Source organism: Yersinia bercovieri ATCC 43970, from assembly GCF_013282745.1.
Classification (GTDB): Bacteria; Pseudomonadota; Gammaproteobacteria; order Enterobacterales; family Enterobacteriaceae; genus Yersinia; species Yersinia bercovieri.
This window is the reverse complement of record NZ_CP054044.1, coordinates 2360955-2476297: the sequence shown is the minus strand read 5'-3', so window position 1 is coordinate 2476297 and position 115343 is coordinate 2360955. Positions and strand designations below refer to the sequence as shown.

Sequence of the window (115343 nt, the reverse complement as noted above, 5' to 3'; positions counted from 1 at the left end):
AACGGCGGGACCGGTAGATGCCAACCACTCAGCATAAAATTCTCCTGCTTTAACCAAAACGATTGCTGTTAAGGCTATCTGGTGCAGACATTAACGCCGCGACACATTCACCTGTAATAGACACATTCACCTGTAATAGACACATTCACCTGTTAAATGTAACCGGTATAAACAATGCCACGTTATGGAGGGCTTACCCTCATCTATCCGCATAAATATCGGGGATGAGGTCGGGGGCGGAGAGACTTATTGAGTTACAGAGTGATGAAATTGCAGGCTTAACACTATTACATTGAGCAAAAAAAAGCGGGAGATAAAATCTCCCTCAGACCGTTGACAAACCCCAATGACTCGAGCTTGAACGGCGAGGACAGACAGAAGAGTAAAGCGTCCGCGCCAGGGATGGCGCGGCTCGAGCCTACAGGGAAGTATTTACGGCGTCTTTACGATCTGCCTGTTCTCTCCGTCGCGGGTACTTTGTCAGCAACCTCAGGGAGATAAAATCTCCCTGTTTGATATGCAGTTCAACTCAGCATTATTCCGCTTGTTTCGCCGGCTCTATCTGTTTTTTCTGATGGTTGACCTTGAAGTAATACCCCACCAGCAACAGCGCTATCCACACTAGCCCGACATACAGTGAGACTCGAGTCGTTGGGAACCAACCAATCAGGCCGATGATAAACACCAGGAAAATGATAGCCAGAACTGATGTAAAGGTGCCACCACGTAGTGGGAAATCCAGTGCCTTAATTTGCTCTTTGCTCAGCGAGCGGCGGAAACCAATCTGAGAGAACAGGATCATAATCCACACCCAAACTGTCGCAAAGGTCGCGAGTGAAGCGATCACCAGGAACACATTTTCCGGCATGATGTAATTGAGGTAAACCGCCGTCAGCATGGCCCCCATCATCACCAACACCGTAACCCACGGCACACCGCGTTTAGAGATCGCCGCAAAAGCTTTGGGTGCATGGCCCTGCTCTGCCATCCCGTTCAACATGCGCCCAACACCAAACACATCACTGTTAATAGCAGATAACGAGGCGGTGATAACCACAAAGTTCAAAATACCCGCAGCAACAGTAATCCCCATATGCTGGAAGGTCAGTACAAACGGGCTGCCATTGGTGCCAACTTGATTCCACGGGTAAATTGACATAATGACAAACAGCGTACCGACATAGAACACCAGAATACGCCACGGCACGGAGTTAATAGCTTTCGGAATGGAGCTTTTCGGGTTCTCAGCTTCACCTGCAGTAATACCAATAATCTCAATACCACCGTAAGCAAACATCACCAGCTGCAATGATAGGATCATGCCAACAAAACCATTACTAAAGAAGCCGCCGTTGGTCCATAAATTATGGATACCGGTTGGCTGCCCACCATTGCCAATACCCCAAATGATGATACCGATACCGGCCAAGATCATGATAATAATGGTGGCAACTTTGAAGAATGAAAACCAAAACTCCAGCTCGCCAAAGACCTTAACGCTCATCATATTGACCGCGCCAATGATCAGAACCACACTTAGCACCCATACCCAGTGATCTACCTGCGGGAACCAGACCCCCATATAGATACCAAAAGCGGTCACATCGGCAATCGCCACAATCAGAATCTCAAAACAGTAGGTCCAGCCGGTGATATAGCCGGCCATCGGCCCCAGATAATCTTGTGCATAGCGCGAGAACGAGCTGGCCTGCGGGTTATTCACTGACATTTCGCCCAAGGCGCGCATGATGATAAATGCCACCACGCCACCAATCAGGTATGCCAATAATACGCTTGGCCCCGCCATTCTTATTGCATCAGCCGAACCATAGAATAAGCCTGTACCTATTGCTGACCCCAATGCCATAAAGCGGATATGGCGTGTCGTTAGGCCGCGTTTTAGCTTATTTTTGACTGGTAATTCCATGAATAAAGTCCCGTCTTTTTTCAGCAAAAAGCCACGGGGGTGAGCCGTGGCTAAAAAAATTCTATCGCTGTGCAGTTATTGCTTGGCAGCAACTTCCTGACGACAGCAGAGGCGATCGTACAACCCTACGACAACGAATACCAGCAGCGAAGGTGATAACCATGCCAGACCCTGTGCCGCCAGCGGCAGATGCTGCGTCCATTCGGGCAAGAAGTGCGCAAAGGTGGAAGCTTTCACCGCATCAAGGATACCGAACAGTAAGCTGACCAACATGACCGGAGCGACGATGCGTGAGGCGTGATGCCACCAGCGTAGAGTGAAGCTCATCAGTACCAGCACGATACATGGCGGATAAATTGCCGTCAGAACCGGAATAGAGATCTGAATCAGATGGCTCAACCCCAGATTCGACACCATCATCGAGAAGATACCGAGAATAAACACCAGTGCCCGGTAAGATAGCGGCAAGTATTGAGCAAAGAATTCAGCACAGGCGCAGGTCAGGCCCACGGCTGTAACCATACAGGCGATGAATATCAAGGCAGCCAGGAATACGCTTCCCAACCCACCAAAGGTGTGCTGCACATAAGCATGTAACACCACCGCTCCATTTTGGGCATCCGGCACCAAAGCGCCACTGCTAGAACCCAGCTTAAACAAGCTCAGGTAGACCAACGTCAAACCGACACCGGCAATCAATCCAGCCCAGATGGTATAGCGCGTCAGCAGCTGTGAGGAAACCACACCACGTGAACGGGCTGCATTGACGATAACGATACCAAAGACCAAGGCCCCCAAGGTATCCATGGTCAAATAGCCATTAACAAAACCGGAGGAGAACGGAACTTGCTGATAGGCATCCGTGGCGGGAATCAATGGGCCTGCGGGCCAAATCAGTGCAGCAATACCTAGAATAGCCAGCGCTAAAATCTTCAGTGGCGCTAGAATATGCCCGACCGTATCCAGTAAGCGGCCCGGATATAGCGAAATTCCGATAACTAGCGCGAAATAAACCACGCTATAGATAAACAGTGGCAATGGGCCATCTCCAGTCAAAGGGGCAATACCCACTTCGAACGAGACGGTTGCAGTACGGGGGGTAGCAAACAGTGGGCCGACCGCCAGATAGCAAACAGTTGCCAGTACCAGACCGGCACCGCGGCCAATCGGGGTACTCAGAGCATCAATACCACCACCGACACGCGCCAGCGCGATAACTGTAATTACCGGTAACCCAACCGCGGTAATCAGAAAGCCGAGTGCTGCCATCCAAACATGTTCACCCGATTGTAAACCTACCATCGGCGGGAAGATGATATTGCCGGCCCCGACGAATAGAGCAAAGGTCATAAAACCTAATGCCATAATATCTTTAGACGATAAACGATGACTCATAGTGATGTGCGTTGCCTAGTTAAAATGATCAAAAGAAAAAGTCCTAAGCTGTGGCCTTCCCTACGTGATCGAAACAATACAAAGCTCTGATAAACGCAAACTCCGGCGGTTAATAAGCAATCTATTTCGTCAGTATGCAGTATTTTTGAAGTTATTTGCAGGTGGAATAGGCTAACAACGGCGGTAAGTAGACAGTTTATAGCGGGGAAAGGCAAGTGAGGATCATAAAAGCAGAGTCATCATCCAGATAATTTCACCAAACCAGTTAATCGTGCCAGATTTAGAGAAATATGCACCACAAGATTTGTATCATTTATATCCAATAGTTAACAATTTATGGTCACTCTTACCCTGCTCCCTCTACTCATCGGTTGAAAATATCACCGGTTACCCGAGAGTTTTATTCGCAGGAAACAGCGCCCGATGGTATGGGCGAAAAGTGATATTGAAAGCAGACTAGCCAGCAAAGCCCAATGCTTTTCGGGTATGAGTCAATACATCAGGAGGTAGAGGCAGATAGCCATCATGGGTAGCTTGTTTCTGCCCTTCTGGCGATAAAACTCGTTCAAGGAGTGCCGCAGTCAGCGGTTCCAACGGCTGGCCCGGTGCCTTATTGATATAAATATAGAGATAGCGCGACAAGGGATAGCGACCATCTTTAACATTTTCAGGTGTCGGCAAGACAAAATCCTGCCCAGTAGCCGCCAGAGCCAATGACTTAACGCCACTGTTACGAAAACCAATACTGGCATAACCAATGCCATTTAATGACCCCGCCACTGCTTGCACCACGGAGGCTGAACCAGGCAACTCATTGACATTATTCATAAAGTCACCATCACACAGCACTCGATGCTTAAAGTAGCCATAGGTTCCTGAGGCTGAATTTCGGCTATACCGCTGCAAAGCGCGATTCGCCCAGTCACCTGTTAACCCCAATTCACCAAAGCGCTGAATCGGGCGAGGTGCTCCGCAGCGGCGATTTTGCGAGAAAATGGCATCAAGCTGAGATAAAGTCAGTTTATTCAGTGGGTTGTCCTGATGAACAAAAACCACCAATGCATCGACGGCCACTGGGACCGCCAGCGGCGGATAGCCATAACGCTGGATAAATGCGCTAACTTCACCAGCTTTCATTGGCCGACTCATAGGACCGAGCTGAGCGGCCCCAGCTGCCAACGCGGCAGGCGCAGTGGACGATCCTGCGGCCTGTATCTGCAAATTAACACCGGGATAGTGCTGATTGAAATCATCAGCCCACAAGGAGATCAAGTTGGCTAAGGTATCAGAACCAACACTGGAAAGATTACCTGACAAGGTATCAGCTGTTGAAACGGGCAGTGATGAGTGCCCGGCCGTCATCGGTGATAGCTCCACCTGTTGCGCAAGAACACCACAGCTAACCCCTAGCATGGCAGTGAACAGCGCCCATTTCCCCCATCTCATCAGCTTAGTATCCATGCAGTGTTAGGATTTGACTGCATTCTCGGCTAAAACTGCGGGAACAATCAACCGGTTCGGCAAGGTAAAGATAAATCGCGTGCCCAGACCAATTTCACTCATCACCTCTAAACGTGCATCGTGGTGGCTCAATGCGTGCTTCACAATCGCCAGCCCCAGCCCACTACCGCCCGTTTGCCGTGAGCGCGCTTTATCCACCCGATAGAAACGCTCGGTCAGCCGTGGCACATGTTCCGGGCCAATTCCCGGCCCATTGTCGCTGACCTGAAAGTGTGCGCCTTGTGGCGTTTGCTGCCAACACACCTCAATTTTGGTGCCCTCAGGGGTGTGATTAACCGCGTTATAGACCAGATTCGAGACAGCACTGCGCAGTTGATCTTCGTTGCCAAACACCTTTAACTGCTCATTTACCCGAAAAGTGATCTCGTGACGGCCATTACTCAATGCCTGTACCTCATGCTGCAATACTTTTAGCATCAACGGAATATCCACTCGCTCATTCATATCCACATTAGGTGCAGCTTCAATACGTGATAGCGTCAATAGCTGTTTAACCAGCCCATCCATGCGCTTGGTCTGCTCCTGCATCGTCCCGAGTGCTTTGTCCCGCAATGGCCCGACTAACTCCTGGTCATGCATCATTTCCAAATAGCCCTGCAATACTGTCAGGGGGGTGCGCAGTTCATGGCTGACATTCGCAAAGAAGTTACGCCTCGCCCCTTCCAACTGACGCATTTGGGTCACATCACGGGCGACCATCAGTAATTGCCCTTCTGAATAAGGCATCACGCGAAACTCAACGTAATAGCCATTATTCAATTGCAGGGTCAGTGGGCGGGAAAAAAGTTGCTGTTGCAGATATTGGCTGAACTCTGGATAGCGCAATAAGTTAAGAATATGCTGACCATTATCCTCCGGCCAACGAAACCCAAGCAGTTGCTGAGCCAGGCCGTTACACCAGAAGATATTGCCATCAATGGTGGTGATAACCACCGCATCCGGCAGTGATTCGGCACCGCTACGAAAGCGCTTGATGAGTAGTGCCAACTCGCGCCGACGCCGACGATTTCTCAGTTGCATCTGGTATAAGCCGTAAAATAGCGGCTCCCAGCTCCAACGGCCAGCAGGCGGGGTCATGCTGCGGTCTAACCACAGCCAGTGAGATAACTTAAGTTGGTTATAGAAGTTCCAGACTAGCGCCGCGAGCACGGATATCAGCAATAACCAAGGGAGATACCCGATAAAAGCACCCAGCAGTAATGCCGGCAAACAAAAAAGGGCCAGCTCTAAAGCCAGCGTTTTCCACGATAAACGTTCTAACACAACGAATTCTCCGGCACTGAAAACTCAGTAGCGCGTTGAGAAACGGTATCCAGTTCCCCGGACAGTTTGTACCATGCGGTCATGACCATCAACTTCAAGCGCCTTGCGTAGTCGACGAATATGCACGTCAACCGTCCGATCTTCTACATAAACGTTAGTGCCCCAGACATAATTAAGCAACTGCTCACGACTGTAAACACGCTCAGGATGGGTCATAAAGAAGTGCAGTAGTTTAAACTCGGTCGGCCCCATATCCAGAGCTTGCTCGTTAGCCATCACCCGATGTGAGGAGGGGTCAAGGCTTAGCCCTTGCATTTCAATCACTTCTTCCACCGCCATTGGCGATATCCGGCGCATAACCGCCTTGATGCGCGCCACCAGCTCTTTCGGCGAAAAAGGCTTGGTAATATAGTCATCAGCACCCACTTCCAAACCGCGGACTCTATCTTCTTCTTCGCCACGGGCTGTCAACATCATCACCGGAATATCTCTGGTCAATGCTTCGCGCTTCATATGTTTAATAAATTGGATACCCGAGCCACCCGGCAGCATCCAGTCCAGCAGCACTAAATCAGGGAAAGGCTCCGACAAACGAGTGACTGCGCTGTCATAATCTTCGGCTTCTAATGGTTGGTAACCATTCTGTTCCAACACAAAGCACACCATCTCACGGATTGGCGCTTCATCTTCCACCACCAGTATGCGTCTTGCCATCATCAACCCTGCCAGTAAGTTAGTGGTCACTATTTGATTTCGGGAGCCATTATGCGTCAGTTTTGTGACATTTTTATGAAAAACATCGCGCTTCTACCCGCAATAAGCATAGTGATAAATTTTACAGTAATTGCAAAATGCAGCAGCCAAGTTTGCGAGACGTCTCGGAGATTTACTTCAAGCGACTGTTTTAGCCGCGACATCCTGCGGTCAGCGTTTATAATCAGCGCCACTCTCTTTGACTGATAACCTGCCGTGCGGGAGATTTATGCGCATTATCCATACCTCTGATTGGCATTTAGGCCAACACTTCTTCACCAAAAGCCGGGCTGCCGAACACCAGGCATTTCTGCACTGGCTCATTAGGCAGATTGAAGAAAATCAGGTAGATGCGCTGATTGTCGCTGGTGATATCTTTGATACCGGCTCCCCACCTAGTTATGCCCGCGAGCTCTATAACCGCTTCGTGGTGGAGCTACAGCCCACGGGCTGCCAGTTGGTTGTTCTAGGGGGGAATCACGATTCAGTCTCGACACTGAATGAATCACGTGACTTGCTTTCCTATTTGAATACCACGGTGATCTCTTGTGCCAGTCGCAATCTCGAACAACAAATTATTACGCTGAAAAACCATCAGCAACAACCTGCGGCCTTACTCTGTGCAATTCCCTTCTTACGACCACGGGACTTGGTGACTAGTCAAGCCGGCGAATCTGGCGGGCAAAAACAGCTGGCACTGCAAGAAGCCATTGCTGCCCACTATCAGGCGTTATATCAGCGGGCCATTGAACTGCGCACCGAACTGGGTTTGCCGCTACCTATTATTGCCACCGGGCATCTCACCACCCTAGGTGTCACCACCTCAGACTCGGTTCGTGATATCTACATCGGCACACTGGATGCGTTCCCCGCCCAAGCATTTCCACCAGCAGATTACATTGCGTTGGGCCACATTCACCGGGCTCAGCAAGTGGCTAAAACCGAGCATATCCGTTACAGCGGCTCCCCCATTGCCCTGAGTTTTGATGAATTGAGCAAAGAGAAAAGTGTCTATCTGGTGGAGTTTGCCCAACAGACCCTGGCATCAGTGACCCCGCTATTCATACCGCAATTTCAGCCGATGCAGCTCATTAAAGGGGATTTGCAGCAAATCGAGCAGCAGTTGGCTAAATTTGTTGATCATCAGGGCTTACCAGTCTGGCTGGATATCGAAGTTGCCACCAAAGACTATCTCACTGATATTCAACGGCGGATTCAGGCCCTGACCGCAGATCTACCCGTTGAGGTCGTGCTATTACGTCGCAGTAAAGAGCAGCGTAACAACAGCATTGAGCGGCAAGAGAAAGAGACACTCAATGAGCTGAGTGTCGCCGATGTATTTGAACGTAGGCTCGCACAGGAGGCAGATTTAGCCGAACCACGCCAGCAGCGGATGCGCCAAATGTTCAGTCAGGTGGTGGAAGAGATCACGCAAGGTAAAGATGCCGCAGAGGAGCAACCGATATGAGAATTTTAAGCCTGCGGCTAAAAAACATTAACTCTCTGCAAGGGGAGTGGAAGATAGATTTCACTGCTGAGCCGTTTGCCAGCAACGGCTTATTCGCCATCACCGGCCCCACCGGGGCGGGGAAAACCACACTATTAGATGCGATTTGCCTTGCGCTGTACCACCAAACACCGCGCCTGAATGTCACGCCCAGCCAAAATGAGCTAATGACACGCCATACCGCAGAATCACTGGCCGAAGTTGAATTTGAGGTGAAAGGCACCCGCTATCGCGCATTTTGGAGTCAACGTCGCGCAAAAAATAGCCCCGAAGGGAATCTGCAAGCGCCTAAAGTTGAACTGGCGTTATGTGAAAGCGGCAAGATTCTGGCCGATAAAGTGCGTGATAAACTCGATAGGGTTGCTGAGATAACCGGCCTGGATTTTGGCCGCTTTACCAAATCTATGATGCTGTCACAGGGGCAATTTGCCGCATTTCTCAATGCCGACGCCAATGACCGCGCGGAGCTATTGGAAGAGCTAACGGGCACCGACATCTATGGGCGTCTATCAGAGCATGTATTCGAACAGCATAAGCAGGCCAAAACCGATCTGGATACCTTGCACCAACGGGCAACCGGTATTGAACTGCTAAATGAAGAACAACGATCAACCCTATCGCAGCAGATAGATTTGCTCAATCAACAAGAGAAACAGCTCACCGCAGATCAGTTAGTCAATCAACACCAAATAACCTGGCTAACCCATTGGCAACAGCAGCAAAAGAGCGCCTTGGAATATCAGCAACAACAAAAACTGATTGAGCAAACTCTCCAGCAAGCTCAGCCGGAGCTGCAACGGCTAGCCAGAAGTGAGCCCGCTGAAAAGTTGCGCCCCTTGCTGCGGGAACGCTCACGTAGCCAACAAGATTTGCAACAAATACAACTACGTATCACCACACTGACTCAACAACAGCAGCAACTTCAGACGCAACTGACACCACTGACTCAAGCATTAGAGCAAGCCAATTTGGCTCGCCAACAGCAGGCAGTAAAGTTGCATGAGCAAGAAGCAGTGATCGAACAAAAAGTCGTCCCGCTGGATAACACTATTGCACAGCAGCGGCACACCTTGGCGCAACTTGCTACGCAATTGCAGCAGCTACAGGGTAAGCAACAACAAGAGAGACAGCAGCTTGAGTTCAATGAGCAGCAGCAACTAAAAAACCATCAGCGCCTACAACAATTGGCGGAATATGCACACCTGCATACCCACCATCAACACTGGGAGAAAAACCTCCCTTTATGGCGTGAACAGTTCCGCCAACGGCAAATACTGCAACAACAGTCAATTGAAAGTAAACAGCAGCTACAGCAACAGGTCACATTGCTGAACACGTTACAGCAACAAATCAACACGCTGAATGAGCAAGACAAGCAACAACAGGCAGTATTGATACAAGCCAGTTCGCAGACGGGAAGCATCCAGCAGCAATTATCAGTGCTTGAGCAACAACAACCTTCAGCACAACTACGCCAACAATGGGGCGAACTCCAGCAACAACGAACCACACGGCAACAATTAGCGGCATTATCGCCTTTGGCGCAACAAGTTCAGTCACTAATCGATAAACAACAGCAGCAACTCGCTAGCCAGCAGCAACAGTTAAAACTGCTTGAACAGCAGTTGGCAGAAAAACGTCAGTTATATAAACAGCAAAAACAGCATCTGACAGATCTGGAAAGCTTGTGGGAGCGCGAAAAACAGATCGCCGGATTAGAGGCGGAAAGGGCCAAACTACAATCTGGAGAAGCCTGCCCACTATGTGGGGCGCTAGATCATCCCGCCGTTACTGCGTATCAGGCGGTAAAACCCTCAGAAACGGCTAAACGCGTTGAAGAACTTCGCCTTCAAGTCGAGCAACTCTTCACCGCCGGAACCGAATTGCGCACTCAGGTAGAAAGTGTGCAGCAACAACAGCAGCGTGTGGAGCAAGAGTTACAGCACCATCGCCAACAACTGGCTGAATATCAACAGCGCTGGCAAACATTGGCACAACCATTGGCACAACCATTGGCACTGACTTTTGCCTTGAATGAGCCTGCAGCTTTAGTGACCTGGCTAGAACAGCAGGAACAGTTAGAGCAAAAATGCCAGCTAAAACTGGCCGAGCATGAGCGTTTAAATCAACAATATCAGCAAGCTAAGGATGTTCTGGCTCAAGCTGAACAGCAGCAGCAAAAACATCTGCAACAGTTGGCATTAATCACGCAGCGTCAACATGATACCCAGCAATCTCACCAGAAGTTATTAGCACAGCATCAGCGCCAGCAGGATGAGTTAGCACTGATGCATCAGTGCTTGCATAATGCGCTGGCTGAATTATCGCTCTCAATACCTGAAGCTGACCAGCAATCGAGTTGGCTGGCACTGCGGGAAGAGGAGAGCCAACGCTGGCAGCAGTATCAACAAGAGCAACAACAACGGGTGCTGGAGCAAAAAGCACTGGAGACGCGGATTGAAGATGAGCGCCGCCATTTACAAGCAGGCGTAGATCAATTAACTGAGCTGACTCAGCAGCATCAACAAACTGAGGCCCTGCTACAACAATATCAGCAGCAGCGCGATGCCCTGTTTGGCAACCGCACTGTTAGCGAAGCGCGCCAGTTGTTACGCCGACAGCAGCAGCAGGTGGATCTGGCACAGCAAAACGCAGCGGAAGCTCTACAACTAACGCAATCCCAGCTCAACCGGTTATCCGGTGAGTTGGCGGGATTAGAGCAGCAATATCAACATAATCAGCAGCGTGCGGCGGCAGCTCAAGCTGAGTTACAGCAGGCGTTGGAGATAAGCGCGTTCGAAGATGAAGCGGCTCTGACGGCCGCGTTGCTGAGCGAAGAAGAGAGACAACGTCTGCAGCAATTGCAACAGCAATTGAGTGAGCGGCAACAACAAATCCATATTCGCCAGCAGCAAATCAACGAAGCGCTGGAACAACATTTGCAACAGTGCCCGTCGGGCGTCGATCAGATGTCTGAATTGGCGATATTGCAGCAACAGTCGGATCAACTCTCGGCACAGCTAAAAGCCAACACACTACGCCAAGGTGAGCTGCGCAATCAGCTAGACAGTGACGCTGCTCGTCGTAATAACCAACATGCCCTGTTTGAACAAATTGAACGTAGCCAGCAGCAATATGATGACTGGAGCTATCTCAATCACTTAATTGGCTCCAAAGAGGGTGATAAATTCCGCAAATTTGCCCAAGGGCTGACACTCGATCATCTGGTCTATTTGGCAAATAACCAACTCAGCCGCTTACATGGCCGCTATCTGTTGCAGCGCAAAACCAGTGATGCACTGGAGTTACAAGTGGTGGATACATGGCAAGCTGATGCCATACGCGATACTCGCACACTATCTGGAGGCGAAAGTTTTCTGGTTAGTCTGGCGCTGGCACTGGCACTGTCGGATCTGGTCAGTCATAAAACCAGCATTGACTCACTATTTCTCGATGAAGGTTTCGGCACGCTGGATGCAGAGACGCTGGATACCGCACTGGATGCACTTGATAGCCTGAATGCATCAGGTAAAACCATCGGGATCATCAGCCACATTGAGGCCATGAAAGAGAGGATTCCAGTGCAAATAAAAGTGAAGAAAGTCAACGGACTGGGTGTAAGCCGTCTAGATAATATTTTCCGGGTTAATCAAGACTGAGCAGACCCCCAATGACTGACTCAGACCGTCATTTGGATAAGCAAGCGAGCAAATCCCGATGAGCTTACTCAGGTAAGTGATTCGGGTGAGTGAGTGCCGCGCTAGCGTCAAGGGCGAAGGGCGTGCCCAAAGCCATTGGCGTTAGCGCCAGGCAGCAAGCGAGTAAGTCCCGATGAGCTTACTCAGGTAAGTGATTCGGGTGAGTGAGTGCCGCTAACACCGCGGTAGCGTCAAGGGCGAAGGGCGTGCCCAAAGCCATTGGCGTTACCGCCAGGCAGCAAGCGAGCAAGTCCCGATGAGCTTACTCAAGTAAGTGATTCGGGTGAGTGAGTGCCGCTAACACCGCGGTAGCGTCAAGGGCGAAGGGCAGTTGGCCATAACCAAGCAGCGCCACGCACCCCACTCGAATCACCATGCACCGCCTTACGAATTGGGGTTTCACACTCACCACCAAAGACCCATGGGCTGATTAACGCAGGTAATGTTTTATAGAGGCGTTCAACATTACTCATTCCTCCACCTAAAACCACCACATCTGGGTCAAATAGGTTAATGACCTGAGCTAATGACTTGGCAAAACGTTGCTCATAATTGCTCATGGCCTGCTCTGCTACTGCATCCCCCTGTTCAGCCAACGTAATGATCTCATGGCCTTTAAGTGGTTTTCCACTCAGGCGAAAGTAATCAGTGGCAAAACCGGTGCCAGAGACAAATGTCTCGATACACCCTTTTTTGCCGCAATAACAAGCAACTTCCTGCTGATATTGCCGCTCTTCGTCATCCTGCCACGGCAAGGGATTATGGCCCCACTCACCGGCAATGCCATTACCACCGGCATGAACTCGCCCATCGATAGCAATACCTGACCCACAGCCAGTACCGATAATGACAGCAAATACCAGATGCTTCCCTGCGCCGGCGCCATCGGTTGCCTCGGAAACCGCCAAACAGTTTGCATCATTTGCCAGACGTACTGGGCGAGAGAGGAGATCTGACAGATCTTTATCGACAAACTGACCATTCAGCCATACCGAATTAGCATTTTTTACCTTGCCGGTAAAAGGGGAGAGTGTCCCCGGAATACCCACGCCGACACTGCCCCGCTCCCCCGTCGCCTGTTCAGCATCAGCGACTAAAGCAGCAATCGCTTGCAATGTTTTTTGATAATCATGGCGTGGGGTATCAACCCGCTTACGGAAAAGTTCCAGCCCATCATTGCTCAATGCAATGACCTCTATTTTGGTGCCACCCAGATCGATACCAATGCGCATAGCGCTCCACCTCATTGACGGAATTATTCGTTGTATTATGAGCAATAAATATGCCCCAATATGACCAGGCAATAACGATAATAGAAATCCTATCTTTTCAGTGTGGACAATAGGTCGCGGTGACACAATCTTTGTTATCCGTAATTTTGCATTAGGTCGTGTTTAAATCCCATCGGGTTAAAATTGCATTTAGAAAATGATTGGCTGGCGCTCTTTTTTCTTATTCTTTGCTAGGGGTCAAGGCATCAATTCGTTATCATGCCGCCCTGCGTTTGATTAACTCGCGCGCTCCAGGCGCGCCCGAGCCAGGGATAACACTATGCTGTGGTTTAAGAATTTAATGGTTTACCGTTTGAGCCGGGAAGTCTCGCTATCTGCGGATGAAATGGAGAAACAGTTAAGCGCCCTTAGTTTCACCCCCTGTGGTAGCCAGGATATGGCAAAAACCGGCTGGGTCTCACCGATGGGTTCACACAGCGATGCCTTAACCCATACGGTTAATGGCCAGATCGTGATTTGTGCGCGAAAAGAAGAGAAAATCTTGCCATCTCCGGTGATTAAGCAGGAGTTACAAGCCAAAATTGAGCGTCTGGAAGGTGAACAACATCGCAAACTGAAAAAAACTGAAAAAGACTCATTAAAAGATGAAGTTCTACACAGTTTATTACCACGAGCATTCAGTCGATTTAACCAAACCTTCCTGTGGATTGATACGGTCAATGACCTAATTATGGTCGATGCGGCCAGTGCGAAGCGGGCTGAAGACACTTTAGCATTGCTGCGAAAAAGTCTGGGTTCCTTGCCGGTAGTGCCGCTGACATTGGAAAATCCAATTGAGCTGACACTAACTGAGTGGGTGCGCAGTAAAGAATTACCTGCTGGTTTTACACTGATGGATGAAGCTGAGCTAAAAGCTATTCTGGAGGATGGCGGCGTGATCCGCTGTAAGAAACAGGATCTGTTCAGTGATGAAATCGCGGTGCATATTGAAGCTGGCAAGTTGGTAACTAAGCTAGCACTGGATTGGCAAGAGCGTGTTCAGTTGGTGCTATCCGATGATGGATCACTGAAACGCCTGAAATTCTCTGACACCTTGCGTGAACAGAATGATGATATTGACCGGGAAGATTTTGCCCAACGTTTCGATGCCGATTTTATTCTGATGACCAGTGAACTGGCTGCTTTGATTAAAAATCTGATTGAAGCTTTGGGTGGTGAGGCTCAGCACTAATACTGCTGTAACTCAACTCAACAAGTATTGCCCTCTCTGGTATGGAGAGGGCTGAAACATTCGCTAAATTAAAAGTAAATTAGCTCAAATATTTGCACAGATACGATGATGCTTCAGCAACTTGCAGGTTAAATTCACTCTCCCCCGGGATATAGAAGGTTTCACCCGGCTTGAAAATTTCCCAACCTGACGAACCTGGAATCAAGACTTTTAAGCTGCCAGTAATGACCGTCATCTCTTCCGCTTTAGCTGTACTGAAGGTGTACTCACCCTTCTCCATCACCCCAACGCTAGCTGGCCCAATGCTGTCACTGTCAAAACCAATAGATTTCACTTTCCCGGTAAAATACTCATTAAATTTCAGCATAGTTTTGCACCCGCGTCTTAATCAGAATTGAGCTTTCATATTAGAGTCACTCTAAACGCTCTGTCACTGATTATTATGGCGAAATGGGATCATTACCGAATTCACAACCAAGGTTGCGGAGAAAACGCACAAATTGGTGCTGGAATTTACTGTTTACCCCAGGGGAAAGTGGCTATTTAGCTAAAACAGAGCAGTCGAAAATGGCTTACAACATAAATGGTGAGTCTATTTTTAGCAAAAGAGAGTGGCCTCAGAGATTTCGTAAGATATATAGCGCCAGCGAGGTTTCAAAGAGCACAATCAATATTGACCAGAACGCAGGCATAAAATTGGTGTGTTGATGGATAAATAATTTGAGGGTTTTCATCGGCCCGCCTTGATTGGCCTTGCCTTAAATGGCATTAATCAGTGTAAATGATTTGCGTCGAAATGATTACATAGGTGATGATTGTACGCTTCGTATAATTATCAAACAATCAGATGGACTAATTATTCATATTACAAATTGATCTAACGCCCGAACTACTTCACTGTTTCATCCGCTAAAATCTGCAAAATATGCCCGACAACCTCTTGCAGTGGTTGAGTTGCATCCAGCACATGATGGGCAACCTCCTGATAGAGTGCTTCCCTACTGGCTAATACATCCAGTATTTCCTCAACGATCGGTTTGCCGGTGAGGCTTGGTCGTTGAGCATCTTCTGGATCTTCGGTTAAACGCTCCGCCAACACATTAGCAGAGGCACGTAGATAGATGACCAACCCGTGATTACGCATAAATGTCCGATTTTTAGGGGTCAACACCGCGCCACCACCAGTAGCAACCACCGTTTTAGGGGCTGTGACGGTTTGCAGGGCCATACTTTCTCGCAAACGAAAGCCATCCCAACCCTCGCGAGCGACGACTTCGGCAACACTCAACTGTAAAGTTTGTTGCATAAACAGGTCGGTATCAATAAAGCGATATCCTAGCGCCTCTGCCAGCGCCTTCCCTACCGTTGTCTTACCTGCACCACGCGCACCAACCATGAAGATAGTTTGTGTCATTACTTAAAAGTCCTTTCATATCAACTTCTGAGGATAAATTCTCGTCATCAAAAAACTGGCCGCTATTGTTAACCGACTAAATTAGATTAACACTCAGCTATATGCTGTAGATGCGAATCATACCGATAATTGAGGGTAGTGCAAACTTTACAAATCCGTAAAACTAACGATACACAGATTACAAATGATATTTTAGTACACCTGATAGGAATCATTAATCCCTACCAGGTGATTAACATAATCAGAAATCGATACTGGCACGTAAAACAAACTGCCGAGGCTCACCAACAGCAATCCGCAAATTGCCACCACTTGAAGGGTAATAGGTTTTATCAAACAGTTTTTTCACATTTAGCTGCCATTTCACCCGATAATGATTAATCGGTAATGAGTATGAAACAAAAGCATCAACTACAGTGTAATCATCTAAAATAAAACGATTTGCTGCGTCACCCGCCCGCGACCCAATATAGCGCGCACCCGCACCAATACCAATGTTGACGCTTAAGTATTTCCATATTTTGACGAACTCCAATAAATCCCTGAGAAAGGTAGCGGTAAAAATTGTTTATAGAGCTGTTGGAATGTTTGCTGTGGGCAGATATCAGCAAATAAATCGGGATAGAACGCTTTGGCAAACATCTCAACTGCCACAACGTGATAAGGGCTGAGGTAAAAGTTATGCCAAATACTGTAGGCATGGCCCTGAGTCACGGCACGAAGATGGGAAAGGATAGGTTGGTCTGACAACACTTGTTGGAAGCTGTGCTGTGCCAGCTCAGCATTCACTAGCGGCCCCAGTTTTAAGTGAGAAAAGCGTTTACCAGTCAGTCCGGCCATACCGGTAGCAATATAGATATCTGGATTGGCTTGCAGCACAGTTTCCGGATTCAGTTCTCCATACAGGGTATTAATATGGGAGGCAGCAATATTGTCGCCACCAGCAAAAGCAATCAGGTCACCGAGATTGCCTTTAGAGGCCGTGGTACAGCAACTTTCACGTCGCCCTAGATGCAAATGCAGCATAACCGTCGGTTTTCGCCCTTGATACTGGGCCAGCCTCTGTTGGATAACATGCATATGTTGCTGATAAAAAATGATAAATCTCTCGGCGCGCCCTTGACGATTAAGCACCTCACCTAACAACTTAATACTGGGGATCGTTTGATTTAACAGATCGATCCTCAGATCTACAAAGATCACAGGAATACCGGCTTTGGTTAAACGAACCAATGTTCCGTCATCGCCCTCTCCCCCTCCAAGCCGCGACAAAATAACCAGGTCGGGTTGTAATAGGATCAGGCTCTCAACATTTATCTGGCGAATGTTGCCACTTTTAATTATTGGGATTTGAGCAATTTCAGGAAATTTTTGTGTATAAAGTTGCCAGCTTTGCGCATCGTAACGTTCCAGGTCAGCGGGCCAGGCAATTACTCGTTGCGCAGGATTTCCTGGCTCCAATAACGCCAGTGTATAGAGCATCCGGCTTTCACCCACAATAATACGCTGTGGATTATCAGGTATTTCCACCTGACGGCCTAGAATATCGGTAACACTCTTTGCCTGCCCGTTAAGGGCCACACTTAGCAGACAAAAAACCAAAAGAGCCTGAAAATAGCGCATACGCGTCACATAACCAGAAAAATGGATGCGTATGATAATCATTATCATTTCGGTATTTCAAATGGAATGCGGTTTTCGTTTAGATAAAAGAGAGGAACCGCTAAAAGCCCTCTTTGGTCCTATTTTTTAAGTCATTTAGCGGTGCTTTCGCCTGATGATTCTCTGAGAAATCAGAGATCATGGTGCAGGGAATATCAGAGGCTGTAAATTGGGGGTTCTAACGAGGCTGGCAAATGTAAACTATTGCAGGAGGGAAATTACGCACTACCCGTATCTTTTTCCATGTGAAGTAGCGGGATAGCAAAGGCTCGGAAAGCTGGCTGTATTGGAACAAAACCAACATCCCATTACTTGCGCGTAAGCGCTGCTGAGTCTGTTGCAATATTCTGATGCTGATCTTGGTTGGGATCGAGAGCAGTGGTAGGCAACAAAATACCACATCATAATTTTGATCTAACTGTTCGGCCGAGCGAGCAACAACCTGCAAACGCGGGTCGTTTATCTGATGTAATGCGTGCACAAAGTGGGGCAGAATTTCGTAAGCCTGTAAGTGAGAGTCTGCTGACATATGTAACAAGATCCGCTTTGTTAGCACACCATCAGCGGCACCTAGTTCAGCAATATTAAGATGTTGCTTCCAATCCACCTGATTCAACATCGCCTGACATAACCAAGGCGAAGAAGGAGCCAACGTGCCAACCGTACGTGGTGAGGCAATAAAGCGCTGTAAATAGGAAAATTGACTTTTAAAATTACGCCGAACGGTGTTTAACATAGCCTCTCCTCGCTGCCCCAGATACATCACAATAACACCTTATATTCCTTAAGTTATCATTAAGATTGCTCTAATAATTAATTATTTTTAGTCGGCAAATAGAAAATGCCATGAGGAAAAATAGAGATGATCATGAAATGAGTAAGCCCAAATTAACAATAACTCGCCATTGTTAACTTGGGCTTACTCGTAGCAGAGAGCACGATGGTGATTGCAATACCGAACGCATCTCTAACTATTTCATTAATTATCACTTATTGTGAATAATTAATGATAAATTTCAGCACTGGCGCTGTAATTGCTGGAGTCACCTGGATTGCTCATGCCAATGACCCGATAGTGACTAGCACCATCTGCGGTTGCTTTCTCATTTAATGCTGACTCCACATCCATCGGTGAACCGCTGACATTAGAAATAGAAATAACCCCCATACTCTGCAACTTCGTCGCTTGTTCCGGACTCACTTCTTGCGCAGCCATAGTGGCGAATGAAGCGGTGGCAATAAGTGCGGCTGCGATAATAGGTAATAGTTTCATAAAATTCTCCAACAGGCGGGTGGTATGTAACGTCTTTGTGAGAATAATTATGAGTGCTCCACTGCAAGGAGACGTAATGCTCTGTAAAGAACATCAATCATTGTGTGGGGAATAAGGAGGAAATAAAATATTTTATGTCACTGGAGACAAGAAAATAGATAATCAAGGACAGACGCCGATATATTTGGCCGCTGCCCAAGTTTATACTTTATAGATTATCAAGATGCAGGAAGGCGGCAAATCAGTGATTCGGGTAGGCAAACGCAGCCAATACACCGGCAACTTGAAAGATGGTGGCGATTAGTTGAGCTTTGCAACAATATTCGTCAGATTTTTTTCTGCTGCTGCCTGGCTAACCACTTGTAGCATCTGTGCGGAAAGATCATATGAAACAACAGACTTCACCACACCCGCCGCTGCGAAACTAGCGTGTCCAGCCCCACATCCAAGATCGAGTAAATGAGCATAACCATGGGGTTGCAGTAGCATTGCCAGGCGCTGTAAATCTTTACCCTGAGCATGAACCGCACTCGTCAAATAGGCATTAGCCTGATCGCCAAACTGCCTTTCAACTGCATCTGTATGGCTATTTTCTGTTGTCATTACATCCCCGCTGATGGTTTAACTCACTGATTTAATTTATCTATCATATTTCCTGTAAAGCGTTAATATACTTTTCTCAAACTAAATCCACTATAGTGGGTGAATTGCAGCATCACAATAGCGCGGGAGATATTATGGTTACGCTTAGAGCAATGCTGGCTGAGGAGCTTGGCGACTATAGGAATATATTTATTACCGAGTATGCGCAAGATTTAGTGTCTAATAGTGATTATAGCGCGGAGAAAGCTTTGGCTTATGCAACGCATAGCTTTGATAACTATTTGCCGGAAGGTGTTAATAGCCCAAGCGATCATCTTTTTTGCATCGAAAATAGAGATAATATCAGCGGTGAGGAACAGCTGGTGGGTTATTTATGGTACGGATTAGGCAAAGAGGATAGTGCAGCCTTTATTAAGGATTTCTACGTACTACCACCGTGTCAACGTCAGGGTTATGGCTCGGCGTGCTTAGCGGCATTAGAAAAACAATTAATTGCTCAGGGTGTATTTGAGATAAAACTGCGGGTAGCGGCTGATAATCCACAAGCGAAAAGATTGTATGAGAAAATGGCATTTGCCGTGACCGGATTTAATATGTCTAAATCGCTGGCAAGGAAATAGTCGCGGTAAGTACATACTATCACTGATGGTGGGCAGTAATAATCTGTTGGTGCTGACATAGCTGCAAACGATAGAAAATAGCGGTCTGAAAACCGGATAAACAGTTTATCAGGCTCGATAAAACTATTATCTGGCATTAAAGCGCTTTGTCTTCATCCATCTGTTGCAACTGATTTCGATAAGATTTCACTTTTTGGCGCTTCTTCATCCAGATAGAGAATGACACGACAAAAATGCTACCAGCCAGAGTTAATACGCCCAGCTCATGCTGATAAAACAGCATAATAACAAAATAGACAGCAGAAATTATTGCTACCCATTTAGCCGAATGACCAATCGAGTTTTTCTCATCAGTCAAACGGCGGATACTCTCTTCTTCGCTGATCCCCATGCTTAATCCTCCTTAATAACCAGCTTATAATATTGGGCCAGTCGCATGATAATTCAACATATTTTTCAATTTTTATTTTATTCCGTTGAGATAGCGCTGATTGACTATCTCGATTGTGTTCATATCAGTGTGAAATTCCTCAATTAGATACCATCCTGAAATTTTCGTGCCTTGGCAGTTTGCTGCTTTTCCAGTTCAAAAATGGCACGTTGCAGCCCTTTTTCTTGAATTGGGCTTAAGTGAGGGAATTTAAAACTCAGGCGCTGCATCGTGAGTGTTTCGCCTTTGTTATTTACAACCTTTTTATCAATGGCTCGGATAAATTGCAGGTCTAATTTAAAAATACCAAAACCGCATAAATCAACCGAGACATCACGCAAAATGCCACATCCTTGCAGCGGGAACTCACTGCCTTTCACTGCATATAGACCCATTCCACCCAAGGAGACATCTGCCAGTGTATAGGAGAATTTACTACCATCAGCGAATTTTCCTGAGCAGTAATAAGCAGGCCACTGAGGAATATTGACGCGAAAATATTCCCGTCGTTGAATGAAGTAAAGTTGCTCAGGAAGGGCGGTGCTAAAAGCCGGCAGTGATAAATACTTTATTTCTCTCAATGGACTACAGGTAAATTCGACTTTTGCACCGGTAGGTTCCGCAATGATGGTGATTTGATTCGCAGCCAAGGCTGAAATATTTTCATGCTCTACGCTGCCAAAATCAAAAATAAACTGATTTGTCTCGGGTACCACATCCAGAATACGGCTAATAAATTGCCCGCGCGCATGGGTCACCATCACGGCGGTATCGTTCTTCTTTAAGTCCCGAAGAATTGCACAGATCGCTAATTTATTCGTTTTAACAAAATTCTCTTTAGACGTTTCGCTCACCTGCCATTCTCCATCTTTAATTTATCGCCCTGGCTACCCAGATTATTAAAAGCCTATAAGTATCAAGACGGTTATCGGCAGATATCGCAATGACTTTAGCGGTTATTTTTGTATTTTCGACGGGGAGTCAGGGAGTTAAAAATAAAGCGACATCGGCGGGAGCCAAATATCGCTTTAATCTGCAAACAACAATTTGCGGTCAATCAGCTGCGAACTAAATCGTCGCCGTAGCCAATCCACTTATAGGTTGTCAATGCATCCAGCCCCATAGGGCCACGGGCATGGAGTTTTTGCGTGCTGACGGCAACCTCGGCCCCTAAACCAAATTGACCGCCATCAGTGAAGCGCGTGCTGGCATTGACATAGACCGCTGATGAATCTACCGCGCGGACAAAATGTTCAGCGCTGCTGAGGGAGCGCGTCAAAATGGCATCGGAATGGCTGGTGCCATGTTCGCGGATATGATTAATGGCAGCATCAATATCAGCCACAATATCCACATTCAGATCCAGTGAGAGCCACTCATCATCGTAATCTGCGGCTTCCACCGCCACCACTTTGGCCTTAGCTTCCACCAGATACGGCATGGCCTGCGAGCTGGCATGCAGTGTCACACCAAAAGCATGCATTCTGGCACTCAATATCGGGAGGAAGCTTGCAGCGATGGCCTGATGAACCAGCAGAGTTTCCAGTGAGTTACAGGCACTTGGCCGCTGAACTTTTGCATTTTCAATGACCAATAGCGCCTTCTCAACATCGGCGCTTTCATCGACAAAAGTATGGCAAACGCCAATTCCGCCAGTAATTACCGGAATGGTCGATTGCTCACGGCACAGTTTATGTAGACCAGCGCCACCACGTGGAATCAACATATCAACATAGCGATCCATGCGCAGTAACTCATTCACCAACTCGCGATCCGGGCTTTCAATCGCCTGCACTGCGGCTGCGGGTAAACCGCACTGCTCCAGCGCCTGTTGGATCACTTTCACCGTCGCCTGATTGGTGTGATGAGTCTCTTTCCCACCGCGCAAAATTACCGCATTACCGGTCTTTAGGCATAAGCTGGCCACATCAATGGTGACATTCGGACGGGCTTCATAAATGACACCAATCACCCCCAGTGGTACACGGCGGCGTTCGAGCTTCAAGCCGCTGTCGAGCAGGCTACCATCAATCACGCGGCCCACAGGGTCATTTAGGCGGCATACCTGCCGCACATCATTCGCAATGGCGGCTAATCGGGCGGGTGATAATAGCAGCCGATCGAGTAGCGCTTCACTCATGCCACTGTCACGGGCGGCTTTCATATCTTGTTCATTAGCCTGCAAAATGGCCTGACTTTCAGACTCCAGCAGGTTCGCGATGACCGCAAGTGCCTGATTCTTTTTGGCCGTGCTTAGTAGCGCCAATTGCCAGGAGGCCTGTTTAGCGGCCTTCCCCATCTGTTCCAGCATACTCATGCTTGCTCCTTAACTGACAATCATATCGTCACGGTGAACAGCCACCGGGCCATATTCATATCCGAGGATTTCACTAATTTGTTGCGAGTGGTGCCCCGCTAACAGGCGCAAGGCGTCACTGTTATAACGTGATACGCCGTGGGCCAAATCTCGCCCACTGAGGTTGCGGATACGGATCACCTCACCACGGGAGAAGTTCCCTTTAACGCTGCGAATACCTTTCGGCAGCAGCGAGCTTCCCCGCTCCATAATGGCAGAGACCGCCCCATCGTCGACGGTGATCTCACCGGCAGGTGGCGCACCAAAAATCCAGCGTTTGCGGTTTTCCAGCGGTGTTTCCAGCGCGTGGAAGCGCGTGCCGACGGGGGTGCCGTCAACCACATCGGCAATAACCCCCACCTGGCTCCCTGCGGCAATCACCACATCAATACCCGCGCGACACGCGACATCGGCAGCTTGCAGTTTTGTCGCCATACCACCAGTGCCGAGACCAGAGACGCTATCACCGGCAATTTCACGTAAGGCATCATCAATACCATGCACTTCGCGAATCAGTTCTGCTGCGGGGTTATTCCGGGGATCGGCGGTGTATAAGCCCGCTTGATCGGTCAGTAACAGCAACTTATCCGCACCGGCCAGAATGGCTGCCAATGCGGAGAGATTATCGTTGTCGCCCACTTTAATTTCAGCGGTAGCAACGGCGTCATTCTCATTGATGACCGGAACAATGCGGTTATCCAGCAGGGCGTTCATCGTGTCGCGCGCATTTAAAAAGCGCTCACGATCTTCTAAATCAGCCCGGGTCAACAGCATCTGACCCACATGGATGCCATAGATAGAAAATAGCTGCTCCCAGAGCTGAATCAGCCGGCTTTGCCCGACTGCGGCCAACAGTTGCTTTGAGGCAATAGTGGCGGGTAATTCTGGGTAACCCAGGTGTTCACGCCCGGCGGCAATCGCCCCGGAGGTGACAATAACAATACGATGACCTTTGGCGTGTTGCTGGGCGCACTGGCGCACCAACTCAACAATATGGGCACGGTTAAGACGACGGGAACCGCCAGTCAGCACACTTGTCCCCAATTTCACAACCAATGTCTGGCTGCCACTCATAATTTTTCTGCCGTTGGGATAATTAAAAAAAGAGATGATAGATAAAACGTTGTAACAGGCGCGGAGCATTATGCCAACAGGCATGAGAATATATTCCCCCTTTTATTGTGCAAAAGGGGGGCGCTCTTCTTATTTAGCGATTAACAGCGCAATTCTTACGCCGACAGCTTAACGGGCTGTTCGCTAAAATCTTGCGCGGGCACCAATCTCATTTCAATAGAGGTCAGCATTTCGGCCAGGCGCTTGTGAAAACCGCGTAATGTGGTCTCCAGCTTCTCCTGTACTTCAGGATCTTTAATGTTTTCTGCTTTCCAGCTGCCCTCTTTATTAAACAGGCCAAACTGGTAAACATAGGTAAAATGGTCCGCCGCAGGCTCCAGCTCTATCCACCACCCCCAGAACTCACGCTTCTCTGGAGCAAGCTTCACATTGACGCAAACAGCTAAACAGTCAAAGAAAAAACGGTCATTCTGGCACTGCCCTTCACGTAGGTATGGCCCCAAAGCAGCAAAACGTTTCATAAGCTTGCTTTTAGGATGAGCACTGGTTGACGTCATTCTTAAATCTCCTTATGTAGACGCACCTTTTTAGCAAATTGTTAAAAATTAGCAACTCATTAACGCATTTTATCTTCTAACCATTGGCTGGTTTGCAATAATGCACGATGGAAATTGTCATACAGCGGCGTAGATGATATAGCCAATAATTTGCCGTCCGAGGATGAAGAGCAAATAAGTTTCGACTCCTCTTTCGGGCTGAAGGGATCATTTTCCCAGAAACCGGCCAGCATTGGCGTTTGACAGCGCCTCCCCAATAATCCCTGTGTTTTCAATGAGTAGCGGTTCATTTCTGTTTTCAGTGTTTCATCAGATGCATCTGCCATGCCCAAGCGACTGGCCATCACATCCATATACATGTCCGGCACTTTGCGCTGGCTATCACTATTGCACAACAGATGATGAACAATCGGCCCAAGACATGCCACCGCGCGTACCCGCTGAGGTTCCAGATAACCTAAGCGCACCGCCACATTGGCCCCAAAACGTAAGCCGAAAACAGTGACCCGCTGGTGATCAACCCAGGGAATATTCGGCAATGCATGCAGCACTTGTTGATGCAGATAGCTAGTGTCCTGGGTTAATTTCCAGCGTGATGATGCCCCGACGGATGGCATGTCGATGGTCAACATCGCTATCCCTTTGGGGGCCAAATAGTCGCGGAACAGGCGGTGATAATCACTTTGCAAGGTATCCAGCCCGCCACATATCAGCACCGTCGGAAATGGCGCACTGCCGACGGTTGGCATATGCAGGAAGCCGGAAAGGGTGCCACCATCGGAAATAGCGAAATCAAGTTTTTTCAGTGTGTAGGGCAGATGCTCAGCGGCGGCTTCATATGCGCGGTTAGACAGCACTTCGACCTGCTCGGCCAGCTCATCACCTTTCAGGTGCGGGTAACTGGCGATGCTGTAGAGATTGGCCGCATTTAACCAATATTGACCCGCACTCATCGGCTCAGCTTCTTCCATCGCTTTTTGCTGCCACTGCATCGCTTGATGGGCCCATTCATAAATCCAGTTGCCGTTACGATAGCCGACCACAGTATCCAGCAGTTCGTTGTCGCTATGTTCCGCTTTTGAGCAGGCAATGCGCGATAAAACCTCTTCTATCTCAAGGGGATCGACACCACGCCAAGTCCACATCAGGCGGTTGATCATTCGATACCAATGGCTAGCGGTGTCACCATCCAATGCCGAATGAACACTCATGGCCTGGTTGCAATGGGCATGCCGGACTAAAGTCGAGGTTTCAGGGTGCTTAAATTTGGGTTTGAACAGAATTTCAGAAAGGTTGGCTTGTGCCATGGTAACAATAGCCTCCATAAGCCGTGAATCAGGCCCGGTAAGGGCTGCTCAGATGGAGTCAAGTGTACTCATACTGCGAGGAAAATGGAACGCCCGGTCAATACCGAGCGCTTAAAGTTGGCTAAATTACTTGCCGCTTAAGGGGGCAACAAAAGTCACCGCCATATCCCACGGCTGTTCAATCCATGTATCCTGCGGGATATCAACCACATAATCATCGACTAATGGGCGGCCCGCCGGTTTGGCGAAGATAGTGACAAAATGTGCTTTCGGATACATATCGCGAATGGCTTTCGCAGTGCCACCAGTATCAACCAAATCATCAATCACGATAAAGCCTTCACCATCGCCTTCAGCGCGTTTTAAGACTTTAAGATCACGTTGATTATCATGGTCATAGCTAGAAATGCACACGGTGTCTACATAACGAATACCCAGCTCACGCGCCAGAATACCAGCCGGTACTAATCCACCACGGCTCACCGCGATGATACCTTTCCATTGCTCGGCTGGCAGTAAACGCTGTGCCAGTTTGCGGGCGTGAATTTGCAACATATCCCAGGTAACGACGTATTTTTCGCTCATAAAATGTAATCCCAGCCAGTATAAGAAGTGGCTTGCCATGTATCAGAAGGGGAAAAAAGGTTGCGCGAGATTATAGTGAGCCAGCCGGATAAAAACCAGCAATTATCTGGCTAATTAATCGGATCGGATAAGGTAATTGTGCAGCGATACGCGCGTAATGCCAATGAAAGTGATATTCTCAAATTATCTCGCCATCTTGATGGCGGTTTGTCACTACCCCTAAAATCTTTAGTCATCAACCCAATAGCATCTCTGACATCTCCATTGCGAGGCTGCCGATATGAGAATGCTATTACAGGAGACTTACAGTGTCTGAACTGTCTCAACTTTCGCCTCAGCCGTTGTGGGATATTTTTGCAAAAATCTGCTCGATCCCACACCCGTCTTACCATGAAGAAGCGCTAGCACAGCACATTATGACGTGGGCCAAAGAAAAAGGTCTGCACGCCGAACGTGATCAAGTCGGTAATATCCTGCTGCGTAAGCCTGCTACCAAAGGGATGGAGAACCGTAAGCCCGTGGCACTGCAAGCCCATCTGGATATGGTTCCGCAGAAGAATAATGATACGGTACATGACTTCACTAAAGACCCAATCCAGCCTTATATCGATGGTGAATGGGTTAAAGCCCGTGGTACCACATTAGGGGCAGATAATGGCATTGGTATGGCCTCCGCGCTGGCGGTGTTGTCTGACGACAGTGTCGAGCATGGCCCACTGGAAGTGCTGCTGACCATGACCGAAGAGGCCGGTATGGACGGCGCATTTGGCCTGCAACCTAACTGGTTGAAAGCGGATATTCTGATTAACACCGATTCCGAGCAGGAGGGTGAAATCTATATGGGTTGCGCTGGTGGTATTGATTTCATCACTACTTTGGCGCTAAAACGTGAAGCTATCCCCGCCGGTTACCAAACCTTAAAACTGACCTTAAAAGGCCTGAAAGGGGGTCACTCTGGGGCCGATATCCATTTAGGTTTAGGCAATGCCAACAAGCTGCTGGCCCGCTTCCTGTTTGAACAGGCAAAAGATTTAGATCTGCGGGTATTGGATCTGAATGGCGGTACATTGCGTAATGCAATCCCACGCGAAGGCTCTGTGACGCTAGCCATCGCCGCAGATAAAATCGATCAGTTGAAAAGTTTGAGTCAAGACTATCTGGCGACGTTGAAAAACGAATTGGCCGCAGTGGAAAAAAATCTGACTGTGCTGCTAGAGCCTGTTACTACCGATGCGCAAGCCCTGACGAAAGATACCCAACAGCGTTTGGTGGCATTGTTAAATGCGACCCCAAACGGGGTGATTCGTATGAGCGATGCGGTTAAAGGCGTGGTAGAAACCTCACTGAATGTGGGGGTGGTGACCATGAATGAGAGTGAAGCAGAGATCATTTGCCTGATTCGTTCTCTGATCGACAGTGGCAAAGATTACGTGGTGAGTATGCTGACGGCAATTGGTCAATTGGCGGGGGCTAAAACCTCACCAAAAGGCGGCTACCCTGGCTGGCAGCCAGACCCTAACTCACCGGTAATGGCGTTGGTGCGGGAAACCTACCAGAAGTTATTCAACAAAACGCCAAATATCATGGTGATCCATGCCGGTCTGGAGTGTGGTTTGTTCAAAAAACCTTACCCAGAGATGGATATGGTGTCGATTGGGCCAACCATGACCGGCCCGCATTCGCCGGATGAACAAGTTCACATCGAGAGTGTGGGTCAATATTGGCAGTTGCTGACTGCGCTGCTAAAAGCGATTCCAGAACGTGCGTAAATAGGTTTAGCTAATCTATTGATACGATAACGGCGGGCCTGAGGGGTCTGCCGTTTTTTTATGCCGCGCTATTCCCAGCTAAGCAGCAGTTGCCGTTCGAGTTGGGGGTCGAGTAGAGTGACATGTAACCCCACCAAGCGCACTCCCCGCCCTGCACGCCGCTCGTTCCAGGCGGTTCGCGCCACTTGTAGCAAATCGGCTTTATTCAGTTGTGGCCAGACATGTTCCTGCGTCGTTTGCTGAAAATCATGAAATTTTAGCTTAACCCCTTGCCGAGCAATATGTAGGTCTGGCCTCACCTTGCGTAAGCGCGTTTCCAACTCAATATATAGCTGCTCAATCAATGACTCACAGCTCTCCCAATCATGAATATCTTCTGCCAAGGTTCTTTCGACACCCACTGATTTACGTAAGCGATCCGGTGATACATCTCGCTCATCAATACCGTGGCTGCGCTCCCACAGCACATGACCAAACTTACCAAAACGCTTTAATAATTCAGCTTGCGGATAGTTTTGTACATCACTACAGGTGACCAACCCCACTTCTTGTAAACGTTTAGCGGTCACTTTCCCGACACCAGGAATTTTGCTCAGCGGCAGATCATGCAAGAAGGGCAAGATCTGATCTGGCGTGATCACATATTGCCCATTGGGCTTATTTAAGTCAGATGCGATCTTAGCCAGAAACTTTATGGGGGCAATGCCAGCCGAGGCGGTTAGATTCAGTTCATCAGCAATCGACTGGCGAATTTCTTGTGCAATTAAGGTGGCGGAACCGCTGCACGCAAGGCAATCAGACACATCCAGATAGGCTTCATCCAAGGATAGCGGTTCAATTAATGGGGTATAGCGGGCAAAAATCTCACGAATATGCAGTGACGCTTCTTTATATGCCGCCATTCGGCCAGGAATAACTTTAAGCTGCGGGCACAGTTTCAGTGCCATTGCCGTTGGCATAGCACTGCGGACGCCATAACGCCTGGCCGGGTAATTGGCAGTGCTGATAACGCCACGCCGATCCCGACTACCACCAATCGCGATGGGGATATCGCGCAGACCAGGATCGTCGCGCATTTCCACTGCCGCGAAGAAGCAATCCATATCCACATGAATAATTTTTCGCATGTTATCTCCCCAAACAAACCACTGTATAAGAATACAGTTAAATGGGAAAAACTCAAGATTATCCTAATCCACAGCACCTCCCTAATCCTTCAGTTGAAAAGCGGTAGTAATTGTCCTAATCAAAATGCTAACCAATTTCTCATATAACAGAATTGAATTCTGTTATTAAGGTTTTTAAGTGTTTTGTTATTTATTTTTATAAAAAAACCATTAAATTCGACAAGGTCGAAAAATGTTAGTTATATGATTAACATTCACCTCAGAAAGATTCATTATTAACTAATGGATGGAAACTAAATATCATGCGAAATTATATAATGGCTACTTTACTATTATCTTCTGGTTTTGCAGTAAATGCTCAATCCGTTACATCATCTGCATTACCCCCGACACCACAAATAATTGCTCATCGTGGGGGAACGGCGGATGCGCCGGAAAATACGCTGCCAGCAATCAAAAAAGCGTTAGATAATGGTGCAGATGCAATTTGGATCACTCTGCAACTGTCAAAAGATAATATTCCCGTATTGTATCGCCCCTCTGACCTTAAAGAGTTAACCAACAAGTCGGGAAAAGTATCTGCATATACCGCACAGCAACTTGCACAAGTTGACGCCAATGTTGCTTATGATAAAAAACATAATATTACGCCTAAACCAGACGTTCACATTGGTATTCCCACACTTGATGAGGTATTAAAGCAGTTTCCTACTACGACATTTTATCTCGACATCAAATCTCCAGATGCAAATCCGGCAACCTTCGCCAAAGCATTGCAAAAAACACTTGAAGCGACGACTAAAGGTGAGGAAAACCGCCTATCTCGCACCCGAGTCTACTCCACCAATGACACTTATTTAGCCGCGCTGGATGCCGTGAATAAGGCAAGTGATCCATCACATCAGGTAAAACGTTTCGAAAGCCGCGACCTTACGCGGACTCAGTTAGCCAATATCACCATGGATCATAAGTGCAATTTACCCACAGATAATAAAGAGCGGTGGTATGGATTGGAATTACACCGAAATGTTGAGGTCGTGGAGAAATATACCCTAGGTGAGGGGCGTTCTAACGCTGTATTAAGCTGGGATAAAGAAGCGGTTGATTGTTTCCGGAAAAATACTAACGCACATATTATATTCTTCGGTATTAATACGCCTGAAGATTATATGAAAGCAAAAGAATTAGGCGCGGACGGTGTTATGGTCGATTCGCCAGCCATGTTTAAAAAAATTGTCAGTGATGACAAGTAATTAGATATCCATTTAACTTAATTTAAATGATAAAAACCCAGCCAACAGATAGCTGGCTGGGGCTTTGTCGTCTCTACTTATTTATCGTATCGGCTCTATTTTTATCTATCTGAGCACAGGCTATAAAATACGATATTGATCCAGCGCCTTCTGGCGAGCAGCCTCTTTCGCCAAACGTTTCTTACGCGCATCACAAGGTTCAGGGCAATCACATACTTTTTCCATCCCCAACGCCCCAATGCCGCCGCAACTGCCCTGTAAAGTTTTACGTTTTACGATATAGCCTAGCGACATCCCAGCGATAACCAATAGGAAAAAGACAAAGGACGCGATAAAAACAGTCAACATATCCCCTCCGATTAAGGCCGTTTTTGTCGATAAGGCTGGAATGCATCGGAATAGCGCTCCTCAAAGCCCTCATCGGTTTTGACTATCATAAGCACCGGAATACCCAGTAAATTAGCTAATGCCATTCCCCGTTCTGGCCCAAGGACATCTAAGCCAGTCGATAGCCCATCAGCGGTCATACAGCTCGGGTCTAAAACGGTAATCGAGACTAACCGATGATTGATTGGTCGGCCGGTATCGGGATCAATAGTATGAGAATAGCGTACACCATTCTGCTCAAAATAATTTCGATAATCCCCGGAAGTGGCAATTGCCATACGCCCAGGTTCGATAATCTCTTGAGCACTTTGTGCCAGACCAGACACAGGTTTTTCAATAGCAATGCGCCATGGTTTGCTTTCACCATTGTTACCACGGGTCCGCACTTCGCCACCGATATCAACCATATAATTGGTGATATTATTAGCTTCCAGATATTCAGCAACTACATCGACCCCATAGCCTTTAGCAATAGAGGAGAGATCGACATACAACTCAGGGATCCGTTTGACTAAAGCGCCATTTTCTACAGCCAGTTTATCAATGCCGACCCATGCCCGTCGTTTAGCAATTTCAGCTTCGGTAGGCACCACATCAGGCCGCCCTTCTGGGCCGAAGCCCCATAAGTTCACCAATGGCCCGACAGTCACATCCAACGCGCCATCCGTCAGGCGGTTAATTCGGATAGCCTCCCGTACAACTTTCGCCGTCGCATCTGAAACCGGGAAAGGTGTATTCACCTCTCGACTTTTGTTGAAACGACTCAATTCAGAGTTAGGTCGATAAGTCGACATCTGATCATTAACGGCTTCCAGCTCGCGGTCAATCTCCTGCTGGAGCTTCTCTGGGCTGGGTGTAGATGAGTCACTCACATACTTAATTGAGTATGAGGTTCCCATGGTTTTACCTTCGAGATTAATTTGCTCAGGGCCACATCCCGTAAGCAGAAAAACCCCTGCAACCGCCATTAGCCAATGTATTAACTGTTTTTGCACAATATCCTCAATAGCTGTATCCCCTTCGTACTTGAAGCTGGATGGTGAAAAATTAGCCACCAAAATCATCAAGCATAATATTATCGTCTTCCACGCCGAGATCTTTCAGCATCTTGATGACTGCTGCATTCATCATTGGCGGACCACACATATAGAATTCGCAATCTTCTGGTGCGGGATGGTTTTTAAGATAATTTTCCAATAAAACGTTATGAATGAACCCGGTATATCCCGTCCAGTTATCCTCTGGTTGTGGGTCCGAGAGCGCTACATGCCAACGGAAATTATCATTCTCGGCCTGTAACTGGTCAAAATCCTCTTCATAGAACATTTCACGCCGTGAACGGGCACCATACCAAAAGCTGATTTTGCGCTTCGAATGCAGCCGCTTGAGCTGATCAAAGATATGCGAGCGCATCGGTGCCATACCCGCACCACCGCCAATAAAGACCATCTCTGCGTCAGTATCTTTAGCGAAAAACTCACCAAATGGCCCAGAAATAACCACTTTATCACCGGGTTTCAGTGACCAGATATACGAGGACATTATCCCCGGCGGGGCATCAGGTTGTGAAGGGGGTGGCGCAGCAATACGCACGTTAAGCATGATAATACCGCGCTCTTCCGGATAGTTCGCCATGGAGTAAGCACGTACGGTCTGCTCAGTGGCAACGGACTCATATCGGAACAAATTGAATTTATCCCAGTCGCCGCGATACTCCTCTGGCACATCAAAATCAGCGTATTTGACGGTATGTGGCTCAGCCTCTATTTGAATAAAACCACCCGCGCGGAACGGGACTACCTCACCATCAGGTATTTTCAGCTTTAGCTCTTTGATAAATGTGGCTTTGTTATCATTGGAGATAACTTCGCACTCCCATTTTTTCACACCAAAGATCTCTTCCGGCAATTCAATTTTCAGATTCTGCTTCACGCTAACCTGACATGCCAACCGACACCCCTCTTTGGCTTCGCGCTTTGAGATATGAGAAAGCTCTGTTGGCAGAATATCCCCGCCGCCCTCTTTAATCTTTACACGGCACTGCCCACAAGAACCACCACCGCCGCAAGCTGAAGAGACGAAAATACCGTGGCTGGACAGCATATTGAGCAGCTTATCTCCCGCCGGGCCAACAAAACTTTTTTCCGCATCGTCATTGATATCGACGGTAATATCGCCGGTATTAACCAATTTTGATTTGGCAAATAAAATCATTACCGTCAACGCCAGCACGATGAGGGTAAACATCACTACGCCCAGAATTATTTCCATGAATTATTCCTGCTTTTATAGGCTCACACCGGCGAAAGACATAAACCCCAATGCCATCAATCCAGTCGTGATAAAGGTGATCCCTAACCCCTGTAAACCCGCAGGCACATTGGCATATTTCATTTTTTCTCGAATACCCGCTAACGCGACAATCGCCAACATCCAACCGAGACCGGATCCAAAACCATAAACAATCGATTCAGGGAAGTTGTAATCACGTTGCGCCATAAAGGAGACGCCACCGAAGATGGCACAGTTGACAGTAATTAGGGGCAAGAAGATCCCCAGCGCGTTGTACAAAGCTGGGAAATAACGATCGAGGATCATCTCCAGCACCTGCACAATGGCGGCGATAACACCAATAAAAGTGATGAAATTCAGGAAGCTGAGATCAACACCCTCTACCAATGCGCCATCCCGCAACACCAAGTTATAAACCAGATTGTTCGCCGGTACTGAGATACCCAAAACCACCGTGACCGCAATACCAAGGCCAAAAGCAGTGGATACTTTCTTGGAAACGGCCAGGAAAGTACACATCCCCAAGAAGAATGCTAAAGCCATATTTTCCACAAACACTGCGCGGACAAACAGACTGATGTAATGTTCCATCGTCAATTACTCCTTCTCAATCTGCGCAGGTTTCAGGGTCCGCAGACCCCAAATCAGCAAACCAATGATAAAGAATGCGCTAGGAGCTAGTAGGAACAATCCATTTGGCTGATACCACCCACCGTTCTGAACAGTTTCAAGCACCGTCACACCAAATAGTTTGCCGGAGCCAATCAGTTCGCGGACAAAGCCCACCAGCACTAACACCACGCCATAACCCAAACCGTTACCGATGCCATCCATAAAGCTTTCAATCGGTGGGGATTTCATCGCGTAGGCCTCAGCACGCCCCATCACAATGCAGTTGGTGATTATCAGGCCGACAAATACCGACAGCTGTTTGGATATCTCATAGGCATAGGCGCGTAGGATCTGATCCACCACAATAACCAACGAGGCAATAATTACCATCTGAACAATGATACGCACACTGTTTGGAATGTGATTGCGAATCAATGAGATGAAGAAACTGGAGAAGGCCGTCACCAAGGTCACCGCCAGTGTCATCACTAAGGCAGTTTCCAACTTGGTTGTCACCGCCAGCGCTGAACAAACCCCAAGGATCTGTAACGCAATGGGGTTGTTATCAAATAGCGGCCCGAATAAGACCCGCTTAATCTCTTTGGTATCAGCCATTTTTTAACGCTCCTTCGCGCACTTTTTTCAGGAACGGGCCAAAGCCGTTTTCACCGAGCCAAAAATCGAAGCTGTTTTGTACCCCGTTAGAGGTCAGCGTCGCCCCTGATAAACCATCTATCGCATGGGGATCATTAGCTGGCGCACGCCCTTTAACGATACGGATAGCGGGTTGCCCCTGATCGTCAAATAGCCGCTTGCCAATCCACTGGTTACGCCAGTTTTGGTTTTCAATCTCACCGCCCAGCCCCGGTGTCTCACCATGATCGTAATAGGTAATACCGCGAACTGTTTTGCCGTCACTATCAATGGCCACAAAAGCATACATCATTGACCAGAGACCAGAACCATAGACCGGCAGGACAATCTTATTGATCTGCCCGTTTTCACCGCGCACCAAATAGATTTCAACCACGTTAGCTCGACGACGGATACCGGCGATATCTTGTGCCGCAGTCAGTGCAACACTCATTTGGTTATCTCGCAGCGCCTGAGTACGGTCAAATGTAGCGGGATCTTGTTTGATAAATTCGCCGCTTTGTAAATCCAGCAGACGCGGTTCAATGCGTTTAGCAAACTCACGCTGCACTTCTTCCGCCGGCATTCTCGGTTGCAGTAAACCGGTCACCGCCAGAATATTGCGCTGCTTATCCAGCAAGCGCTGCTCTTGCTGCTTAGCTTTCAAACCAACAGCCGCCCCCGCAACAATCACGGAACAGACCAAACACAGCACGATGACCACCAGCAACGTTTTGCCGATACTGTCATTATTTCTTGGTTTATCACTCGCCACGGGCTCTCCTCCGCTTGATATTGGCCTGAACAACCACATAGTCGAACAGTGGCGCAAACAGGTTGGCAAACAGGATAGCCAGCATCATTCCCTCCGGATAAGCCGGATTGATCACGCGGATTAAGACACACATGGCACCAATCAAGCCGCCATACCACCACTTACCGGTATTGGTAAAGGAGGCCGAGACCGGATCGGTCGCCATAAAGACCATGCCGAAAGCAAAGCCACCAAGGACCAGATGCCAATACCATGGCATAGCAAATAACGGGTTGGTGGTAGAGCCTATCCAGTTAAATAAGCACGCGGTCGCAATCATGCCAATCATCACACCAGCCACAATCTGCCAGGAGGCCACGCGGGCAAACAGAATAATGGCCCCGCCAATTAGAATCATCAGCGTAGAGACTTCACCAATAGAGCCGGGAATATTACCGAGGAAGGCATCCATCCAAGTGATAGGTTGCTGGGTCACTGTGTTGAGCAAGCTGTGGCTGCCGTTAACACTCCATTGTGACAATGGGGTGGCACCGGAAAAACCATCCGCAGCCGTCCACACCAGGTCACCAGATATCTGTGCAGGATAAGCAAAGAACAGGAAAGCACGCCCAGCCAAAGCGGGGTTGAGGAAGTTGCGCCCCGTGCCACCGAAGATCTCTTTGCCGATAACCACGCCAAAGGAGATCCCCAGCGCCGCCTGCCAAAGTGGCAGTGTCGGGGGCACAATCAGGGAGAATAAGATTGAGGTAACGAAGAAGCCTTCGTTGATCTCATGTTTGCGAACAATGGAAAAAACCACTTCCCAGAAACCGCCCACCAAAAACACTACCGCATAAATTGGCAGGAAATAGGCGGCACCCAGCGCCATTTTACTTATCCAGCCAGCATCGGGAGCAAAGGAGACCCCGAGCATCTGTGCCAGTTGGTAATGCCAGTCACTGGCAATAATCTGTTGTAGCTCCGCGCCACTGTAGAGTTGGTTCAGCGCCGGGATCGCCTGAGCGCCGACGTTGTACATCCCCCAGAACATGGTCGGGAAGACCGCCAGCCAGACCAGAATCATCATCCGTTTCAGATCGATGGCATCTCGCACATGAGAAGCACCCGGTGTGACTTTGCCCTGAGTATAGAAAATGGTGGCAGCAGCTTCATACAGCGGATAGTACTTTTCTAATTTGCCACCCGCTTCAAAGTGGTGCTCTATCTTCTCGAGAAAACTTTTCAGGCCCATAGGTTATCCTTCCTGCTCAATCTTGGTCAGTATGTCGCGCAGTACCGGACCGTATTCGTACTTCCCGGGGCAGACAAATGTGCATAAGGCCAGATCTTCTTCATCCAGTTCCAGACAACCTAGCGCCTGCGCGCTATCGGTATCACCAGATAGCAGGTCACGCAGCAGATGGGTCGCCAAAATATCCAGTGGCATTACCCGCTCATAGTTACCAATTGGCACCATGGCGCGCTCTCCGCCCTGCATATTGGTGGAGAAGGCAAACAATTTGTGTTTGAAGAAATGGCCCAGTGTCGTGCGAGTAATAGAGTATTTATCGCGACCTGGCATCACCCAACCGAATAGCTCTTTTTCTCGCCCTTCGCGGATAACCGACACTTGCTGATGGAAACGCCCGAGATAGCCATGGGTGGCGGAGAAAGCAGTACCACTGAGGACTGAGCCAGAAATAATGCGGTTGTCATCCTCTTTCAGCCTATCGGCTGTCAATTCAGACAAACTGGCACCCAAACAGGTGCGCAGTAAAATAGGTTGATTCACTTGCGGGCCAGCTAATGCGACGATGCGGTCACTGCACAACTCACCACGGGTAAACAGTTTACCGATAGCAATGACATCCTGATAACCCACATGCCAAACTGTTTTGCGCGCGCTGACGGGTTCAAGGAAGTGAATGTGTGTGCCAACCAGACCGGCGGGATGCGGGCCGGAGAACTCATTATAAGTGACCTGGGCGTTCGGATGAGTGGTAATCACCGGCCCCGGCGCATGACAAACATGCACTTTACCTTCAGTTAAACGCGTAAGCACGGTTAAGCCATGCTTAAAAGCGTCAGGTTCAGTGGCGATAATCACCTGCGGATCGGCCGCTAGCGGCTGGGTATCCATCGCACTGACGAAGATAGCCCGTGGGCGACTGCCAGGCACGGGGGTTTTGCTGAAAGGACGAGTTCGCAATGCTGTCCATAAACCAGAAGCCAGCAAAGAGTTTTGTACTTGTTCATTACTCAATTGATTGAGGGAGGCCTCAGCGTAAGGCTCGAAAGGAATTTGCTCATCCCCTTCAACTTCAATCACCACAGATTGCAGTACACGACGCTCACCCCGGTTGATGGCGCTGACCTTGCCGCTGGCCGGTGCGGTATACATCACACCCGGATTTTTTTTGTCTTCAAACAGAACCTGACCTTTCTTAACCCAATCGCCTTCTTGCACCAACATTGAGGGGCGCATGCCCACATACTCCTCACCGAGCAGCGCGACATGACGAATAGCAGGGCCATCTTCTATCACCTGCAAAGGTGCACCAGCGATGGGGAGGTCGAGTCCTTTCTTTATTTTAATCATAAGGTTGGACAACTTTATTAGTGATATCAAATGCTGTACTTGAACCCAGAGTGTACAGCCACAAAAAGGGAAGATACTTTCACGACTCATTTAAACGGCGGCTTAATGCCGAGTCAATTGGACAAACATGAATGCTTACTGAAAGAATCTCTGAAAATAAGCGCTATATCCTCTCACGTGAATGTCACTGATGAAATAGCCATTCGGCGAGCGGAATTAGCAGTGGTCGATTTTAGCATTTACAACTGGCACTGTCTGACAAATGCAGTGACCTGAGTCAAGCAAACACAAATAATTTCCAGTTAAATTCTCAATACACTCGGTAAAATCGTTTCATCAACTCAACTTTACCGAATTGGTACTTATTTTATACAAAACATATATTGCTAAAAAAGCTCCGACTGATAATCTGCGCCTATAAATCAAAAGATGCAGTGGCATAATTTACATAATATAAGTAGGAATAATAAATGAGCAAAATCGCGCCGTTGTTTGCGACGATAATGTTTGCGGTAATAATTTGTTTGCCTGCGGTATCCTTCACCAGCTCAGCCAGTGAGCCTGTGGCAGTGTCCAAAGAGCTAAAACAGCAATTACTCGGGTCATCGGTCTATATTCAGATCTTCAAAGAAGAACGTACTCTGGAATTATATGCCCGATTACAAGGCGAGTATCGGCTGGTACAAAGCTATCGTATCTGTGAATTCTCAGGGGGGCTTGGCCCGAAACGCCGTGAGGGTGATTTCAAAAGTCCGGAAGGGTTTTACAGTATTGATATGCGCCATTTAAAACCCGACAGTAAATTTTATCGGGCAATCAATATTGGCTTCCCAAATGATTATGACAAGTCACAGGGCTATTCAGGGAAATATCTGATGATCCATGGCGCTTGCAAATCAATCGGCTGTTATGCAATGACCGATGCCTATATGGACGAGATATTTAACTACGTGCAAACAGCATTTATCTTTGGTCAGGAAAAGGTCGATATCAGTATTTACCCGTTCCGCATGACTGAGCAAAACATGCAGCGCCATCGTAACTCTTCGGATTACAATTTCTGGCGTCAATTACAGCCGGGATATGCCTACTTTGCCAAGAACCGGATGCCGCCTGCGGTTTCCGTGATCAACGGGCAGTATGTACTGAGCCGCCCACCGATCTCCAGCGCTCCTGCATCGCAGTACGCCCTGACCAAATCAAATTTGCTCACCAAAACAGAACAATGAAAACTCACCTGGTGCAATTTTGTGCCAGGTTTCATTGACGGTCAGTGGTTGAGTGGCGATCACCGTGACCACATCATTAGGTGTGGTCTGCTGCTGAAAATCGATCTCCACATCTTGATCCAGCAACGTCGCTTTACCGAAAGGCGCACGGCGGGTTATCCAGTATAGATTCGTCGAACAGAACGCCATCACAAAACGCCCATCCGAGAGCAACATATTAAACACCCCTTTGGCGCGTAATTGCTCACATAACGTGGCGATATAGCGGAATACCGCAGGCCAATTGCTGGGGGTGCGAGGGTAGCGTTTCGCCAATTGATTCAGCAACCAGCAGAAAGCGTATTCGCTATCAGTCTGGCCAATGGGCCGAAAAGTGCCAGTATCTAACTGACGATACCCTTTGAGCTGACCATTGTGGGCGTAAGTCCAGTTCCGCCCCCACATTTCGCGGGTAAATGGGTGGGTATTTTCTAACGCCACTTCACCACGATTTGCCTGACGGATATGCGAAACCACTGCGCAGGATTTGATCGGATAATCTTGTACCAGGCGGGCAATCGGTGAATTAAAGCTAGGTTTGGGATCTTTAAACGTGCGGCAGCCATTACCTTCATAGAAGGTGATGCCCCAGCCATCTTTATGTGGGCCAGTCCCTCCGCCTCGTTGCACCAGGCCGGTAAAGCTAAAGCAAATATCCGTGGGAACATTTGCGCTCATCCCGAGCAATTCGCACATAACCAACCTCCCGCGTATACCCTTCATTCTTGGTGTTGCAGCGGTGTTAGCTGCGCTTTGGACTCACCCAACCGCGATATCTTTGATAAATATTTGAGGTGAACAATGCCATTAGCCTCGCCGTTGATCACCTCGACATATCAGGCTGTTACCATCTCTTTTTCAATTAACTGAATCAAGATATGAATCGCTTTGATATGAATTTCCTGAATACGATCGGCATAACCGAAATGGGGAACACGAATTTCAATATCCGCAGTACCGGCCATTTTACCGCCATCTTTGCCTGTCAGGGTGATGACCTTCATGCCTTTGGCTCGAGCAGCCTCAATCGCTTTAATGATATTACCTGAATTACCTGACGTGGAAATGCCCAGCAAAACATCCCCTTCGCGGCCTACGGCTTCAACATAGCGAGAAAAAACATAGTCATAGCCAAAATCATTGCTGACGCAAGAGAGATGGCTGACATCTGAAATTGCAATCGCCGGATAACCAGGGCGATTTTCGCGATAGCGACCGGTCAACTCTTCGGCAAAATGCATGGCATCACAATGGGAGCCACCATTACCGCATGACAACACTTTGCCACCCGCCTTAAAAGAGTCAGCCAATAGGACGGCTGCGCGCTGAATGGCATCAATATTCGCATCATCTTTCAGAAAATTTGCCAGCGTATCTGCTGCTTCGTTCAATTCACTGCGGATTAAATCGTGGTACATGGGAGCCTCTTTATAGTCCTATGGCATCAATATCTTCCTGCATCAGTGTACCGGATTGCATAAACAGCGAGAAGCACTGTAATGAATTAGGCGTAAGAGTTTTCGCAAGGATTGCGAACAATTTGTGAAGTGAGTTGTAAATAACATGTAATGGTATTGATAAAAATAATGAGATGAACTAAAACAAATGTATCACTCAACAGGTCAGACCTCCTACATCTCAGGAGCTTTATCATGATGGTTCTTAGCGTTGTTGCCTTGCTGGTTCTTATTGGTGTGCTGTTCTATCACCGGGTGAACCTCTATCTCAGTAGTTTGATTCTGCTGGTTTACACTGCCGCAATGGGTGCGTCGCAGTTATGGTCATACTGGGTATTATTGCCGCTGGTGATTGTTTTACTGCCCCTGCTACTCACGCCACTGCGCCAGTCGCTGTTTTCTGCCCCTGCGTTGCGCATGTTTCGTAAAGTCATGCCAGCCATGTCACGTACCGAAAAAGAGGCGATAGATGCCGGTACGACTTGGTGGGAAGGCGATCTGTTCCAAGGTCAGCCCGACTGGAAAAAACTGCATAACTACCCAAAACCGCAGTTAACCGCAGAAGAGCAAGCTTTTATCGATGGGCCAGTTGAAGAGGCCTGTCGTCTGGCGAACGATTTCCAGATTACCCATGAACTGGCTGACTTGCCGCCAGAACTGTGGGCCTATCTGAAAGAGAATCGCTTCTTTGCGATGATCATTAAGAAAGAGTATGGCGGTCTTGAGTTCTCAGCCTATGCTCAGGCCCGTGTGCTGCAAAAGCTCTCTGGCGTATCAGGCATCCTGGCTATCACCGTAGGGGTGCCTAACTCTCTCGGCCCCGGAGAATTACTGCAACATTATGGTACTGAAGAGCAAAAAAACCACTATCTGCCCGGTTTGGCCCGAGGCGACGAGATCCCTTGTTTCGCCCTGACCAGTCCGGAAGCCGGTTCTGATGCCGGTGCCATCCCTGATACTGGCACCGTCTGCATGGGTGAATGGCAAGGTAAACAGGTGCTGGGTATGCGCCTGACCTGGAACAAACGCTATATCACCCTCGCGCCTATCGCCACGGTGCTCGGTTTGGCATTTAAATTATCTGACCCGGAACATCTGTTGGGCGAAACCGTTGATTTGGGGATTACCTGTGCTCTGATCCCAACCAATACCCCCGGGGTAGAGATTGGTCACCGTCACTTCCCGCTGAACGTGCCGTTCCAAAATGGCCCGACGCGCGGTAACGATATCTTTGTGCCGATTGATTACATTATCGGCGGGCCAAAAATGGCCGGGCAAGGCTGGCGGATGCTGGTGGAGTGTCTGTCGGTCGGGCGTGGCATTACTCTGCCGTCCAACGCCACCGGCAGCTTGAAAAGTGTGGCCATGGGCATTGGTGCTTACGCCTATATTCGCCGCCAGTTCAAAATTTCCATCGGTAAAATGGAGGGAATTGAAGAGCCATTGGCGCGTATTGCGGGTAACGCCTATGTGATGGACGCCGCAGCGACACTGGTCACCAGCGGCATCATGCTGGGTGAGAAACCGGCGGTGTTATCAGCCATTGTTAAGTATCACTGTACCCACCGTGGTCAGCGCGCCGTGATGGATGCGATGGATATCGCCGGCGGTAAAGGCATCTGTCTGGGGCCGACCAACTTTATCGCGCGCAGTTATCAGGGTGCCCCTATCGGTATCACCGTTGAGGGGGCGAATATCCTGACTCGCAGCATGATTATCTTCGGTCAGGGGGCGATTCGTTGCCATCCATTTGTGCTTGATGAGATGGCGGCGGCGCAATCCAACGATGTCGCCGCTTTCGATAAAGCTCTGTTTGGCCATTTGGGTCATGTCGGCAGTGCTAAGGTGCGCAGTTTCTGGCTCGGCCTGACCAATGGTCGTACCAGCGCCGCGCCGGTGAAAGACAGCACTCGTCGCTATTACCAACAAATGAACCGCCTGAGCGCCAATCTGGCACTGCTGTCTGATGTCTCGATGGGCGTGTTGGGTGGCAGCCTGAAACGTCGCGAGCGTATTTCTGCCCGTTTGGGGGATATTCTCAGCCAACTCTATCTGGCATCGGCCACACTGAAACGCTATGAAGATGAAGGCCGCCAGAAAGAGGATTTGCCGCTGGTGCATTGGGGGGTTCAGGATGCGCTGAATCAAGCGGAGCAAGCGCTGGACGATTTGCTGCGCAACTTCCCAAATGGGGTGATTGCTGGGTTAATGCGGTTGGTGGTCTTCCCATTGGGCCGCGTGCATCAGGCGCCATCCGACAAACTGGATCACCAGATTGCGCAATTGCTGCAAGTGCCATCAGCCACCCGTAGCCGTATTGGTCGTGGTCAATACCTGACGCCGAGCGAGTTTAATCCGGTCGGTCTGCTGGAAGCCGCATTGCAGGATGTGATTGCCGCAGAGCCTATTCATAAACGCCTGAGTAAGGAAGCGGGCAGGAGCCTGCCATTTACTCGCCTGGATGTGCTGGCGAAACAGGCACTGGCGGAAGGGAAAATCAGTGCTGAGGAGGCGGCTATTCTGACCAAGGCGGAAGATAGCCGTCTGCGCTCAATTAATGTCGACGAATTTGAAGCCGATGAGTTGGCGGCCAAACCCGCGGTAAAGCAGCTAGCGAAACCACGGCACACTGAAGCGGCGTAATAGATTTACCTTAATTGATCTCTGTGTCTACTCAAGCCCCCAACTTATCACTGGGGGCTTTTTTGATCGCCCCCTTCTTGCTACGGCGCTCATCAAGTAAACCACGGACGATCAACCCAAACTGCTCAGGTTTACCGGTAAACAGCACATTATCGGGCTGAATCTGTAACAGTTGGCGGCGCAAGCTATGACGCCACTGGCTATCAGTAATTAGCCGCACGGCAACCGCGATATAGTCGGCCACATGATGAGTGATCAGTGCCTCAGCCAATCCCAAACGGCGGAATAGCCCCTCATCTATATGCTCATGAACTTCAGCCCCACTTAAACAAACGCCCGGTAGCCCCTGCCGCACAGTATCGACGATGCCATTGGTATTGCCGAAGGGGAATGGGTTGATAAATAGGTCGCACTGATTAATCACCTGCAAATAGTCCAGATACGCCAAATGCTCATAAACTCTGGCTTGCGGGAGGATGTGATTAACGGCCTGCTCCATCACGCGATGGCTGATACCCCAACAGAAACCCACCAGAAAATGAAACACCACCGGTATTGAGGCTCGCTGGGCTATCTCTGCACAAGTGGCTAAAAAGCGAGGGTTTATTTTCATGGCGGAGGCACAAACAGCAATATGTACCGCTGAACGCTCTGTGAAATGCTGAATAGGTTCAGGTTGACTGATATTGGCCGGCGGCACATAGGGCAGACAATCTTTGGGCAGCGGGACCACTTTTTCGGAGAAACAGGCCACATCACCCAAATAATCCTCCTCCACTAACACCGCATCAATATAGTCAGAATGGGTCGTCGCAGGGTGGCCCAACGCCATCACCTGTAAGGGGGCTAGCCGTAAATTGGTCAACGCGACAGTGAGCGGGAACATCCCGACACTGGGGAAGTAGATAACATCCGGCTGCAACTGTTTTGCTAATGCAGCAATCGCCTCCACTGCCCCTACCCGGCTAACTTCGGTGAAATCATCAAAAACCTGCTGGGTGATAGCATCCGTGGCCTCAACGATGGTGACACCATGGGTAGAGAACTGCGTGCGGGCAGCACGTAAGGTGCTGGAGTGGGTACGATAGATAGAATGACCACTGTTAAACCATTCTAAAATAACCAGCATCAATGGTTTGTCCCGTGAGGGTGGCGTTAAATCACTATCCGATAGACCATGGTGAAGCAGCGCGTGACGTAAATGAAAATTGATGCTGCGTTTTATGCGGTGCTTTTCTGCCCTATCCGCATAGCTGCAATGCATATAAACATCGTGCAGAATACGTTCAGGTAAGTGTTCAAGACTCTCCAGCGTTAAGAGTTTTTCAGGTAACCAACCCAGTAAAAACTCACGTTTTGCGTGCCCTTGCGCACTGGGTAAAATCCGGGGGATAATAGCGCCAGAAACAACGCCGCCGCAGCCTGCGGATTGAATTGCCACAATATATCCGGCTGAAGAGGCACACCCGACTCAGGCAGATACATCAGACAAAATTTCAGAAAATTATTCTGCTCGAACCGCAGAGGATGCGCACACCCCTCCCCCGCCTGATTAAGATTGGTAATGACATGATCCGCGTGACCAAACGGCGAGGCAGCAAAAATCAATGCAATCCAGCGGTGAAAATTAATGAGCTGCAAGAAGCCCTTTTCTGATAGCACAAATCCGGGATCAGAAAATAGCGTTCCAATGGCTGCCGCCAAACGACTACAATAATGCTCCTGCTGCGCTAACGACTGTTTATTCAGGGAAAAAACATCCCAACGGCCATAGTGGCTATCTAATTGTTCCAGCATTAGAATCAGTCGTCGCCCCGCATCTTCATAGCGTCGGGTACAAACTAAAAACTCAAAATAGGACAATGAGAATAACGTTGGCTCATCAACCGCAACTGTTTTCTCCACCATTGACAACTCTCCCTGGCAATTTGATCTTTCCGCCCATATGAAACTAATGAGTGGCCCATCAAAATCATCGGCTTTAATGGCATATTGCTATTTTGGCCCTTTGGTTGAGGCGATTGGTTTCCTGCGGCCCAATACATGCTCGTCACAAAGCTGCTGCCCAGTAGAAACATGGCTGGGAATACAGACCGCGATAGTGATATTTTCGGCAATATTTTGTTCAGATTCGGTAACTACCGGGGGAGGGAGTGGTTGCTCCTCGAGAGAGCTGAGGATCTGTTGTCGCCTAATCAGTAGCGGGCCAGATAGCACACTGTCCTGAGATGCTATTTTCTCGATACTGCTGCGGTTACTCTCACTGCCGCCGTCAGTGATAGGCGCAGATATGGCTCTGCTGCCAATACTGTTTTTATCGACCGCTTTACCATTAATTGTCACATTCTCTCCGATAAGCTCCGGTGACGTAATCTGTACCGATGATTTGTCTGAGTTGGTGTTCCCACCAAGAGCAATGTCATCTATCAGCGCAAACTCATTGAGGAAAATACCGTGATTACTCCCTGAGGTGCCATTGATCACGCCACCACTGACCGGGCCATTAATATGTACCCCATGACCGTTATTAGACGCATACCCCTCAATGGTCGTATTACCTTTATTCACTAATGGGTTAGTGATTTCTACACCATGCCCATCGATGGCACTGCCCGCCAGCGAGGTGTTATCCAGCGTGTTATTGCCATCCAACTGCACCCCGCTGCCGTTGCTGCCGGTGGCGTTGCCGCTAATTGCCAGCAAGTCATCCGCCCCGCCACCGGTGAGAACCGCATTATTACCAATATCCACCCCCGTGCCGTCAGTGGTCTCCCCCTGCACCGCACTACCATTGCTACCGGTGAGATTGGCGGTAATCGCCACCCCGCTACCACTGGTGCTGCTACCGCTGAGGGTGGCGTTATCCAGTGCGGTGTCGCCATCTATTTTGATGCCGCGGCCACTGTCGGAAGTGCCGTTGACCGTGCCGCCAGTGAGAGCGCCGTGCAGTTCCACCCCATCGCCGTTGGAAGAGTTACCATCAACCGTGGTGTTGCCTTGGTTGGTGAGCGGGCCATCAATATCCACGCCAATGCCATTGGTGGCACTGCCCGCCAGCGAGGTATTATCGAGGTAGTTATTGCCATCCAGCTGCACCCCACTGCTGTTATTACCCATGGCATTGCCGATCACCGCCAGCGGGTCATCCTCACCGCCGCCCGTGACTGCCACATCCCTGGCCACATACACCCCAGTTCCGTCGCTGGTCTCCCCCAGCACCGCACTGCCATTGCTACCGGTGAGATTGGCGGTAATCGCCACCCCGCTACCATCGGCGCTGCTGCCGTTGAGGGTGGCGTTATCCAGTGCGGTGTCGCCATCGATTTTGATGCCACGGCCACCGTCGGAAGTGCCATTGACCGTGCCGCCAGTGAGAGCGCCGTGCAGTTCCACCCCATCGCCGTTGGAAGAGTTGCCATCAACCGTGGTGTTGCCTTGGTTGGTGAGCGGGCCATCAATATCCACGCCAATGCCATTGGTGGCACTGCCCGCCAGCGAGGTGTTATCCAGTGTGTTATTGCCATCCAGCTGCACCCCACTGCCATAGCTGCCGGTGGCATTGCCGGTCACCGCCAGCAGATCATCCGCCCCGCCACCGGTGAGAGTGACATCAATATCAATGTGCACCCCCGTGCCATTGACCACACTCCCCTGCACCGCGCTGCCATTGCTGCCAGTTAAATTGGCAGTAACCTCTACCCCCTTGCCATCCGTGCTATTGCCTATTAGCGCCGTGTTGTTAAGTAGAGTGTTATCACTGATTTTCACCCCAGTCCCACTGGCTGAGAGACCATTGATACGGCTATTGTCAAGCGAACCATTAAGTTGTACACCAACGCCGCTGGCGGAAGTGCCGTTAATAACACTGTCGCTAAGTGGAGCATTAACCAGTACACCGATACCAGCACCGGAAGCCGTGCCCTTTAACTCCGCACTTCCACTATGAGTAAATGGACCTACGATATCCAGGGCGATACCATCAACCGCCGAGCCATTTAAGCTGGTATTACTTAAGTCATTATTACCATAAAGTTTTATCCCAGTGCCGGTTCCTGTTGTCGCCACGCCTTGCAACATCAATAAATCTGCCTCACTGGTGCCCGTGACGTTTAAATTCTCAGCAATATCAATGCCATAACCTGAACCATCAACAGTTCCATTAATTATACTGTGGTTTACACCATGCATATCACCGGCTATCTCCACCCCATTACTGTTGGTACTACTGCCATTGAGTGCGGCATTATTCAAGACAGTATTGGTGGCAATACTGGACCCCGGCAGTGAATCAATTTTCACGCCACTGCCATTAATTGACTTTCCTGTTAGTGCCGTATCTATAATTGTTGCATTGCCGCTGATGTGCAGACCTACGGCCTCGGTTGAACTCCCAGTCACATTAATACGGTTAATTTGATGTTCTGCGCTAAAAAAGTGAACTCCAGTACCGTCGATACTGGTTCCTTCAATAGTCACGGGGCCTGTACTATTATTTACCACCCCGGAAAGAGAGACCCCACTGCCAAAAGTAGTGCGGCCTTGAATTAACGTATCACCATCACCATTTAATATCAGTGTATTATTACTGGTTGGGAAGCTAACGCCCGTGCCACTGGTTGAGCGCCCCTCCATTATTAAAGAACCATTATTATTAATAGTTAATCCATTGGGGGTTGAATAGGATATACCATTTCCGCCTGCGGTACTTTGTGCACCTTTATTTTCACCGACTAATGATAACTGACTGCTTTTAGCAATATTAAGGGTATTGGTACCATGAAAAGCAATGCCATTGCGCGTTGATCCAGTACCATCAGTCTCACCTTTAAAAGCAACATTCCCTCCAATAGACAAGCTGCTATTTGCTCTAAACATAACACCTGCACCCTGGGTGGTATTAAGTGCTTTGCCGGTCAATGAGCCATTGCTGGCAATTATGTGGCTATTACCACCAATACTTAATGCTGAACCTGTTGAAGATAATAAAGCGGACTCTGTTTTTGCATAAACGCTGGCATTACCCTTCGCAGCATTTAAATAAAAGTTAGACAAATAGGTATGCCCGCCCCCCGAAGAGGCACCATTAATATTAATATTATTATCTATTGATGTCAGACTGATATTTTCTAAATACACCGCCGTTCCTTGAGTACTTCCTGTGTTACTATTCCGTCCTATAACAGTAACATTCCCTTGTGCAATAAGGTTATTACGCGAAACATCAGAGGCCCCCTCGATAATAACCCCATCACTTGAGCCAACTGATGTCCCATTCAATACAATATCTTTTTTGGCATTTAACGTTGAGTTCGGATTAATAACGATCCCTTGATGACTTGAGGTCGCATTAATATTAACATCACCTACTGCCGCAGTAATATTAGCATCGCGAATTAAAAGCCCGTCATTGCCGTTAGTGGCAGAGGTGAAGCCAACTGCATCTGCAGTAATATTTGTGTTGGCTAACCCTATACTTTTTGACCCACTATTCTCGGCGGTAAAGTTTCCACCTTTCGTTTCAACATTAACATACGCAATACCAATCCCGCCTCCTGACGAGTTTCCATAATCACTGGCGATTATTGATATATCTTTTCCAGCAGTGATATTCATTCGATTAGATGGCGTTCCATTGATTGTTATTGCCTCCACAGAGGCTTTAGCGCTTTTGGCTACTAATAATATATTCTGACCAGCCTCCATTCCGCCATTACCTTTAAAATACAATGCTTTATTGGCAGGAGCGCTCAAATCACTCTTAATATCACCTTTAGCAGTAAGAAATGTATTGGTCATCACTAGCGCATTATTATCACTGATGTTGCCGCTAAGTGAAATATTGTTGGCACTGATACTGACATTAGTGATAGGACTGCCTTTGACACCACTGATGCTTAAATTAAAGTCTCCTCCCTGAGCCTGGATATTGGCATAATCTGCAGCAATTGTATTGCCGATCTCTTTTCCTGTATTAACCGCCACCATTGATATATGACCACCGGCAGTAATATTGACATACTCACTACTGGAGTTACCCCTTATTTTTATTGCATCTGCCCCCGTAAACATAGAATTACTGGTTTTTGCTGTCAGATTGATATTGCCACTGGCATTGATATTACTGTCGCCTAATATAAAGACCCCTTTATTGTTTGTGGTAACATTCGCACTGATATCACCGGAGGTTGCAGTGATATTGCTATTTTTGAGTAAAAACCCATCAGCGCCTGTGATATTGGCTTCAAATTTAATGCCTTTCCCACTAACTTGTGAACCATCGAGCCTAAGTCCATCCAAACCAGTAGTAATAATATCACCCGTTATATCAAATAAAATAGTGCCAGACTTGGAGGAAATATTTGAAGTAATGATATCCACACCACCTATTGCACGACCATTCACTTGGAATATAATATCTTTATCACTAGTAATAGTTGCATTAGAGAGTGTTCCCATCCACGAAGTTTTAGAATTAGACTTAAAATCAAACTCCATATTATCGGCGGCCGTCAGGGTTGAACCGCCAGAGATATCAATGCCCCGCCACCCTTGGCCATTAGCATTACTACTTTCACCGGTAACATCTATTTTCCCTGCTGCAAAAATAGTAGCACCATTACTGATATTGACACCAACCTGAGATGCCACCCCAGTATTCCCCTCAAGGGTTAGGTTACCGACCTCATATCGCCCCCCCAAAATAGAGATACGCGCCATGTGATTTTTATCAGCATGTTTTGCCAACAAGTCTCCGCCATTCAATAAGACATGGCTATTATTTAAGGTGATAATCGAGTCTACTGTTGAATTACCTGACAATAAGTTGAGATTTAACTTTCCCATATTTGAAGTGATATTATTATCAACTTCAATATTACCATCAGCATACAGTGTCAATGTGCTATCGGTACCAGCGGTTTTATTAATATCAGCACTTAACGTAATATTGCACCAGCGGCAACTCAGTAAACTGCTATTACTGGTAGTAATAGTTACATTGGTGCCAGTATTAAGCTGAGAATTGATACTGGTATTTAATATCTGGGCAACATTAGTGGTCGGGACGAAAATCTGTGTATTAGTGACATATCCGGCAGGAATATCCCCCACCTGCATTGATGAACCACTTTCAGTGCCATTGCCGACAATGGTCACCTCCGCCGGATCGAGTAACCAACTGCCCCGACTGCCATTAATAGCGCTGGCGTCAACCTGACCAAAGGCTTGTAAATTACGTCGGCTGGAGGTTTCGACCCGACCACCATCACCTGATTGTGGCCCACCGCGAGCATTAATATCGCCATAAAAACCGCTGTAATATTCTGACCATAACACGGTAGTGCCGCCAGGCCCCTTAATGGTGGCAGCAACATCTATACTCGCACCTTTATCCATGACGACTGAACGGGCCTTTTTTATCCGATCATTTTTTCCCTGCCAATCCCCGCCAACCAACACTTTTCCACCCCCCTCAGTGCCATGGGCAGCAATCTTGCTACCGGCAACCAGGTGAATGTTTTCACCTTGCAAAATAACACTCCCGCCACGACCCTGCGAGCTACTGACATCCATCAGCCCCTGCTGCTTCACCACCCCCTCACTGCCACCATCAAGATAAATGGTGCCATTTTTTTCAGACAAGCCGCGAGCCTGTAGAATACCGGTATGGTCAATTACGTTATCCATTACCATCTCTCTGCCACGGGCGGTCAGTTGAATAACCCCACCATCAGCTTGAATCAGCCCGCCGTTGCGTAGCAAAGTGCTAACCTGCTCACCCTGAATTTGCACACCGAGCAAGTTCCCGTGATCCAGATTAAGCGTAACGCGACTGCCACTGGCTAATACCACTCTCCCCTGCGGGGTATTAATAACAGCTGAAGAGTGATTATCAACGCGCTGTCCCACCAGTGCGATATAGCCTCCCTCGGTAGTGTGTAAATTGGCCTGATTAATCACCTGACCTTCATCTCTTCGGCTGGTCAGCGTATAACATCCATTAATAAAATCTTGATTAGACATCGATTTAGTACTGGCGACTAACCCACCAACATCAACTTGTGCACCTTTACCAAATAGAATGCCATTTGGATTAAGTAAAAAGACCTGACCATTTGCTTTTAAGTTGCCATATATTTGTGATGCATCACGCCCTAGCACTCGATTTAGTGCAATGCTCTGCTGTCCCGGCTGGTTATAAATAACACTACTCCCTGCTGCAATATCAAAACTGCCCCAGTTGATCGCCAATTTATCGCTTTGCTGGACTACGGTAAGAGTGGCGTTATTCACCTCTATTCCACCCTGACCGAGAACAATTTGTCCGTTAACCGGTAATGAGGGATGGGCTAGCACCCATAAAGGCAATGTCCCGAGAGCTAATCCAGTCATGATCGGCAGGCAACTTAATATTCCGGATCTGGCACCCATATTTTTAATTGATCGCCCGCCTGTAGACGAAAATGATTTGCCATAGGCGCGGCTAAATTCCCCGACAGCAACCAGACATCCCAACCGATGACAAAAAACAAGTTTGTATAATTTACTGTTCATTATTCACGTCCATTAAACCTGACAAAAATGCCGATAAGCGCTAAAACATCTTGTAAGCGCTAAGCCAAAATTGGTGATTATCCGGAGGACTCGTTGCAGCCTGACCGGTTCGCTGTGCCCAGGTTAGGTTTAAGGAGTAATCTGCCGGGCGGGCAAGAGTAATATAGGAACCAAAACCAGATAGATTGATGTTATTTTTAGGAATACCCTCGATAGGCTGGCGATAATAAGAGCCCCACCCTTGATCAAAAAATGCCGCAAATGTGACTTGATTATCGGTCCCTGCCCATAAAGGAAGCGGGGGCTGCCAGCGCACGCGTAATTCAGTCGTAAAAAGCGTCCCTTTATCCACGGCCCCCTCACCAATACCATAGGCACGAACAGCCAGTGGCCCTCCCAGTAATAGCTTTTGGGAACTATCAAGATTCTTACTGGCCATTTGTCCGGTAAATTGGTTGAAGAATGAAAAATAAGCGCCAAAACCTTGATCATGACCAACACGATAATTAAAGCGGGCAAAAGTACCGCTAATTCCGGTAAGAGAATTTATACTTTGGCTAAATTCATCATCCAGCGAGAGATGCCCTGCCGTGCCGAGTAAATAGAAATCACTCACTCCCTGGGGTAACGCGCTAAATGAGCCATTAATATCAAACGCACTTGCATTAATATTACGTTTTTGCTCCGGAATAAGAATAAGTGAATCACGCATTCTGGCCTGATAATAACCGGCATTCGCATTAATACGGGCAGCAGATGTTCGTATCCACGGATGGAGCAAGTTAATACCCCAGGTATTAGAGTGTCCACGGGCATCCAATATCTCAAAAGGCCCCTTCAACGTATAATCCAGATAGCTATAATTTAGTGCTGCACGGGTTCCATAAGTATTAATAGGAAAGTTATAATCCAACAAACCATTAAAAACATCAGCGGAGCTGGATAAAATCAAGTCAGTCCGTAGTTGGTCACCCCAGCCAATCAGATTATTGAGTGCACCTCCCGCTAATAACCGATTGTGACCAGAATAATCATTGCCCTGATTATCAATACCAAAATATCCATTTGCTAATTGGCCTGGCATAATATCGGCATAAATTCGTGTGGTTCCCGACTGAGTTCCTGGTTTTAATGAGAGAGAAGCATCAACCCCAGGTATCTCATTTAAAATAAGCGCGGTACGCTCCAGGCGGGATAATTCTGCCGGAGATGCAGCACAATCTTTTTCACCGAAGAGTCCCATCTCTTGACTACAACTATTACTTTTAATCACAGCTGTTGCAAATTGCGTATTCAATCGACTCTGATTATTTACCTCTGGGTTATCTAATCTGCCTGAAATAATGCGGACTAAAATGGTTCCATCACGAACAGTTTGTGGCGGCAATATTGCCTGGGCCGCTACCCACCCTTTTTGGCGATAAAAACGCGTTATTGCCAATGTCATATTCTGCAAATCAGAAAAGCTTAATAGTCGGCCTAACCAGGGGCTGACGATAGCCTGTAGATCCTTAAGGCTAGAGTTCATTAACCGTATTTCGCCCTCAAACCTAATCTCGCGCAGCATGAACTGACCTGACGCAATAGAGCTATCTAATGGAAGAGGTGGCGTTAATGGCGGTAACTGTATTTCAGCTTCATGTGGTGCAACTTGCGGTTCGACTGTCGTTTGTCTAATTTCATTTCCGATTGCCCCCGAATTCGGTACGTTGATTATTTTAGGTGCGGCAACTAGTGGTGAGATAATAAAAATTGAGAAGCAAAAAAAACAACAATAAACAAAATAGTATTGAGGTTGAGCTTTACCTGACTTAATGATCTCTCTGTAAAGTGAAAATATCGCATAAAATAAGCCCATTTAAAATAAGAATAGCACCAGATAAAATAATACTACTCACAATTATTTAGCACTGGCCCAAAGTATTAATTATTTTTTAATTAGCAAACACATTAAGCAACATATTTAAGCCATAGAAATAAAGTCAATTTAATCATGATGAATTATTACAAAAACATGGCTTTTACCTTGCTACTTAAGACTAATTGGCTAGGCTTATTTATCACAAATATTTATTTGAGTTAAATATACAACTATTAATATGGAAAAATAATAAGTTCTGATTTTAAATGAAAAATGAAAAATATTTTTATATATTATTAACTGATTAATCATATAACACATTGAAAAAACTAGGATATAAAATAGATGTTAGGCCACGTCTATAATTTGCCTAGTGAACTTGATATGCAAATAAGTTATTAAAAAAAATAAATAGGGGGAAATAATATTAAAAAACAAAATTATTGTTTTTATAAATAAGGAGGAGGCTATATTAGCTTTAATTTAAGCAGTCGCAATATAAAACCCCGCATTATTATGCAAGGTATTTATATTATAATGAAGATGCTGAAATATTACTCAGGAAAATATTTTAATTATCCATTCTGCCTAATGCGAGCAATAAAACCATCAATGCTACCAATGTGTGGTGCAGCCAATATCAAGGTAGATCCCAGACTCAGCGCATGGCGTTGGCATGCTCTGCGCATCTCATCATCAGCAATGCTATCCAGATCTGCCACATGGGCCAAACCGATGGTGCGCCTGATTAATTCACTGCCGCAATACCCCACCGCATCTTGCCATACCTGCTGTAGAAACTGCTGTGCATACCCTTGTATCGCCAGTGCTGAGTCCTGGGTTTTCTCCTCACTTAACGCCACAAAACGGTGAGCGAAGGTTTGCCAAATCAAATGGATATCCTTCAGGCGCTGCTCACGTCCCGCCGCCGCATCCCGCGGGCCTGTTAATCCGGGTAATCCGCAGTAATTGAGCAGTAAATTCCCCAGCGCAGTGCCGATATCAAACCCGATAGGGCCATAGAAACCAAATTCAGCATCAATGGTTTTTAGGCGGCCATCAGCAACGAAAATGGAACCGCTGTGAATATCACCATGCAGCAACGCCTCAGCCTTGCTAAGGAAACGATGTTTGAGCGACGCCACCGCCAATTTAAGCGCACTATCCTGCCGCAGCGCCAGCACCTCAGGTAAGAGTGCGGGGTCGAAATTATTGCGCTCATGGTCTATATAGGGATCGGTAAAGAAGAGATCTTCGGTGATTTGGCATAGCTCAGGGTTGGTATAGCGGCTCACTGCCGCCTTTTTGGCTTGCGCCGACTGATAAAAATCTGAGGTATGGAAGAGGGTTTGCGCCAGATACTCGCCCAGTTGCGAAGCCGCCTGCGGGTAATATTTTCCCTGAATCAGTTCACTACGCCAGATTTCGTGGTCGGATAGATCTTCCTGCACCATGACCGCCAGTTCCGCATCGTGATGCAGCACATTAACCGTGTGTTGTGGGCAAAATTGGCGGTGTGTCAGCAGGGTTTCGGCTTCAATGCGGGCGCGATCCAAGGTTAGGGGCCAGGACTCACCGACACAGCGCACATAGGGCAGCGCCTGCTTGACAATCACCCGACTGACGCCCGCAGCATCACGGATTTTAAACACCAGATTGAGGTTACCATCCCCAATTTCATCTGCTGTGACCAAAGTCAGTGGATCAGCCACTTGACCAAATTGGCGAGCATATTCAACGGCATTCGCAGCAGTAAAGGTATAGTAGCGCGACATCTTTAACCTCTTGTTCTATCCTGATTCTGATCCACTCACCGCCAACCATTTGCTGAGCCGTGAAATTATTCTTTAGTTAGGCGTAACAATATTTACCCAAATTTATTGGTGGTACAGCTAGGCAGCAAACGAATGAATCCCGCTGAGCTGACTCGAGTCAGTGATTCGGGTGAGTGAGAGCGGCTAACAACGCTGTAACTGCAAAAAAGAAGGGTATAGACGTCTATACATCCGTATGGCATGTTGGCAGAATAAGAACCCAGATGCAATAACGCAACATGGATTTAACTGATAATGCAGATGCTTAACAAGCTTGATTTACAGACAACCAGCTTAAGAATTGTTGATAACCAACTTTGGATACTTGACCAGCAAGCACTGCCCCAACGTCAGGAGTGGCTGTCAGCCGATACCCTAGAGTTGCTGATTGAGCATATTCAGACGCTGCGCGTCCGTGGCGCCCCCCTGATTGGCCTATCCGCCAGCCTATTGCTAGCCTTGCTGGCAGAGCGCGGCTTATCGCAAGCGCAACTTGAACAGACATTGATTGCACTGCGGGAGTCGCGCCCGACCGCCGTTAATTTGATGAATAATCTGGCGCGGATGCAACAGGCGCTATTACAACCAAATTGGGTCGAGGCCATGACCCACGAGGCATTGCGTCTGGTGGATGAAGACCGCGAATTGTGTGAGCGCATTGCTCAGCATGGCGCGACATTGGTTAAATCGGGCAGCAACCTGCTCACCCACTGTAACACTGGCGGGCTAGCAACTGCGGGCATCGGCACCGCTATTGGCGTATTACTACGCGCACATCAGCAAGGCAATATTCGTCAGGTATGGGTTGATGAAACCCGGCCTTTATTGCAAGGCGGGCGCTTAACCGCCTGGGAGTTGGGTGAGCTGGGCATTCCATATCAATTAATTTGTGATTCGATGGCCGCTAGCCTGATGGCTCAGGGCAGAGTGGATGCAGTTTGGGTGGGTGCGGATCGCATCGCCGCCAATGGTGATGTGGCGAATAAAATTGGCACCTACAGTCTGGCGGTATTGGCTCACTACCACCGCATCCCTTTCTATGTGGCCGCCCCCCACACCACCCATGATCCCGCCTGTCCTAATGGCGCGGCGATCCCCATTGAGCAACGTGCTGCCAGTGAGGTGATGGGCGTTACGGGGAGTTTTGGCAGTTGCCAATGGGCTCCAGAGAGTGCCCCGGTGTACAACCCGGCATTTGATGTCACTCCGGCGGCATTAATCAGTGGTTGGGTACTAGACAGCGGCGTTATCACGCCAGAACAAGTGGCCGCAGGCTTTTTCCAGCCTCAGCGCTAACTAGCCGCTGCTCTCTGGTTGATAAGAGAGTAGCGGCAAAATCCGGGGCGATTAAATAGGTTTTATCTCTTTATGCTAAATGGGGATAAGCATCGGCTATTTTATCGCCAGTAAAATGTGCCACCCAACCTTCTGGATTATCAAATAGCCGAATCGCGGTGAAATTCGGCGCTGACCCCATATCAAACCAGTGGCGAGTATCCGCTGGCACTGACAGCAAATCACTCTTTTCACATAAAATTTGGTAAATTTTGCCATCGAGATGCAAGCAAAACAGCCCACAGCCCTCAACGAAGAAACGCACTTCATCTTCGCCGTGGGTATGCTCGGACAAAAACTTCTCGCGCAACAGTTGGCGCTGCGCATTGTCGGGCCGCATGCTGATCACATCCCAGCTCTGATAGCCCTTTTCCGCCACCAGCCGGTCAATTTCATGTTGATAAGCCGCGATCACGGCCTCAGGTTGCGGGTTCTCACCCAGCTCACGATCCGCCTGCCAGCGCTCAAAGCGCACACCAATCGCCGCCAGTTGCTGCTGAATTTCATCCGCATCACGGCTCTGCCACAGCGGCTGGTCGGGCTGTTGATCACTGAAAATCGTTAATCCGCTCATGCTGTCATATCCTCTGCTCGCGATTTAAAGTCGTTAAATCAATCTGATCGAAACGGTTTACTTGGGGGTGATGGCTCTCGCTATCGGGGAGGTCACGAATTAACTGGCAGGTGTGCCAGCCCGCCAGTTGTGCCGCATCCAGCTCCTGACGAATATCGGACAAGAACAGCAAAGCTTGCGGCACGATAGCTAACTGACTGGCGATATTCTGATAAGAGCCGATCTCACGCTTGGCCCCGACATGGGTATCAAAATAGCCACTAAACAGTGGGCGTAAATCCCCTGCATCACTGTAACCAAACAGCAATTTCTGCGCCGCGACCGAGCCGGAGGAGTAGACATACAGCCCCACGCCCTGCTGTTGCCAATCAGCCAATTGCTGAGCGACCTCCGGGTAGAGATGGCCGCGAAAATCCCCTTGCAGATAACCGGTGCGCCAGATGATGCCCTGAATGGCTTTCAGCGCGGTAGACTTGCGATCTTCATCCATAAAACCGTGTAAGGCGACAGCCAGTGTTTCAATATCAGCCTCCGGCTGCGCCAATTCGCGGCGTAAATCCGCCAGCGCCGCAGCAATATCTACATCCTGCTGATGCTCAAGCAAAAAGGGTGTCAGCCGTTGGCGGGCATAGGGGAACAGCACTTGATGGACAAAACGGATGTCAGTGGTAGTACCTTCAATATCGGTCACAATCGCCTGAATCATTTGGCCTCCACTTTTTGCACGTTAACTTCTAGCAGCCGACGTTGCAGTTCACACTGGAACAGAAACTCCAGCCCTTCCAAATGGCGGCGAGCCTCAGCCACACTCGCCCCCCAGCAATAGAGGCCATGGCCACGGACCAAAAAACCATATTGCAGCGGGCGGTTGTCTGCCAGCGCTGCAACTCGTTGCGCCAGGGCGGGAATATCCTGGTCGTTATCAAAAATCGGGATCACTACGCTATCCAAGTGGCTGCGCTGACCCGATAACGATTTTTGCATTTCGTAGCCTTGTAACACTAATTCATTGCTGCGCTCGACCCGTGATAGCACCGTGGCATTTACCGAGTGAGTATGTAGCACAGCATTGATTTCAGGATACAGGCGATAAAGCAAGGTATGCAGGCCGGTCTCCGCCGAGGGGGTGCGACCACTGGGAACATGGTTGTTCGCGGTTGCCACCAGCAAAAAATCGTCGGCGGTCAGGCTACCTTTATCTTTACCCGACTCCGTCACCAAACATTGAGCTAAATCCAGCCGCAGGGACATATTACCGCCAGTCGCCGGGCACCAGCCCTTTTCGCCGATCCAGTGGCAAGCGGCTAACAGCGCGCCAAGTTGTACATTATCTGTCATTGCATATCCCTGTTTTGATGTTGGTGTGCCGTGCTATGTTGCCACGGCAATCAGCCCGACGATAATGCTAAGCACATTTTTATCTATGCTTAGCAAATTACATCATTTAGCCGTTTATACATCTAAGCGTCTTGATTGCCAAATCTTAACATCGTGCTATATTTACGGCAACATACAGCTGACAGCAACATGCCGCATCAGGAGTCGTCCCTGCCATGAGTAACTTATCTCTTATTCCAGACAGCAAATTGCCGGCGCAAAGCACCACAATTTTCACGCAAATGAGTGCCTTGGCGCAAAAATATCAGGCGATTAACTTGTCGCAGGGGTTCCCTGATTTTGATGGCCCAGACTACCTAAAACAGCGATTGGCCTATCATGTCAACCAGGGTGCTAACCAATATGCCCCCATGACCGGCGTGGCACCGCTACGCAGTGCTATCGCTGAAAAAACGGCTCACCTCTATGGCTGGCGGCCCGATGCTGACAGCGAAGTCACCATTACCACCGGTGCCAGCGAAGCGCTATTTGCCGCCATTACCGCGTTGGTTCGCCCCGGCGATGAAGTTATCTGCTTTGATCCGAGCTATGACAGCTATGCGCCAGTGGTGAAACTGGCGGGCGGCATCCTCAAGCGCATTGCGCTCAAGCCTCCGGCATTTGCCATTGATTGGGCTGAGTTTGCTGATCTGATTTCTGAACGCACGCGACTGGTTATCGTCAATACACCGCATAACCCGTCGGCGACCGTATGGCGCGCCGCCGATTTTGAGCAGCTGTGGCAAGTGATTGCACAGCGCAATATTTATGTGCTGAGCGATGAAGTGTACGAGCACATCTGCTTTAGCGCCTCGGGCCATGCCAGTGTCCTGGCGCATCCGCAATTGCGCCAGCGGGCGATCGCCGTTTCATCATTCGGTAAAACCTTCCATATGACCGGTTGGAAGGTGGGCTATTGCGTCGCCCCCGCCGCCATCAGTGCTGAAGTGCGCAAAATTCACCAATACCTGACCTTCTCAGTTTGCACACCAGTGCAGCTTGCGCTGGCCGATATGCTGAATGCCGAGCCTGAGCACTGGCAACAACTGCCCGAGTTCTACCGCGCCCGCCGTGACCGCTTTATCAGCGCCCTGTCCAGCAGCCGCCTGAAGATCTTACCAAGTGAGGGCACCTACTTCCTGTTGGCCGATTACAGCGCGATTTCAGATCTCAATGATGTTGAATTCTGCATATGGCTAACTGAACAGGTGGGTGTGGCCGCGATCCCCTTATCGGTATTCTGCGAAGCCCCCTTCCCCCACAAACTGATCCGGCTGTGCTTCGCCAAACAGGAGGCGACGCTGGACGCCGCAGCGGAGCGATTATGTCAACTTTAAAACTGACGCTGCTGCAACAGCCACTGGTATGGCTGGATGCGCAGGCGAATCTGCGACACTTTGAGCTGCTGCTAGCGCCACTGCACCAGCGCGATGTGATTGTGCTACCAGAGATGTTTACCAGCGGTTTTGCCATGAATGCGGCTGACAGTGCGCTGCCGGAGAGCGAAATCGTCGCCTGGCTAGCTCACTGGGCCAGCCAAACCGAGGCGTTGATCGGCGGTAGTGTAGCGCTGAAAATAGCTGGCGGTGCCGTTAACCGTTTCTTGCTGGTCGAGCCGAGTGGCAGGGTTCATCACTACGATAAGCGCCATCTATTTCGCATGGCCGGTGAACACCACTATTATCAGGCGGGCACCGAACGCAAAGTGGTGGAGTGGCGCGGCTGGCGAATTCTGCCGCAAATCTGTTATGACCTGCGCTTTCCGGTGTGGGCGCGCAATCAGCAAGATTATGATTTAGCGCTCTATGTGGCGAACTGGCCAGCCGCCCGCACCAAACAGTGGCAAACCTTGCTGGCGGCCCGGGCGATAGAAAATCAGGCTTACGTCGCGGGCTGTAATCGCGTCGGCGATGATGACAACGGCCATCACTATCAGGGCGGCAGTGTGATTCTGGATATGCAGGGCGAGGCGCTGGCAGAGGCAGAATCGGAACAAGCTGCACAATTAGATGCTGAATTGTCTTTGGAGGCCTTGCAAGCCTATCGCGAGGCATTCCCCGCCTGGCGCGATAGCGACAAATTTTTACTGCGGTAATTTTTTACTGCGGCAGTGATTAGCCCCGGCCCCATCAGCAGCCGCGCCGGTGGGTTAATCTGGCTGAACAATGAAATCTGTTGCTCTGAACGCAGCGGCGTTCCTGACATAAAAATCGGCCGCAAATCATCCCACTCATCAGCAACAACAATATCTCACTCCGCAACAATACGAAATGTGCTATCTCGAAATGAAATGACTCAAATAGCAATTATCCCTTGGTTTATCATTCTTAATTATCTAATACTGTTCGCCTTCTCAATTTAAGAATAATTCCTCATGACACAAAAAACCGAAAACGCCGGTTTAAGCCCCGCATTGATAGTGCTGATGTCGGTCGCCACCGGACTGGCGGTTGCCAGCAACTATTATGCCCAGCCACTGCTGGAAACCATTGCGCAAGCCTTTAATCTCTCGGTCAATCAGGCGGGGTTTATCGTCACGGCAGCCCAGCTCGGTTACGCCGTCGGGTTAATGTTCCTGGTTCCACTAGGGGATATGTTTGAACGCCGTGGACTGATTGTCGGTATGACCCTGCTGGCGGCAGGTGGCATGTTGATTACCGCGATGTCACAAAATCTCACCATGATGATTGTCGGCACCGCCCTCACCGGCCTGTTCTCAGTGGTGGCGCAACTACTGGTGCCGTTGGCGGCGACACTGGCAGCACCGGAAAAACGTGGCAAAGTGGTCGGCATTATCATGAGCGGCCTGTTGCTAGGGATTTTGCTGGCACGAACGGTGGCGGGCGCGTTGGCCTCAATTGGCGGCTGGCGCACCATCTATTGGGTCGCCAGCGCCCTGATGTTTATCATGGCATTGGTGCTGTGGCGCTACCTGCCGCGCTATAAGCAACACTCCGGTTTGAATTACGGCCAGTTGCTCGGTTCCATTTTCTCCTTATTTATCCGTACTCCAGTTCTGCGCACCCGTGCGCTACTCGGCGCATTGTCATTTGCCAACTTTAGTGTGTTGTGGACCTCAATGGCCTTCCTGTTGGCCGCACCACCATTCGGTTATTCCGAGGCGACTATTGGGCTATTTGGTTTGGTGGGCGCGGCTGGCGCATTGATGGCCACCAGAGCCGGACAGTTAGCCGATAAGGGAAAAGCTCGCATCACCACCAGCGTCGGTTTGGGATTACTGCTGCTGTCGTGGATACCGATCGCCTTGGGACAACACTCTATCATCGCGCTGATTATCGGGATTGTGGTGCTGGATTTGGCGGTGCAAGGGGTGCATGTTACCAACCAAAGCGTGATCTATCGTATGATGCCGGAAGCTAGAAATCGGTTAACTGCGGGCTATATGACCACCTACTTTATTGGTGGGGCCTTGGGTTCGCTGATCTCTGCCGCAGCCTATCAACACGCGGGCTGGTATGGGGTGGCCACCGCCGGTTTGGTACTGTGTATCTTGAATATCACCACTTGGTTGGCCGGCAAACGATTTGATCCGCCCGCTGATCAACGGGTCGAGTGATTACGGTTAGTTAGCTAACTAATAATCAATAGAGATATAAATTTGGGTTATAGGGTATTAAGACAATTCCCACTCTGTTAATGTTACATAACATGTTTTTTTACTCTGTGATCCAATAGTTATGCCAAGCCAAATCACCGATGCCCCGCCGGCGACTCAGCCGGCCGCCACCTTTATCGAAGGGATTACCGATAGCCTGCCCATCGTTATCGGCTATCTGCCCGTGGCATTCGCTTTTGGCCTCAGTTCGGTAAAACTTGGCTTTACCCCGTGGGAAGCTATTTTCTTTTCTTGCATCATATATGCCGGAGCCAGCCAATTTGTTATCACTGCGCTATTGAGCGCCGGAATGTCATTGTGGGTTTCAGCACTGACCGTGATGGCAATGGATATTCGCCATATCTTGTATGGCCCCGCACTTAAGCACCGTATTTTGAGCAAACTCTCCGGCAAAAAGAGCGCCCTGTGGGCCTTCGGCCTGACCGACGAAGTCTTTGCTGCCGCCACCACCAAACTGATGAAAGAGCAACGGCGCTGGAGCGAAAATTGGATGCTCGGCATCGCCTTTACCTCTTGGCTCTCTTGGGTGGCGGGAACCGCTATCGGGGCGATGTTTGGCAATGGCCCGCTGGAGAATTTCCCGGCAATTGAAGCTTCGCTCTCCTTTATGTTACCGGCGCTGTTCCTCAGTTTTCTGCTGGCCTCATTTAAGCGCCAATACAGTTTGACTGTGATCGCCTCTCTAAGTGGCGCATTACTGGGCGTATTGCTGTTCTCAATTCCGGTCGCCATTTTGGCTGGCATTGGCGGCGGCTGTCTGGCCGCCCTGCTTCAACCCGCCCCCGCAGCGGTCAGCGAACAACCCGAGAGTAGCCAACAGGAGTCAGCACCATGAATATGGATGTTCTGATCATTGGGTTAGTGGTGGGGACGGTAAACTATCTATTTCGTTATTTGCCTCTGCGCTTAGGGCCAGCGCGCAAACCAGCGGGCTTGCAGCGGGGGAGAGTTTCACTGCTGCTCGACAGCATCGGCATCGCCTCTATTTGCGCCTTGTTAGTGGTCTCCAGTACCCCGGAAATCATGCATAACCCGCAAAAGTTAGTGCCCACTCTTATTGGTTTTTTAGTGATCTGCGGATGCTTTTATAAAACCAACAGTATTATCTTCGCCACCTTACTTGGCGCTCTCAGCTACGGTCTGACATTCAAGCTACTCATGATTTTGGTGTAACCATTTGCCTGAATTGTGAGCTGAAACACAATACCCTTACAATTAGTGGTACTAATTACTAACAAATAGTGACTGAATAACACTAATTGCTAAATTTTTATCGAATTATACCGTTTACATTATTAGTAACTATCGTTACTGTACCATTTGAAATTAATGAGGCTCCTCATAATGGAAAGTTCATTTAGTCCCATAGAACAGATGCTTAATTTTCGTGCCAAACGCCAGAAAGATTTCCCTTATCAGGAGATCCTACTGACGCGATTGTGTATGCATATGCACAGTAAATTACTCGAAAACCGCAACAAAATGCTAAAAGCGCAAGGGATTAACGAAACCCTATTTATGGCGCTAATTACGCTGGATGCGCAGGAAAGTCGCAGTATCCAACCGTCAGAATTAAGTGCTGCACTGGGATCTTCACGGACCAATGCAACGCGCATCGCTGACGAACTGGAGAAAAAAGGCTGGATTGAGCGCCGCGAAAGTCAAAATGATCGTCGTTGCTTGCACTTGCATCTGACCGAGGCGGGCGTTGAATTTCTCAATCAACTGCTGCCCCCACAACATAAGTGTCTGCATTTTCTTTGGTCAACACTCGACGCTGACGAGCAGCAACAGCTGGAAACGCTGACGCGCAAGTTACTGTCCCGTTTGGATCAAATGGAAATACCGGAACAGTAACTCCAACGTTTCTATCCAGATAGCCAGGTAAATAACTATGTCATCCCCACATAGCTGGAGACTCACGCCCTTGTTCGCCATCTCTTTTACTGGCTGCTGGCGACGTTCAAGCCCCTGTCAGGGATAGTTCACAAAATAAAACAATATAAATTAAGTTTTTCCCTATAGATTTCAATGCGCTATAAGGCGACTTGAGAGATGACGGGTATAAGGCTTGGAGAACACCATGAGTACGAACGCGGAAAACCAAACCCCGCCACAACCGCAGAATAAAAAGATGCAACGTAAACGCGTGCTACTCTCACTGACGGTGATTTTTATCATTATTGGCGTGGCCTATCTGATCTACTGGTTCCTGGTGCTGCGTCATCACCAACAGACTGATAATGCTTATGTTTCAGGCAATCAGGTGCAGATCATGTCGCAAGTGTCTGGCAGCGTGGTCAGTGTCAACTTTGAAAATACTGACCTGGTCAAAAGCGGCGATGTACTGGTCGCCCTGGACCCAACAGATGCCGAACAAGCCTATGAGCAGGCAAAAACCGCGCTGGCCAACAGCGTGCGTCAAACCCACCAGCTCATCATTAATAGCAAACAGTATCAGGCCAATATTGCCCTGAAAAAAACCGAGCTGAGCAAAGCACAAAATGATCTGAGCCGCCGTGTGGTGTTGGGTTCTGTTAATGCGATTGGCCGTGAAGAGCTGCAACATGCGCGCGATGCGGTAGATGCAGCACAAGCATCGCTGGATGTGGCGATTCAACAATACAACGCCAATCAAGCGCTGGTGCTAAATACGCCGCTGGAAAAACAACCGGCGATCGAGCAGTCGGCCGCCAAGCTACGTGATGCCTGGCTTGCGCTACAACGCACCAAGGTTGTCAGCCCAATCACCGGCTATGTTTCACGCCGAAGTGTGCAGGTGGGTGCCAAGATTGCTAATGGTGCGCCATTGATGGCGGTGATCCCCGCAAATCAGATGTGGATTGATGCCAACTTTAAAGAGACCCAGTTAGCCAATATGCGCATCGGCCAATCCGCGACTGTGGTGACCGATTTCTACGGCGATGATGTGGTTTATCAGGGGAAAGTGGTCGGTCTGGATATGGGAACCGGTAGCGCCTTCTCCCTGTTACCGGCGCAGAATGCCACCGGTAACTGGATCAAAGTGGTTCAGCGTCTGCCGGTTCGTATCTCACTGGATGAGCAGCAACTGGCTGAGCACCCGCTGCGTATTGGCCTATCTACCACTGTGAGAGTGGACACCGCCAATCCCGATGGTCAAGTGTTAGCGCAAATCGTGCGTAAAGATCCTGCCTTTGTCACCCATGCGTTGTCACTGAATTTAGCGCCAGTGAATCAAATGATTAGCGACATTATTCATGCGAATGCAGGTTAATGTGCATGCAAACGCAGGTTAAGTGCGGAGGCCGCTGTGGCACAAAAACCGCTTGAAGGCGCCCAACTTGCCTGGATGACGGTTGCGCTATCATTAGCGACCTTTATGCAGGTGCTGGACTCCACCATTGCTAACGTGGCGATCCCGACGATTGCAGGTGATCTTGGCTCGTCCAACTCGCAAGGCACTTGGGTGATTACCTCTTTTGGGGTGGCAAATGCTATCTCAATCCCCATTACCGGCTGGTTAGCCAAGCGCATCGGTGAAGTGCGCTTGTTCCTCTGGGCGACGGGATTGTTTGCATTGGCCTCATGGCTGTGCGGTATCTCAAACAGTCTAGGGATGCTTATCTTCTTCCGGGTGATCCAGGGCCTGGTTGCCGGGCCATTGATCCCGCTATCACAAAGTTTGCTGCTAAATAACTACCCGCCAGCGAAGCGAAGTATGGCCCTGGCATTGTGGTCAATGACGATTGTCGTGGCCCCGATATTTGGGCCGATCCTCGGCGGTTATATCAGCGACAACTATCATTGGGGCTGGATCTTCTTTATCAACATCCCGATCGGGTTGGTGGTAATTTTGATGGCGGGCAGCACCCTGAAAGGGCGAGAGACCAAAACCGAAATCAAACCCATCGATACCGTGGGGCTGGTGTTATTGGTGGTCGGCATCGGTGCCTTACAAATCATGCTTGACCAGGGCAAGGAGCTGGATTGGTTTAACTCAACCGAGATTATCGTGCTGACGGTCATCGCGGTAATTGCCATTACCTTCCTGATCGTTTGGGAGCTAACTGATGACCATCCGGTGATCGATTTGTCACTATTCAAATCGAGAAACTTTACCATTGGGTGCCTGTGTATCAGCCTCGCCTATATGTTGTACTTCGGCGCCATTGTCTTGCTGCCGCAGCTACTACAGGAGGTCTATGGCTACACTGCCACATGGGCCGGTTTGGCCTCCGCCCCGGTCGGGATATTGCCGGTGTTGCTGTCGCCGATTATTGGCCGTTTCTCCCATCGAATTGATATGCGGCAGCTAGTGACATTCAGCTTCATTATGTATGCAGTTTGTTTCTACTGGCGGGCATATACATTCGAACCGGGGATGGATTTTGGTGCGTCGGCGTGGCCACAGTTTGTGCAAGGCTTTGCCATTGCTTGCTTCTTTATGCCACTGACCGCCATTACCCTCTCCGGCTTGCCGCCAGAGCGCATGGCAGCGGCATCCAGCTTATCTAACTTCCTGCGAACCTTGGCGGGGTCGATTGGTACCTCAATCACCACCACCCTGTGGACGCAAAGAGAGTCGATGCACCATTCGCAGCTAACGGAGTTTGTTAACCCGTTCAATCCCAATGCGACGCAGAGTTATCAGGAGCTGGAGAAGCTGGGGATGAGTCAGCAGCAAGCCTCGGCTTATCTGGCGCGAGAGATAACCAATCAGGGGCTGATTATCTCAGCAAACGAGATCTTCTGGCTCTCTGCAGGGGTGTTCCTGCTACTGCTGGCGCTGGTTTGGTTCGCAAGACCACCATTCACCTCCGGTGGCAGTGGTGGCGGCGCGCACTAGTGGCGTAAACGCAGACTGACAAAAAGGGGCGCTGAAGATTAATTTCAGCGCCCCTTTTTTATGAACAAAGTGCTAGTGGCGGAGAGAACAAACAGATCATAAAGCCGTCGTAGATCCATCCCTGGCGCGAACACTTTACTCTTCTGCCTGTCATCACCGTTCCTGCGGCGTCAAGGGCGCAGGGTATTAGTTAGCGCTATTTTGACGCCACCACTCTGCTAACAGAATCCCGGTGGCAACCGACACGTTGAGACTCTCAACCCGCCCGGTACCGCCGATAGAGACACTCATATCGCCCTGCTGCCATGCACTGTCGGTCAGACCATCACTCTCCTGACCTAATACCAACACCATTTTAGCTGGCAGTTCAGCTTTCGACAGAGTGACACCTTTATGGCTGGAGGTGGTGACTATGGTGTAACCCGCTTTACGGAAGGTATCCAGCACCGAGAGGAAATCATCAGCATTGATTGCCTTGATGTGCTCTGCACCGCCTTCCGCAGTACGCACCGCTGCACCAGACTCCAGCATCGCCGGGTCTTGTAACAGCACGCCGTTGATACCGAAATGTGCGCAGGTACGCATAATACCGCCCAGATTATGTGGATTACCCACATCTTCCAGCGCCAGCACACAATCTTTCGCCTGAGTCTGCTGTTGCAGATAGGTTTCTGCATCCAGCCCCTGACGCTTTTTAATCAGGAAACAAACGCCGCCATGGTGTTCAGTACCAGACGCCTTCGCCAGCTCATCTTCCTCAACCACATGGTAAGCCTTGCGGTTAGCCGCCATCCATTTCAGCGCTTCGCGGAAACGTGGGGTGACTGACTGCACAAACCATGCGCGGACGATCGCATCAGGACGGCTTTCGAACAGCGCCTTACAGGCGTTTTCGCCATAAACACGAGTCTCTTCAGCCCGCTGACGGCGCAACTGCGCAGGGTCAACATGGCTTTTACCGCTGATACCGCCGTGATCAAACTCTGGCTCTTCCGATGGTGCACGGGAGACGGTTTTCCACGGTGAATCGTAAGGGCCGCTACTTTCAGAACGTGCCGGACGGCTAGGACGATCACGGTCATTACGGCCTGAATCATTACGACGTGAGTCACTATTACGCGGTGAGCTGCCCCGACCAGCATTATCACCCGGACGACCTTTTGCGGCCGGACGCGGATTTTTATTACGGTTATTGCTGTTACGGTCGTCGCTGCTTTCGTCACTGCGGACGTACATCACTTTAACTTTGCCGTTTTTGCCACTAAATGAATCGTTCATTGTCTTCTCCACCAACGCGCAGGGCGCGAAGATTACCTGATGTCCGCCCGGTTAGCCATAAGCAAGCGCTAAAAGCTACCAACTATCGTATTCATCGAATAAACCTTTTTGGCACCGCCTCTATTTATACCCATAATAGATAACAACAACGAAACAATTCAGCGCCCCTTGGCTGTCTGGTTTCTTTTATCTACTCAGAGACAAAATAAAGGCTAATGTATGAATACGGTATGCACAGCTTGTATGGCGACTAATCGCCTGCCGGAAGAACGTATTGATGACGGCGCTAAATGTGGGCGCTGCGGCCACTCTTTATTTGATGGCGAAGTGATTAACGCCACCGCCGAAACACTGGATAAACTGCTGCAAGATGACCTAGCCATCGTTATCGACTTCTGGGCACCTTGGTGTGGCCCTTGCCGCAGCTTTGCGCCGATCTTTGAAGCAGTCGCTGCAGAGCGCGCCGGAAAAGTCCGCTTCGTGAAAGTCAACACTGAAGCAGAGCCTGCGCTCAGCACCCGTTTCCGTATTCGCAGCATTCCGACTATTATGCTGTATCGGAACGGGAAAATGGTCGACATGCTCAACGGTGCAGTACCGAAAGTGCCGTTTGATAATTGGTTGGATGAACAATTAGCAGCAGAGCCGGTCGCCCGCTAAGTTAGTTTAACCCATTTATCGTCGCTCGGGGCGGCTCAGTTCGACGTCCCGATAAAAACCACGCCCTGACACTTTTCTGCCGGGGCGTGGTTTTATTGTATAACTCATGGGGAGGCTTGATTAGAATAGCGCTATTTCTTAGGAGTCCGTCGTGACTGAATCATCAACCACCGACCATGAATTGCTGGCAGATATCGTTGTGCCAGCAGTCATTACGACGGAAAATGCCGTACTGCGTTTACGCCAACGGCGCTTAGCCGCCTCCACCCGTGCTTATCGCGCCCGAGGTTGCCGCGCAATTCGTTGCCAGAGCTGCCTGTTAACAGAGCGATTTTGCTTGTGTGACACCATCAAACCACAATCGGCGAGTAGTCGCTTCTGCCTAATTATGTTTGATACTGAGCCGCTAAAGCCCAGTAATACCGGCCGCCTGATTGCCGATATTCTCCCTGACACCCAAGCTTTCCTTTGGGCGCGTACTGAAGTTGACCCTGCATTGCTAGCCGCCATCCGTGATCCAGCACGTCAGCCGTATGTGGTCTTTCCAGAGAAATATGCCGAACCGCCACGGCAGGTACTCAATAAATTACCCATCAACGATAAGCCACCGCTATTTATTTTGCTGGATGGCACCTGGACCGAAGCAAAAAAAATGTTTCGCAAAAGCCCCTACCTCGCCGATTTACCTCTGCTGTCACTGAATGTTACAACGGCTTCCGATTATCTTTTGCGCGAAGCACCGCGACCGGAACAGCACTGTACTGTCGAGGTCGCCGCGGCGCTGCTCCAGCAAGCGGGCGATATGCAAGCGGCGGAGGGGCTAACCGCCCATTTCCACTACTTCCGCCAGCAGTATTTAGCCGGAAAACCTCATCATCCAGTGGGGCGAGTCACAGCAAGCCCCGAAAAAATCGCATAAAATCATTCAAGCGGCCTTTGGCTTATCCCCAATAGATTTCAGGGTGCAGGAAGGCGGTCAGTCAGTGATCCGGGTAATAAATCTGCCAGGAGCCGATTTGAATGCGGCTTACAGCGGCCTGCTAGAGGCGAGACCCATGAATGGGCTGAGTAACGAATGCAGCCAACACAGCTGCAACTTGAAAGATGACGGGGATAAATAATGAGTCAACGTGGATTAGAAGCCCTACTACGCCCGAAATCTATTGCGGTGATTGGCGCTTCTGAAAAACCTGAGCGCGCCGGTTTCCTGATGATGCGTAATTTGCTGGATGGTGGCTTCAGTGGCCCTGTTCTGCCGGTCACCCCGACTCATAAAGCCGTTTGTGGTGTGCTGGCTTACGCGGATATCGCCAGCCTGCCGATCACGCCGGATCTGGCTATCCTCTGCACTCATGATCGCCGTAATCTGACGTTACTCGAAGACTTAGGCGTTCGTGGCTGTAAGGCGGTGATTATTCTCTCTGCCGCGACGGAACAATTTGCAGAACTCAAAGCCTGCGCCCATCGTCATCATATGCGGCTGCTTGGCCCCAACAGCCTCGGCTTACTCGCCCCCTGGCAAGGGTTGAATGCCAGCTTCTCGCCGGTGCCGATTAAAAAAGGGCGACTGGCGTTTATCTCCCAGTCGGCGGCGGTAGCAAATACCATTCTGGACTGGGCGCAGCAGCGGGAAGTGGGCTTCTCATACTTTATTGCGCTGGGTGATAGCTTGGATATTGATGTCGATGACTTGCTCGATTTCCTCGCCAGAGACGGTAAAACCAGCGCCATCATGCTGTATATCGAACATATTAGCGATGCACGCCGCTTTTTATCCGCATCGCGTAGTGCTTCACGTAATAAACCGATTCTGGTGGTCAAAAGTGGCCGCAGCCAACGCGCACAGCAGTTACTGAATGGTCAACAAGGGTTGGATGCTGCTTATGATGCTGCGATTCAGCGCGCGGGTCTGTTGCGGGTGCAAGATACCCACGAGCTGTTCTCCGCCGTCGAAACCTTGAGCCACATGCACCCACTGCGAGGTGAGCGCTTACTCATTGTCAGTAACGGGGCCGCACCTGCGGCCATGGCACTGGATGAGCTGATCAGCCGTAATGGCAAGCTAGCTACACTGTCTGATACGACGCAATCCGCCCTGAGTGCAGCGCTACCCTCTTTTATTTCCTTACGCAACCCAATAGACCTGCGAGATGACGCCAGCGCTGAGCGCTATTTAGCGGCGGTTAAACCCTTATTAGACAGCACCGACTATGATGCGTTGCTGCTGATTCACTCACCGAGCGCCGCCGCACCGGGCAGTAAAACGGCCGAACTATTGATCTCCGCCATTCGTCAGCATCCACGAGGTAAACGCATCACCCTGTTAACTAACTGGTGCGGAGAGTATTCATCGCAAGATGCCCGCCGTCTGTTCACTGAAGCAGGGATACCCACCTACCGCACACCGGAAGGGGCCATTACCGCCTTTATGCATATGGTGGAGTATCGCCGTAACCAGAAACAGTTGAAAGAGACCCCCGCACTGCCACTGGATCTCACCGCCAATACCGCGCATGTGCATCAATTGATCCGTCAGGCGCTGGCTGAAGGTACTACCCAGCTCGACACCCATGAAGTGCAGCCGATACTGGAAGCTTATGGCCTGAGTATGCTGCCGACCTGGATTGCCAGCGATAGCGTCGAAGCGGTGCATATCGCCGAACGCCTGGGCTATCCGGTCGCCATTAAACTGCGCTCACCTGATATTCCGCACAAATCTGAAGTTCAGGGGGTGATGCTCTACCTGCGCACCGCGATTGAAGTACAGCGGGCCGCAGACGATATTCTTGATCGAGTCAAGCGCACCTATCCGCAAGCCCGCATCCACGGTTTGCTGGTGCAAAGCATGGCGAACCGCGCAGGAGCGCAGGAGCTGCGAATTGCGGTAGAGCAGGATGCCATTTTCGGTCCGCTGATTATGTTGGGCGAAGGTGGCATCGAGTGGCATCATGAAACACAGGCCGCAGTAGCGCTGCCGCCACTCAATATGGCACTGGCCCGCTATCTGATCATACAAGCAGTCAAAGGCGGGAAAATCCGCAGCCGTGGATCACTGCAACCTCTGGATATTCCAGGATTAAGCCGCCTGCTGGTGCAAGTTTCCAACTTGATTCTCGATTGCCCCGAGATCACCCGCTTAGATATTCACCCGGTGCTTGCTTCTGGCAGTGAGTTTACTCTGCTGGATGTTTCAATGCAGTTGGCACCGGTCAGCGGCGATCCACAGGCGCGCTTAGCTATTCGTCCCTACCCCCACGAGCTAGAAGAAACTGTGGTGCTAAAAGATGGCTCTCAATGCCTATTCCGCCCAATCTTGCCGGAAGATGAACCGCTACTAAAACTGTTTATTGATCAGGTCACTAAAGAAGATCTCTACTATCGCTACTTCAGCGAAATCAATGAATTCAGCCACGATGATTTGGCGAATATGACGCAAATTGACTATGATCGGGAAATGGCTTTTGTTGCTGTGCGCCAGAGTACGACGGGGCCGGAAATCATCGGCGTGACACGAGCGCTGTCAGATCCGGATAATATCGATGCTGAGTTTGCCGTACTGGTGCGTTCAGACCTCAAAGGGCTAGGGCTGGGGCGGGAGTTGCTAGAAAAGATGATTCAATATACCCGCAGCCATGGATTAACACGACTAACGGCGATCACCATGCCCAACAACCGTGGCATGATCGGTTTGGCTAAAAAGCTCGGTTTTAGTATTGATGTACAGATGGAAGATGGGATCGTTAATCTGGAACTGACACTGTGATTTCAGTTACATGAATCGCCGTGATATACGCCACAACCCCAAACGATTAGGCCATTAACCGGCAAAACTTGCGCACAATCCGGAAAAGTAGTGGTATTATCGCCGACTCTATGGATTAGTGTTTTTTTGCATATGGCGGTTTTGCCATTAAATAACAAGAGAAGAAGCGCACTGTGATGTTGTCAAAATTCAAACGTAGTAAACATCAACAACACCTTGCACAACTGCCCAAACTCCCCCAGCCAGTTGATGATGTCCAAACGCTTTATTGCCCCAAGGTTTTCCGCTCCACTCTCTTGGAATTGATAGGTCAGGCGACCAAACGTATCTATCTGGTGGCACTTTACCTTGAGCAGGATGATGCGGGCCGTGACGTGATGAACGCCCTCTATCAAGCCAAACAGCAGCGTCCAGAGCTGGAAATCTGTGTGCTGGTAGACTGGCACCGCGCTCAACGTGGTCGTATCGGGGCCGCCGCAGTCAATACTAATGCTGATTGGTATTGTGAAATGGCCGCACAGCATCCCAATGTCTGCGTGCCAATTTATGGTGTTCCGGTCAATACCCGCGAAGCCCTTGGCGTACTGCATCTGAAAGGTTTTATCATTGATGACACCGTGATTTACAGTGGTGCTAGCATCAATGATGTCTATCTCCATCAAAACGATAAATATCGTTATGATCGCTATCAGCTCATCACCAATTCATCACTAGCCGATATCATGGTTGATTACGTGAAACAGCGGGTACTGAGTGCCGGTGCCGTTCAACGCCTTGATCGTACAGATAGGCCAACTAATCCTGAAATCAAAAATGAAACACGACAGTTCCGCTCATCACTGCGCGATATCGGATATCAATTTCCAGCGCAAGCTGGTAACGATGAATTGGCAGTCACACCGCTGGTTGGATTAGGCAAAAAAAGTCAGCTAAACAAAACGATTCATCATCTAATGGCTTCCGCTGATGAACGCCTGACGATTTGTACGCCATACTTTAATTTGCCCGCACTGTTAGTTCGTAACATCATCTATTTGCTGCGGGAAGGTAAACAAGTCGAGATTATTGTCGGCGACAAAACGGCAAATGACTTTTATATCCCAGAAGATCAACCGTTTAAAATTATCGGCGCATTACCCTACTTATATGAAATTAACTTGCGCCGTTTTCTCAGTCGCTTACAGCGCTTTGTTGATAACGGACAACTCATTGTTCGTTTGTGGAAAGATGGCGACAATACCTATCATCTAAAAGGGATGTGGGTCGATAATAACTGGCAATTGATTACCGGTAATAATCTGAATCCACGTGCATGGCGTTTAGATCTGGAAAATGCCATTTTGATCCACGATCCTAAGCATGAGATGCATGAGCAACGTACTAAAGAGTTAGATTGCATTCGTACCCATACCAAAGTGGTCTCACACTACCTTGAGTTAGAGAATATTCAGCAGTATCCCGTCAAAGTACGCAAACTGATCCGCCGTTTACGTAGAATTCGTATCGACCGCCTAATTAGCCGCATACTCTAAATCTGAAATATAAAACTTGGCTTATATGTCGAGTTGATGAGATGGCCCCCTGTGAGCAATAAGCTGGCAGGGTGTTTTTTTAGGGGCGTGACACTCAGCGGTATCAATCTTGTTAAGCCCCTTTCACTTTCGTTTTCAACAGAAATTTAGCAACCCATTGTTGTAACAGAAATTTCCCCTTATGTAATTCACTCAGAACCTTCCTGCCCCAGCCAGAACTTGATACAAGAGTATAAAACTAATCAATTATCCTCACTGATATCCAAAACCACTGATGCGGTTGAAGATCAGATATCCACAAGAACGATCCCTTCCACCGTTCCAAAAACACAGTTCTTTTTCAGCGGCTGGTATACGACAGCTTACAGTTCAGTGAGCATAGAAAATCCGGGAGGATCTGAGTAATAAGTTGTTAGTTACTGATTTAGATGAGCTTATGGATGATTGAATGAGTGGTTGAGTGAATGGTCACTTTTAATTTATTCGATGGCAATGATAAAAGATGATTATTTTTCCATTTATATAATGCAAAAAACCCCTGAATCATTGATTCAGGGGTTTTGCAATAAGTGGCGGAACGGACGGGGCTCGAACCCGCGACCCCCTGCGTGACAGGCAGGTATTCTAACCAACTGAACTACCGCTCCACCGATTCTTTTACGTGTATCTTCCCGATACTTACCCCTTACAGGGCCAGCGCTCCGCGCTGTGCAAAACCGCTTCTGGCGATTTTGTCAATTACCAGATGTCACTCTGATAACTCGTGTTTGATGCCTGGCAGTGTCCTACTCTCGCATGGGGAGACCCCACACTACCATCGGCGCTACGGCGTTTCACTTCTGAGTTCGGCATGGGATCAGGTGGGACCACCGCGCTATGGCCGCCAGGCAAATTCTGTTTTAACTCACCCGCTTCACAATAATATATCGTGCAGCCAGTCAGTCCAATCTCGGAACTTCGCTGAAAATCTCTCTCTCAAACCACCAAAACACCTTTGGTGTTGTAAGGTTAAGCCTCACGGATCATTAGTACTGGTTAGCTCAATGCATCGCTGCACTTACACACCCAGCCTATCAACGTCATAGTCTTTAACGTTCCTTCAGGGGGCTTAAAGCCCCAGGGAAGACTCATCTCGAGGCAAGTTTCCCGCTTAGATGCTTTCAGCGGTTATCTCTTCCGAATTTAGCTACCGGGCAATGCCATTGGCATGACAACCCGAACACCAGTGATTCGTCCACTCCGGTCCTCTCGTACTAGGAGCAGCCCCTCTCAATCTTCCAACGCCCACGGCAGATAGGGACCGAACTGTCTCACGACGTTCTAAACCCAGCTCGCGTACCACTTTAAATGGCGAACAGCCATACCCTTGGGACCTACTTCAGCCCCAGGATGTGATGAGCCGACATCGAGGTGCCAAACACCGCCGTCGATATGAACTCTTGGGCGGTATCAGCCTGTTATCCCCGGAGTACCTTTTATCCGTTGAGCGATGGCCCTTCCATTCAGAACCACCGGATCACTAAGACCTACTTTCGTACCTGCTCGAGCCGTCACTCTCGCAGTCAAGCTAGCTTATGCCTTTGCACTAACCTCACGATGTCCGACCGTGATTAGCTAACCTTCGTGCTCCTCCGTTACTCTTTGGGAGGAGACCGCCCCAGTCAAACTACCCACCAGACACTGTCCTCACCCCGGATTACGGGGCCGAGTTAGAACATCAAACATTAAAGGGTGGTATTTCAAGGTTGGCTCCATGCAGACTGGCGTCCACACTTCAATGCCTCCCACCTATCCTACACATCAAGGCTCAATGTTCAGTGTCAAGCTATAGTAAAGGTTCACGGGGTCTTTCCGTCTTGCCGCGGGTACACTGCATCTTCACAGCGAGTTCAATTTCACTGAGTCTCGGGTGGAGACAGCCTGGCCATCATTACGCCATTCGTGCAGGTCGGAACTTACCCGACAAGGAATTTCGCTACCTTAGGACCGTTATAGTTACGGCCGCCGTTTACTGGGGCTTCGATCAAGAGCTTCGCCTTGCGGCTGACCCCATCAATTAACCTTCCAGCACCGGGCAGGCGTCACACCGTATACGTCCACTTTCGTGTTTGCACAGTGCTGTGTTTTTATTAAACAGTTGCAGCCAGCTGGTATCTGCGACTGGCTTCAGCTCCGAGAGCAAGTCTCTTCACCTACCGCCAGCGTGCCTTCTCCCGAAGTTACGGCACCATTTTGCCTAGTTCCTTCACCCGAGTTCTCTCAAGCGCCTGAGTATTCTCTACCTGACCACCTGTGTCGGTTTGGGGTACGATTTAATGTTACCTGATGCTTAGAGGCTTTTCCTGGAAGCTTGGCATCAACTACTTCACCACCGTAGTGGCTCGTCATCACACCTCAGCGTTGATAAGCAACCGGATTTACCTGGTCACTCCGCCTACATGCTTAAACCGGGACAACCGTCGCCCGGCTAGCCTAGCCTTCTCCGTCCCCCCTTCGCAGTAACACCAAGTACAGGAATATTAACCTGTTTCCCATCGACTACGCTTTTCAGCCTCGCCTTAGGGGTCGACTCACCCTGCCCCGATTAACGTTGGACAGGAACCCTTGGTCTTCCGGCGTGCGGGTTTTTCACCCGCATTATCGTTACTTATGTCAGCATTCGCACTTCTGATACCTCCAGCAACCCTCACAGGTCACCTTCAACGGCTTACAGAACGCTCCCCTACCCAACGAACGTATCCCTAAGCCAACTCGACTTTATTGGACGCATTGACGTCGCTGTGCTCCGTCAATCATTATCCACATCATCAAATTGTCTTGGGTGATACGTTCGCTGCCGCAGCTTCGGTGCATGGTTTAGCCCCGTTACATCTTCCGCGCAGGCCGACTCGACCAGTGAGCTATTACGCTTTCTTTAAATGATGGCTGCTTCTAAGCCAACATCCTGGCTGTCTGTGCCTTCCCACATCGTTTCCCACTTAACCATGACTTTGGGACCTTAGCTGGCGGTCTGGGTTGTTTCCCTCTTCACGACGGACGTTAGCACCCGCCGTGTGTCTCCCGTGATAACATTCTTCGGTATTCGGAGTTTGCATCGGTTTGGTAAGTCGGGATGACCCCCTAGCCGAAACAGTGCTCTACCCCCGAAGATGAGTTCACGAGGCGCTACCTAAATAGCTTTCGGGGAGAACCAGCTATCTCCCGGTTTGATTGGCCTTTCACCCCCAGCCACAAGTCATCCGCTAATTTTTCAACATTAGTCGGTTCGGTCCTCCAGTTAGTGTTACCCAACCTTCAACCTGCCCATGGCTAGATCACCGGGTTTCGGGTCTATACCTTGCAACTAGACGCCCAGTTAAGACTCGGTTTCCCTACGGCTCCCCTATTCGGTTAACCTTGCTACAAAATATAAGTCGCTGACCCATTATACAAAAGGTACGCAGTCACACCACGAAGGTGCTCCCACTGCTTGTACGTACACGGTTTCAGGTTCTATTTCACTCCCCTCGCCGGGGTTCTTTTCGCCTTTCCCTCACGGTACTGGTTCACTATCGGTCAGTCAGGAGTATTTAGCCTTGGAGGATGGTCCCCCCATATTCAGACAGGATGTCACGTGTCCCGCCCTACTCATCGAGTTCACAGAATATGCATTTTTGTGTACGGGACTATCACCCTGTACCGTGCGACTTTCCAGACGCTTCCACTAACACATAAACTGATTCAGACTCTGGGCTCTTCCCCGTTCGCTCGCCGCTACTGGGGGAATCTCGGTTGATTTCTTTTCCTCGGGGTACTTAGATGTTTCAGTTCCCCCGGTTCGCCTTGCATGGCTATGTATTCACCATGCAATAGTGCAACGAATTGCACTGGGTTTCCCCATTCGGGTATCGTCGGTTGTAACGCTTCATATCAGCTTACCGACGCTTTTCGCAGATTAGCACGCCCTTCATCGCCTCTGACTGCCTAGGCATCCACCGTGTACGCTTAGTCGCTTAACCTCACAACCCGAAGGTGTCTTTGCAGACCCTTTGCGTTGCGATTATTTGAGAGACTCTAATACAGGCTACTCCTTATCTCAGTACATCTACGGAGAGATAAGTTTCAGCTGTATTGTTTCAATTTTCAGCTTGTTCCAGATTGTTAAAGAGCAATATTTCACAACACACTGTGTCTTGCGACCGCAGTACGTTTTGAAATAGTTTTTTATATGGTGGAGCTAAGCGGGATCGAACCGCTGACCTCCTGCGTGCAAGGCAGGCGCTCTCCCAGCTGAGCTATAGCCCCATATAAAAAGCAAATCACCTTATTGCTGCAACTCAACAGGGAATGGTGAGTTGGTGGGTCTGAGTGGACTTGAACCACCGACCTCACCCTTATCAGGGGTGCGCTCTAACCACCTGAGCTACAGACCCAACAAGGTACTAAAGCCCGGCTAATCTCTCAGCCCGGCCTTATTTGCTCGTTACTTTCTATCAGACAATCTGTGTGGACACTGCGCAATGCGTATCGTGAGGTAAGGAGGTGATCCAACCGCAGGTTCCCCTACGGTTACCTTGTTACGACTTCACCCCAGTCATGAATCACAAAGTGGTAAGCGCCCTCCCGAAGGTTAAGCTACCTACTTCTTTTGCAACCCACTCCCATGGTGTGACGGGCGGTGTGTACAAGGCCCGGGAACGTATTCACCGTAGCATTCTGATCTACGATTACTAGCGATTCCGACTTCATGGAGTCGAGTTGCAGACTCCAATCCGGACTACGACAGACTTTATGTGGTCCGCTTGCTCTCGCGAGTTCGCTTCACTTTGTATCTGCCATTGTAGCACGTGTGTAGCCCTACTCGTAAGGGCCATGATGACTTGACGTCATCCCCACCTTCCTCCGGTTTGTCACCGGCAGTCTCCCTTGAGTTCCCACCATTACGTGCTGGCAACAAAGGATAAGGGTTGCGCTCGTTGCGGGACTTAACCCAACATTTCACAACACGAGCTGACGACAGCCATGCAGCACCTGTCTCACGGTTCCCGAAGGCACTAAAGCATCTCTGCTAAATTCCGTGGATGTCAAGAGTAGGTAAGGTTCTTCGCGTTGCATCGAATTAAACCACATGCTCCACCGCTTGTGCGGGCCCCCGTCAATTCATTTGAGTTTTAACCTTGCGGCCGTACTCCCCAGGCGGTCGACTTAACGCGTTAGCTCCGGAAGCCACGCCTCAAGGGCACAACCTCCAAGTCGACATCGTTTACAGCGTGGACTACCAGGGTATCTAATCCTGTTTGCTCCCCACGCTTTCGCACCTGAGCGTCAGTCTTTGTCCAGGGGGCCGCCTTCGCCACCGGTATTCCTCCAGATCTCTACGCATTTCACCGCTACACCTGGAATTCTACCCCCCTCTACAAGACTCTAGCTTGCCAGTTTCAAATGCAGTTCCCACGTTAAGCGCGGGGATTTCACATCTGACTTAACAAACCGCCTGCGTGCGCTTTACGCCCAGTAATTCCGATTAACGCTTGCACCCTCCGTATTACCGCGGCTGCTGGCACGGAGTTAGCCGGTGCTTCTTCTGCGAGTAACGTCAATCAATCGTGCTATTAACACGACTGCCTTCCTCCTCGCTGAAAGTGCTTTACAACCCGAAGGCCTTCTTCACACACGCGGCATGGCTGCATCAGGCTTGCGCCCATTGTGCAATATTCCCCACTGCTGCCTCCCGTAGGAGTCTGGACCGTGTCTCAGTTCCAGTGTGGCTGGTCATCCTCTCAGACCAGCTAGGGATCGTCGCCTAGGTGAGCCATTACCCCACCTACTAGCTAATCCCATCTGGGTTCATCCGATGGCGTGAGGCCCGAAGGTCCCCCACTTTGCTCTTACGAGGTTATGCGGTATTAGCTACCGTTTCCAGTAGTTATCCCCCTCCATCAGGCAGATCCCCAGACATTACTCACCCGTCCGCCGCTCGCCGGCAAAGTAGTAAACTACTTCCCGCTGCCGCTCGACTTGCATGTGTTAGGCCTGCCGCCAGCGTTCAATCTGAGCCATGATCAAACTCTTCAATTTAAGATTTGTTTGATTTGCTACCGAAGTAGCGATGCTCAAAGATTACTTTCTGCAAATATGCATTCGAACCGAAGTTCAAATGTGTACTGCTTTGGTCACTCTTCAAGACTTTGATATTGCTTCTGCCTGCCGAAACAGGCTTCGATATCGTCTTGCGAGTGCCCACACAGATTGTCTGATAAATTGTTAAAGAGCGTTCGTTACCCGTTGGCCTTTCAGCGAATCTTACGGTAACGCGGGAGGCAGATAATACGCTTTCCCGCTGAAGAGTCAAGGTGTTATTTGATTTCTTTCGAACTCAAACGCGTTCTTTTCTCTTCCTGACCCGGCGAAGTTTGTTTCGTTGTTCCCGGTCAGTGGAGGCGCATTATAGGGAGTTCCTGACAGGCTGCAACCCCTAATTTGAAAAAACTTTTCAACCGCTCATTAATGCGGCAAAAATACCAAATACGGTGAAAAAGGAAACAAAAGGGGGCGATTTCTCGCCCCCTCAAAGGATTAGCTATTACTGTTTGGCAACGATATGCCCATTTTCTACATCCAGAGTCACAGGTACTCCCGGTATTAATTTGCCGGAAAGTATCTGTTGTGACAGTGGGTTCTCGATCTCCTGCTGGATAGCACGTTTCAATGGACGTGCGCCATAGACAGGGTCGAAACCAGCTTCGCCCAAGAACTCCAACGCAGGCTGAGTAATTGTGACTTGGTAGCCACGCTCTTCCAGACGTTTGTACAACCGCTCCAGTTGGATGCTGGCAATTGAAGCCAAGTGCGCCCGACCCAATGGATGGAAGACCACAACCTCATCTATACGGTTAATGAATTCAGGGCGGAAGTGATGGCTAACAACTTCCATCACCATATTTTTCATTTCGGCATAACTTCTTTCACCGAAACGCTCCTGAATCAGATCTGAACCCAGGTTAGAGGTCATAATGACGACAGTGTTACGGAAATCGACCGTTCTACCCTGCCCGTCAGTCAAGCGCCCATCATCCAACACCTGCAAGAGTATGTTGAAGACATCCGGATGCGCTTTTTCCACCTCATCCAGCAGAATCACAGAATAAGGGCGACGGCGTACAGCTTCCGTCAGGTAGCCACCTTCTTCATAGCCAACGTAGCCCGGAGGCGCACCCACCAACCGAGATACGGAGTGTTTTTCCATAAACTCGGACATATCAATACGCACCATGGCATCGTCGCTGTCGAACAAGAAGGTTGCCAGCGCTTTACACAGTTCGGTTTTACCCACCCCGGTTGGCCCTAAGAATAAGAAGGAGCCAATTGGGCGGTTTGGATCTGACAACCCAGCGCGACTACGACGGATAGCATTGGATACTGCTTCAACCGCTTCATCCTGCCCTATTACCCGCTTATGGAGATCTTGTTCCATGCGCAGCAGCTTATCTCGCTCACTTTCCAACATGCGAGCTACCGGGATACCAGTCCAGCGAGCCAGCACATCCGCAATCTCTACCTCAGTGACGCGGTTACGCAGCAGCTTCATGGTTTTCCCTTCCAGCGCAGTTGCCGCTGCCAGCTGTTTTTCCAGCTCAGGAATTTTACCGTACTGGAGTTCTGACATTCGCGCTAAGTCACCCACACGACGCGCCTGCTCTAAGGTGATCTTGGCTTGTTCCAGCTCAGTTTTAATATTCTGAGTCCCGGTGAGCGAGGCTTTTTCAGCTTTCCACTCCTCTTCCAGCTCAGAGTATTCACGCTCTTTCTGCTCTAATTCGGTATTGAGCATCTCCAGCCGTTTTTTACTGGCATCATCAGACTCTTTCTTCAGCGCCTGTTGCTCCAACTTCAACTGGATAATCCGGCGTTCCAATCTGTCCAAAGATTCTGGTTTTGAATCCATCTGCATACGAATGCTGGAACCCGCTTCATCGATAAGGTCGATGGCCTTATCCGGTAATTGACGATCCGCAATATAGCGGTGCGACAGTGTTGCCGCTGCAACAATGGCCGGATCAGTTATCTGCACATGGTGATGCAGCTCGTAGCGCTCTTTCAACCCACGCAAAATGGCAATGGTGTCTTCTACGCTCGGCTCTGCAACGTAAACTTTCTGGAAGCGCCGCTCCAGCGCCGCATCCTTCTCTATATACTGACGATACTCATCAAGTGTTGTTGCACCCACGCAATGCAATTCACCACGCGCTAATGCAGGTTTCAGCATATTACCGGCATCCATTGCCCCGTCGCCTTTACCGGCACCGACCATGGTATGCAATTCATCAATGAACAAGATCACACTGCCTTCTTGTTTTGATAAATCGTTCAATACGCCTTTCAAGCGCTCTTCAAACTCACCACGATATTTAGCACCCGCAATCAGTGCGCCCATATCTAATGAGAGCACACGTTTATGTTTCAAGCCTTCAGGCACTTCGCCATTCACGATACGTTGCGCCAAACCTTCCACAATGGCCGTTTTACCGACACCAGGCTCACCAATTAGCACCGGATTATTTTTGGTACGGCGCTGTAACACCTGAATAGTACGGCGAATCTCTTCATCACGGCCAATGACCGGGTCGAGCTTGCCTTGCTCCGCGCGCTCAGTCAGGTCGATAGTGAATTTTTTCAATGCCTGGCGCTGGTCTTCAGCCCCTTGGTCATCGACTTTGTCACCACCACGCATATTTTCAATTGCCTTATCTATATTGTCAGTTGTTGCACCCGCGGCCTTTAACATGTCAGTTAAGGTGCCGCGATCCTCAAGCGCTGCCAGAACGAACAGCTCTGAAGAGATAAATTTATCTGAGCGCTTTTGCGCTAATTTGTCACAAAGATTGAGTACCCGGACCAGCTCATTTGATGGTTGAACATCACCGCCGGTGCCCTCAACTTGTGGAAGACGACCTAACGCTTGCTCAATCTCGCTACGCAAAGTGGCGACATTAATACCCGCCGAGGTCAACAATGGGCGAACCGTTCCCCCATCCTGATTGAGCAGTGCGCTCATCAAATGTATTGGTTCAATGAATTGATTGTCGCGCCCAAGTGCTAAAGACTGGGCATCGGCGAGGGCAAGCTGGAATTTACTGGTAAGACGATCCAGACGCATAACACCTCCAATATTGGTCAAAATTGCTACTGGAGATTAGATGAGGTCATCCCTCAAATTTTCAAGGTTATTTTGACACTATATTTAAAGTAATACGTTATGCGTCAGCGGATCGTCCTAATTCAATAGGTTATATCAGCCAGACTAAACTTGCCATACGTCCAGTGATCCCATCGCGCCGATAAGAGAAAAATTGCTGTTTTTCACTCACAGTACAGCGATCGCCGCCATAAATAGCATGAATACCCGCAGCCTGTAGCCGCAAGCGAGCCAATAAATAGATATCCGCAAGATATTTGGAGCCGGAGGGGGTAAAGGCAGTCGTGGATTGAACATCAAGGGCGCTAAACGCCTGTTTGACATCTTCTCCCACTTCGAACTGTTGTGGGCCAATCGCCGGGCCTAACCAGGCCATAATAGAGGAGGGGGCCGCCTTGAACTGCGCCAGAGTCTGTTCAAGGACGCCAGCACATAGGCCACGCCAACCCGCATGGGCGGCGGCAACTTCATCACCTGCTAATGAGCAAAACAGCACGGGTAGACAATCGGCAGTCATCACTGCACAAACTTGCCCGGCGACACGGCTATAGACCGCATCGGCCCGCACATCAGAGATTGCCTTGCCCTCCAGATGCAAGACACGAGTACCGTGTACCTGATCTAGCCAGATAGGTATTTGCGGTAAGCCCGCCTGTTCCACCAAACGTTGGCGATTGGCGACTACACTGGCAGTGATATCGCCCACATGAGTGCCAAGGTTTAATGAATCATAAGGCGAGACGCTGATACCGCCATGACGAGTCGTGCTGCATGCCTTGACACCAGCAGGTATCGGCCAGTCGGGGAGTATCAGCTTGCTCATTACCAATCCATCTGGTCTTTGAATTCCAGAGTATCGGCCTTCAGCGCATTAATGAGCTCAACCATATCTTCTGGTAATGCTGCATGCCATTCCATTTGAATGCCACTGATGGGGTGATACAAACGCAGCATGGTTGCATGCAGTGCCTGGCGATCAAAACCGCGTAAAATCGTGATAAAGGAGTCAGAAGCCCCTCTTGGCGGACGCGGGCGGCCACCATAAAGCTGATCACCCACCAGCGGATGGTTAATATGCGACATATGCACACGGATCTGATGCGTACGACCCGTCTCTAAACGCAGGCGCAGACGAGTATGGGCACGGAAATGCTCCATAATGCGGTAGTGAGTGGTTGCCGGTTTGCCCATTGGGTGCACGGCCATATGGGTACGTTTGGTGGAGTGACGAGAAATCGGTTCGTCTACACGGCCACCCGCAGTCATATTGCCGATAGCGACGGCTTCATATTCACGTGTGATTTCACGCGCTTGCAGTGCTTCGACCAAACGAGTTTGTGCCGGAACCGTTTTCGCGACCACCATCAAGCCAGTGGTATCTTTATCCAGACGATGTACGATACCCGCTCGAGGCACATCAACGATTTCTGGATAATAATAGAGCAACGCATTCAGGACAGTACCATCTGGATTACCTGCGCCGGGATGTACCACCAAACCGCGGGGTTTATTAATAACCAAAATATCGCTATCTTCGTAGACGATATCCAGTGGGATTTCTTGAGGCGCCCAGCGAGCATCTTCCTCAATTTGCGCGTCAATTGTGACGAGCTCACCACCCAACACTTTTTCTTTAGGCTTGTTAATTGTTTTACCGTCGACTGTGACCCTGTCTTCCAAAATCCACTCTTTTATGCGAGATCTTGAATAATCAGGGAACAATTCGGCCAAAGCCTGATCTAACCGTTGACCGAGTTGTGATTCGGCCACCGTTGCGCTGAGTTGTACTTGTTGTGCCATATGCAGCTTCTTGTTCGTTAACGTTGGGTTTTGACGGCGATGCCGTTTAATATAATGTGCTATTGTATCTAGATCTTTGTCGGGAGCTTAACGGACAGTCTCCCGGAATAACACTTCGAGGATAATCAAAACGTCATGACGCGTATGAAATATCTGGTGGCTGCCGCCACGTTGAGCCTGGTGCTGACCGGTTGCTCCAGTAACAAGGACGTGGTTCCCGATAACCCGCCTTCTGAGCTCTATGCTACCGCTCAGCAAAAACTGCAGGACGGTAACTTTAAGGGAGCAATTACGCAACTAGAAGCGTTAGATAACCGCTATCCTTTCGGGCCTTACTCCCAACAGGTTCAGCTTGATTTGATTTATGCCTATTATAAATCAGCTGATCTGCCGTTGGCACAAGCCTCAATTGATCGCTTTATGCGCCTTAATCCCACACATCCTAACATCGATTACGTATTATATATGCGTGGTTTGACTGACATGGCTCTGGATGACAGCGCATTGCAAGGCTTCTTCGGGATTGATCGTTCAGATCGCGATCCGCAACATGCTAAGGCCGCATTCCGCGATTTTAGCCAGTTGATTCAAAGCTATCCGAACAGCCAATATGCAACGGATGCGCAAAAGCGCCTGATGTTCCTGAAAGATCGTCTGGCCAAGCATGAACTGGCCGTGGCGCAATATTACACTAAACGAGGCGCCTACGTCGCGGTAGTTAACCGTGTTGAACAGATGTTGAGAGATTATCCTGATACTAAAGCAACCCGCGATGCGTTGCCATTGATGGAAAATGCTTACAAACAGCTGCAACTGAATGCTCAAGCAGACAAAGTTGCCAAGATAATTGCGGCGAATCCAGCCTGATATTATCTGAACCACTAAAATACCAAACGGCAGCCTAGGCTGCCGTTTTCAATTCTGCCTTTTATGAGCACAAACTCAAGAGTTTGGTGGCTTCAGACTATTGCACTGACATTGCATTTAAGACAGAAAAATAACGCTGTTTTTAACTATGCATAGACAATATAACTTATCGATAATGCGGCATTACAATCAATGATTCAAGCCCTCATCCCCTATTCCTGAGGTTAAATCACAGTTCCCATGACCTTTGCAAAAAGTGACAAAAAAAAGTGATCTTGATCATCCATTTTACGAAAAACCGAGGTATGCTGAAGTTATCCAAGACGGAGCAGACAGAGAGGTAAGTCATATGACAGTCAACATTACCAGTAAGCAAATGGATATCACCCCAGCAATTCGCAAGCATGTTGAAGACCGTCTCACCAAACTGGATAAATGGCAGGCCCAGTTGATAAACCCACATATTGTACTGTCCAAAGATCCGCAGGGATTTGTTGCCGATGCAACTATTAGTACGCCGATGGGCCCCTTGGTTGCCAGTGCCAAACATGACGATATGTATGCTGCAATTAACGAACTAATCACCAAACTAGAGCGTCAATTAAATAAAGTTCAACACAAAGGTGAAGCTCGTCGCGCAGCAAGCAGTGTTAAAGAGACCAATCTGGAGCCAGTAGATGTAGAGGAAGAAGAGTCCGAGCAGCAGCAATAGCCGGGTAAATCCATCTCATTTCGGATCTAACGCGCTTTCGGGCGCGTTTTTTATTGACAGCAATTCAGGCGCGCGGTTAGTTTAGGGGTGAGTGACTTTTACCCGTAACTTTATCCGTACAAAAAAAAGGCCACAGTAACGATGATCAATAAAGTGTTTTTCTTCGCATTCTTTTTTACCTTCCCCTGATTGGGAGGCGTTTCGTCGTGTGATAAAGAATGCGAAGACGAACAATAAAGCCTCCCCAGCGGGAGGTTTTTTTTTATGCATAAATACCCGTCATACTTCAAGTTGCATGTGCGTTGACCATCCTCCTGCAACTCGAATTATTTAGGGTGTAATCATTCAGAATGATAATTAAGGCAGATCCCTATGAGCGATAATCCGTTACTGGTGCTACGTGAGCGCATCAGCGCACTAGACTTAAAACTACTGGCATTACTGGCAGAGCGGCGTGAATTAGCGGTGGATGTTGCTAAGGCAAAGCAACTTCATCATCGTCCGATTCGCGATAAAGAACGTGAACGTGACTTGCTGGAAGCGCTAGTTGCAGCGGCTAAACCGTATGACCTTGATGGATTCTATGTCACACGTCTGTTCCAACTGATTATCGAAGACTCTGTACTGACGCAGCAGGCGCTGTTACAGCATCAGCTTAATCAAACCACGCTACACTCTGCCCGCATCGCCTTCCTCGGCCCAAAAGGTTCCTATTCACACCTTGCCGCTCGCCAATATGCCGCCCGTCATTTTGAGCAGTTGATTGAGTGTGGTTGCCAGAAATTCCAGGATATCTTTACTCAGGTAGAAACCGGGCAAGCTGATTACGCCGTGTTACCAATAGAGAATACCAGTTCCGGTTCGATTAATGATGTGTATGATTTGCTGCAACACACCAGTTTGTCTATTGTCGGCGAAATCACCAATCCGATTGACCATTGCGTCTTGGTAGCAACCGAGACTGACCTGAATCGAATTGAAACGGTGTACAGCCACCCACAACCTTTCCAGCAATGTAGCCAATTCATTAATCGCTTCCCCCACTGGAAAATCGAATATTGCGAAAGTACCGCTGCGGCAATGGAAAAAGTCGCGCAAATGAACTCACCGACAGCTGCTGCATTAGGCAGTGAGGCCGGTGGTGCACTGTATAATTTACAGGTGCTGGAACATAATCTGGCCAATCAGCAGCAAAACATTACCCGCTTCATCGTCCTTGCCCGCAAAGCCATTGAGGTCTCTGAACAGATCCCCGCCAAAACCACCTTAATTATGGCTACAGGCCAGCAGTCTGGGGCATTGGTTGAAGCACTCTTAGTGCTGAGAGATCAAGGTATCATCATGACGAAGCTCGAATCCCGACCCATTAATGGTAATCCGTGGGAGGAGATGTTTTATATTGATGTGCAGGCGAATTTACGTGCTGAAGCGATGCAAAAGGCATTGGCAAATCTGACGCCCATTACCCGCTCATTAAAAGTATTAGGCTGCTACCCTAGCGAAAATGTGGTGCCAGTTAACCCAAGCTAAAATGCAAAAAAGTCATCCCAATGCTTGGGATGACTTTTTAATCACGCCAGACGAATGGCTAACTCAGATTACTGGCGGTTATCGTTGGCCTGACGCAGTAGTGAACGGCTCTCGACCAAGAAGCGCTCCGCATAATCACCAAACCAATGCTCAACTTTCTGGAAGCTTTGGACAAAGGCTTTTTTATCACTCTGCTCCAGCAGTGTAATCGCCTCGCCGAAACGTTTGTAGTAACGCTTAATCAGCGCCAAATTATCTTCTGATGACATAATAATATCGGCGTAAAGCTGCGGGTCCTGCGCGAACAGCCGCCCTACCATCGCCAGCTCCAGGCGGTAAATCGGCGAAGAGAGCGCCAGCAATTGCTCCAATTGCACATTTTCCTCAGCCAGATGCAAGCCATATGCGAAGGTCGCAAAGTGACGCAATGCCTGAATAAATGCCATGTTCTGGTCATGCTCGACGGCACTTGTCCGGTGTAATCTCGCGCCCCAAACTTGCAACTGCTCCAGCAACCACTGGTAGGCTTGTGGATCACGGCCATCGCAGTAGACTACAACTTGCTTCGCCAGACTACCGACATCAGGGCCAAACATGGGATGCAGGCCAACAACCGGCCCATCATGAACGGCCAACATCGCTTGCAGTGGCCTACTCTTCACTGACGCCAGATCCAACAAAATGCAATCTGACGGCAATTTAGGCAACCGACCAATCACCTCTTCCGTGATATGGATTGGCACACTGACAATTACCATCCCAGCATCCGCCAGAATAGATTCAGCCTGCGGCCACTCATCTTGTTCCAGCGTTTTCACCTGATAACCCGACAGATTCAGCATCCGCGTAAATAAGCGCCCCATCTGCCCCTGCCCGCCAATGATGACCACAGGGCGCAAGTTCGGACACAAGGTTTTAAAACCTTTGTCATTTTCGCTGGTATAAGACTCTCGCATTATCCGACGCAGTACGTCTTCAATCAAATCCGGCGGTACACCTAAAGCCTCGGCTTCTTGTCGACGTGAGGCCAGCATCAAAGCTTCACGATCTGGAACATAAATAGGCAAGCCATAACGACTTTTAACTTCACCTACTTCGGCCACCAAATGCAGGCGTTTAGCCAGCAAATCCAACAGTGCTTTATCGACTTCATCAATTTGATCGCGCAACGCGGTCAGTTCAGCCACCATACTTACTTTTCCTCTACAGTCCGGGCCGCCAGCGCTGAACGTAACTCCTCATGCATGCTACGTAACAGGGTCTCAGTGCTTTCCCAGTTAATGCAGGCATCGGTCACTGAAACACCGTAGCGCATATCGGCACGCGGTTGCTCAGATGATTGATTACCTTCGTGGATGTTACTTTCCAGCATTACACCCGTGATAGAGCGATTGCCAGCCTTGATCTGTTCAACCACAGATTCAGCGACGGCAACCTGGCGGCGGTAGTCTTTATTCGAATTACCATGGCTGCAATCTATCATTAAGGATGGGATGAGTCCCGCATCCTGCATCTGTTTTTCACACTGAGCGACATCTTGGGCGCTGTAGTTAGGGGTTTTACCGCCACGTAAAATCACATGGCCGTGCGGATTACCCTGAGTTTGCAGTAAGCAAACCTGACCCGATTGGTTAATCCCCATAAAGCGATGTGGCATGGCCGCAGCACGCATTGCATTGATTGCCGTACCTAAGCTGCCATCGGTTCCATTTTTGAACCCGACCGGCATGGACAAACCTGAAGCCATTTCACGGTGAGTTTGTGATTCTGTGGTGCGAGCACCAATAGCTGACCAGCTGAATAGGTCACCCAAGTATTGTGGGCTGTTAGGATCCAATGCTTCAGTTGCCAGTGGCAGCCCCATGCCGACTAAATCGAGTAGTAATCGACGAGCAATATGTAACCCAGTTTCCACATCGAATGACCCATCCATTGCCGGATCATTGATAAGCCCCTTCCAGCCGACTGTGGTTCTCGGTTTTTCAAAATAGACGCGCATAACGATATACAGGCTATCACTTAGTTCGGCAGAGAGTTTTTTCAAATTACGCGCATAATCCAGAGCAGCATCTACATCGTGGATCGAACATGGGCCACACACGACTAATAAGCGAGGGTCTCGCCCCTGAACAATATCAGCAATGGTTTTGCGTGCGCTGGCAATCGCATACTGATCATTGTCGCTCAAAGGAAACTGATTTTTCAGTTCTTCCGGGGTTATCAGTATTTGTTCAGCACTGATATGGACATTATTGAGCGCATCTTTTTGCATGATCATATTCTTTACCTGTCTCTATTTAGCGGATGTCGTTTAAGCGTGTTTATCGTTTGAGGGCTTCACAATACCATGCCGTGTAAAGTTTTCAATCCATATGTGTAAATAAATAATTACCACCAATTTTGCAGGCACATTTCAGTTGGAGTTTTGCGGTGAGTCGCAGTTTCTACAGATGGTCCTAACCTCCCTTTGAGGTCATGATAAGATGCGGGAAATTTGTGGAGGCTGTATGTTAAGAGTCATCATCGTCGACGATGAACAACCCGCGCGCGAAGATTTACGCGAAAGATTGAGTGAAGAACAAGATATTGAGATCGTCGCCGAATGCAGTAACGCATTGGAAGCCATCCCCGCTATCCAGCGCCTGCAACCTGATGTGCTGTTTCTCGACATCCAGATGCCTAGAATTAATGGGCTGGAACTGGCCTCAATGCTAAACCCAGAAAGTATGCCACATATCGTTTTTGTCACGGCTTACGATGAATACGCCATCCGTGCTTTTGAAGAGCACGCCTTTGACTATCTGCTAAAACCGCTCGACCATCAACGGCTAGCAAAAACGCTGATTCGCTTAAGACGCGGCACCAGTGTAAATAATAATTTACATAAAATCACCGAATCCATGCTGCGGCATATCCCCTGCTCCGGCCACAACCGCATTTTTTTACTGAAAATCGAAGAAGTAGAATATCTCAGTTCCGAGCTTAGCGGGGTGCATGTCGTCGGGACAATACAGTCTGGCTATACCCAGTTATCACTCAAAACATTGGAAGAAAAAACTCCGTTTATCCGCTGCCATCGACAATATATGGTGAATACCGAACAGTTAGGGGAAATTCAGCTTATGGATAATGGTTCAGCTGAAGTTATTACCCGCAGCGGTAAGCATATCCCTGTGAGTCGCCGTTACTTGAAATCTCTAAAAGAGAAATTGGGAATTAGCTGAATCAGCTTCTCCCCCAAATAGCTAAAACAGAAATAGCCAAATCAATAGACGTTTTCTGGGGATTAATTCATCAATTGAAAAACAATATCAATACAATTTTTTTACAATCAATCCTTATATTCTATTTCCCACTTCCAATACCACTTTAATTAATTAGAAAAGTCTGAGCTGATATAAAAATAGAGACAGATCTCAGATTTATTTAATTACATAACTAAACAATGCTCCCTTGATATTAGCCAAGTTTTAATCAATACGATCTGTGCTTTGATAGAGAAAATCAAGTAAGAGCCATGCTCATTGCTTAAAACCAGCGAATACATAACCGAATTTTATTCATGTTGGAAGCAAGGTAATATTATGATAACACTACAATTTATAATTATAATTCTATGCCTATTAGCCGGTACACGCTACGGAGGGATGGGGCTGGGGTTAATAAGTGGTATTGGCTTATTTATTTTGACCTTTATCTTTGGCCTCGAACCCGGTAAACCACCCGTTGATGTTATGCTGACAATATTAGCCGTAATTGGCTGTGCGTCTGTATTACAAACTGCCGGTGGATTAAATGTCATGATGCAATTTGCTGAGCGATTATTACGTCGACACCCTCAGCATATTACGCTACTGGCTCCATTCACAACCTGGTCATTAACCTTTTTATGTGGTACTGGGCATGTTGTTTATACCATGTTCCCTATTATTTCAGATATCGCGATTAAAAAAGGAATTCGCCCCGAACGACCAATGGCAGTGGCATCTGTCGCGTCACAAATGGCGATTACTGCATCTCCAGTTTCAGTAGCTGTTGTTTCCTTGGTATCAATTATTGGTGCCAATCACGGTATTGGTCATGCGTATAGCATATTGGAAATTCTGGCTGTTTCAGTCCCAGCCTCTTTAGTTGGGGTGCTGATGGCAGCATTATGGAGCCTGCGCCGCGGTAAAGATCTGGATAAAGATCCTGATTTCCAAGAAAAAATCAAAGATCCAGAGCAACGCTCCTTTATCTATGGCTCAACAGATACATTATTAAATCAAGTTTTTCCGAAACAAGCTTACTGGTCTACCTGGATATTCTTCGCCGCTATTATCATCGTGGTATTACTCGGTGCCTTTGCTGACCTGCGCCCTGCTTTTGAGGTTAAAGGTAAGATGCAATCGCTGTCGATGAATCTGGTTATTCAGATGATGATGCTAATTGCCGGTGCAGTTATTCTTATTGGCTGTAAAGTTAAACCTAGTGATATCTCTAACGGCGCCGTATTCAAAGCCGGCATGGTCGCTATCTTCTCAGTATTCGGCGTTGCCTGGATGAGTGATACCTTCTTCCAAGCCCATATGGGCGATTTGAAATTGGTATTGGAAGATGTAGTGAAAAGTCAGCCATGGACATATGCCATTGTTCTATTCTTGGTCTCTAAATTAGTTAACAGTCAGGCAGCTGCATTGGCGGCCATCGCACCAATGGGCTTACAGCTCGGTGTTGATCCGAAAATGCTGATTGCATTCTTCCCGGCAGCTTATGGTTATTTTGTTCTGCCAACCTATCCAAGTGACCTGGCTTGTATCGGTTTTGACCGTTCCGGTACAACTAAGATTGGTAAATTCATTATTAACCATAGCTTTATCATTCCGGGGCTTATCGGTGTCATCTGCTCTTGTATCACCGGTTACTTGTTGGTGACGACTTTTATGTAATCGCAAGATGAAGCTGTCATGGATGACTTGCAGGGAGACCAGATTATATTTCTGGTCTCTCTATTTATGGCGCGCCAACATTTTAATCTGCCGACAAAAGCCTCTTTTTTATTAGCTTTTAAGAATGAACTCTTCGCTAAAACCCTCTTATTATAATTAATTATTCAATCCGAAATATCTTCTGAATAAGTTAGATCACAACTGCTACAATGCGAGCCGCATCACAATCATCATTTTTTCACCATGGACCTATTATGTTTTCTTTGCGTCATACCAGGGCGTTGCCGTTTCAAATCAGCACACTCGCTTTATCCCTAGTCAGCCTTTCAGTTCTTGCTGATGCCACTGTTTTTACTGCCTTAGACGATCCAGCCACAGCCAAAAAGAGCTTCGATGGTACAGTCGAGGCCGGTTATACCGCCCAGTCAGGTAATACGACCAACTCAACATTGACCGCTAACTCAACGTTAACTTGGTTCCAACCCAATACTGCTTACAGTTTGTGGGGTGCTGCACGCAATACCAGTGCTAATGATCAACGCTCCTCCGAACGTTATCAGTTAGGCGGGCGTACTCGTTATAATCTGACTGATCGTAACTATCTGTTTGGACAAGCTAGTTGGTTGAATGACCGTTACAACGGTTTTGATTCGCGCTCGGTATTAACCACGGGTTATGGTCGCCAGATTATGACCACGCCGTTGCATAACTTGCGGGTGGAGTTTGGTCCTGGTGTTCGCCATGATGAATTTTATGGCGGTGGCCGTGCGACAAAAGCATTGGCTTATGGCGGTGCAAACTATACTTATCAGTTAACGGATAATACCGTATTCAGTGAAGGGGTCTCTGCATTAGCGAACGAGGAAACTACGCTGAACTCAGAAACTGCGTTAAATGTCGCCATCAATAAAAGCTTCGCGCTGCGTTTAGCCTATGTTGTGACCTATAACACCAAACCACCTGCCAGTGCGCCAAAAAACACGGATACGACAACGTCAGTCACTCTGGTTTATGGCCTGTAACTATTCATAAGTCTCTTTAGCGTGGTGAGATGCCACGCTACTTCCCTTCGATCTCGTTCTTCTCCCCAACACTGACCTTCAGAGCTGAAATCTCTATCGCCATTTTGTAGCCACAAAAAAAGGGGCTAGCCCATGGCTAACCCCTTCATAACTATTAACTTTTGGATGCAGCGCTAGCTGTATCTTAGTTAAGACGCTCTTTAATACGAGCAGACTTACCAGTACGCTCACGCAGATAGTACAGTTTCGCTTGACGAACGGCACCACGACGTTTCACAGTAATGCTGTCGATTACTGGGGAGTGAGTTTGGAATACACGCTCAACACCTTCGCCGTTGGAAATTTTACGAACGGTGAACGCAGAATGCAGACCGCGGTTACGAATAGCGATAACCACGCCCTCGAATGCCTGCAGACGCTTTTTAGCACCTTCAACAACCCATACCTTAACTTCCACGGAATCACCCGGACGGAATGCAGGTACGTCCTGTTTCATCTGCTCTTGTTCGATTTGCTTGATAATATTGCTCATAATAAGTCTCTTACCCTAGGTAAACTGATATATCAGGATCATTGACACGTAGTGCAATGTTCCTTTCATAGTTCTGTTGCTCAGGGCTTATGTTCCCGTTGGAACTCAGCCAGCAACACCATTTGCTCGTCAGTCAGAGCTAGGCTTTCTAGAAGTTCAGGTCTTCTAAGCCAGGTACGGCCCAGCGACTGCTTTAAGCGCCAGCGACGAATCTCGGCATGGTTACCCGACAGTAATACTGGCGGAACCTCCATCCCTTCTAACACCTCAGGACGAGTGTAGTGTGGGCAATCCAGCAACCCATCAGCAAAAGAATCTTCCTCAGCTGAAGCCTGATGACCCAGCACTCCCGGGATAAAGCGGGATACTGAGTCGATCAACGTCATTGCCGGCAGCTCGCCACCGCTGAGAACGTAATCACCAATTGACCACTCTTCATCAATTTCGGTTTTAATTACGCGCTCATCAACTCCTTCGTACCGACCACAAACCAGAATCATTTTCGGATTCATAGCCAGTTCGCAAACACCCTGTTGGTCCAGTTTGCGCCCTTGAGGTGACAGATAGATCACCTTTGCTCCCTCGCCTGCCGCTGCTTTTGCTGCATGAATGGCTTCCCTTAACGGTTGCACCATCATCAACATTCCCGGGCCACCGCCGTATGGGCGATCATCCACGGTACGATGCCGATCGTAGGTAAAGTCACGAGGACTCCAACACTGCACGCTCAGCAGGCCATTTTTTACTGCCCGGCCAGTTACCCCGTAATCGGTTATTGCGCGGAACATCTCTGGAAACAGGCTAATAACACCGATCCACATTGTTTTGTTCCACTCACTTTTGCCGTTTAATTCGGAGGTCAAAAACCAGGATCCCAATCTACTTCAACACGTTGAGCAGTGAGATCGACACTCTTGATAACCTGCCCATGAAGAAACGGGACCAACCGCTCCTTCATACCGAATGCATCTTTCAGGTTTGCTTTCACTACCATCACATCGTTAGAGCCGGTTTCCATCATATCGATGATTTTACCCAGTTCGTAACCCGTGGTTGTTACTACCTGACAGCCCATAAGGTCTTTCCAGTAGTAATCATCCTCTTCCAGTGTGGGTAGCTGCTTAGAATCTACGATAATTTCGCAATTAGTCAGTAAATTAGCGGCATCCCGATCATCAACACCTTTAACTTTGATGATCAGATCCTGACTGTGGCGCTTCCAGTCTTCCAACTCGACATGCTGCCACTTACCGGCCTGCTGGATAAACCACGGCTGGTAATCGAAAATGCTTTCGGCGTTCTCGGTGGATGAAAATACTCTGAGCCAACCGCGAATGCCGTAAGTCGAACCCATTTTACCGAGAACAATCGGCTGGTCGGGAACGACTGGATTGAGTTGCTTGCTCATAATAACCACCACCGCGACAGATTAAGCTGCTTTCTTAGCGTCTTTGATCAGCGCAGATACGCGATCAGAAACGGTAGCACCCAGGCCGATCCAATGTTCGATACGGTCCAGGTCTAAACGCAGAGCTTCAGCCTGACCAGATGCGATCGGGTTAAAGAAGCCTACACGTTCGATGAAACGACCGTCACGAGCATTACGGCTGTCGGTCACTACTACTTGATAAAACGGACGCTTTTTAGCGCCGCCACGAGCCAAACGAATTGTTACCATAACATCCTCTTTAGTTAATAAAACAACTGGACCCCATCGGGGAACGGGGTCCAGTTGCAATATAAAAAGCCCGAAAATTTTACTCATTTTGGCGCAAAAAGCAATCTAAAGCGTAGATTCCTGTGCGCTAGTTTTGGAATGAGTGCAATTTCCTTCGTTTACCGCCGTTTTCAGCGGGAAATCTTTACTCATCTCACACTGGCGACCCCCGCAGCGTGAAATGACGTTTAGCGGCCTGGGAAACCCGGTGGCATCATGCCTTTCATGCCACGCATCATCTTGGCCAACCCGCCATTTTTCATTTTCTTCATCATGCGCTGCATTTCATCGAACTGCTTAAGTAAGCGGTTAACGTCCTGCACTTGCACGCCAGAACCGGTAGCAATGCGGCGCTTACGTGAGCCTTTGATGATTTCTGGTTTAGCACGCTCTTTCAGCGTCATCGAGTTGATGATCGCCTCCATGCGCACGGTCACTTTGTCATCCATTTGCGACTTCACGTTTTCTGGCAACTGACCAGCACCCGGCATTTTGCTTAACATGCTAGCCATGCCGCCCATGTTACGCATCTGCTTGAGCTGATCGAGGAAATCATTTAGATCGAAACCGTCGCCTTTTTTCAGCTTGGTTGCCAGCTTTTCCGCCTGCGCGCGGTCAACTTTGCTCTCAATGTCTTCAATCAGGGAGAGAACGTCGCCCATCCCCAGAATACGTGAGGCTACGCGATCTGGGTGGAACGGCTCAAGCGCTTCGGTTTTCTCACCGACACCGAGGAATTTAATCGGTTTACCGGTGATATGGCGGATAGACAACGCAGCACCGCCACGAGCATCACCATCAACTTTGGTCAGTACCACACCCGTGAGAGGTAGTGCTTCGTTAAAGGCTTTTGCCGTATTCGCGGCATCCTGACCGGTCATGGCATCGACGACAAACAGTGTTTCGACCGGATTGATCGCCCCATGAATCTGTTTGATCTCATCCATCATCGCTTCATCGACGTGTAGACGACCAGCGGTATCGACAATCAGAACATCATAAAACTTGAGCTTCGCCTGTTGCAGAGCGCGATTAACGATATCAATCGGTTTTTCTTGCACATCAGACGGGAAGAAATCAATGCTAACCTGTTGTGCCAGCGTTTCTAGCTGTTTGATCGCCGCAGGGCGATAAACGTCGGCAGAGACTACCAGCACTTTTTTCTTATGTTTTTCTTTAAGGAACTTACCCAGCTTGGCCACACTGGTGGTTTTACCCGCACCTTGCAGGCCAGCCATTAACACCACTGCTGGCGGTTGCGCGGCCAGGTTCAGTTCGTTATTGACCTCGCCCATCGCGGCAATAAGTTCATTTTTAACTATTTTGACGAACTCCTGCCCTGGCGTGAGGCTTTTATTCACCTCATGCCCGACAGCGCGCTCTTTAACCCGGTTGATAAAGTCACGAACAACCGGCAGAGCAACGTCAGCTTCCAATAACGCCATGCGAACTTCACGCAGCGTCTCTTTAATATTTTCTTCGGTCAGCCGGCCACGGCCGCTGATATTGCGCAGTGTGCGCGACAATCGATCAGTTAAGTTCTCAAACATTGTCTCATACTCAACGTGGAAACAGGCCGCTCTGGCGACACAATGGGGGGATTATAACACGAAGCGTAAACGATCTCTGCCTTCACGTCGGAGAACGGTTGGAGCGAGACGCGCTCAACGCTATACTGGCAATCTAATTCACTTAGCCGATGCTTATATAACGCTATGCCCGTGTTCTCCATTTTGGCTTTGATCGCTTATTCGCTCAGCCTGGGCTTGATTGTCCCAAGCTTGGTGCAAAAAAATAGTGCTTACCGGCGGTTAGCGCTGATTTCTGCCGTCGTAGCGCTAGTGTGCCACGCTATTGCGCTGAAGCATCAGATATTTGACGTTGGTGGTGGCCAAAACCTCACTTTATTGAATATCGGCTCTATCGTCGGGCTGATGATCTGTACAATTATGACTATCGTCGCCTCACAGGGGCGAGGCTGGTTCCTACTGCCTATCGTCTATAGTTTTGCCATGATCAATCTGGCCCTTGCCAGCTTGCTGCCCGGCGAATTTATTACCCATTTAGAAGCCAGCCCGGCAATATTCGTTCACATTGGGCTGGCGCTTTTTGCTTACGCGACACTGATCATCGCGGCACTCTATGCGCTACAGCTAGCTTGGCTCGACTATCAGCTAAAGAATAAGAAAGTGACCTTTAATGCCGATATGCCGCCATTAATGAGCATTGAGCGCAAAATGTTCCATATCACTCAAATTGGCGTGGTATTGCTCACACTGACCCTGTGCACTGGTTTGCTTTATATGGACAATATATTTAGCAAAGAAAATGTCCATAAAGCGGTGTTATCGATTATGGCCTGGTTTGTCTATATTGTCTTATTGTGGGGCCATTACCATGAAGGCTGGCGCGGGCGCAGAGTGATTTGGTTCAGTTTTGCTGGCGCATTTCTGCTTACACTGGCTTATTTTGGTAGCCGGCTGGTTCAGGAAATCATGGTTCCTTAGTCATTCCTCAGCCATTCGCACATGGCCCTGTTGAACTAACAGGGTCCTTATCGCAATTAAGGAATACTGCGTTGGATCATGTATCAACTAGCACGCTGATCATTATTCTGGTCATTATGATCGTGGTTTCGGCTTATTTTTCAGCTTCCGAAACCGGTATGATGACACTTAATCGCTATCGTCTACGCCACTTGTCCAAGCAAGGAAATCGCGCCGCACGCCGGGTTGAGAAGCTGCTACGTCGCCCCGACCGATTAATAAGTTTGGTCCTGATTGGCAATAATCTGGTGAATATTCTGGCTTCAGCACTTGCGACTATCGTCGGTATCCGGTTATACGGAAATGCAGGGGTCGCCATTGCAACTGGGGTGCTTACCTTTGTGGTGCTGATTTTTGCTGAAGTGATGCCGAAAACTATCGCGGCCCTTTATCCTGAACGTGTTGCGTTCCCCAGTAGTGTGTTGCTGGCTCCTTTGCAGAAAATCATGCTACCTCTGGTATGGTTGCTCAATACTATCACTCGTGGGTTGATGCGCATGTGCGGTATACGTGGGAATGTGCACCGCAGTGATGCAGTCAGCAAAGATGAATTGCGCAGTATTGTGAATGAATCCCAATCACAAATTTCCCGCCGTAATCAAGATATGTTGATATCCGTGCTGGATCTGGAAAAGGTCACGGTCGGCGATATCATGGTGCCGCGCAATGAGGTGGTAGGCATTGATATCAATGATGATTGGAAGTCAATCATGCGCCAGCTCACCCACTCTCCCCATGGTCGTATCGTGTTGTATCGCCAGTCATTAGATGATGCTATTGGCATGTTGCGGGTGCGGGAAGCCTATCGACTCATGACTGAAAAGAGAGAGTTTAATAAAGAGAATCTGCTACGTGCAGCCGATGAAATCTACTTTATCCCCGAGGGGACACCGCTGAATGTGCAACTGGTGAAATTCCAGCGGAATAAAGAGAAAGTCGGGATGATTGTCGATGAATATGGCGATATCCAAGGGTTGGTGACGGTTGAAGATATTTTGGAAGAGATTGTTGGCGACTTCACCACCTCAATGTCCCCTACGCTCGCCGAAGAGGTCAATCCGCAAAGTGATGGTTCAGTACTAATTGATGGCAGCGCCAGTGTCCGTGAACTCAACAAAGCCTTTAATTGGTCACTACCGGTCGATGCCCGCACGATTAATGGCATGCTACTGGAAGCACTGGAAGAGATTCCGCAGGTAGATGCTCAAGTCCGTGTCGGACATTATTTGATTGATGTGCTGGATGTGCAAGAAAATATGATTAAGCGGGTACGTGTGAAGCCGATCATAGCTCAGGATCATTCATCGCTATAAAGAGCTGTTGTAAACGTGCAGCGCAGATGACCCAGTAAAAAATAGAAAAGACGCCTTTTTAGCGTCTTTTGAGGTTATTGACAAAGTGCCGATTGCGAAGAGAACAGGTAGAACGTAAAGACGCCGTAAATCCCTCCCTGGAGGCCCGAGCCGCGCCATCGGGTTTGTCAGTAGTCTGAAAAACAAATAGATAGAATCTGCACGCTAGATATGCAACTCAGTCAGTTTCTCTTTCGGCAATGCCAGCTCTTCGTTATGGTTGATACGTACACCACGGTCAATAATGCCTTTGGCAATTTCCTGTGCTTCTTCCAACGAGTGCATATGATAAGTCCCGCACTGGTATTCATTCAGCTCAGGAATTTTCCGTTGATCAGTGACCTTCAACACATCGGCCATTGCCGCTTGCCAGGCATCGGCTACTCGTTGCTCATCAGGCGTACCAATTAGACTCATATAGAAACCAGTACGGCATCCCATAGGGGAGATATCGATGATTTCAACACCGTTACCATTGAGGTGGTTACGCATGAAACCCGCAAACAGGTGTTCTAACGTATGAATCCCGCGCTCTGGCATCACTTCTTTGTTCGGCACACAGAAGCGTAAATCAAATACAGTTATCTCGTCGCCATGAGGGGTTTTCATCGTCTTAGCAACACGTACTGCCGGGGCTTTCATAATGGTATGATCTACAGTAAAGCTATCCAGTAATGGCATTTAGTTACCTCCTCATAAAAAAAGTCATTTTTATTCGATCTTTTTTCGCAACCTGTGAAACTTTTTTCTATCCCACGCGTCTTAATATGTGAAAGACGCGCATTTGTTATCATCATCCCTGTTTTACCAGAGATGTTAATTTGGCCACAGAAGTTATGTGGCCTTTTCTTTTTACTGCCCGCCGTGAAGCAACAAGTACTCTTCAAAGCTTAGCTTATCTTTGAGTTCCAGCTCACGTTGGCGCTGCCATGACGCCTCGCCCTCTGCGGCCAACTGCTCTTCTGTCAGCAACTCCAATGGCTCACTTTGCAGCATTGTCCTGTAGCGCTCAGCTAACTCAAGACCGACACCACCAATACCACCTTCTTTCATCGCTTGCAAAATACGCGCGGAGAATGTCAGGCTCGGGTCATCAAACGAGGCGACTAATTCGTCACAAACCTGTTGATACTCCGTGCTCTCTTTGCCATCTAATACTTCTGCAACGCGGCGTAAGTCCGCAAACAGATCTTTGCCCACCTTCTCTAGCGGCTCACGGGTATCGTTACATCCCATACCGATGGTTTGCCCAGGTTTACGCCCTTCCAAAATGACCCGATTCCAGTTCTTACGGGTACACAGCAATTCGTCACTGCTCATTTCAGGCGCATCCGCCAGCACACACCAAATCAGGAACAGATCGAGGAAACGCGCCTGAACCGCATCAACACCAATTGGTGAGAATGGGTTAATGTCCAGCGAACGCACTTCGATATATTCAATACCGCCACGCAATAAAGCATCAGAAGGTGATTCACCGGCACGGGTAACCCGTTTAGGTCTGATCGGCGCATAGAGCTCATTTTCAATCTGCAACACATTGGTATTCAGTTGCAGGTGACGTTCACCCTCTTTAAGCCCCAGAGCCGCATACTCTTCTGATGGCGTTTGAATCGCCCGCTTCAGCCCAGCAACATAGGTGTTTAGATCATTAAACGTAATGCCCAAGTTGCTTTGCGATTTATTGGTATACCCCAGATCACTCAAGCGCAATGAGGTGGCATAAGGTAAATAGCACATCCCTTTATCGTTGCGTTCAAATGGCAATGCGGTCTCACGCCCTTGCAGGAATGATGAGCAAATCGCCGGAGATGCCCCAAACAGGTAAGGAATAACCCAACCAAAGCGATAGTAGTTGCGAATCAGGCGGAAATAGCCCGCTGAAATCTCTTCTTTACCACTTTTTTCATCGGTGACACCTGCCCATGCCTGCCAGAACTCCAGCGGCAAAGAGAAGTTATAGTGCACACCTGAAATAGTTTGCATCAACGCACCATAACGGTTTTTTAAGCCCTCACGGTAAAGTGTTTTGAAGCGACCAATATTAGAAGAGCCATATTTAGCCAGTTCAATATCCTGCTCAGCCCCGATAAAGCAAGGCATGCTGAGTGGCCACATGCGCTCGTCACCCAATTTACGTGCGGTATAACGGTGGATATCACGTAAAAACGTCAGTAGATGGTCAATATCACCATCTACTGGCGTAATGAACTCCAGCAATGCCTCAGCAAAATCAGTGGTAATCCATTGATGTGTTAGTGCTGCACCCAATGATTCTGGATGACCCGTCGAGGCTAATTGGCCATCGGCAGTCACTCTCAATGTTTCCCGCTCGATACCGCGACGGATCCCTTTCAGGGCTTTAGGGTGCGCTTCCAACCAAGTCAGCGCGTGTGATACATCCGGGATCAAATCGACCTCCCGCTCTTGAAAACCATAACTCGTCAGCATACTGAAACTGCATAGATGTGACTACGTAAGTTTGTCACACGTTTTACTGCCACCAGGCAACTCCTTGCAGCGTAATCACCGTTAACACGATATAACGCAATGCTTTTCCCAGACACAGAAAAAAAGCGACAAGGCCCCAGGGCATACGCAACCAGCCTGCCAACACACACATCAAATCGCCCACTATCGGTAGCCAGCTCAACAACAAAGCTGCCGGGCCAAAACGTTGAAGCCAGCCGAGTGCTGTACTCATCCCACGCTGTGGCTTTAACTCCGGTAATAAACGCCCTATAACAACATTTGTTAGCCCCCCCAAAGTATTTCCGACGGTGGCAGACAACACCAGCATCATGGCGGGCGCACTGCCTGCCATTAATAGGGTGACTAACAGAATTTCAGAATTTCCGGGTAAGAGCGTCGCGCTGAGAAAACTACTCCCAAACAATGAAGCTATGGCTAGCGTACTACTCACAGTAGACGCACATCAACTATTGCCATATTCGCCCTTTTCGCGGCCTCGACACCAAAGTCTGCATCTTCAAAGACCACGCATTGATCTGCACGCACGCCGAGTAACTCTGCACAACGCAAGAATGTCTCAGGCTCTGGTTTATGTTTGGCGACATCATCAGCACCAACAATTACATCGAAATAGCCTCGTAGGCCCAGATGCCGTAAAAGCATCTCAGCCATAGCGTGCTCGCTTCCAGTGCCGACAGCCATAGGTTTACGCCCATGGTAGGCTTTAACCACCTCTATGAGCGGCAGAGGCTTCACATTATCCAGCAGCATCGTTTTCACCAGCGCGGTTTTCTTCGCAGCCAGTAAATGAGGATCCAGATCCGATTGGTGATTAGCGATGATTACGCGGGCAATTTGCCAGGTAGGCGAACCATTCAAAGCGACCATGGCTTGCTCGTCAAAATGCATCCCGTAAGGTGTGAGCACCTGACGCCATGCCTGACGATGGGTGGACTCTGTGTCCAGGATGGTGCCATCCATATCAAAGATCAGGCCATCATAATGATCGTACATCGTGACCCCACGACCAGGCAGAAAATGAAAAGCTACTTTATCGCAAACTAACTAAATTGTCGCTGACTGTATAATTACATGAATTTAATAAAGAAAAAGTAGTTTCCATCAAGATAAGCTCGCATTTACCATCAGGGAAACAGGTGAGTTTGGCCGTTAAAGTAAGAGAGGAGAGTTAAAAGATTTCAAGCGGTTGAATGGCGCAAAGCCAAAAAGCAGAAAACCCCGCCATAGCGAGGTTTCTTAATATGGTGCACCCAGGAAGATGACTCGGCTTCGCCTCGCCCTGCGGGCCGTTGCTAAAGAAACGTTGTCTCGCTACGCTCGGCTCGAACTTCCGACCGCTCGCTTCTGTGGTTATCCGAAGCTCAAAAGCAGAAAACCCCGCCATAGCGAGGTTTCTTAATATGGTGCACCCAGGAAGATGACTCGGCTTTGCCTCGCCCTGCGGGCCGTTGCTAAAGCAACGTTGTCTCGCTACGCTCGGCTCGAACTTCCGACCGCTCGCTTCTTTGGTTATCCGAAGCTCAAAAGCAGAAAACCCCGCCATAGCGAGGTTTCTTAATATGGTGCACCCAGGAAGATGACTCGGCTTTGCCTCGCCCTGCGGGCCGTTGCTAAAGCAACGTTGTCTCGCTACGCTCGGCTCGAACTTCCGACCGCTCGCTTCTGTGGTTATCCGAAGCTCAAAAGCAGAAAACCCCGCCATAGCGAGGTTTCTTAATATGGTGCACCCAGGAAGATTCGAACTTCCGACCGCTCGGTTCGTAGCCGAGTACTCTATCCAGCTGAGCTATGGGTGCGATTTTGTATTTCTAATTTTACGGAGGCGTTTCAACAAGTGAAACTTAACAACAAGATGTATGACCTAGAAGATGGTGCACCCAGGAAGATTCGAACTTCCGACCGCTCGGTTCGTAGCCGAGTACTCTATCCAGCTGAGCTATGGGTGCAATTAATTCTTTGACACTACCTGATGTTCATTTGACTATTTCACCATACTGCAAAATATGGTGCACCCAGGAAGATTCGAACTTCCGACCGCTCGGTTCGTAGCCGAGTACTCTATCCAGCTGAGCTATGGGTGCATAGTAAATGGCGGTGAGGGAGGGATTCGAACCCTCGATACAGCTTTTGACCGTATACTCCCTTAGCAGGGGAGCGCCTTCAGCCTCTCGGCCACCTCACCATACGCTTCTTTCGAATTGTGCCTAACTTGCTTTTGAAGAAGCTCATCGGCACTGCGTGGCGCACATATTACTTTCCCGCACTTATAAGTCAAACAATTTTTCCCAACTCACGTTCATTTGCACAATTCACACGCAACATGACTAGTTTGACGTCGAAAAGAGTGTTTTATCAACAGGCAAGATAGTGCTTATTGATACGCAATTTGCATCGGGACAAAAAAGAAATTATTCCGATAGCTCGTTAAATAGGCCGAAAACAGGGGTGAGGACTGAGGAGAAAACGCAAAAAGGAAATAAGGTGGCATAACAAGGGGGAATAAACAGCAGTAGCGCCTCGTTTGACACGAGACGCTGCTTCAAAATCAGTAAGTCGTCGGTTGAGACTTTTCTGCTTGGATGCGCTGGTAGATTTCTTCACGGTGAACAGAAACCTCTTTCGGAGCATTTACACCAATTCGAACCTGGTTGCCTTTAACTCCTAATACAGTAACCGTAACCTCATCGCCAATCATGAGTGTTTCACCAACTCGACGAGTCAGAATAAGCATTCTTTGCTCCTTGAAAAATTAAAAGAGTCGGGTCTCTCAGTTTCCCCGCCATTATCCATCATACACCGTGAAAACGTAAGCCATCACATTCACATAAAATGTAAGTAGCTTGGTCGAGTCTTTAACTAATACCTAAAACAAGTTTAGCTGAAGCAAACAACTTTGCGTTTAACTTTGTTATCGAACTATGACAGGAAAATTGAAAAACGCCATATCCAACACAGAGATATGGCGTATTGATTTAATAGATATTACTTGTTTATAGCCGGGATGCTACCCATGCCTCTACGCTTGCTAATGCCGATGGCAATGCCTGCACATCAGTACCGCCTGCTTGAGCCATATCAGGGCGTCCGCCGCCTTTACCGCCTACCTGTTGGGCAATATCAGCGATTAGCTCACCCGCTTTTACTTTGCCCGTAAGATCTTTGGTTACGCCAACAATCAGGCTGACCTTATCATCTGCTGTCGTTGCCAGCACAATAATAGCCGAACCCAGTTGATTCTTAAGATCATCAACCATGGTACGCAGCATCTTTGGCTCTACATTGTCCAACTGGCTAACTAAAAGTTTCACGCCATTGACCAGTTTTGCACTGGATGACAAAGAGGCACTCTCCTGGGCTGCCTGCTGATCTTTTAGCTGCTGGAGTTCACGTTCAAGCATTTTACTGCGATCGAGCACCGCACGAACTTTATCTGCCAGATTATGGGTATCAGCCTTCACCAGATGAGCAACATCCTGAAGCAAGTCACTTTGCTGATGCAACAGAGCTATTGCGCCCTCGCCTGTCACAGCTTCAATACGGCGAATACCCGCAGCAGTGCCTGACTCTGACAATATGCGGAACAAGCCAATATCACCAGTACGACTAGCGTGGATACCACCACAGAGTTCGGTTGAGAAATCACCCATGCTCAAAACGCGCACTTGGTCATCATATTTCTCGCCAAACAGAGCCATGGCACCTTTTTCTTTCGCTGCATCCAGTTCCATCACTTCAGTCTGGATTGGTAAGTTACGGCGAATCTGCTCGTTAACTAAATCTTCTACTAAGCGAATTTGCTCTGGCTTCATTGCTTCAAAATGCGAGAAATCGAAACGCAGATATTTATCATTCACCAAGGAGCCTTTCTGCGCCACATGCTCGCCCAACGTTTTACGCAATGCAGCATGCAGTAAATGAGTTGCAGAGTGGTTCAGACGAATACGGTCACGTCGTGTGGCATCAACCTGAGCATCAATACTGTGGTTAACCCGTAACGTGCCATGAGTTAATTTCCCCAGATGCCCGATAGCCTGACCATATTTCTGAGTATCAGCGACAACAAAAGTTGCTGTCGCATTTTTCAGCTCACCGGTATCACCAACCTGCCCGCCAGATTCACCGTAGAATGGCGTTTGATTCAGTACGACAACTGCTTCTTCACCTGCATGAATTTCATCAACGGCCTGGCCATTACGGAATAGCGCGGTAACCGTTGCTTGCTGATGAACATGGTCATAACCAGAGAATTGGCTCGCACTATCAACACGGATCAGGCTGTTATAGTCTGCACCAAAGCCACTGGATTCACGGGCGCGGCGGCGCTGAGCTTCCATTGCTTGCTCAAAACCAGCTTCATCTACTTTAAGATTGCGCTCACGGCAAACATCCGCGGTTAAATCAACCGGGAAGCCGTAGGTGTCATACAAACGGAAGGCGGTTTCCCCGTCGAGAGTGTCACCAGTCAGTTTGTTGAGCTCCTCATCCAGCAGTGCTAAACCGCGCTCTAATGTCCGTGCAAACTGCTCTTCTTCGGTTTTCAGAACTTGCTCAACCATGGCCTGTTGTTGTTTCAATTCATCAGCGGCGGAGCCCATTACGGCGATCAGCGGAGCAACCAATTTATAGAAGAAGGTATCTTTAGCACCCAACATATTGCCATGACGAATTGCACGGCGAATGATACGGCGTAAAACATAGCCACGGTTTTCATTTGATGGAATCACACCATCAGAGATAAGGAAGGCACAAGAGCGGATATGGTCAGCAATAACACGTAGTGACTTACTTGAAAAATCAGTAGCGCCGGTGACATCTGCCACCGCAGTAATCAAATCGCGGAACAGGTCAATCTCGTAGTTAGAGTTAACGTGCTGCAATACCGCTGCAATACGCTCAAGCCCCATACCGGTATCAACTGACGGCTTAGGCAGTGGCAACATTGTGCCATCAGACTGTCGGTTAAACTGCATGAAGACGATATTCCAGATCTCAATATAGCGGTCGCCGTCTTCTTCTGCCGAGCCTGGAGGCCCCCCCAGATATGATCACCATGATCAAAGAAAATCTCTGTGCACGGGCCACAAGGGCCGGTATCACCCATTTGCCAGAAGTTATCTGAGGCAAAGGCACCGCCTTTATTATCACCAATACGGATGATACGTTCATGAGGAATACCAACGTCGTTAGCCCAGATCTCATAGGCTTCGTCGTCAGTCTCATAAACAGTTACCCAAAGCTTTTCTTTCGGTAAATTGAACCACTGTTCGCCGGTTAATAGTTCCCATGCGAAGCTGATAGCGTCATGTTTGAAGTAATCACCAAAGCTGAAGTTACCCAACATTTCAAAGAAGGTATGATGACGTGCGGTGTAGCCTACATTTTCAAGGTCATTATGCTTACCACCCGCCCGCACGCAGCGCTGAGAGGTCGTCGCACGGGAATAAGCCCGCTTATCTAAACCTAAGAATACGTCCTTAAACTGGTTCATCCCGGCATTGGTAAACAGCAGCGTAGGGTCGTTATTAGGGACCAAAGAGCTGCTTGATACAACCTGATGTCCCTTGCTATGGAAGAAATCGAGAAACGCTTGGCGAATCTCAGCGGTGCTCTTACTCATAATTGTCCCGGAAACAAGCTAAAAGAATAGTCCGTGAGCATATCGCATACCTATAACTGGTAACACACTGGGTAAGCTCACGAGCAAAAAGTGGGAATAAGATAAATTTTCTTCGAGGGGAAGTAAAATCCCGTGTGCATTCATTCGGAAAAATCATTGTAAATCGACTGAATTTCTTCTTGGAAGAAGCCACGATAGAGGAGATAACGCTGAACTTTGGCCTTTTCCTTCCATTCAACAGGCAAAATTTCACTAAATTTACGCTGTGCAATCTCTTTTGCGAGGATACACCAGTCGATTTCACTGATTTCGAATGCCGCTTGAATTATCTCTTTATCGACACCTTTTTGCATCAATTCTGAGCGGATACGTTGTGCACCATATCCTTTGCGACTGCGGCTATTTATATAGCTGGTAGCAAACCGAGAATCGTCCAGCCAATCATGTTGGTAGCAATACTCAATTACCTGATCGATAACTTTTGGATCGATATCGTCAGTGATTTTGTCACACTCACTATTAGTGCGTTTTCCCCAATTTCCTTTGGCTGAAAATGGCTGTGCCGCAAGTTTCCGACGCAATTCAGATTCGCTATGATCACGTTGGGAGAGCAGTCTCATGGCGCGACTTAGCAGGTCATTCATATATCCTTCTTACTTGAAGTGACAACTGTGTTAGCAGCTCTCGCTCACTCGAATTACTGACTGATGTCTGCTCATCGGGATTCATTCTCGCGTGTGCCGCATCTCCAATAACGTTGGGTATGGGTATAAGTGGAGGACTGTATACCAACCGCTATCTATTAAAATGGCCCACTCTCAGGGCCATTTGCTAACTAATTAACGTGCTAACACTATTGACGGTTAAACCTACGAATTAAAACTCTTCGCTGGTTTCATCAGTTTCATCGGCAACGGTTGCGGTGACTACAGGTTGTTCACCATTGCCGCCATTGAGCAGCATTTCACGCAGTTTTTTATCCAACTCAGCAGCAACGGCTGGGTTTTCTTTTAAGTAGTTGCTGGCATTCGCTTTACCCTGACCAATCTTGTCACCGTTATAGCTATACCATGCGCCAGCTTTCTCGATCAGTTTGTGTTTAACACCCAAATCAACCAGTTCGCCGTTAATGTTGATGCCTTCGCCGTACAGAATCTGGAACTCAGCTTGCTTAAATGGCGCGGCAATTTTGTTTTTCACGACTTTAACGCGAGTCTCGCTACCAACAACCACGTCACCATCTTTTACTGCACCAATACGGCGGATATCCAAACGTACAGACGCGTAAAATTTAAGCGCATTACCACCGGTGGTGGTTTCAGGGTTACCGAACATCACGCCGATTTTCATACGAATCTGGTTAATGAAGATCAGTAAGGTATTGGCGTTTTTCAGGTTACCAGCCAGTTTACGCATGGCCTGGCTCATCATACGAGCCGCGAGGCCCATATGAGAGTCACCAATTTCGCCTTCAATTTCGGCTTTTGGTGTCAATGCTGCCACGGAGTCAACAATGATTACGTCAACAGCACCGGAGCGGGTTAACGCGTCACAGATTTCCAGCGCTTGTTCGCCCGTATCTGGCTGAGAACACAGCAAGTTATCAATATCTACGCCTAATTTCTTGGCATAAATTGGATCAAGCGCATGCTCTGCATCGATAAATGCGCAGGTCTTGCCTTCACGCTGTGCGGCGGCAATAACCTGTAATGTTAGTGTTGTTTTACCTGATGATTCAGGGCCATAAATCTCAACAATACGCCCCATTGGCAGGCCACCAGCCCCCAATGCGATATCAAGAGAAAGTGAACCGGTAGAGATGGTTTCAACATCCATTGAGCGGTCTTCGCCAAGACGCATGATAGAGCCTTTGCCGAACTGTTTTTCAATTTGGCCCAGTGCTGCTGCTAACGCCTTTTGTTTATTCTCATCAATAGCCATTTTTACTCCCTCTCTGGTATGCCGGGGTTACCCCTACCATCACCACTGAATGTTGTTTTGTACAGGAAATTAACGCTAATTATACTGTACAATCATACAGTATCAAGCCTATTTTTACAGAAAATCATCGAATAGTGTTTGTAGTGCGAAAACAGCCGCTTGCAGCCTCACGGTGTCACGGTCACCGGAGAAAAGCTGCTTGTACGCCACGACTCGCCCTTCGCGCGCCGCAAAAGCGAACCACACAGTTCCAACCGGCTTATCCGCACTACCACCATCGGGCCCTGCAATACCGCTGATAGCGACCGCAAAGTCGGCGTTGGCCGCGCTCAGTGCCCCAAGCGCCATCTCTCGCACCACGGCCTCACTTACCGCACCATAATTTGCCAATGTGGTTTCGTCGACACCCAGTAAATCATGTTTTGCCGCATTGCTGTATGTCACGAAACCACGGTCAAAGTACGCGGAACTGCCTGCGATATCTGTCAGTGCTTTGGCAACCCAGCCACCAGTACAGGATTCAGCACAAGTCACCCAGGCAGCACGCGCTTTCAATTTATTACCGACCGCAATACTGAGCTGACGTAATTGTTTCTCGCTCATTGTTGCCCCCACAGTCATTAACTCTTCGCCGCCGATAGTAGCACTTCTTTGGCTCGAATCGACAACAGCTGTCAGTTATGCGAAACAGTTCGCAGGGTGAAATGAAAAAAAGCACTTTCCCGTACAAAGCTTTACCTCAGAGACTCAGCTGTTAGTATCGAAACAAAGAGATTCAGTTGGCGGCATCTGTGGTGCCGGTCATTTTTCCGGGATGATGAACAAAGGACGTGACAGTGAAAAAAATTCTTAACGCCTTCTTCCCGCTTTATAGCGCAACCGTTTTGATGTTACTTGGCTCTGGTTTACTGACCACCTATATCTCGCTGCGTTTGACCGCCATCCATGTATCAGGGGCATTAATTGGGGCAATCATTGCTGCCAACTATATTGGTTTGGTTATCGGCGGCAAGGTCGGTCACTTCCTGATTGCCCGCGTAGGGCATATTCGCGCTTATGTGGCTTGTGCCGGTATTATCACCGCCGCCGTGTTAAGTCATGGACTGACTGAATACATCCCCGCCTGGGTGGTTTTGCGCTTGATTATCGGCCTCTGCATGATGTGCCAGTTCATGGTTCTGGAAAGTTGGCTGAATGATCAGGCAGAGTCTAATCAGCGCGGCACTGTGTTTGGTTTTTATATGGCTGCGACCTATGCCGGTATGGCGCTAGGTCAAGTGGTGCTAATGTTCCAACCTGAGCTAGGTTTGAGCACCCTAATGATTATCGCGCTATTTTTTGCCCTCTGCCTGGTCCCTGTAGCACTAACCACACGCAGTAACGCCCAGCAGATGTCTCCGGCCCCTATGGAGCTAAAATTCTTTATCCACTCGATCCCCAAGATACTGGCATCAACCTTGGTCATTGGCATGATTGTCGGTTCGTTTTATGGGTTAGCGCCGGTCTATGCCAGCCTGCAATCGCTATCAACGCAACAGACCGGGCTGTTTATGGCACTCTCTATTTTTGCCGGTTTAGTGGCACAACTGCCACTCAGTTGGTTGTCAGATCGCTATAACCGTACGCTATTGATCAGAATTAACGCATTATTACTGGCATTAACGGCCCTACCTCTGGCATTGGTACCCCATATTTCGTTCCATTTATTACTAAGTCTGGGCTTTATCGTCAGTATGTTGCAGTTTACCCTTTATCCACTAGTGGTTGCGTTAGCAAATGATCTGATTGCCCCCGAGCGACGAGTGTCACTGGCTGCCTGTTTACTGATGTCATTCGGTGTTGGTGCCAGTATCGGGCCACTTGCCGTGGGTGCGCTGATTGCGCCACTGGGTGGCAATATTCTGTATGCGTTCTTCTCGCTCTGTGGTCTGGGTTTGATAGCACTCAGCAGAACCGTTAAGCAGGATCAAGACGAATTCGTTAATGATGCACCGCTGCCACATATGGCGATACCCGATAGTCTGGTGAGTTCGCCGCTATCTCCTGCGTTAAACCCCAGTTTTGATGAGCAGATGATTCACGACATCATGCCACCGCCCGATCAACCCGAAGTCGCCACTGCGCATAAAGAGCAGGAACCTGAACCATAATGCGGATAACGGTAATCACCACTATCCACTATTGGTCGGTGTAGAGCCTTAATGGCTATAAATACAAAAAAACGTGAGAATTCGGTACTGCTTGTTATTTATTCGGCTTTGAATAAAAATACCAACTCAGGTATTTAGCGGGATGGAACCATGTCGAGACAAGATGAACAACGGTTGTTGGTGAAAATAGCCACGCTGTATTACACCGAGGGCATGAAGCAATCTGAGATTGCTGACAGCCTGCATTTGTCTCAGTCATTCGTGTCCCGTGCGATAACCCGTTGCGTCAAGGAGGGGGTGGTTAAAATCAGCGTTATCCAGCCCGCCAATATGTTTATTGGTATCGAATCACAGATTCAAAAACACTATGGTATCGACCAGGCCATAGTGGTTGACGTTGCAGATGACGCCAATCCAGCCCAGTTAAAGCAGGCTATCGGCTCTGCTGCTGCTCACTATATGCAAACCAGTATTCGCCCAAATGATATGGTCGGTATCTCCTCATGGAGCAGCACTATCCGCGCGATGGTGGACAATCTCCATCCGCTGAACATCAAAACCAGCGGTGTTATTCAGCTGTTGGGTGGGGTCGGCCCCAACGGCAACGTGCAGGCCACATTGTTAACCCAAGCTTTGGCAAATATTTTGAATTGTCCGGCCTACTTGTTGCCAGCACAGAGTATTGAGCGATCCACTGAAGATCGTGCCCGTTTGATATCCAGCGGCGAAGTCGCCGACGTAGTGAATAAATTTGCTGAAGTTGATTTGGCATTAGTGGGGATTGGTGATTTGGAGCCATCGCAATTATTGAAAAACTCCGGCAACTATTACCATGAAGAGATGCTGAAGTTGCTGGCGGAACGTGGTGCCGTAGGCGATCTGTGTCTGCACTATTTTGATGCCACCGGAAACGCCGTACTCAGTGATGAAGAAGATCCGGTAATTGGCATGTCACTGCCACAATTACGTGCTTGCCCACGGGTAGTGGCACTGGCGGGTGGCGTCGGAAAAAGTGCCGCTATTCGTGGTGCACTGACCGGTAACTATATTGATGTCTTGATTACTGACCGTTTAACCGCTGAGAGACTCCTGTAATGACCTCAATAGCCGCACCCTCTCGGGTGCGGAATGACTCAAACTTCGCATGTTCGCGGCTTGAAGTACCTCTATTTCCCATGCCAATAGCAATCAACACCCAGATATTTACTGAATGCTTCTTGCAGCACTTGAGCTGTGGCTGAATGGTTCATCGCCACATGGTGTTCGAAACCGTTGTTGCAGATATGCGTGAGTAAGCTTTCCAGTTGTGGAACCTCCACCACCGCGCGGCAGCCAACGGTATCCAACTCATCACTGACAGAGCGGCCTTCTCCCACATACGCCCGCACTTGCCCAGTAAAATCATCGGAAGAGAGGCGAAAATAGGTTAATGGCCCAGACTTCATGCGGCCATGAACGGCACCACATGTATTCTCACAGCCAACGGTTGTCCCGATAATATCTGCGGTACCCATGGTTGAGCTTTCCAGACTTTCGCTCGCAAAGTTGCCACAATGGAACAGCACGCATTTATCGCGTTCAGCGCCAAAGTTGTTATTCCAGTCGGCAATAGATGCTGGTGACAGCGAACAGCTGGCCAGCGCGTACATCGATAGCGCCCCCATTACATCCACTTCACAGGCGCTTGGCATCAGTTGCCCCGACATCACACTCATAATGGAGCAGACGTTGATCCCCAGATTCTGTTGCAGCGAAGTCCAGCACTGCATGGCGGTGGTATCAATATCATTGGCGATGATCCATTCGCTGATAACCACGAACAGCTTCGCCATTTTATGCAGCTTATCTTGCGGGATAGCGCTGGTGTCGCCATTGGCTTTTAATAACGCCAGTTTTTCACCCACGCGGATATCATTATCACTGAGGTTAGCGACGCGGAAGAACACCTCAGATAAATCGAGGGTTTCAACCGTAATCCCCAAATTCTCTAATAATTTTTCACTGTAGCGCACAGTATTAAAGTTAGTCGGGCGAGCACCGATAGCCCCCACACGCACCCGTTTCATGGCGTGAACCACGCGGCACAATTGCACAAATTGCTCTACGTCATGGCTAAATATTTCGCTGTTCAGGCTGCACACATGCTGTCTGGTCAAAGTGAATGGAATGCCGTATTGACGCAGGTTATTACATAGCGAGATTTTACCGCAGAAACTGTCACGACGGGTCGCCAGCCCCATTTTGTCCAGCGCATCTTCTTCGGCCTGCACCAGTACCGGCACTTTCAGGCCCGACAGGCGGATAGCATCGGAGACACTTTTTTCATCGCCAAAGTTGGGCAGAATAACCACTACACCGTGGATCTCTTCGCTGTGTTTACGGAACAACTCGGCACACACTTTGGCATCACGCCAATTCTCTACCCCACCCAGGGGCGTTTGCTCTTCATTGAGCATAATGATGTTGATGCCCAATCTATCGAACAGCGCCTGTGCATCACGGCGCGCGTCGGCGACCAGATAGCTTGGGAAGAAACCCCGGTTGCCG

At 48.8% G+C, this 115343-nt stretch carries 87 protein-coding genes, 7 tRNA genes, 3 rRNA genes, 3 other RNA genes, 4 pseudogenes and 1 other annotated feature (2 of these 105 cut by a window edge); of the genes and pseudogenes, 31 read left to right on the top strand and 73 right to left on the bottom strand.

Annotated features, from left to right (window positions below; genetic code table 11):
• From malZ to phoB, 6 genes are all read right to left on the bottom strand, one after another.
• Positions 1 to 35: the 5' portion of a maltodextrin glucosidase gene (gene malZ, locus HRK25_RS11060; protein WP_005272789.1), read on the bottom strand. The gene continues 1789 nt to the left of window position 1, outside the view; only the first 35 of its 1824 coding nucleotides appear in the window; its start codon is at positions 33 to 35; its stop codon lies beyond the left edge, outside the window.
• A 500-nt stretch (positions 36 to 535) separates the two neighbouring features.
• A complete protein-coding gene (proY, locus tag HRK25_RS11055; protein WP_005272790.1) occupies positions 536 to 1927 on the bottom strand; it encodes a proline-specific permease ProY in 1392 nt (463 codons plus the stop codon).
• Between the two features lie 75 nt (positions 1928 to 2002).
• Positions 2003 to 3322 carry a branched-chain amino acid transport system II carrier protein gene (brnQ, locus tag HRK25_RS11050; protein WP_005272791.1) on the bottom strand — a complete coding sequence of 440 codons (1320 nt, stop codon included), beginning with the start codon at positions 3320 to 3322 and terminating at the stop codon, positions 2003 to 2005.
• Between the two features lie 456 nt (positions 3323 to 3778).
• Positions 3779 to 4768: a PstS family phosphate ABC transporter substrate-binding protein gene (locus HRK25_RS11045; protein ID WP_032897237.1), complete on the bottom strand. Its 990-nt coding sequence runs from the start codon at positions 4766 to 4768 to the stop codon at positions 3779 to 3781.
• Positions 4769 to 4789: 21 nt separating this feature from the next.
• On the bottom strand, positions 4790 to 6106 hold the full coding sequence (gene phoR / locus HRK25_RS11040; protein WP_099460531.1) for a phosphate regulon sensor histidine kinase PhoR: 1317 nt from the start codon (positions 6104 to 6106) through the stop codon (positions 4790 to 4792).
• Positions 6107 to 6130: 24 nt separating this feature from the next.
• The gene (gene phoB / locus HRK25_RS11035) at positions 6131 to 6820 is read right to left on the bottom strand and encodes a phosphate response regulator transcription factor PhoB (protein WP_032899207.1); all 690 of its coding nucleotides are present in this window, start codon (positions 6818 to 6820) and stop codon (positions 6131 to 6133) included.
• Between the two features lie 268 nt (positions 6821 to 7088).
• On the opposite strand from phoB, the gene sbcD reads away from it, so the two are divergent.
• Together sbcD and HRK25_RS11025 are read left to right on the top strand one after the other, a co-directional pair.
• The gene (sbcD, locus tag HRK25_RS11030) at positions 7089 to 8327 is read left to right on the top strand and encodes an exonuclease subunit SbcD (protein ID WP_049602078.1); all 1239 of its coding nucleotides are present in this window, start codon (positions 7089 to 7091) and stop codon (positions 8325 to 8327) included.
• Positions 8324 to 12025 (top strand): AAA family ATPase, encoded by a 3702-nt coding sequence (locus HRK25_RS11025; protein WP_032899154.1) that lies wholly within the window; start codon positions 8324 to 8326, stop codon positions 12023 to 12025. Before sbcD ends, HRK25_RS11025 begins: the two co-directional genes overlap by 4 nt.
• A gap of 353 nt (positions 12026 to 12378) precedes the next feature.
• Here the strand turns inward: HRK25_RS11025 and mak are convergent, their stop codons facing one another.
• Complete coding sequence (mak, locus tag HRK25_RS11020; protein ID WP_005274889.1) at positions 12379 to 13296, bottom strand: fructokinase; 918 nt, start codon at positions 13294 to 13296, stop codon at positions 12379 to 12381.
• Between the two features lie 319 nt (positions 13297 to 13615).
• Between mak and rdgC the strand changes: the two genes are divergently transcribed.
• Positions 13616 to 14527 (top strand): recombination-associated protein RdgC, encoded by a 912-nt coding sequence (gene rdgC, locus HRK25_RS11015; protein ID WP_005274890.1) that lies wholly within the window; start codon positions 13616 to 13618, stop codon positions 14525 to 14527.
• Positions 14528 to 14606: 79 nt separating this feature from the next.
• Here rdgC and ppnP read toward each other — a convergent pair whose 3' ends face one another.
• The 7 genes and pseudogenes from ppnP to HRK25_RS10980 all read right to left on the bottom strand — a co-directional run.
• The gene (gene ppnP / locus HRK25_RS11010) at positions 14607 to 14894 is read right to left on the bottom strand and encodes a pyrimidine/purine nucleoside phosphorylase (protein WP_005274892.1); all 288 of its coding nucleotides are present in this window, start codon (positions 14892 to 14894) and stop codon (positions 14607 to 14609) included.
• 522 nt (positions 14895 to 15416) lie between these two features.
• Entirely contained in the window at positions 15417 to 15941 is a 525-nt protein-coding gene (gene aroL / locus HRK25_RS11005) for a shikimate kinase AroL (protein WP_032898028.1), read from the bottom strand.
• A gap of 241 nt (positions 15942 to 16182) precedes the next feature.
• A pseudogene (locus HRK25_RS11000) lies at positions 16183 to 16440 on the bottom strand (TonB-dependent siderophore receptor); the annotation flags it as partial.
• Positions 16441 to 16445: 5 nt separating this feature from the next.
• A complete protein-coding gene (locus tag HRK25_RS10995) occupies positions 16446 to 17564 on the bottom strand; it encodes an ABC transporter substrate-binding protein (protein WP_005274900.1) in 1119 nt (372 codons plus the stop codon).
• Between the two features lie 217 nt (positions 17565 to 17781).
• Positions 17782 to 18339: a class I SAM-dependent methyltransferase gene (locus HRK25_RS10990; protein ID WP_032898030.1), complete on the bottom strand. Its 558-nt coding sequence runs from the start codon at positions 18337 to 18339 to the stop codon at positions 17782 to 17784.
• Between the two features lie 267 nt (positions 18340 to 18606).
• On the bottom strand, positions 18607 to 18876 hold the full coding sequence (locus HRK25_RS10985; RefSeq protein ID WP_005274904.1) for a YdgH/BhsA/McbA-like domain containing protein: 270 nt from the start codon (positions 18874 to 18876) through the stop codon (positions 18607 to 18609).
• Between the two features lie 309 nt (positions 18877 to 19185).
• Positions 19186 to 19479, bottom strand: a pseudogene (locus tag HRK25_RS10980) (class I SAM-dependent methyltransferase); the annotation flags it as partial.
• A 134-nt stretch (positions 19480 to 19613) separates the two neighbouring features.
• Between HRK25_RS10980 and HRK25_RS10975 the strand changes: the two are divergent.
• The gene (locus HRK25_RS10975; protein ID WP_032898031.1) at positions 19614 to 20099 is read left to right on the top strand and encodes a GNAT family N-acetyltransferase; all 486 of its coding nucleotides are present in this window, start codon (positions 19614 to 19616) and stop codon (positions 20097 to 20099) included.
• Between the two features lie 136 nt (positions 20100 to 20235).
• Here the strand turns inward: HRK25_RS10975 and HRK25_RS10970 are convergent, their stop codons facing one another.
• From HRK25_RS10970 to gpt, 7 genes are all read right to left on the bottom strand, one after another.
• The gene (locus HRK25_RS10970; protein ID WP_005274914.1) at positions 20236 to 20490 is read right to left on the bottom strand and encodes a hypothetical protein; all 255 of its coding nucleotides are present in this window, start codon (positions 20488 to 20490) and stop codon (positions 20236 to 20238) included.
• A gap of 143 nt (positions 20491 to 20633) precedes the next feature.
• Positions 20634 to 21383, bottom strand: a complete 750-nt coding sequence (locus HRK25_RS10965; protein WP_032898032.1) for a flagellar brake protein — start codon at positions 21381 to 21383, stop codon at positions 20634 to 20636.
• Positions 21384 to 21586: 203 nt separating this feature from the next.
• The gene (gene proA, locus HRK25_RS10960) at positions 21587 to 22840 is read right to left on the bottom strand and encodes a glutamate-5-semialdehyde dehydrogenase (protein WP_032898050.1); all 1254 of its coding nucleotides are present in this window, start codon (positions 22838 to 22840) and stop codon (positions 21587 to 21589) included.
• A gap of 15 nt (positions 22841 to 22855) precedes the next feature.
• Complete coding sequence (gene proB, locus HRK25_RS10955) at positions 22856 to 23959, bottom strand: glutamate 5-kinase (protein ID WP_005274920.1); 1104 nt, start codon at positions 23957 to 23959, stop codon at positions 22856 to 22858.
• Positions 23960 to 24114: 155 nt separating this feature from the next.
• Complete coding sequence (crl, locus tag HRK25_RS10950) at positions 24115 to 24516, bottom strand: sigma factor-binding protein Crl (RefSeq protein WP_032898034.1); 402 nt, start codon at positions 24514 to 24516, stop codon at positions 24115 to 24117.
• Between the two features lie 59 nt (positions 24517 to 24575).
• Entirely contained in the window at positions 24576 to 25823 is a 1248-nt protein-coding gene (frsA, locus tag HRK25_RS10945; RefSeq protein ID WP_032898035.1) for an esterase FrsA, read from the bottom strand.
• Positions 25824 to 25949: 126 nt separating this feature from the next.
• Positions 25950 to 26408, bottom strand: a complete 459-nt coding sequence (gene gpt / locus HRK25_RS10940; RefSeq protein ID WP_004873509.1) for a xanthine phosphoribosyltransferase — start codon at positions 26406 to 26408, stop codon at positions 25950 to 25952.
• Positions 26409 to 26716: 308 nt separating this feature from the next.
• On the opposite strand from gpt, the gene pepD reads away from it, so the two are divergent.
• Positions 26717 to 28177, top strand: coding sequence for a beta-Ala-His dipeptidase (gene pepD / locus HRK25_RS10935; RefSeq protein ID WP_005274931.1), 1461 nt, complete (start codon positions 26717 to 26719; stop codon positions 28175 to 28177).
• 68 nt (positions 28178 to 28245) lie between these two features.
• On the opposite strand, the gene dinB is transcribed toward pepD, so the two are convergent.
• Positions 28246 to 29304, bottom strand: a complete 1059-nt coding sequence (gene dinB / locus HRK25_RS10930; protein ID WP_005274935.1) for a DNA polymerase IV — start codon at positions 29302 to 29304, stop codon at positions 28246 to 28248.
• A gap of 302 nt (positions 29305 to 29606) precedes the next feature.
• Here dinB and HRK25_RS10925 point away from each other — a divergent pair, with 302 nt between their 5' ends.
• Positions 29607 to 30557, top strand: a complete 951-nt coding sequence (locus HRK25_RS10925; RefSeq protein WP_099460530.1) for a glycerophosphodiester phosphodiesterase family protein — start codon at positions 29607 to 29609, stop codon at positions 30555 to 30557.
• 120 nt (positions 30558 to 30677) lie between these two features.
• Here HRK25_RS10925 and nqrM read toward each other — a convergent pair whose 3' ends face one another.
• The 8 genes from nqrM to HRK25_RS10885 all read right to left on the bottom strand — a co-directional run bounded on the left by nqrM (position 30678) and on the right by HRK25_RS10885 (position 37834).
• The gene (nqrM, locus tag HRK25_RS10920) at positions 30678 to 30905 is read right to left on the bottom strand and encodes a (Na+)-NQR maturation NqrM (RefSeq protein WP_005274941.1); all 228 of its coding nucleotides are present in this window, start codon (positions 30903 to 30905) and stop codon (positions 30678 to 30680) included.
• An 11-nt stretch (positions 30906 to 30916) separates the two neighbouring features.
• Positions 30917 to 31912: an FAD:protein FMN transferase gene (locus HRK25_RS10915; protein WP_172676382.1), complete on the bottom strand. Its 996-nt coding sequence runs from the start codon at positions 31910 to 31912 to the stop codon at positions 30917 to 30919.
• 79 nt (positions 31913 to 31991) lie between these two features.
• Complete coding sequence (gene nqrF / locus HRK25_RS10910) at positions 31992 to 33215, bottom strand: NADH:ubiquinone reductase (Na(+)-transporting) subunit F (protein WP_005274945.1); 1224 nt, start codon at positions 33213 to 33215, stop codon at positions 31992 to 31994.
• Positions 33216 to 33230: 15 nt separating this feature from the next.
• Entirely contained in the window at positions 33231 to 33827 is a 597-nt protein-coding gene (gene nqrE, locus HRK25_RS10905) for an NADH:ubiquinone reductase (Na(+)-transporting) subunit E (RefSeq protein WP_005274947.1), read from the bottom strand.
• Between the two features lie 6 nt (positions 33828 to 33833).
• Positions 33834 to 34463 (bottom strand): NADH:ubiquinone reductase (Na(+)-transporting) subunit D, encoded by a 630-nt coding sequence (locus tag HRK25_RS10900; RefSeq protein WP_032898036.1) that lies wholly within the window; start codon positions 34461 to 34463, stop codon positions 33834 to 33836.
• A complete protein-coding gene (locus HRK25_RS10895; RefSeq protein WP_032898037.1) occupies positions 34456 to 35256 on the bottom strand; it encodes a Na(+)-translocating NADH-quinone reductase subunit C in 801 nt (266 codons plus the stop codon). The genes HRK25_RS10900 and HRK25_RS10895 overlap by 8 nt, the downstream gene beginning before the upstream one ends.
• Positions 35246 to 36487: an NADH:ubiquinone reductase (Na(+)-transporting) subunit B gene (locus HRK25_RS10890; RefSeq protein ID WP_005274955.1), complete on the bottom strand. Its 1242-nt coding sequence runs from the start codon at positions 36485 to 36487 to the stop codon at positions 35246 to 35248. The genes HRK25_RS10895 and HRK25_RS10890 overlap by 11 nt, the downstream gene beginning before the upstream one ends.
• Positions 36488 to 36490: 3 nt before the next feature.
• Positions 36491 to 37834, bottom strand: a complete 1344-nt coding sequence (locus tag HRK25_RS10885; protein ID WP_005274956.1) for a Na(+)-translocating NADH-quinone reductase subunit A — start codon at positions 37832 to 37834, stop codon at positions 36491 to 36493.
• A 470-nt stretch (positions 37835 to 38304) separates the two neighbouring features.
• Here HRK25_RS10885 and dpaA point away from each other — a divergent pair, with 470 nt between their 5' ends.
• Positions 38305 to 39063, top strand: coding sequence for a peptidoglycan meso-diaminopimelic acid protein amidase (dpaA, locus tag HRK25_RS10880; RefSeq protein ID WP_032898038.1), 759 nt, complete (start codon positions 38305 to 38307; stop codon positions 39061 to 39063).
• On the opposite strand, the gene HRK25_RS10875 is transcribed toward dpaA, so the two are convergent.
• The gene (locus HRK25_RS10875) at positions 39034 to 39798 is read right to left on the bottom strand and encodes a class II glutamine amidotransferase (protein WP_005274961.1); all 765 of its coding nucleotides are present in this window, start codon (positions 39796 to 39798) and stop codon (positions 39034 to 39036) included. The genes dpaA and HRK25_RS10875 overlap by 30 nt on opposite strands.
• A gap of 140 nt (positions 39799 to 39938) precedes the next feature.
• A complete protein-coding gene (gene lpcA, locus HRK25_RS10870) occupies positions 39939 to 40520 on the bottom strand; it encodes a D-sedoheptulose 7-phosphate isomerase (RefSeq protein ID WP_005274963.1) in 582 nt (193 codons plus the stop codon).
• A 234-nt stretch (positions 40521 to 40754) separates the two neighbouring features.
• Here lpcA and fadE point away from each other — a divergent pair, with 234 nt between their 5' ends.
• Positions 40755 to 43202: an acyl-CoA dehydrogenase FadE gene (fadE, locus tag HRK25_RS10865; RefSeq protein WP_005274965.1), complete on the top strand. Its 2448-nt coding sequence runs from the start codon at positions 40755 to 40757 to the stop codon at positions 43200 to 43202.
• Between the two features lie 31 nt (positions 43203 to 43233).
• Here fadE and HRK25_RS10860 read toward each other — a convergent pair.
• The 4 genes and pseudogenes from HRK25_RS10860 to mtnK all read right to left on the bottom strand — a co-directional run bounded on the left by HRK25_RS10860 (position 43234) and on the right by mtnK (position 55391).
• Positions 43234 to 45110 (bottom strand): annotated as a pseudogene (locus HRK25_RS10860) (glycosyltransferase).
• A gap of 87 nt (positions 45111 to 45197) precedes the next feature.
• Complete coding sequence (locus HRK25_RS10855) at positions 45198 to 51755, bottom strand: two-partner secretion domain-containing protein (RefSeq protein WP_081444625.1); 6558 nt, start codon at positions 51753 to 51755, stop codon at positions 45198 to 45200.
• 40 nt (positions 51756 to 51795) lie between these two features.
• A complete protein-coding gene (locus HRK25_RS10850) occupies positions 51796 to 53613 on the bottom strand; it encodes a ShlB/FhaC/HecB family hemolysin secretion/activation protein (protein ID WP_173361768.1) in 1818 nt (605 codons plus the stop codon).
• Between the two features lie 578 nt (positions 53614 to 54191).
• Positions 54192 to 55391, bottom strand: a complete 1200-nt coding sequence (gene mtnK / locus HRK25_RS10845; protein WP_005274981.1) for an S-methyl-5-thioribose kinase — start codon at positions 55389 to 55391, stop codon at positions 54192 to 54194.
• Positions 55392 to 55685: 294 nt separating this feature from the next.
• Between mtnK and mtnA the strand changes: the two genes are divergently transcribed.
• Positions 55686 to 56726 (top strand): S-methyl-5-thioribose-1-phosphate isomerase, encoded by a 1041-nt coding sequence (gene mtnA, locus HRK25_RS10840; protein WP_005274984.1) that lies wholly within the window; start codon positions 55686 to 55688, stop codon positions 56724 to 56726.
• Positions 56727 to 56796: 70 nt separating this feature from the next.
• On the opposite strand, the gene HRK25_RS10835 is transcribed toward mtnA, so the two are convergent.
• The 3 genes from HRK25_RS10835 to HRK25_RS10825 are packed head-to-tail and all read right to left on the bottom strand — an operon-like array spanning position 56797 to position 58677.
• Positions 56797 to 57339 carry a 1,2-dihydroxy-3-keto-5-methylthiopentene dioxygenase gene (locus HRK25_RS10835; protein ID WP_005274985.1) on the bottom strand — a complete coding sequence of 181 codons (543 nt, stop codon included), beginning with the start codon at positions 57337 to 57339 and terminating at the stop codon, positions 56797 to 56799.
• 4 nt (positions 57340 to 57343) lie between these two features.
• Positions 57344 to 58045 (bottom strand): acireductone synthase, encoded by a 702-nt coding sequence (gene mtnC / locus HRK25_RS10830; RefSeq protein ID WP_032898039.1) that lies wholly within the window; start codon positions 58043 to 58045, stop codon positions 57344 to 57346.
• A complete protein-coding gene (locus HRK25_RS10825) occupies positions 58042 to 58677 on the bottom strand; it encodes a methylthioribulose 1-phosphate dehydratase (RefSeq protein ID WP_005274988.1) in 636 nt (211 codons plus the stop codon). The genes mtnC and HRK25_RS10825 overlap by 4 nt, the downstream gene beginning before the upstream one ends.
• A 215-nt stretch (positions 58678 to 58892) precedes the next feature.
• Between HRK25_RS10825 and HRK25_RS10820 the strand changes: the two genes are divergently transcribed.
• The 8 genes from HRK25_RS10820 to emrB all read left to right on the top strand — a co-directional run bounded on the left by HRK25_RS10820 (position 58893) and on the right by emrB (position 67181).
• Positions 58893 to 60053, top strand: a complete 1161-nt coding sequence (locus tag HRK25_RS10820; protein WP_005274991.1) for a pyridoxal phosphate-dependent aminotransferase — start codon at positions 58893 to 58895, stop codon at positions 60051 to 60053.
• Positions 60041 to 60811 (top strand): amidohydrolase, encoded by a 771-nt coding sequence (locus HRK25_RS10815; RefSeq protein ID WP_032898040.1) that lies wholly within the window; start codon positions 60041 to 60043, stop codon positions 60809 to 60811. The genes HRK25_RS10820 and HRK25_RS10815 overlap by 13 nt, the downstream gene beginning before the upstream one ends.
• A gap of 279 nt (positions 60812 to 61090) precedes the next feature.
• The gene (locus HRK25_RS10810) at positions 61091 to 62293 is read left to right on the top strand and encodes an MFS transporter (RefSeq protein WP_005274997.1); all 1203 of its coding nucleotides are present in this window, start codon (positions 61091 to 61093) and stop codon (positions 62291 to 62293) included.
• Between the two features lie 121 nt (positions 62294 to 62414).
• Positions 62415 to 63188, top strand: a complete 774-nt coding sequence (locus tag HRK25_RS10805; RefSeq protein WP_005274999.1) for an AzlC family ABC transporter permease — start codon at positions 62415 to 62417, stop codon at positions 63186 to 63188.
• Positions 63185 to 63526, top strand: a complete 342-nt coding sequence (gene ygaH / locus HRK25_RS10800; RefSeq protein WP_032898041.1) for an L-valine transporter subunit YgaH — start codon at positions 63185 to 63187, stop codon at positions 63524 to 63526. The genes HRK25_RS10805 and ygaH overlap by 4 nt, the downstream gene beginning before the upstream one ends.
• Before the next feature lie 171 nt (positions 63527 to 63697).
• The gene (mprA, locus tag HRK25_RS10795) at positions 63698 to 64210 is read left to right on the top strand and encodes a transcriptional repressor MprA (RefSeq protein WP_032898043.1); all 513 of its coding nucleotides are present in this window, start codon (positions 63698 to 63700) and stop codon (positions 64208 to 64210) included.
• A gap of 226 nt (positions 64211 to 64436) precedes the next feature.
• On the top strand, positions 64437 to 65609 hold the full coding sequence (gene emrA / locus HRK25_RS10790; RefSeq protein ID WP_005275005.1) for a multidrug efflux MFS transporter periplasmic adaptor subunit EmrA: 1173 nt from the start codon (positions 64437 to 64439) through the stop codon (positions 65607 to 65609).
• Positions 65610 to 65645: 36 nt separating this feature from the next.
• A complete protein-coding gene (gene emrB / locus HRK25_RS10785; RefSeq protein WP_005275007.1) occupies positions 65646 to 67181 on the top strand; it encodes a multidrug efflux MFS transporter permease subunit EmrB in 1536 nt (511 codons plus the stop codon).
• A gap of 186 nt (positions 67182 to 67367) precedes the next feature.
• Here emrB and HRK25_RS10780 read toward each other — a convergent pair whose 3' ends face one another.
• Entirely contained in the window at positions 67368 to 68459 is a 1092-nt protein-coding gene (locus tag HRK25_RS10780) for a tRNA/rRNA methyltransferase (protein WP_005275009.1), read from the bottom strand.
• Between the two features lie 219 nt (positions 68460 to 68678).
• On the opposite strand from HRK25_RS10780, the gene trxC reads away from it, so the two are divergent.
• The 4 genes from trxC (at position 68679) to pssA (ending at position 74414) form a co-directional block, all read left to right on the top strand.
• A complete protein-coding gene (trxC, locus tag HRK25_RS10775; protein WP_032898045.1) occupies positions 68679 to 69119 on the top strand; it encodes a thioredoxin TrxC in 441 nt (146 codons plus the stop codon).
• Between the two features lie 151 nt (positions 69120 to 69270).
• Positions 69271 to 70038 carry a tRNA-uridine aminocarboxypropyltransferase gene (locus HRK25_RS10770; protein WP_005275014.1) on the top strand — a complete coding sequence of 256 codons (768 nt, stop codon included), beginning with the start codon at positions 69271 to 69273 and terminating at the stop codon, positions 70036 to 70038.
• 201 nt (positions 70039 to 70239) lie between these two features.
• On the top strand, positions 70240 to 72882 hold the full coding sequence (locus HRK25_RS10765; RefSeq protein ID WP_005275017.1) for a bifunctional acetate--CoA ligase family protein/GNAT family N-acetyltransferase: 2643 nt from the start codon (positions 70240 to 70242) through the stop codon (positions 72880 to 72882).
• 179 nt (positions 72883 to 73061) lie between these two features.
• Positions 73062 to 74414, top strand: coding sequence for a CDP-diacylglycerol--serine O-phosphatidyltransferase (gene pssA, locus HRK25_RS10760; RefSeq protein WP_420864419.1), 1353 nt, complete (start codon positions 73062 to 73064; stop codon positions 74412 to 74414).
• Positions 74415 to 74984: 570 nt separating this feature from the next.
• On the opposite strand, the gene HRK25_RS10755 is transcribed toward pssA, so the two are convergent.
• The 9 genes from HRK25_RS10755 to rluD form a co-directional block, all read right to left on the bottom strand.
• Positions 74985 to 75061, bottom strand: a tRNA-Asp gene (locus HRK25_RS10755).
• A gap of 125 nt (positions 75062 to 75186) precedes the next feature.
• A 5S ribosomal RNA gene (gene rrf, locus HRK25_RS10750) occupies positions 75187 to 75302 on the bottom strand.
• A 116-nt stretch (positions 75303 to 75418) separates the two neighbouring features.
• Positions 75419 to 78412 (bottom strand): 23S ribosomal RNA (locus HRK25_RS10745).
• Positions 78413 to 78622: 210 nt separating this feature from the next.
• Positions 78623 to 78698: transfer RNA gene (locus HRK25_RS10740), tRNA-Ala, on the bottom strand.
• 51 nt (positions 78699 to 78749) lie between these two features.
• A tRNA-Ile gene (locus HRK25_RS10735) sits at positions 78750 to 78826 on the bottom strand.
• Positions 78827 to 78928: 102 nt separating this feature from the next.
• A 16S ribosomal RNA gene (locus HRK25_RS10730) occupies positions 78929 to 80471 on the bottom strand.
• Together the 16S, 23S and 5S rRNA genes with 3 tRNA genes alongside form the textbook arrangement of a ribosomal RNA operon.
• Before the next feature lie 505 nt (positions 80472 to 80976).
• Entirely contained in the window at positions 80977 to 83550 is a 2574-nt protein-coding gene (clpB, locus tag HRK25_RS10725; protein WP_005278374.1) for an ATP-dependent chaperone ClpB, read from the bottom strand.
• 130 nt (positions 83551 to 83680) lie between these two features.
• Positions 83681 to 84412, bottom strand: a complete 732-nt coding sequence (yfiH, locus tag HRK25_RS10720; protein ID WP_032898729.1) for a purine nucleoside phosphorylase YfiH — start codon at positions 84410 to 84412, stop codon at positions 83681 to 83683.
• Positions 84412 to 85389: a 23S rRNA pseudouridine(1911/1915/1917) synthase RluD gene (rluD, locus tag HRK25_RS10715; RefSeq protein ID WP_005278378.1), complete on the bottom strand. Its 978-nt coding sequence runs from the start codon at positions 85387 to 85389 to the stop codon at positions 84412 to 84414. Before rluD ends, yfiH begins: the two co-directional genes overlap by 1 nt.
• A gap of 135 nt (positions 85390 to 85524) precedes the next feature.
• Here rluD and bamD point away from each other — a divergent pair, with 135 nt between their 5' ends.
• The 3 genes from bamD to pheA all read left to right on the top strand — a co-directional run bounded on the left by bamD (position 85525) and on the right by pheA (position 88498).
• Positions 85525 to 86256, top strand: a complete 732-nt coding sequence (bamD, locus tag HRK25_RS10710) for an outer membrane protein assembly factor BamD (protein WP_032815376.1) — start codon at positions 85525 to 85527, stop codon at positions 86254 to 86256.
• A gap of 349 nt (positions 86257 to 86605) precedes the next feature.
• Positions 86606 to 86968, top strand: a complete 363-nt coding sequence (gene raiA / locus HRK25_RS10705; protein WP_005278381.1) for a ribosome-associated translation inhibitor RaiA — start codon at positions 86606 to 86608, stop codon at positions 86966 to 86968.
• A gap of 140 nt (positions 86969 to 87108) precedes the next feature.
• Positions 87109 to 87233: a sequence feature (Phe leader region), on the top strand.
• A 107-nt stretch (positions 87234 to 87340) separates the two neighbouring features.
• On the top strand, positions 87341 to 88498 hold the full coding sequence (pheA, locus tag HRK25_RS10700; RefSeq protein ID WP_005278396.1) for a bifunctional chorismate mutase/prephenate dehydratase: 1158 nt from the start codon (positions 87341 to 87343) through the stop codon (positions 88496 to 88498).
• Between the two features lie 68 nt (positions 88499 to 88566).
• Here the strand turns inward: pheA and tyrA are convergent, their stop codons facing one another.
• On the bottom strand, positions 88567 to 89688 hold the full coding sequence (gene tyrA / locus HRK25_RS10695) for a bifunctional chorismate mutase/prephenate dehydrogenase (protein ID WP_005278399.1): 1122 nt from the start codon (positions 89686 to 89688) through the stop codon (positions 88567 to 88569).
• A 2-nt stretch (positions 89689 to 89690) separates the two neighbouring features.
• The gene (locus tag HRK25_RS10690) at positions 89691 to 90770 is read right to left on the bottom strand and encodes a 3-deoxy-7-phosphoheptulonate synthase (RefSeq protein ID WP_032898737.1); all 1080 of its coding nucleotides are present in this window, start codon (positions 90768 to 90770) and stop codon (positions 89691 to 89693) included.
• Positions 90771 to 91005: 235 nt separating this feature from the next.
• Between HRK25_RS10690 and btsR the strand changes: the two genes are divergently transcribed.
• The 3 genes from btsR to HRK25_RS10675 all read left to right on the top strand — a co-directional run bounded on the left by btsR (position 91006) and on the right by HRK25_RS10675 (position 94448).
• The gene (gene btsR / locus HRK25_RS10685) at positions 91006 to 91722 is read left to right on the top strand and encodes a two-component system response regulator BtsR (protein ID WP_005278415.1); all 717 of its coding nucleotides are present in this window, start codon (positions 91006 to 91008) and stop codon (positions 91720 to 91722) included.
• Between the two features lie 360 nt (positions 91723 to 92082).
• Positions 92083 to 93426, top strand: coding sequence for an anaerobic C4-dicarboxylate transporter (locus tag HRK25_RS10680; protein WP_032898730.1), 1344 nt, complete (start codon positions 92083 to 92085; stop codon positions 93424 to 93426).
• Positions 93427 to 93680: 254 nt separating this feature from the next.
• On the top strand, positions 93681 to 94448 hold the full coding sequence (locus HRK25_RS10675; RefSeq protein WP_005278419.1) for a DUF481 domain-containing protein: 768 nt from the start codon (positions 93681 to 93683) through the stop codon (positions 94446 to 94448).
• 184 nt (positions 94449 to 94632) lie between these two features.
• Here the strand turns inward: HRK25_RS10675 and rplS are convergent, their stop codons facing one another.
• The 5 genes from rplS to ffh form a co-directional block, all read right to left on the bottom strand.
• Entirely contained in the window at positions 94633 to 94980 is a 348-nt protein-coding gene (gene rplS, locus HRK25_RS10670) for a 50S ribosomal protein L19 (protein WP_005278421.1), read from the bottom strand.
• An 80-nt stretch (positions 94981 to 95060) separates the two neighbouring features.
• A complete protein-coding gene (trmD, locus tag HRK25_RS10665; protein ID WP_005278423.1) occupies positions 95061 to 95801 on the bottom strand; it encodes a tRNA (guanosine(37)-N1)-methyltransferase TrmD in 741 nt (246 codons plus the stop codon).
• 38 nt (positions 95802 to 95839) lie between these two features.
• A complete protein-coding gene (gene rimM, locus HRK25_RS10660; RefSeq protein WP_032898732.1) occupies positions 95840 to 96388 on the bottom strand; it encodes a ribosome maturation factor RimM in 549 nt (182 codons plus the stop codon).
• Between the two features lie 21 nt (positions 96389 to 96409).
• Positions 96410 to 96658 carry a 30S ribosomal protein S16 gene (rpsP, locus tag HRK25_RS10655; RefSeq protein ID WP_004877236.1) on the bottom strand — a complete coding sequence of 83 codons (249 nt, stop codon included), beginning with the start codon at positions 96656 to 96658 and terminating at the stop codon, positions 96410 to 96412.
• A 227-nt stretch (positions 96659 to 96885) separates the two neighbouring features.
• Positions 96886 to 98247, bottom strand: a complete 1362-nt coding sequence (gene ffh / locus HRK25_RS10650) for a signal recognition particle protein (RefSeq protein ID WP_005278428.1) — start codon at positions 98245 to 98247, stop codon at positions 96886 to 96888.
• A 165-nt stretch (positions 98248 to 98412) separates the two neighbouring features.
• Between ffh and HRK25_RS10645 the strand changes: the two genes are divergently transcribed.
• Positions 98413 to 99204 (top strand): cytochrome C assembly family protein, encoded by a 792-nt coding sequence (locus HRK25_RS10645; protein WP_005278430.1) that lies wholly within the window; start codon positions 98413 to 98415, stop codon positions 99202 to 99204.
• Between the two features lie 71 nt (positions 99205 to 99275).
• Positions 99276 to 100556 carry an HlyC/CorC family transporter gene (locus HRK25_RS10640; protein WP_032898734.1) on the top strand — a complete coding sequence of 427 codons (1281 nt, stop codon included), beginning with the start codon at positions 99276 to 99278 and terminating at the stop codon, positions 100554 to 100556.
• Between the two features lie 204 nt (positions 100557 to 100760).
• Here HRK25_RS10640 and luxS read toward each other — a convergent pair whose 3' ends face one another.
• From luxS to pncC, 16 genes and pseudogenes are all read right to left on the bottom strand, one after another.
• Entirely contained in the window at positions 100761 to 101276 is a 516-nt protein-coding gene (gene luxS / locus HRK25_RS10635) for an S-ribosylhomocysteine lyase (protein WP_005278434.1), read from the bottom strand.
• A 171-nt stretch (positions 101277 to 101447) separates the two neighbouring features.
• Positions 101448 to 103046 (bottom strand): glutamate--cysteine ligase, encoded by a 1599-nt coding sequence (gene gshA, locus HRK25_RS10630; RefSeq protein WP_005278437.1) that lies wholly within the window; start codon positions 103044 to 103046, stop codon positions 101448 to 101450.
• Positions 103047 to 103089: 43 nt separating this feature from the next.
• Positions 103090 to 103518 carry a YqaA family protein gene (locus tag HRK25_RS10625; RefSeq protein WP_032898735.1) on the bottom strand — a complete coding sequence of 143 codons (429 nt, stop codon included), beginning with the start codon at positions 103516 to 103518 and terminating at the stop codon, positions 103090 to 103092.
• On the bottom strand, positions 103515 to 104081 hold the full coding sequence (gene yqaB, locus HRK25_RS10620) for a fructose-1-phosphate/6-phosphogluconate phosphatase (RefSeq protein ID WP_005278443.1): 567 nt from the start codon (positions 104079 to 104081) through the stop codon (positions 103515 to 103517). Before yqaB ends, HRK25_RS10625 begins: the two co-directional genes overlap by 4 nt.
• 249 nt (positions 104082 to 104330) lie before the next feature.
• A non-coding RNA gene (locus tag HRK25_RS10615) (RtT sRNA) lies at positions 104331 to 104449 on the bottom strand.
• 40 nt (positions 104450 to 104489) lie between these two features.
• A non-coding RNA gene (locus HRK25_RS10610) (RtT sRNA) lies at positions 104490 to 104609 on the bottom strand.
• Positions 104610 to 104648: 39 nt separating this feature from the next.
• Positions 104649 to 104767, bottom strand: a non-coding RNA gene (locus HRK25_RS10605) — RtT sRNA.
• Positions 104768 to 104807: 40 nt separating this feature from the next.
• Positions 104808 to 104884, bottom strand: a tRNA-Arg gene (locus HRK25_RS10600).
• Between the two features lie 73 nt (positions 104885 to 104957).
• Positions 104958 to 105034 (bottom strand) — tRNA-Arg (locus HRK25_RS10595).
• A 58-nt stretch (positions 105035 to 105092) separates the two neighbouring features.
• Positions 105093 to 105169, bottom strand: a tRNA-Arg gene (locus HRK25_RS10590).
• 8 nt (positions 105170 to 105177) lie between these two features.
• Positions 105178 to 105270, bottom strand: a tRNA-Ser gene (locus HRK25_RS10585).
• Positions 105271 to 105633: 363 nt separating this feature from the next.
• Positions 105634 to 105819, bottom strand: a complete 186-nt coding sequence (gene csrA, locus HRK25_RS10580; RefSeq protein ID WP_002209449.1) for a carbon storage regulator CsrA — start codon at positions 105817 to 105819, stop codon at positions 105634 to 105636.
• 259 nt (positions 105820 to 106078) lie between these two features.
• Positions 106079 to 108705: pseudogene (alaS, locus tag HRK25_RS10575) on the bottom strand (alanine--tRNA ligase).
• Between the two features lie 140 nt (positions 108706 to 108845).
• Positions 108846 to 109349, bottom strand: coding sequence for a recombination regulator RecX (gene recX, locus HRK25_RS10570; RefSeq protein WP_005273983.1), 504 nt, complete (start codon positions 109347 to 109349; stop codon positions 108846 to 108848).
• Positions 109350 to 109581: 232 nt separating this feature from the next.
• Entirely contained in the window at positions 109582 to 110646 is a 1065-nt protein-coding gene (gene recA, locus HRK25_RS10565; protein WP_005273986.1) for a recombinase RecA, read from the bottom strand.
• 114 nt (positions 110647 to 110760) lie between these two features.
• Complete coding sequence (gene pncC, locus HRK25_RS10560; RefSeq protein WP_032897756.1) at positions 110761 to 111249, bottom strand: nicotinamide-nucleotide amidase; 489 nt, start codon at positions 111247 to 111249, stop codon at positions 110761 to 110763.
• Between the two features lie 233 nt (positions 111250 to 111482).
• Between pncC and HRK25_RS10555 the strand changes: the two genes are divergently transcribed.
• Together HRK25_RS10555 and HRK25_RS10550 are read left to right on the top strand one after the other, a co-directional pair.
• Positions 111483 to 112796: an MFS transporter gene (locus tag HRK25_RS10555; protein WP_032897758.1), complete on the top strand. Its 1314-nt coding sequence runs from the start codon at positions 111483 to 111485 to the stop codon at positions 112794 to 112796.
• A 150-nt stretch (positions 112797 to 112946) separates the two neighbouring features.
• Positions 112947 to 113891 (top strand): sugar-binding transcriptional regulator, encoded by a 945-nt coding sequence (locus tag HRK25_RS10550; protein ID WP_005273996.1) that lies wholly within the window; start codon positions 112947 to 112949, stop codon positions 113889 to 113891.
• Positions 113892 to 113962: 71 nt separating this feature from the next.
• On the opposite strand, the gene HRK25_RS10545 is transcribed toward HRK25_RS10550, so the two are convergent.
• Positions 113963 to 115343: the 3' portion of an L-fucose/L-arabinose isomerase family protein gene (locus tag HRK25_RS10545; protein ID WP_005273998.1), read on the bottom strand. 41 nt of this gene lie beyond the right edge of the window; 1381 of the gene's 1422 nt are visible here — the last part of the coding sequence; the start codon falls outside the window, past its right edge; the stop codon is at positions 113963 to 113965.

What these genes read in the sequence shown, in the direction of transcription:
- proY (WP_005272790.1), bottom strand. Translation starts at nt 1,927, where the DNA reads ATGGAATTACCAGTCAAAAATAAGCTAAAACGCGGCCTAACGACACGC.
- brnQ (WP_005272791.1), bottom strand. Translation starts at nt 3,322, where the DNA reads ATGAGTCATCGTTTATCGTCTAAAGATATTATGGCATTAGGTTTTATG.
- HRK25_RS11045 (WP_032897237.1), bottom strand. Translation starts at nt 4,768, where the DNA reads ATGAGATGGGGGAAATGGGCGCTGTTCACTGCCATGCTAGGGGTTAGC.
- phoB (WP_032899207.1), bottom strand. Translation starts at nt 6,820, where the DNA reads ATGGCAAGACGCATACTGGTGGTGGAAGATGAAGCGCCAATCCGTGAG.
- sbcD (WP_049602078.1), top strand. Translation starts at nt 7,089, where the DNA reads ATGCGCATTATCCATACCTCTGATTGGCATTTAGGCCAACACTTCTTC.
- HRK25_RS11025 (WP_032899154.1), top strand. Translation starts at nt 8,324, where the DNA reads ATGAGAATTTTAAGCCTGCGGCTAAAAAACATTAACTCTCTGCAAGGG.
- mak (WP_005274889.1), bottom strand. Translation starts at nt 13,296, where the DNA reads ATGCGCATTGGTATCGATCTGGGTGGCACCAAAATAGAGGTCATTGCA.
- rdgC (WP_005274890.1), top strand. Translation starts at nt 13,616, where the DNA reads ATGCTGTGGTTTAAGAATTTAATGGTTTACCGTTTGAGCCGGGAAGTC.
- ppnP (WP_005274892.1), bottom strand. Translation starts at nt 14,894, where the DNA reads ATGCTGAAATTTAATGAGTATTTTACCGGGAAAGTGAAATCTATTGGT.
- aroL (WP_032898028.1), bottom strand. Translation starts at nt 15,941, where the DNA reads ATGACACAAACTATCTTCATGGTTGGTGCGCGTGGTGCAGGTAAGACA.
- HRK25_RS10995 (WP_005274900.1), bottom strand. Translation starts at nt 17,564, where the DNA reads ATGCGCTATTTTCAGGCTCTTTTGGTTTTTTGTCTGCTAAGTGTGGCC.
- HRK25_RS10990 (WP_032898030.1), bottom strand. Translation starts at nt 18,339, where the DNA reads ATGTTAAACACCGTTCGGCGTAATTTTAAAAGTCAATTTTCCTATTTA.
- HRK25_RS10985 (WP_005274904.1), bottom strand. Translation starts at nt 18,876, where the DNA reads ATGAAACTATTACCTATTATCGCAGCCGCACTTATTGCCACCGCTTCA.
- HRK25_RS10975 (WP_032898031.1), top strand. Translation starts at nt 19,614, where the DNA reads ATGGTTACGCTTAGAGCAATGCTGGCTGAGGAGCTTGGCGACTATAGG.
- HRK25_RS10970 (WP_005274914.1), bottom strand. Translation starts at nt 20,490, where the DNA reads ATGGGGATCAGCGAAGAAGAGAGTATCCGCCGTTTGACTGATGAGAAA.
- proA (WP_032898050.1), bottom strand. Translation starts at nt 22,840, where the DNA reads ATGCTGGAACAGATGGGGAAGGCCGCTAAACAGGCCTCCTGGCAATTG.
- proB (WP_005274920.1), bottom strand. Translation starts at nt 23,959, where the DNA reads ATGAGTGGCAGCCAGACATTGGTTGTGAAATTGGGGACAAGTGTGCTG.
- crl (WP_032898034.1), bottom strand. Translation starts at nt 24,516, where the DNA reads ATGACGTCAACCAGTGCTCATCCTAAAAGCAAGCTTATGAAACGTTTT.
- frsA (WP_032898035.1), bottom strand. Translation starts at nt 25,823, where the DNA reads ATGGCACAAGCCAACCTTTCTGAAATTCTGTTCAAACCCAAATTTAAG.
- gpt (WP_004873509.1), bottom strand. Translation starts at nt 26,408, where the DNA reads ATGAGCGAAAAATACGTCGTTACCTGGGATATGTTGCAAATTCACGCC.
- dinB (WP_005274935.1), bottom strand. Translation starts at nt 29,304, where the DNA reads ATGCGAAAAATTATTCATGTGGATATGGATTGCTTCTTCGCGGCAGTG.
- HRK25_RS10925 (WP_099460530.1), top strand. Translation starts at nt 29,607, where the DNA reads ATGCGAAATTATATAATGGCTACTTTACTATTATCTTCTGGTTTTGCA.
- nqrM (WP_005274941.1), bottom strand. Translation starts at nt 30,905, where the DNA reads ATGTTGACTGTTTTTATCGCGTCCTTTGTCTTTTTCCTATTGGTTATC.
- HRK25_RS10915 (WP_172676382.1), bottom strand. Translation starts at nt 31,912, where the DNA reads ATGGCGGTTGCAGGGGTTTTTCTGCTTACGGGATGTGGCCCTGAGCAA.
- nqrF (WP_005274945.1), bottom strand. Translation starts at nt 33,215, where the DNA reads ATGGAAATAATTCTGGGCGTAGTGATGTTTACCCTCATCGTGCTGGCG.
- nqrE (WP_005274947.1), bottom strand. Translation starts at nt 33,827, where the DNA reads ATGGAACATTACATCAGTCTGTTTGTCCGCGCAGTGTTTGTGGAAAAT.
- HRK25_RS10900 (WP_032898036.1), bottom strand. Translation starts at nt 34,463, where the DNA reads ATGGCTGATACCAAAGAGATTAAGCGGGTCTTATTCGGGCCGCTATTT.
- HRK25_RS10890 (WP_005274955.1), bottom strand. Translation starts at nt 36,487, where the DNA reads ATGGGCCTGAAAAGTTTTCTCGAGAAGATAGAGCACCACTTTGAAGCG.
- HRK25_RS10885 (WP_005274956.1), bottom strand. Translation starts at nt 37,834, where the DNA reads ATGATTAAAATAAAGAAAGGACTCGACCTCCCCATCGCTGGTGCACCT.
- dpaA (WP_032898038.1), top strand. Translation starts at nt 38,305, where the DNA reads ATGAGCAAAATCGCGCCGTTGTTTGCGACGATAATGTTTGCGGTAATA.
- HRK25_RS10875 (WP_005274961.1), bottom strand. Translation starts at nt 39,798, where the DNA reads ATGTGCGAATTGCTCGGGATGAGCGCAAATGTTCCCACGGATATTTGC.
- lpcA (WP_005274963.1), bottom strand. Translation starts at nt 40,520, where the DNA reads ATGTACCACGATTTAATCCGCAGTGAATTGAACGAAGCAGCAGATACG.
- fadE (WP_005274965.1), top strand. Translation starts at nt 40,755, where the DNA reads ATGATGGTTCTTAGCGTTGTTGCCTTGCTGGTTCTTATTGGTGTGCTG.
- HRK25_RS10855 (WP_081444625.1), bottom strand. Translation starts at nt 51,755, where the DNA reads ATGAACAGTAAATTATACAAACTTGTTTTTTGTCATCGGTTGGGATGT.
- HRK25_RS10850 (WP_173361768.1), bottom strand. Translation starts at nt 53,613, where the DNA reads ATGGGCTTATTTTATGCGATATTTTCACTTTACAGAGAGATCATTAAG.
- mtnK (WP_005274981.1), bottom strand. Translation starts at nt 55,391, where the DNA reads ATGTCGCGCTACTATACCTTTACTGCTGCGAATGCCGTTGAATATGCT.
- mtnA (WP_005274984.1), top strand. Translation starts at nt 55,686, where the DNA reads ATGCAGATGCTTAACAAGCTTGATTTACAGACAACCAGCTTAAGAATT.
- HRK25_RS10835 (WP_005274985.1), bottom strand. Translation starts at nt 57,339, where the DNA reads ATGAGCGGATTAACGATTTTCAGTGATCAACAGCCCGACCAGCCGCTG.
- mtnC (WP_032898039.1), bottom strand. Translation starts at nt 58,045, where the DNA reads ATGATTCAGGCGATTGTGACCGATATTGAAGGTACTACCACTGACATC.
- HRK25_RS10825 (WP_005274988.1), bottom strand. Translation starts at nt 58,677, where the DNA reads ATGACAGATAATGTACAACTTGGCGCGCTGTTAGCCGCTTGCCACTGG.
- HRK25_RS10820 (WP_005274991.1), top strand. Translation starts at nt 58,893, where the DNA reads ATGAGTAACTTATCTCTTATTCCAGACAGCAAATTGCCGGCGCAAAGC.
- HRK25_RS10815 (WP_032898040.1), top strand. Translation starts at nt 60,041, where the DNA reads ATGTCAACTTTAAAACTGACGCTGCTGCAACAGCCACTGGTATGGCTG.
- HRK25_RS10810 (WP_005274997.1), top strand. Translation starts at nt 61,091, where the DNA reads ATGACACAAAAAACCGAAAACGCCGGTTTAAGCCCCGCATTGATAGTG.
- HRK25_RS10805 (WP_005274999.1), top strand. Translation starts at nt 62,415, where the DNA reads ATGCCAAGCCAAATCACCGATGCCCCGCCGGCGACTCAGCCGGCCGCC.
- ygaH (WP_032898041.1), top strand. Translation starts at nt 63,185, where the DNA reads ATGAATATGGATGTTCTGATCATTGGGTTAGTGGTGGGGACGGTAAAC.
- mprA (WP_032898043.1), top strand. Translation starts at nt 63,698, where the DNA reads ATGGAAAGTTCATTTAGTCCCATAGAACAGATGCTTAATTTTCGTGCC.
- emrA (WP_005275005.1), top strand. Translation starts at nt 64,437, where the DNA reads ATGAGTACGAACGCGGAAAACCAAACCCCGCCACAACCGCAGAATAAA.
- HRK25_RS10780 (WP_005275009.1), bottom strand. Translation starts at nt 68,459, where the DNA reads ATGAACGATTCATTTAGTGGCAAAAACGGCAAAGTTAAAGTGATGTAC.
- trxC (WP_032898045.1), top strand. Translation starts at nt 68,679, where the DNA reads ATGAATACGGTATGCACAGCTTGTATGGCGACTAATCGCCTGCCGGAA.
- HRK25_RS10765 (WP_005275017.1), top strand. Translation starts at nt 70,240, where the DNA reads ATGAGTCAACGTGGATTAGAAGCCCTACTACGCCCGAAATCTATTGCG.
- clpB (WP_005278374.1), bottom strand. Translation starts at nt 83,550, where the DNA reads ATGCGTCTGGATCGTCTTACCAGTAAATTCCAGCTTGCCCTCGCCGAT.
- yfiH (WP_032898729.1), bottom strand. Translation starts at nt 84,412, where the DNA reads ATGAGCAAGCTGATACTCCCCGACTGGCCGATACCTGCTGGTGTCAAG.
- rluD (WP_005278378.1), bottom strand. Translation starts at nt 85,389, where the DNA reads ATGGCACAACAAGTACAACTCAGCGCAACGGTGGCCGAATCACAACTC.
- bamD (WP_032815376.1), top strand. Translation starts at nt 85,525, where the DNA reads ATGACGCGTATGAAATATCTGGTGGCTGCCGCCACGTTGAGCCTGGTG.
- raiA (WP_005278381.1), top strand. Translation starts at nt 86,606, where the DNA reads ATGACAGTCAACATTACCAGTAAGCAAATGGATATCACCCCAGCAATT.
- pheA (WP_005278396.1), top strand. Translation starts at nt 87,341, where the DNA reads ATGAGCGATAATCCGTTACTGGTGCTACGTGAGCGCATCAGCGCACTA.
- tyrA (WP_005278399.1), bottom strand. Translation starts at nt 89,688, where the DNA reads ATGGTGGCTGAACTGACCGCGTTGCGCGATCAAATTGATGAAGTCGAT.
- HRK25_RS10690 (WP_032898737.1), bottom strand. Translation starts at nt 90,770, where the DNA reads ATGCAAAAAGATGCGCTCAATAATGTCCATATCAGTGCTGAACAAATA.
- btsR (WP_005278415.1), top strand. Translation starts at nt 91,006, where the DNA reads ATGTTAAGAGTCATCATCGTCGACGATGAACAACCCGCGCGCGAAGAT.
- HRK25_RS10680 (WP_032898730.1), top strand. Translation starts at nt 92,083, where the DNA reads ATGATAACACTACAATTTATAATTATAATTCTATGCCTATTAGCCGGT.
- HRK25_RS10675 (WP_005278419.1), top strand. Translation starts at nt 93,681, where the DNA reads ATGTTTTCTTTGCGTCATACCAGGGCGTTGCCGTTTCAAATCAGCACA.
- rplS (WP_005278421.1), bottom strand. Translation starts at nt 94,980, where the DNA reads ATGAGCAATATTATCAAGCAAATCGAACAAGAGCAGATGAAACAGGAC.
- trmD (WP_005278423.1), bottom strand. Translation starts at nt 95,801, where the DNA reads ATGTGGATCGGTGTTATTAGCCTGTTTCCAGAGATGTTCCGCGCAATA.
- rimM (WP_032898732.1), bottom strand. Translation starts at nt 96,388, where the DNA reads ATGAGCAAGCAACTCAATCCAGTCGTTCCCGACCAGCCGATTGTTCTC.
- rpsP (WP_004877236.1), bottom strand. Translation starts at nt 96,658, where the DNA reads ATGGTAACAATTCGTTTGGCTCGTGGCGGCGCTAAAAAGCGTCCGTTT.
- ffh (WP_005278428.1), bottom strand. Translation starts at nt 98,247, where the DNA reads ATGTTTGAGAACTTAACTGATCGATTGTCGCGCACACTGCGCAATATC.
- HRK25_RS10645 (WP_005278430.1), top strand. Translation starts at nt 98,413, where the DNA reads ATGCCCGTGTTCTCCATTTTGGCTTTGATCGCTTATTCGCTCAGCCTG.
- luxS (WP_005278434.1), bottom strand. Translation starts at nt 101,276, where the DNA reads ATGCCATTACTGGATAGCTTTACTGTAGATCATACCATTATGAAAGCC.
- gshA (WP_005278437.1), bottom strand. Translation starts at nt 103,046, where the DNA reads ATGCTGACGAGTTATGGTTTTCAAGAGCGGGAGGTCGATTTGATCCCG.
- yqaB (WP_005278443.1), bottom strand. Translation starts at nt 104,081, where the DNA reads ATGTACGATCATTATGATGGCCTGATCTTTGATATGGATGGCACCATC.
- csrA (WP_002209449.1), bottom strand. Translation starts at nt 105,819, where the DNA reads ATGCTTATTCTGACTCGTCGAGTTGGTGAAACACTCATGATTGGCGAT.
- recX (WP_005273983.1), bottom strand. Translation starts at nt 109,349, where the DNA reads ATGAATGACCTGCTAAGTCGCGCCATGAGACTGCTCTCCCAACGTGAT.
- recA (WP_005273986.1), bottom strand. Translation starts at nt 110,646, where the DNA reads ATGGCTATTGATGAGAATAAACAAAAGGCGTTAGCAGCAGCACTGGGC.
- pncC (WP_032897756.1), bottom strand. Translation starts at nt 111,249, where the DNA reads ATGAGCGAGAAACAATTACGTCAGCTCAGTATTGCGGTCGGTAATAAA.
- HRK25_RS10550 (WP_005273996.1), top strand. Translation starts at nt 112,947, where the DNA reads ATGTCGAGACAAGATGAACAACGGTTGTTGGTGAAAATAGCCACGCTG.